80 protein-coding genes, 3 pseudogenes and 1 riboswitch are annotated in these 94,925 nt (G+C 72.1%); of the genes and pseudogenes, 51 read left to right on the top strand and 32 right to left on the bottom strand.

The annotated features are described in order from the left end of the window. Nucleotides 1-161: 161 nt before the first annotated feature. Complete coding sequence (argG, locus tag ACIPFH_RS30110; protein WP_401831304.1) at nucleotides 162-1,616, bottom strand: argininosuccinate synthase; 1,455 nt, start codon at nucleotides 1,614-1,616, stop codon at nucleotides 162-164. A 42-nt stretch (nucleotides 1,617-1,658) separates the two neighbouring features. Beyond that, nucleotides 1,659-3,857: an MMPL family transporter gene (locus ACIPFH_RS30105; RefSeq protein ID WP_401831301.1), complete on the bottom strand. Its 2,199-nt coding sequence runs from the start codon at nucleotides 3,855-3,857 to the stop codon at nucleotides 1,659-1,661. 92 nt (nucleotides 3,858-3,949) lie between these two features. Here ACIPFH_RS30105 and rpe point away from each other — a divergent pair, with 92 nt between their 5' ends. From rpe to ACIPFH_RS30070, 7 genes are all read left to right on the top strand, one after another. Beyond that, nucleotides 3,950-4,636 (top strand): ribulose-phosphate 3-epimerase, encoded by a 687-nt coding sequence (rpe, locus tag ACIPFH_RS30100; protein ID WP_356251839.1) that lies wholly within the window; start codon nucleotides 3,950-3,952, stop codon nucleotides 4,634-4,636. A gap of 90 nt (nucleotides 4,637-4,726) precedes the next feature. Further along, complete coding sequence (locus ACIPFH_RS30095) at nucleotides 4,727-5,770, top strand: sugar-binding transcriptional regulator (RefSeq protein WP_401831299.1); 1,044 nt, start codon at nucleotides 4,727-4,729, stop codon at nucleotides 5,768-5,770. A gap of 50 nt (nucleotides 5,771-5,820) precedes the next feature. After that, complete coding sequence (locus ACIPFH_RS30090; RefSeq protein WP_401831298.1) at nucleotides 5,821-6,237, top strand: ribonuclease domain-containing protein; 417 nt, start codon at nucleotides 5,821-5,823, stop codon at nucleotides 6,235-6,237. Further along, on the top strand, nucleotides 6,234-6,539 hold the full coding sequence (locus tag ACIPFH_RS30085; RefSeq protein WP_356251848.1) for a barstar family protein: 306 nt from the start codon (nucleotides 6,234-6,236) through the stop codon (nucleotides 6,537-6,539). The genes ACIPFH_RS30090 and ACIPFH_RS30085 overlap by 4 nt, the downstream gene beginning before the upstream one ends. A gap of 131 nt (nucleotides 6,540-6,670) precedes the next feature. Then, a complete protein-coding gene (locus ACIPFH_RS30080; protein ID WP_401831901.1) occupies nucleotides 6,671-8,110 on the top strand; it encodes a GuaB1 family IMP dehydrogenase-related protein in 1,440 nt (479 codons plus the stop codon). A 309-nt stretch (nucleotides 8,111-8,419) separates the two neighbouring features. After that, nucleotides 8,420-9,895, top strand: coding sequence for an amino acid permease (locus ACIPFH_RS30075; RefSeq protein ID WP_401831295.1), 1,476 nt, complete (start codon nucleotides 8,420-8,422; stop codon nucleotides 9,893-9,895). Nucleotides 9,896-9,905: 10 nt separating this feature from the next. Beyond that, nucleotides 9,906-10,358 carry an Lrp/AsnC family transcriptional regulator gene (locus ACIPFH_RS30070; RefSeq protein WP_020128883.1) on the top strand — a complete coding sequence of 151 codons (453 nt, stop codon included), beginning with the start codon at nucleotides 9,906-9,908 and terminating at the stop codon, nucleotides 10,356-10,358. A gap of 365 nt (nucleotides 10,359-10,723) precedes the next feature. On the opposite strand, the gene ACIPFH_RS30065 is transcribed toward ACIPFH_RS30070, so the two are convergent. Continuing rightward, on the bottom strand, nucleotides 10,724-11,464 hold the full coding sequence (locus ACIPFH_RS30065) for a GntR family transcriptional regulator (protein WP_401831292.1): 741 nt from the start codon (nucleotides 11,462-11,464) through the stop codon (nucleotides 10,724-10,726). Nucleotides 11,465-11,675: 211 nt separating this feature from the next. Here ACIPFH_RS30065 and ACIPFH_RS30060 point away from each other — a divergent pair, with 211 nt between their 5' ends. The 8 genes from ACIPFH_RS30060 (at nucleotide 11,676) to ACIPFH_RS30025 (ending at nucleotide 21,186) form a co-directional block, all read left to right on the top strand. After that, entirely contained in the window at nucleotides 11,676-12,833 is a 1,158-nt protein-coding gene (locus ACIPFH_RS30060; RefSeq protein ID WP_401831289.1) for an ABC transporter substrate-binding protein, read from the top strand. Continuing rightward, nucleotides 12,830-13,726 (top strand): ABC transporter permease, encoded by an 897-nt coding sequence (locus ACIPFH_RS30055; RefSeq protein ID WP_401831286.1) that lies wholly within the window; start codon nucleotides 12,830-12,832, stop codon nucleotides 13,724-13,726. The genes ACIPFH_RS30060 and ACIPFH_RS30055 overlap by 4 nt, the downstream gene beginning before the upstream one ends. Further along, the gene (locus ACIPFH_RS30050) at nucleotides 13,714-14,526 is read left to right on the top strand and encodes an ABC transporter permease (RefSeq protein ID WP_401831284.1); all 813 of its coding nucleotides are present in this window, start codon (nucleotides 13,714-13,716) and stop codon (nucleotides 14,524-14,526) included. The genes ACIPFH_RS30055 and ACIPFH_RS30050 overlap by 13 nt, the downstream gene beginning before the upstream one ends. Nucleotides 14,527-14,529: 3 nt before the next feature. After that, nucleotides 14,530-15,609, top strand: coding sequence for an ABC transporter ATP-binding protein (locus ACIPFH_RS30045; RefSeq protein ID WP_401831281.1), 1,080 nt, complete (start codon nucleotides 14,530-14,532; stop codon nucleotides 15,607-15,609). A 23-nt stretch (nucleotides 15,610-15,632) separates the two neighbouring features. Beyond that, complete coding sequence (locus tag ACIPFH_RS30040) at nucleotides 15,633-17,096, top strand: HAD-IA family hydrolase (RefSeq protein ID WP_401831279.1); 1,464 nt, start codon at nucleotides 15,633-15,635, stop codon at nucleotides 17,094-17,096. A 106-nt stretch (nucleotides 17,097-17,202) separates the two neighbouring features. Further along, nucleotides 17,203-18,447, top strand: a complete 1,245-nt coding sequence (locus ACIPFH_RS30035; RefSeq protein ID WP_401831276.1) for an MFS transporter — start codon at nucleotides 17,203-17,205, stop codon at nucleotides 18,445-18,447. Between the two features lie 158 nt (nucleotides 18,448-18,605). Continuing rightward, nucleotides 18,606-19,394, top strand: coding sequence for a carbon-nitrogen hydrolase family protein (locus tag ACIPFH_RS30030; RefSeq protein WP_401831273.1), 789 nt, complete (start codon nucleotides 18,606-18,608; stop codon nucleotides 19,392-19,394). A 79-nt stretch (nucleotides 19,395-19,473) separates the two neighbouring features. Continuing rightward, nucleotides 19,474-21,186, top strand: a complete 1,713-nt coding sequence (locus ACIPFH_RS30025; protein ID WP_401831271.1) for a flavin monoamine oxidase family protein — start codon at nucleotides 19,474-19,476, stop codon at nucleotides 21,184-21,186. Nucleotides 21,187-21,220: 34 nt separating this feature from the next. Here the strand turns inward: ACIPFH_RS30025 and ACIPFH_RS30020 are convergent, their stop codons facing one another. Further along, nucleotides 21,221-21,961 (bottom strand): DUF5995 family protein, encoded by a 741-nt coding sequence (locus ACIPFH_RS30020; RefSeq protein WP_401831268.1) that lies wholly within the window; start codon nucleotides 21,959-21,961, stop codon nucleotides 21,221-21,223. Between the two features lie 142 nt (nucleotides 21,962-22,103). Between ACIPFH_RS30020 and ACIPFH_RS30015 the strand changes: the two genes are divergently transcribed. Then, complete coding sequence (locus tag ACIPFH_RS30015; protein WP_401831265.1) at nucleotides 22,104-23,222, top strand: glycoside hydrolase family 6 protein; 1,119 nt, start codon at nucleotides 22,104-22,106, stop codon at nucleotides 23,220-23,222. Here the strand turns inward: ACIPFH_RS30015 and ACIPFH_RS30010 are convergent. Then, nucleotides 23,201-23,437: pseudogene (locus ACIPFH_RS30010) on the bottom strand (nitrate reductase); the annotation flags it as partial. The gene ACIPFH_RS30015 and the pseudogene ACIPFH_RS30010 overlap by 22 nt on opposite strands. A 111-nt stretch (nucleotides 23,438-23,548) precedes the next feature. On the opposite strand from ACIPFH_RS30010, the pseudogene ACIPFH_RS30005 reads away from it, so the two are divergent. Next, a pseudogene (locus ACIPFH_RS30005) lies at nucleotides 23,549-23,713 on the top strand (acyl-CoA thioesterase); the annotation flags it as partial. Here ACIPFH_RS30005 and ACIPFH_RS30000 read toward each other — a convergent pair. Continuing rightward, nucleotides 23,676-24,896 (bottom strand): MFS transporter, encoded by a 1,221-nt coding sequence (locus ACIPFH_RS30000; protein WP_401831262.1) that lies wholly within the window; start codon nucleotides 24,894-24,896, stop codon nucleotides 23,676-23,678. The pseudogene ACIPFH_RS30005 and the gene ACIPFH_RS30000 overlap by 38 nt on opposite strands. 136 nt (nucleotides 24,897-25,032) lie before the next feature. On the opposite strand from ACIPFH_RS30000, the gene ACIPFH_RS29995 reads away from it, so the two are divergent. Next, nucleotides 25,033-26,370 (top strand): ROK family transcriptional regulator, encoded by a 1,338-nt coding sequence (locus tag ACIPFH_RS29995; RefSeq protein WP_401831261.1) that lies wholly within the window; start codon nucleotides 25,033-25,035, stop codon nucleotides 26,368-26,370. On the opposite strand, the gene ACIPFH_RS29990 is transcribed toward ACIPFH_RS29995, so the two are convergent. Beyond that, on the bottom strand, nucleotides 26,367-27,110 hold the full coding sequence (locus tag ACIPFH_RS29990; RefSeq protein WP_401831259.1) for an SDR family oxidoreductase: 744 nt from the start codon (nucleotides 27,108-27,110) through the stop codon (nucleotides 26,367-26,369). The two genes, ACIPFH_RS29995 and ACIPFH_RS29990, sit on opposite strands and share 4 nt — an antisense overlap. 379 nt (nucleotides 27,111-27,489) lie before the next feature. Beyond that, nucleotides 27,490-27,620: riboswitch (FMN riboswitch) on the top strand. Nucleotides 27,621-27,766: 146 nt separating this feature from the next. Between ACIPFH_RS29990 and ACIPFH_RS29985 the strand changes: the two genes are divergently transcribed. The 9 genes from ACIPFH_RS29985 to ACIPFH_RS29945 all read left to right on the top strand — a co-directional run bounded on the left by ACIPFH_RS29985 (nucleotide 27,767) and on the right by ACIPFH_RS29945 (nucleotide 35,203). Further along, nucleotides 27,767-28,372 (top strand): riboflavin synthase, encoded by a 606-nt coding sequence (locus ACIPFH_RS29985; protein ID WP_356251874.1) that lies wholly within the window; start codon nucleotides 27,767-27,769, stop codon nucleotides 28,370-28,372. Next, nucleotides 28,369-29,010 (top strand): nicotinamide riboside transporter PnuC, encoded by a 642-nt coding sequence (locus ACIPFH_RS29980; protein ID WP_401831256.1) that lies wholly within the window; start codon nucleotides 28,369-28,371, stop codon nucleotides 29,008-29,010. The genes ACIPFH_RS29985 and ACIPFH_RS29980 overlap by 4 nt, the downstream gene beginning before the upstream one ends. Next, the gene (locus ACIPFH_RS29975) at nucleotides 29,007-30,296 is read left to right on the top strand and encodes a bifunctional 3,4-dihydroxy-2-butanone-4-phosphate synthase/GTP cyclohydrolase II (protein ID WP_401831255.1); all 1,290 of its coding nucleotides are present in this window, start codon (nucleotides 29,007-29,009) and stop codon (nucleotides 30,294-30,296) included. The genes ACIPFH_RS29980 and ACIPFH_RS29975 overlap by 4 nt, the downstream gene beginning before the upstream one ends. A gap of 47 nt (nucleotides 30,297-30,343) precedes the next feature. Next, a complete protein-coding gene (gene ribH / locus ACIPFH_RS29970) occupies nucleotides 30,344-30,829 on the top strand; it encodes a 6,7-dimethyl-8-ribityllumazine synthase (protein WP_401831253.1) in 486 nt (161 codons plus the stop codon). A 33-nt stretch (nucleotides 30,830-30,862) separates the two neighbouring features. Beyond that, complete coding sequence (locus ACIPFH_RS29965; RefSeq protein ID WP_328483088.1) at nucleotides 30,863-31,135, top strand: phosphoribosyl-ATP diphosphatase; 273 nt, start codon at nucleotides 30,863-30,865, stop codon at nucleotides 31,133-31,135. An 84-nt stretch (nucleotides 31,136-31,219) separates the two neighbouring features. Continuing rightward, nucleotides 31,220-32,068, top strand: coding sequence for an ATP phosphoribosyltransferase (gene hisG / locus ACIPFH_RS29960; RefSeq protein WP_356251885.1), 849 nt, complete (start codon nucleotides 31,220-31,222; stop codon nucleotides 32,066-32,068). Nucleotides 32,069-32,082: 14 nt separating this feature from the next. Next, nucleotides 32,083-32,550 carry a PH domain-containing protein gene (locus ACIPFH_RS29955; RefSeq protein WP_401831251.1) on the top strand — a complete coding sequence of 156 codons (468 nt, stop codon included), beginning with the start codon at nucleotides 32,083-32,085 and terminating at the stop codon, nucleotides 32,548-32,550. Nucleotides 32,551-32,756: 206 nt separating this feature from the next. Beyond that, entirely contained in the window at nucleotides 32,757-34,082 is a 1,326-nt protein-coding gene (locus tag ACIPFH_RS29950) for a hemolysin family protein (RefSeq protein ID WP_401831249.1), read from the top strand. Next, nucleotides 34,079-35,203: a hemolysin family protein gene (locus tag ACIPFH_RS29945; RefSeq protein ID WP_401831246.1), complete on the top strand. Its 1,125-nt coding sequence runs from the start codon at nucleotides 34,079-34,081 to the stop codon at nucleotides 35,201-35,203. Before ACIPFH_RS29950 ends, ACIPFH_RS29945 begins: the two co-directional genes overlap by 4 nt. Nucleotides 35,204-35,221: 18 nt before the next feature. Here the strand turns inward: ACIPFH_RS29945 and ACIPFH_RS29940 are convergent, their stop codons facing one another. Together ACIPFH_RS29940 and ACIPFH_RS29935 are read right to left on the bottom strand one after the other, a co-directional pair. Next, on the bottom strand, nucleotides 35,222-37,084 hold the full coding sequence (locus tag ACIPFH_RS29940) for an AAA family ATPase (protein ID WP_401831245.1): 1,863 nt from the start codon (nucleotides 37,082-37,084) through the stop codon (nucleotides 35,222-35,224). Nucleotides 37,085-37,522: 438 nt separating this feature from the next. Further along, complete coding sequence (locus ACIPFH_RS29935; RefSeq protein ID WP_401831900.1) at nucleotides 37,523-38,143, bottom strand: uridine kinase; 621 nt, start codon at nucleotides 38,141-38,143, stop codon at nucleotides 37,523-37,525. Between the two features lie 194 nt (nucleotides 38,144-38,337). Here ACIPFH_RS29935 and ACIPFH_RS29930 point away from each other — a divergent pair, with 194 nt between their 5' ends. The 3 genes from ACIPFH_RS29930 to ACIPFH_RS29920 all read left to right on the top strand — a co-directional run bounded on the left by ACIPFH_RS29930 (nucleotide 38,338) and on the right by ACIPFH_RS29920 (nucleotide 40,675). Further along, the gene (locus ACIPFH_RS29930) at nucleotides 38,338-39,714 is read left to right on the top strand and encodes a peptidase C39 family protein (RefSeq protein ID WP_401831243.1); all 1,377 of its coding nucleotides are present in this window, start codon (nucleotides 38,338-38,340) and stop codon (nucleotides 39,712-39,714) included. Nucleotides 39,715-39,800: 86 nt separating this feature from the next. Beyond that, nucleotides 39,801-39,941, top strand: a complete 141-nt coding sequence (locus ACIPFH_RS29925; RefSeq protein ID WP_307162176.1) for an SCO1431 family membrane protein — start codon at nucleotides 39,801-39,803, stop codon at nucleotides 39,939-39,941. A gap of 74 nt (nucleotides 39,942-40,015) precedes the next feature. Next, complete coding sequence (locus tag ACIPFH_RS29920) at nucleotides 40,016-40,675, top strand: TetR/AcrR family transcriptional regulator (RefSeq protein WP_401831240.1); 660 nt, start codon at nucleotides 40,016-40,018, stop codon at nucleotides 40,673-40,675. 67 nt (nucleotides 40,676-40,742) lie between these two features. Here the strand turns inward: ACIPFH_RS29920 and ACIPFH_RS29915 are convergent, their stop codons facing one another. Further along, nucleotides 40,743-41,993, bottom strand: a complete 1,251-nt coding sequence (locus tag ACIPFH_RS29915; RefSeq protein ID WP_401831238.1) for a glycoside hydrolase family 18 protein — start codon at nucleotides 41,991-41,993, stop codon at nucleotides 40,743-40,745. Nucleotides 41,994-42,300: 307 nt separating this feature from the next. Here ACIPFH_RS29915 and ACIPFH_RS29910 point away from each other — a divergent pair, with 307 nt between their 5' ends. Further along, nucleotides 42,301-43,476 (top strand): acyl-CoA dehydrogenase family protein, encoded by a 1,176-nt coding sequence (locus tag ACIPFH_RS29910; protein ID WP_401831236.1) that lies wholly within the window; start codon nucleotides 42,301-42,303, stop codon nucleotides 43,474-43,476. 536 nt (nucleotides 43,477-44,012) lie between these two features. Here the strand turns inward: ACIPFH_RS29910 and ACIPFH_RS29905 are convergent. Then, nucleotides 44,013-44,474 (bottom strand): hypothetical protein, encoded by a 462-nt coding sequence (locus ACIPFH_RS29905; RefSeq protein WP_401831233.1) that lies wholly within the window; start codon nucleotides 44,472-44,474, stop codon nucleotides 44,013-44,015. 276 nt (nucleotides 44,475-44,750) lie between these two features. Between ACIPFH_RS29905 and ACIPFH_RS29900 the strand changes: the two genes are divergently transcribed. The 4 genes from ACIPFH_RS29900 to fxsA all read left to right on the top strand — a co-directional run bounded on the left by ACIPFH_RS29900 (nucleotide 44,751) and on the right by fxsA (nucleotide 48,913). Further along, complete coding sequence (locus ACIPFH_RS29900; RefSeq protein WP_401831230.1) at nucleotides 44,751-45,191, top strand: Lrp/AsnC family transcriptional regulator; 441 nt, start codon at nucleotides 44,751-44,753, stop codon at nucleotides 45,189-45,191. Between the two features lie 57 nt (nucleotides 45,192-45,248). Then, the gene (locus ACIPFH_RS29895; protein ID WP_401831229.1) at nucleotides 45,249-46,865 is read left to right on the top strand and encodes an amidohydrolase; all 1,617 of its coding nucleotides are present in this window, start codon (nucleotides 45,249-45,251) and stop codon (nucleotides 46,863-46,865) included. A gap of 571 nt (nucleotides 46,866-47,436) precedes the next feature. Further along, nucleotides 47,437-48,327: a polyprenol monophosphomannose synthase gene (locus ACIPFH_RS29890; protein WP_401831226.1), complete on the top strand. Its 891-nt coding sequence runs from the start codon at nucleotides 47,437-47,439 to the stop codon at nucleotides 48,325-48,327. Nucleotides 48,328-48,373: 46 nt separating this feature from the next. After that, the gene (gene fxsA, locus ACIPFH_RS29885; RefSeq protein WP_401831225.1) at nucleotides 48,374-48,913 is read left to right on the top strand and encodes an FxsA family membrane protein; all 540 of its coding nucleotides are present in this window, start codon (nucleotides 48,374-48,376) and stop codon (nucleotides 48,911-48,913) included. Between the two features lie 236 nt (nucleotides 48,914-49,149). On the opposite strand, the gene ACIPFH_RS29880 is transcribed toward fxsA, so the two are convergent. The 4 genes from ACIPFH_RS29880 to ACIPFH_RS29865 form a co-directional block, all read right to left on the bottom strand. Beyond that, entirely contained in the window at nucleotides 49,150-49,524 is a 375-nt protein-coding gene (locus tag ACIPFH_RS29880) for an RNA polymerase-binding protein RbpA (RefSeq protein WP_020128921.1), read from the bottom strand. 278 nt (nucleotides 49,525-49,802) lie between these two features. Further along, nucleotides 49,803-51,170, bottom strand: a complete 1,368-nt coding sequence (locus tag ACIPFH_RS29875) for an MFS transporter (protein ID WP_401831222.1) — start codon at nucleotides 51,168-51,170, stop codon at nucleotides 49,803-49,805. A gap of 52 nt (nucleotides 51,171-51,222) precedes the next feature. After that, nucleotides 51,223-51,990: a glycerophosphodiester phosphodiesterase gene (locus ACIPFH_RS29870; RefSeq protein ID WP_401831219.1), complete on the bottom strand. Its 768-nt coding sequence runs from the start codon at nucleotides 51,988-51,990 to the stop codon at nucleotides 51,223-51,225. Beyond that, complete coding sequence (locus ACIPFH_RS29865) at nucleotides 51,987-52,673, bottom strand: YitT family protein (RefSeq protein ID WP_401831216.1); 687 nt, start codon at nucleotides 52,671-52,673, stop codon at nucleotides 51,987-51,989. Before ACIPFH_RS29865 ends, ACIPFH_RS29870 begins: the two co-directional genes overlap by 4 nt. Before the next feature lie 96 nt (nucleotides 52,674-52,769). Between ACIPFH_RS29865 and ACIPFH_RS29860 the strand changes: the two genes are divergently transcribed. Further along, a complete protein-coding gene (locus tag ACIPFH_RS29860) occupies nucleotides 52,770-54,269 on the top strand; it encodes a PLP-dependent aminotransferase family protein (RefSeq protein ID WP_356265092.1) in 1,500 nt (499 codons plus the stop codon). A 333-nt stretch (nucleotides 54,270-54,602) separates the two neighbouring features. Here ACIPFH_RS29860 and ACIPFH_RS29855 read toward each other — a convergent pair whose 3' ends face one another. Both ACIPFH_RS29855 and ACIPFH_RS29850 read right to left on the bottom strand, forming a co-directional pair. After that, entirely contained in the window at nucleotides 54,603-56,429 is a 1,827-nt protein-coding gene (locus tag ACIPFH_RS29855) for a hypothetical protein (protein WP_401831214.1), read from the bottom strand. Between the two features lie 40 nt (nucleotides 56,430-56,469). Next, nucleotides 56,470-56,664, bottom strand: coding sequence for a hypothetical protein (locus ACIPFH_RS29850; RefSeq protein ID WP_356263987.1), 195 nt, complete (start codon nucleotides 56,662-56,664; stop codon nucleotides 56,470-56,472). A 263-nt stretch (nucleotides 56,665-56,927) separates the two neighbouring features. Between ACIPFH_RS29850 and ACIPFH_RS29845 the strand changes: the two genes are divergently transcribed. From ACIPFH_RS29845 to ACIPFH_RS29835, 3 genes are all read left to right on the top strand, one after another. After that, nucleotides 56,928-57,320, top strand: a complete 393-nt coding sequence (locus ACIPFH_RS29845) for an ankyrin repeat domain-containing protein (protein ID WP_356263990.1) — start codon at nucleotides 56,928-56,930, stop codon at nucleotides 57,318-57,320. Nucleotides 57,321-57,643: 323 nt separating this feature from the next. After that, nucleotides 57,644-59,065, top strand: coding sequence for a HEAT repeat domain-containing protein (locus ACIPFH_RS29840; RefSeq protein WP_401831211.1), 1,422 nt, complete (start codon nucleotides 57,644-57,646; stop codon nucleotides 59,063-59,065). 269 nt (nucleotides 59,066-59,334) lie between these two features. Next, on the top strand, nucleotides 59,335-60,159 hold the full coding sequence (locus tag ACIPFH_RS29835; protein WP_401831897.1) for an SGNH/GDSL hydrolase family protein: 825 nt from the start codon (nucleotides 59,335-59,337) through the stop codon (nucleotides 60,157-60,159). 69 nt (nucleotides 60,160-60,228) lie between these two features. On the opposite strand, the gene ACIPFH_RS29830 is transcribed toward ACIPFH_RS29835, so the two are convergent. Genes ACIPFH_RS29830 through ACIPFH_RS29810 form a run of 5 tightly spaced genes read right to left on the bottom strand, consistent with a single transcriptional unit; the run spans nucleotide 60,229 to nucleotide 64,664 of the window. Next, nucleotides 60,229-61,098: a biotin-dependent carboxyltransferase family protein gene (locus ACIPFH_RS29830; protein ID WP_401831208.1), complete on the bottom strand. Its 870-nt coding sequence runs from the start codon at nucleotides 61,096-61,098 to the stop codon at nucleotides 60,229-60,231. Then, nucleotides 61,095-61,721, bottom strand: coding sequence for an allophanate hydrolase subunit 1 (locus tag ACIPFH_RS29825; RefSeq protein ID WP_401831896.1), 627 nt, complete (start codon nucleotides 61,719-61,721; stop codon nucleotides 61,095-61,097). The genes ACIPFH_RS29830 and ACIPFH_RS29825 overlap by 4 nt, the downstream gene beginning before the upstream one ends. Before the next feature lie 2 nt (nucleotides 61,722-61,723). Then, nucleotides 61,724-62,491 carry a 5-oxoprolinase subunit PxpA gene (locus ACIPFH_RS29820; RefSeq protein WP_356253867.1) on the bottom strand — a complete coding sequence of 256 codons (768 nt, stop codon included), beginning with the start codon at nucleotides 62,489-62,491 and terminating at the stop codon, nucleotides 61,724-61,726. A gap of 20 nt (nucleotides 62,492-62,511) precedes the next feature. Beyond that, the gene (locus ACIPFH_RS29815) at nucleotides 62,512-63,366 is read right to left on the bottom strand and encodes a putative hydro-lyase (RefSeq protein WP_401831205.1); all 855 of its coding nucleotides are present in this window, start codon (nucleotides 63,364-63,366) and stop codon (nucleotides 62,512-62,514) included. Then, nucleotides 63,363-64,664: an MFS transporter gene (locus tag ACIPFH_RS29810; protein WP_401831203.1), complete on the bottom strand. Its 1,302-nt coding sequence runs from the start codon at nucleotides 64,662-64,664 to the stop codon at nucleotides 63,363-63,365. Before ACIPFH_RS29810 ends, ACIPFH_RS29815 begins: the two co-directional genes overlap by 4 nt. Before the next feature lie 171 nt (nucleotides 64,665-64,835). Between ACIPFH_RS29810 and ACIPFH_RS29805 the strand changes: the two genes are divergently transcribed. The 4 genes from ACIPFH_RS29805 (at nucleotide 64,836) to ACIPFH_RS29790 (ending at nucleotide 72,900) form a co-directional block, all read left to right on the top strand. Further along, the gene (locus ACIPFH_RS29805) at nucleotides 64,836-65,543 is read left to right on the top strand and encodes a GntR family transcriptional regulator (protein WP_401831200.1); all 708 of its coding nucleotides are present in this window, start codon (nucleotides 64,836-64,838) and stop codon (nucleotides 65,541-65,543) included. A 134-nt stretch (nucleotides 65,544-65,677) separates the two neighbouring features. Beyond that, nucleotides 65,678-67,207 (top strand): hypothetical protein, encoded by a 1,530-nt coding sequence (locus ACIPFH_RS29800; protein WP_401831197.1) that lies wholly within the window; start codon nucleotides 65,678-65,680, stop codon nucleotides 67,205-67,207. 52 nt (nucleotides 67,208-67,259) lie between these two features. After that, nucleotides 67,260-68,138, top strand: a complete 879-nt coding sequence (locus tag ACIPFH_RS29795) for a hypothetical protein (protein ID WP_356253882.1) — start codon at nucleotides 67,260-67,262, stop codon at nucleotides 68,136-68,138. Between the two features lie 133 nt (nucleotides 68,139-68,271). Beyond that, nucleotides 68,272-72,900 (top strand): hypothetical protein, encoded by a 4,629-nt coding sequence (locus ACIPFH_RS29790; RefSeq protein WP_401831194.1) that lies wholly within the window; start codon nucleotides 68,272-68,274, stop codon nucleotides 72,898-72,900. On the opposite strand, the gene ACIPFH_RS29785 is transcribed toward ACIPFH_RS29790, so the two are convergent. Continuing rightward, entirely contained in the window at nucleotides 72,837-73,157 is a 321-nt protein-coding gene (locus ACIPFH_RS29785) for an aldehyde dehydrogenase family protein (protein WP_401831894.1), read from the bottom strand. The two genes, ACIPFH_RS29790 and ACIPFH_RS29785, sit on opposite strands and share 64 nt — an antisense overlap. 77 nt (nucleotides 73,158-73,234) lie before the next feature. Continuing rightward, nucleotides 73,235-73,891 carry a hypothetical protein gene (locus tag ACIPFH_RS29780; RefSeq protein ID WP_401831191.1) on the bottom strand — a complete coding sequence of 219 codons (657 nt, stop codon included), beginning with the start codon at nucleotides 73,889-73,891 and terminating at the stop codon, nucleotides 73,235-73,237. A gap of 420 nt (nucleotides 73,892-74,311) precedes the next feature. Between ACIPFH_RS29780 and ACIPFH_RS29775 the strand changes: the two genes are divergently transcribed. The 4 genes from ACIPFH_RS29775 to ACIPFH_RS29760 all read left to right on the top strand — a co-directional run bounded on the left by ACIPFH_RS29775 (nucleotide 74,312) and on the right by ACIPFH_RS29760 (nucleotide 78,994). After that, complete coding sequence (locus ACIPFH_RS29775) at nucleotides 74,312-77,278, top strand: nitrate- and nitrite sensing domain-containing protein (protein WP_401831892.1); 2,967 nt, start codon at nucleotides 74,312-74,314, stop codon at nucleotides 77,276-77,278. Further along, nucleotides 77,275-77,709 carry a roadblock/LC7 domain-containing protein gene (locus tag ACIPFH_RS29770; RefSeq protein ID WP_356253891.1) on the top strand — a complete coding sequence of 145 codons (435 nt, stop codon included), beginning with the start codon at nucleotides 77,275-77,277 and terminating at the stop codon, nucleotides 77,707-77,709. Before ACIPFH_RS29775 ends, ACIPFH_RS29770 begins: the two co-directional genes overlap by 4 nt. Nucleotides 77,710-77,718: 9 nt before the next feature. Then, nucleotides 77,719-78,114 carry a DUF742 domain-containing protein gene (locus ACIPFH_RS29765; RefSeq protein ID WP_356253894.1) on the top strand — a complete coding sequence of 132 codons (396 nt, stop codon included), beginning with the start codon at nucleotides 77,719-77,721 and terminating at the stop codon, nucleotides 78,112-78,114. A gap of 274 nt (nucleotides 78,115-78,388) precedes the next feature. After that, a complete protein-coding gene (locus ACIPFH_RS29760; protein ID WP_356253897.1) occupies nucleotides 78,389-78,994 on the top strand; it encodes an ATP/GTP-binding protein in 606 nt (201 codons plus the stop codon). 129 nt (nucleotides 78,995-79,123) lie between these two features. Here ACIPFH_RS29760 and glpK read toward each other — a convergent pair whose 3' ends face one another. From glpK to ACIPFH_RS29735, 5 genes and pseudogenes are all read right to left on the bottom strand, one after another. Beyond that, nucleotides 79,124-80,644 carry a glycerol kinase GlpK gene (gene glpK / locus ACIPFH_RS29755; RefSeq protein WP_401831189.1) on the bottom strand — a complete coding sequence of 507 codons (1,521 nt, stop codon included), beginning with the start codon at nucleotides 80,642-80,644 and terminating at the stop codon, nucleotides 79,124-79,126. A 213-nt stretch (nucleotides 80,645-80,857) separates the two neighbouring features. Next, a pseudogene (locus ACIPFH_RS29750) lies at nucleotides 80,858-81,046 on the bottom strand (aquaporin family protein); the annotation flags it as partial. Between the two features lie 548 nt (nucleotides 81,047-81,594). Next, complete coding sequence (locus tag ACIPFH_RS29745) at nucleotides 81,595-83,250, bottom strand: EAL domain-containing protein (protein ID WP_401831187.1); 1,656 nt, start codon at nucleotides 83,248-83,250, stop codon at nucleotides 81,595-81,597. A gap of 134 nt (nucleotides 83,251-83,384) precedes the next feature. Next, entirely contained in the window at nucleotides 83,385-84,575 is a 1,191-nt protein-coding gene (locus ACIPFH_RS29740) for a lipid-transfer protein (protein WP_401831186.1), read from the bottom strand. Further along, nucleotides 84,572-84,997 (bottom strand): Zn-ribbon domain-containing OB-fold protein, encoded by a 426-nt coding sequence (locus tag ACIPFH_RS29735; protein WP_401831890.1) that lies wholly within the window; start codon nucleotides 84,995-84,997, stop codon nucleotides 84,572-84,574. The genes ACIPFH_RS29740 and ACIPFH_RS29735 overlap by 4 nt, the downstream gene beginning before the upstream one ends. A gap of 96 nt (nucleotides 84,998-85,093) precedes the next feature. Here ACIPFH_RS29735 and ACIPFH_RS29730 point away from each other — a divergent pair, with 96 nt between their 5' ends. Together ACIPFH_RS29730 and ACIPFH_RS29725 are read left to right on the top strand one after the other, a co-directional pair. Continuing rightward, entirely contained in the window at nucleotides 85,094-85,903 is an 810-nt protein-coding gene (locus ACIPFH_RS29730; RefSeq protein WP_401831184.1) for a M15 family metallopeptidase, read from the top strand. Nucleotides 85,904-85,950: 47 nt separating this feature from the next. Then, nucleotides 85,951-86,487, top strand: coding sequence for an NUDIX domain-containing protein (locus ACIPFH_RS29725; protein ID WP_401831183.1), 537 nt, complete (start codon nucleotides 85,951-85,953; stop codon nucleotides 86,485-86,487). Between the two features lie 2 nt (nucleotides 86,488-86,489). On the opposite strand, the gene ACIPFH_RS29720 is transcribed toward ACIPFH_RS29725, so the two are convergent. Beyond that, complete coding sequence (locus tag ACIPFH_RS29720) at nucleotides 86,490-88,856, bottom strand: TIM-barrel domain-containing protein (protein ID WP_401831181.1); 2,367 nt, start codon at nucleotides 88,854-88,856, stop codon at nucleotides 86,490-86,492. A 214-nt stretch (nucleotides 88,857-89,070) separates the two neighbouring features. Between ACIPFH_RS29720 and ACIPFH_RS29715 the strand changes: the two genes are divergently transcribed. Then, the gene (locus ACIPFH_RS29715; protein ID WP_401831179.1) at nucleotides 89,071-91,047 is read left to right on the top strand and encodes an acetoacetate--CoA ligase; all 1,977 of its coding nucleotides are present in this window, start codon (nucleotides 89,071-89,073) and stop codon (nucleotides 91,045-91,047) included. 305 nt (nucleotides 91,048-91,352) lie between these two features. Continuing rightward, nucleotides 91,353-92,246, top strand: coding sequence for a hypothetical protein (locus ACIPFH_RS29710; protein ID WP_401831177.1), 894 nt, complete (start codon nucleotides 91,353-91,355; stop codon nucleotides 92,244-92,246). Nucleotides 92,247-92,331: 85 nt separating this feature from the next. Here the strand turns inward: ACIPFH_RS29710 and ptsP are convergent, their stop codons facing one another. Next, entirely contained in the window at nucleotides 92,332-94,002 is a 1,671-nt protein-coding gene (gene ptsP / locus ACIPFH_RS29705; protein WP_401831175.1) for a phosphoenolpyruvate--protein phosphotransferase, read from the bottom strand. A 79-nt stretch (nucleotides 94,003-94,081) separates the two neighbouring features. Next, nucleotides 94,082-94,531, bottom strand: coding sequence for a PTS glucose transporter subunit IIA (locus ACIPFH_RS29700; RefSeq protein WP_356253924.1), 450 nt, complete (start codon nucleotides 94,529-94,531; stop codon nucleotides 94,082-94,084). Nucleotides 94,532-94,925: the final 394 nt, after the last annotated feature.

Below are 94,925 nucleotides of genomic sequence, written 5' to 3'. Positions count from 1 at the left end.
CTGTGCCCGCTCGCGCACCGCCCCTAGCCCTTGTCCGGGGCGCCACAACACCCCCCCCCCCCCGCGGGGGGGGGGCCCCCGGCCCCCCCCCCCCCGGCCCGCCCCCCCCCGGGGGGGGGCCCCCCGGCCCTCGTCGTGGGCGGCGGTTGCCCCCGCCGGGGTCAGTCCGTGCCGAACTCCATCGCGGCGCGGTCCAGCAGCTGGTCGTCGTCGGAGACCTCGCCGCGGGAGGCGATGGCCTCGGCGCCGCCCTCCGGCATTTCCGGCATGGTGCCGATCAGGCCGGTCGCGGCCGCCTGGGAGGCGCCGATGGCGGGGCTGCCGGTGCCGATCAGACCGAGCCCGACGTACTGCTCCAGCTTGGCGCGCGAGTCGGCGATGTCGAGGTTGCGCATGGTGAGCTGGCCGATCCGGTCCACCGGGCCGAACGCGGAGTCCTCGGTGCGCTCCATGGACAGCTTGTCCGGGTGGTAGCTGAAGGCCGGCCCCGCGGTGTTCAGGATCGAGTAGTCCTCACCGCGCCGCAGCCGCAGGGTCACCTCGCCGGTGACGGCGGCGCCGACCCAGCGCTGGAGCGACTCCCGGATCATCAGCGCCTGCGGGTCCAGCCAGCGGCCCTCGTACATCAGCCGGCCCAGACGCCGTCCCTCGTTGTGGTACTGGGCGACGGTGTCCTCGTTGTGGATGGCGTTGACCAGCCGCTCGTAGGCGGCGTGCAGCAGGGCCATGCCGGGCGCCTCGTAGATGCCGCGGCTCTTGGCCTCGATGATGCGGTTCTCGATCTGGTCCGACATGCCCAGGCCATGGCGGCCGCCGATGGCGTTGGCCTCCATCACCAGATCGACGGGGGAGGCGAACTCCTTGCCGTTGACCGTCACCGGGCGGCCCTGGTCGAAGCCGATCGTCACGTCCTCGGTGGCGATCTCGACCGTCGGGTCCCAGAACCGCACGCCCATGATGGGCTCGACTGTCTCGACGCCGGTGTCCAGGTGCTCCAGGGTCTTGGCCTCGTGGGTGGCGCCCCAGATGTTGGCGTCGGTGGAGTACGCCTTCTCCGTGCTGTCCCGGTAGGGCAGGTCGTGGGCGACGAGCCACTCCGACATTTCCTTGCGCCCGCCGAGCTCGGTCACGAAGTCCGCGTCCAGCCAGGGCTTGTAGATCCGCAGGTGCGGGTTGGCCAGCAGGCCGTACCGGTAGAACCGCTCGATGTCGTTGCCCTTGAAGGTCGAGCCGTCGCCCCAGATCTGGACGTTGTCCTCGAGCATCGCCCGGACCAGGAGGGTGCCGGTGACGGCACGGCCGAGGGGCGTGGTGTTGAAGTAGGCCCGCCCGCCCGAGCGGATGTGGAACGCCCCGCAGGTGAGCGCGGCCAGGCCCTCCTCGACCAGTGCGGCGCGGCAGTCGACCAGGCGCGCGATCTCGGCGCCGTAGGCCTTCGCGCGGCCGGGCACCGAGGCGATGTCGGGCTCGTCGTACTGGCCGATGTCGGCGGTGTAGGTGCACGGGACGGCACCCTTGTCGCGCATCCACGCGACCGCGACGGAGGTGTCGAGCCCGCCGGAGAAGGCGATGCCGACGCGCTCGCCGGCGGGAAGGGAGGTGAGGACCTTGGACATAGGAAGATTATGCATGAACTCGCATGGTCATGCAAAGGGCTGTCAGGTCTCCCCGCTCTCGGCCGGCTGGGCGAGCTCCTTCGGCGGGGGAGCGTGTGTCTCCACGGCCCGTCGGTGCGGCCACCAGATCTTCGGTCCGATGTCCAGGAACAGTGAGGTGACGAGCACCGACCGCACGATGAAGGTGTCCAGGAGGACGCCCAGGGCCACCGCGAAGCCGATCTCCGCGAAGGCGACCATGGGAAGGGTGGCCAGGGCCGCGAAGGTGCCGGCCAGGACCAGGCCCGCCGAGGTGATCACCGCGCCGGTCGCCGCCAGGCCTGTCACCACGCCCCGGCGGGTGCCCTGGTGGGTGGCCTCCTCGCGGATGCGGGTGGTCAGGAAGATGTTGTAGTCGATGCCCAGGGCCACCAGGAAGACGAAGACGAAGAGCGGGAAGTCGGTCGACTCGCCCGCGTAGTCGAAGAGGTGGCGGAACGCCAGCGCGCTGAGGCCCAGGGCCGCGGTGAAGGACAGGATCACGGTCCCCACCAGCAGCAGCGGGGCGATCAGAGCGCGCAGGAGCGCGCACAGGATGAGCAGGACCACGGCCAGGACCAGCGGGATGATCAGCAAATTGTCATGGGTGGTGGCCTCGTCCATGTCGAGCAGCGCCGCCGTGCCGCCGCCCACCTGCGCGTCGGCGTCGGGCACCTCGTGCACCGCGTCCCGGACCCGCTCCACGGTCTGCTTCGCGGCCTCGCTGTCGGCCGGGGCGGTCATGGTGGCCTCGAACAGCACCTTGCCGTCGTGGACCGGCTCGGTGGCCGGGGGCAGGCCGATGGACGTCGGCACGACCCCCTCCGTCCCCGCGACCGCGAGCTTCACCTGCCCGGCCCGGGCCTCGTCGCTGATGACGACCAGCGGGTCACCGCTGCCCGCCGGGAAGTACTTCTCCGACACCTCCTGGCCCGTGATCGAGTCCGGTTTCCCGGTGAACGCGTCAGCGTTGGAGATGCCCTCGGCGCGCAACTGGATCAGGCCGAGCGAGCAGACCGCCAGGACCAGCGCCGTCACGGCCCAGACCAGGCGGGGGCGGCGGGCGATGTCGCGGCCCGTGCGGGCCCAGACACCGCGCTCGGTCGGGTCGGAGGAGCCGAAGTGCGGGATCGCCGGCCAGAAGATCCAGCGGCCGCAGATCACCAGCAGGGCGGGGAAGAGGGTCATCATCGCGAGCAGCGCCACCGCCACGCCGATGGCCGCGACCGGGCCGAGCCCACGGGTGGAGTTCATCTCGGCGGCCAGCAGCATCAACATGCTCAGGACGACCGTGGCGCCGGAGGCCAGGACCGCGGGGCCCGCCCGGTGCAGCGCCAGGGCCATGGCCTCGTGCCGGTCCTCGTGGCGGCGCAGCTCCTCCCGGTAGCGGGCCACCAGCAGCAGGGCGTAGTCCGTGCCCGCGCCGAACACGAGCACCGTGAGGATGCCGGCGCTCTGTCCGTTCACCGTCAGGCCCGCGTGCTGGGCCAGGAAGTAGATCAGGGCCTGCGCGGTGAACAGGGCGGCGACCACGGCGAGCACCGGGACGACGAGGAGGGTGGGACTGCGGTAGGTGATCAGGAGCATGACGACGACCACCCCCGTCGCCGCCAGCAGCAGGGTCGAGTCGATGCCCTCGAAGGCCTCGGAGAAGTCCGCGGAGGTGCCGCCGGGTCCGGTGACGTGCACGGCCATGCCGGCGCCGTCGTCGCCGACGATGTCACGGATCGAGTCGACGGCCGGGGCGATGCGCTCCCAGCCCTTCTCGTCCATGGTGATCGGAACGTAGATCTGGGCGGCCCGGGGGCCGGCCGGGCGGTCGTAGACCGGGCCGCGGGTCTCGGCGCCGCGGATGCCATGGGCGGTGAGCTGCCGGAGCTGCGCCGCGTCCTCGGTGATCCGGGCCCGGTCCTGTGCCGTCAGGCCCCCGTCGCGGGCGTAGACGACGACCGCGGGGATCTGCTCGGGCCTGAAGTCCTCCGAGAGCCCCAGGACCTGGGTGGACTCGGCCGACCCCGGCAGCCAGGAGGCCGCGTCGTTGTCCTGGGCATCGGTGAGCTTCGAGGCGAAGGGCGCCGTCAGGAACAGCAGCACCACCCACAGCGCCAGCACCAGCCACTTGGCCCGCCGCCCGCAGACCAGATGCGCGATGCCCCGCTCCGGGGGCCGGGCGGTCCGCACCGTCTTCGTGGACTGCGGAGTCCGCGCAGGCTCCTGCGTCATGACCGCCTCCGGGGCCGTGTGGGGCGTGCGCACCACCGTCGCCGTGCCGGACCGATGCCCGCAAGCCCCTGAGGGCATGGCAGGCTTGGGGCATGGCCGTGCAGATCAACCCCAGCATCCTGTCCGCCGACTTCTCCCGCCTCGCGGACGAGGCGCAGGCGGTCGCCGGAGCCGACTGGCTCCACGTCGACGTCATGGACAACCATTTCGTCCCGAACCTCACGCTCGGTGTGCCGGTCGTAGAGTCACTGGCCCGTGCGACGGACACTCCGCTGGACTGCCATCTGATGATCGAGGCCCCCGATCGCTGGGCCCCGCAGTACGTCGAGGCGGGTGCCTCGTCCGTCACCTTCCACGTCGAGGCCGCCGCCGCGCCCGTGCGGCTCGCCCGCGAGATCCGGGCGAAGGGCGCCCGTGCCTCCATGGCACTCAGGCCCGCCACGCCCATCGAGCCGTACGAGGACCTGCTGCCCGAGCTCGACATGCTGCTGATCATGACCGTCGAGCCCGGCTTCGGGGGTCAGGCCTTTCTCGACATCATGCTGCCCAAGATCCGCCGCACCCGCGAGTTGATCAGCAAGCACGGCCTCGATCTGTGGCTCCAGATCGACGGCGGGGTCTCGGCCTCCACGATCGAGCGATGCGCCGAGGCGGGCGCGGACGTGTTCGTGGCAGGCTCGGCCGTATACGGGGCGGACGACCCGGCGAAGGCGGTCCGTGGCCTGCGGGCTCAGGCGGAGGCGGCGACCGTCGGAGCCAGTTGGGGTTGTGAACACTGAACCAACCACTTACCGACAGGAATGTGAACGGCTCTCATCAGAGCTGATCAACCGCGCCGGATCTGCGAGGATGAACGGCGTATCCAGAGTGTGAACAGCAGTGAGGAGAACGCCGTGTCGGGTATGTCGGCGGGCCGGTCAGCCATGCGGATGGGACCCGCTGAGCTGGTGCAGGCGGCGGCCATGGCCCGCCGCTTCTACCTCGAAGGCAAATCCAAGATCCAGATCGCGGAGGAGTTCGGCGTCAGCCGCTTCAAAGTGGCCCGGGTCCTGGAGACCGCCCTCGAACGGGATCTCGTACGGATCGAGATCCGCGTGCCGGCCGAACTGGACGCGGAGCGCTCCGACGCGCTTCGCGCCCGTTACGGTCTCAGGCACGCCGTCGTGGTCGAGTCCCCGGCCGAGGCCGAGGAGACCACGGACCCCGAGAACCTGGGGGAAGTGGCCGCCGACCTGCTCGGCGAACTGGTCGACGAGGGGGACGTACTGGGGCTGGCCTGGGGCCGGTCCACCATTCACATGGCGGCGGCGCTGGACCGGCTGCCTCCGTGCACGGTCGTGCAGCTGACGGGTGTGTACGACGCCGGGACCGCGGAGCGCGGCTCGGTCGAGGCCGTCCGCCGCGCCGCCCAGGTGTCCGGCGGCGACGCGCACCCCATCTACGCGCCGATGCTGCTGCCGGACGCGGCCACCGCGACCGCGCTGCGTCACCAGACCGGGATCGCCCGGGCCTTCGAGTACTTCGACAAGGTCACGGTCGCCTGTGTCTCCATCGGCTCCTGGGAGCCGGGCATCTCGACGGTGCACGACATGCTCAGCGACGAGGAGCGGGCTCATTACGCCTCGCTCGGCGTCGCCGCGGAGATGTCCGCGCACCTCTTCGACGCCGAGGGCCGCCGGGTCGGACGTGACCTGGGCGAGCGGTGCATCACGGTCAAGGCCGACCAGCTGCGCCGGATCCCCGAGGTCGTCGCGATAGCGGGCGGTCAGCGCAAGGCGGCCGCGATCGACGCGGTGCTGCGGTCCGGGCTCGTCACCAGCCTGGTGACGGACACCTCGGCGGCCGACTACCTGATGACGGCGGGGCAGGCACCGAAGCCCGCCCTCGGCCGGGTGGACCCGGACGGGATCTGACCGGCCCGGACAGCAGGTCCCGAGGGGACGACCGTGACAGCATCGCTCGCATGCTGCTGCGGTTCGTCCCCCGCGTGCTTGTGTGCCTGCTCCTCCCGCTCGCCCTGCTCACGGGCTGCGCGTCCGGGGGACCGGGCCCGCAGGCCTCCGCCCCGGCCGCGCAGGCCGCCACGCCGTCCTGGGCCGACGGCTCGGCCACGGTCCGGGAGTCCCGGCTGCCCGCCGAGGCGCGGCGGACGCTCCGGCTCATCGACGACGGCGGCCCGTTCCCGTACGCCAGGGACGGCGCCGTCTTCGGGAACTTCGAGAGGCTGCTGCCCGCGCACGAGCGGGGGTACTACCACGAGTACACCGTCGAGACGCCGGGCTCGCGCGACCGCGGGGCCCGGCGCGTCGTCACCGGGCGGGGCGACGAGGTCTACTACACCGATGATCACTACGACTCGTTCCGGGCGGTGCTGAGATGACGCAGTTCGTGGTCACGCTGGATCTGGACGGGGTGACCGACAAGGCCGCCCTGATGGACCGCTGCGCCGACGCCCTCGGCCTGCCCGGCTATTTCGGACGCAACTGGGACGCCCTCGCCGACAGCCTCACCGACCTCCCCGCCCCGCCCGGGGACGGCGGACTCCGGATCGTCGTACGCAACTGGCGGCCGTACGCCCGGGCACGGCCGCAGGAGTGGGAGATCGCGCAGGACGTGTTCGCACAGGCGGTGGCCCAGGCGCCGGCGCTGTCCGTGGTGCTCGCCCTCGGAGGATCCTCCTAAGGCCACCGTGAGCTGCTTGGACGTTCTGTCCGGGCATCGCATCACGGCCTTCGTGGGAGAATGAAGTACGTGCTTCTCCCCCTGGCTGACCTGTCCGGGGGTCACCTCTGATCGACTGGGATGTGCAGCACGTGCGTTTCCTCAACGACATCCAGCCCGCCTACGACCTCACCTACGACGACGTCTTCATGGTGCCGAGCCGCAGCGCGGTCGGGTCGCGGCAGAGCGTGGACCTCAACGCTCCGGACGGCACGGGCACCACGATCCCGCTGGTCGTCGCCAACATGACCGCCGTCGCCGGTCGCCGGATGGCCGAGACCATGGCCCGGCGCGGTGGGCTGGTGGTGATCCCCCAGGACATTCCGATCGACGTCGTCACCGACGTCATCAGCTGGGTCAAGAGCCGCCACCTGGTGCTGGACACCCCCATCGTGCTGGCCCCGCACCAGACGGTCGCCGACGCCCTGGCCCTGCTGCCCAAGCGCGCGCACAACGCGGGTGTCGTCGTCGACGAGGAGTTCCGTCCGGTCGGTGTCGTCACCGACGCGGACCTCAGCGGGGTCGACCGCTTCACCCAGCTCGAGGTCGTCATGTCCCGGGACCTGCTGCTCCTGGACGCCGGCATCGACCCGCGCGAGGCCTTCAACACCCTCGACGCGGCCAACCGGCGCTACGCCCCCGCCGTCGACCGGGACGGCAAGCTCGCCGGCATCCTCACCCGCAAGGGCGCTCTGCGCGCCACCCTGTACACGCCGGCCGTCGACGCGCAGGGCAAGCTGCGCGTCGCCGCGGCCGTCGGCATCAACGGCGATGTCGCAGGCAAGGCCAAGCAGCTGCTCGACGCGGGTGTGGACACGCTCGTCATCGACACCGCGCACGGCCACCAGGAGTCGATGATCGGCGCGATCCGGACCGTGCGCGCGCTCGACCCGCGGGTGCCGATCGTCGCCGGCAACATCGTCTCGGCCGAGGGCGTCAAGGACCTGATCGACGCGGGCGCCGACATCATCAAGGTCGGTGTCGGACCGGGCGCCATGTGCACCACCCGCATGATGACCGGCGTCGGACGGCCGCAGTTCTCGGCGGTCCTGGAGTGCGCGGCCGAGGCGAGGAAGTACGGCAAGCACGTGTGGGCCGACGGCGGTGTCCGGCACCCCCGTGACGTCGCCATGGCGCTGGCCGCCGGTGCGTCCAACGTGATGATCGGGTCGTGGTTCGCGGGTACCTACGAGTCCCCGGGCGACCTCCAGCAGGACGCGGGCGGCCGTCTGTACAAGGAGTCCTTCGGCATGGCGTCCGCGCGTGCCGTCGCCAACCGCACCTCCGACGAGTCGGCGTACGACCGTGCCCGCAAGGCGCTGTTCGAGGAGGGCATCTCCACCTCCCGGATGTTCCTCGACCCGGCCCGGCCGGGCGTCGAGGATCTGATCGACTCGGTCATCGCGGGCGTCCGCTCCTCCTGCACCTACGCGGGCGCGGGCTCCCTGGAGGAGTTCGCCGAGAAGGCCGTCGTGGGCATCCAGAGCGCGGCCGGGTACGCGGAGGGCAAGCCGCTGCACGCCAGCTGGTAGCTCCGCGAGGCGCTCCGCGTGTAGCTCCGCCGGTTGGGCCGTATGTCGGGTGCGGGTCCGGCCGCGCAGTTCCTCGCGCCCCTGTCGGGGCGCGTTCAGCCGGCCTGCAACGAATGTGCACCCTCGTTCCATGAACGCAACGATCTTGCGCGGGTGCGCAAGGTTGCAGCATTACAAGCGCTACGGCCCTGCTCATAGGGTCGTGCGCTGTACGTAGCGTGGCGGGGACCCCGCTCGGTGGGTTCCTGCTCGCGCAGGTGCGCCACAGGTCCCCGTCGCGCCGAGAGGCAGCGACGAAGGAGTCAGCGCGTGCTCGATCAAGGCGCACCCCCGCAACAGCGCAGTCGGACCGGCCCCGCGTCCCCGGGGGCCGTCGGGCGGCTCATGCGGCGCAAGCCCGTGGAACACCTGGTCGCCGAGGGCGGCCAGGGCGAGGGCGGGTCCCTCAGGCGCTCCCTCGGGCTGTGGCAGCTCACGATGATCAGCATCGGCGCCACCCTCGGCACCGGCATCTTCGTCGTCCTCGGCGAGGCGGTGCCCAAGGCCGGTCCCGCCGTCACGCTCTCCTTCGTGATCGCCGGACTCACGGCGCTCTTCTCGGCACTGTCCTATGCCGAGCTGGCGGGCACCATCCCGGTCGCCGGCTCCTCGTACTCGTACGCGTACGCGACGATGGGCGAACTGGTCGCCTGGATCTGCGGCTGGTGTCTGGTCCTGGAGTACGGCGTGTCGGTCGCCGCCGTGGCCGTCGGCTGGGGCGAGTACCTCAACGAGCTGCTCGACGGGACGATCGGCGTGACCATCCCCGACGCGCTGTCGGCGCCCCCCGGGGATGGCGGCATCTTCAACCTGCCCGCCCTCGTCGTCGTCCTGCTCGCCATGGCCTTCCTGCTCGGCGGCGCCCGCGAGTCGGCGCGCGCCAACACCGTCATGGTGGCCGTGAAGATCGCCGCGCTGGTGCTGTTCTGCGCCATCGGCGTCCAGGGTTTCCGCTCCGGCAACTACGAGCACTTCATGCCGCTGGGCATGGCGGGCGTCAGCGCGGCCGGGGCGACGCTGTTCTTCTCGTACATCGGTTTCGACGCCGCCTCCACCGCCGGTGAGGAGGCGAAGAACGCGCAGCGCGACCTGCCCCGCGCGATCATGCTGTCCCTCGTCATCGTGACGGCGCTGTACGTCCTGGTCGCGGCCGTCGCCGTGGGCGCCAAGCCCTGGCGGCGGTTCGGCGACTCCGAGGCCGCGCTCGCGCAGATCATGCGTGACGTGACCGGCCAGTCCTTCTGGGGCACCCTCCTCGCCTTCTGCGCGGTCATCGCCATCGCGAGCGTCGTCCTGACCGTGCTGTACGGCCAGACCCGCATCCTCTTCGCGATGTCCCGGGACGGCCTGGTGCCCAAGGTGTTCTCCCGCGTCCACCCGAAGACCGGCACGCCCCGCGCGAACACGGTGATCGTGTCGCTGTTCTGCGGTGTGCTGGCCGCCGCGATCCCGTTGGGCCAGCTGGCGGACGCCACCAGCATCGGCACCCTGTTCGCGTTCGGGCTGGTCAACATCGCGGTCGTGGTGCTGCGCCGGACCCGTCCGGAGATGCCCCGGACCTTCCGGGTGCCGCTCTCGCCGGTGCTGCCGGCCCTGGGTCTCGCGTTCTGCGTCTGGATGATGGGCAGCCTTTCGGCCGTCACCTGGGTGGTCTTCGGTGTCTGGATGGCGGTGGGGCTCGTGTTCTACTTCCTTTACGGCCATCGCCGCTCCCGACTCGCAGCGCCCGCGCCATCTGAGAAGTGATCAACCCACTGTGCTGAACGATCTCGACGAACGCATCGTGCACGCCCTCGCCGAGGACGCCCGCCGCTCCTTCGCGGACATCGGGCAACTGGTCGGCCTGTCCGCGCCCGCCGTGAAACGGCGCGTGGACCGGCTGCGGGCCACCGGGGCCATCACCGGCTTCACCGTACGGGTCGACCCGGCGGCCCTCGGCTGGGAGACCGAGGGGTTCGTCGAGATCTACTGCCGGCGCAACACCTCCCCGGAGACCATCCAGCGGGGCCTGGAGCGCTACCAGGAGGTCGTGGCCGCGTCCACCGTCACGGGGGAGGCGGACGCCGTCGCCCAGGTCTTCGCCGCCGACATGCGCCACTTCGAGCGCGTGCTGGAGCGCATCGCGGGGGAGCCGTTCGTGGAACGGACGAAGTCCGTGCTGGTGCTGTCGCCGCTGCTGCGCCGCTTCTCCGCGGGCTCACCGACCTGAGCGGTCCCGAGCCGGCCGGTGCGGTCCGCGGGCTTGTGCCGAGCACCGGCCTGCGCCGATTGCCGGCCGGTACAGCCCGCGGGTTTGTGTCGATCTCCGGCCCCGGCCGACCGCGGGCCTGTGTCGGCTGTCGGCCGGTGCCGACTGAGGGCCTGTGCCGGGCCCGTGCTGGTCCGGGTGCCTGTGCCGACCCGGTTGAGGTCGGCCTGAGCGCGCCGCCGGTTGGCTAGGCCCGGACAGGACCGGCCCGCCGCCGGTTCGGTGCTTGTCCGGGTGCCTGTGCCTGTGCCTGTGCCGACCCGGTTGAGGTCGGCCCGAGCGTGCCGTCGGCCTGCTCGGCCCGCCGGCCTGCTCGGCCCGCCGGCCTACTCGGCCGGCTTGCGGGCCAGCGCGTTGTTCCCTATCGAGTTGTGCACGCTGAAGCTGACCGCGTCCGAGCGGTAGCGGTCGTCCGACCACTCCACCGGCCGGCCCTCGCGGGTCGTCGTGACCCGGCGGACGCGCAGCAGGGGGCTCGTACGGCGGACGCCGAGCAGTTCGGCGTCCTGGGCGCCCGCCGCCACCGCGTCGATGACATGCTCGCCGTAGGCGAAGACCAGGCCGGTGTCGTCGAGGAGGCGCTGGGTCACCGAGGGGCAGTCCGGCTCGATCGACTCGACGGCCGGGGAAATCCAGTCGGCGTACACGGTCCGCTCCAGGAGCACCGGCTCGCCGTCCAGACCGCGCACTCGCAGGACGTGCAACACGGGTGTCCCGTCGCGTAGTTGGAGGTGTACGGCGTCCTCGGCGGTGGCCGGGCGGTACTCCTGTGCGACCACCCTGCCGGTCGCCCGGCGGCCCATCGCGCGCGCCCACTGGGCGAAGCTGCGCAGCTCGGCGAAGCTCTGGCTGCGGCGGCTGGCGAGGACCACCCGGCGGGCGCCCTGACGGGAGCCGATGAGCCCCTCGGCGGTCAGCGCCGCCACGGCCTGGCGGACCGTGCCGCGCGAGACGCCGTAATGGGCGGCGAGGTCGGTCTCGGCGGGCAGCCGCGCGCCGACCGCGTACTCCTCGCGGCCGATGGCCCGGCGCAGCTCGTCGGCGATCTCCTCGTGTCGCGCGGCCATGCTTCCCCTCTGCGTCGACTGCTGTACACAGCTTGACCAGCGTAGTCGACCCGTGGCGCTGCTCGGCGGCAGCCGCAACTGTGCGTGAAATCAGGGCTCAGGGTTTCGCCAGTGTTTACGAAGGGGACACCAGCGGCGTGCGTACTGAGGCCAACTTGTTCAGACAAGTTCGCCTCATCTCCTGCATTCTCGCGCGTCCCCTGGAGAAGCCGTGACCGTGCCCCTGCCGAGAACAGCCGTCCGTGGTGGTGCTCTCGCCGCCCTCGCCGCACTCGCCCTGAGCGCCTGTGGCGCCGCCCCCGAGACCACCTCCACCTCCGCCGACGGCAAGAGCGCCGCCACCGCCACCTCGGCCGCCGACTTCGGCGGACTCGACGCCCTGGTGAAGGCGGCGAAGAAGGAGGGCACGCTGAACGCCATCGCGCTGCCCCGCGACTGGGCCAACTACGGCGCCCTCATCGACGGTTTCCAGAAGAAGTACGGCATCAAGGTCGCGGTCGAGAACCCCGACGGCTCCAGCCAGGACGAGATCAACGCGGTCACCTCGCGCAAGGGTCAGGACCGCGCGCCCGACGTCCTCGACCTCGGCAGCTCCTTCGCGCTGAGCGCCGCCCAGCAGGGGCTGCTCGCTCCGTACGAGGTCGCCTCGTTCGCCGACCTACCCGCGGGCCAGAAGGACGCGCAGGCCCGCTGGTACAACGACTACGGCGGCTACATCTCCATCGGCTGCGACGCCAAGCGCGTCAAGACCTGTCCGACCACCTTCGCGGACCTGCTCAAGCCGCAGTACAAGGGCCAGGTCGCCCTCAACGGCAACCCCACCAAGTCCGGCTCCGCCTTCGGCGGTGTCTACGCGGCCTCCCTCGCGAGCGGCGGCTCCTTCGACGACATCCAGCCCGGCCTCGACTTCTTCGCCAAGCTGAAGAAGAACGGCAACTACACGCCCGTCGAGTCGACCCCGGCCACCGTCGAGAAGGGCGAGACGCCCATCAGCATCGACTGGGACTACCTCAACGCCGGATACGCCGACGAGTTCAAATCCAAGGGCGTCGACTGGAAGGTGTCGGTGCCCGGCGACGGCCAGTTCTCCCAGTACTACTCCCAGGCGATCAACAAGGACGCGCCGCACCCGGCGACGGCCCGCCTGTGGCAGGAGTACCTCTACAGCACCGAGGGCCAGAACCTGTGGCTCAAGGGGTACGCCCGTCCGGCCCTGATGACCGCCATGGAGAAGGCCGGCACCCTCGACACGACGGCCGCGGCCAAGCTGCCCGAGGTGTCCGGGACGCCCGCCTTCCCGACCGAGGACCAGCAGAGCAAGGCCAAGACGGTCCTCGGGCAGGGCTGGGCCAAGGCCGTCTCCGGATGACCTCCACCGCCGTACGGGTCGACATGGCGACCGCCGCTCCGGTGAAGCGGCGGCGCCGTGCCCTCGGCTGGCTCGCCGTCGTCCCGCTGCTCGCCTTCACCGCGCTCGCCTTCGGGCTGCCCGCCCTTGCCATGCTCGACGGCGCGTTCACCGCCAAGGACCCGGCCACCGGCGCCACTTCGTACACGACCGACAACCTGACGGCCTCGCTGCGGGGCGCGTATCTGACGGCCCTGCTCGGCAGCGTGAAGCTGTCCGCCGTGTCGGCGGGGCTGGCGGCGCTGCTCGGGCTGCCGCTGGCGCAGGCCGTCGTGACCTCCCGCTTCCGCGCGCTGCGCGAGGCGGTGCTCACCGCCTCCGGGGTGCTGGCCAACTTCGGCGGTGTCCCGCTGGCGTTCGCCTTCGTCGCCACACTCGGCAACGCCGGTGTGCTGACCCGGCACTTCGGCCTCACGCAGCAGGGCTGGGACCTGTACAGCTTCTGGGGACTGGTGATCGTCTACCTGTACTTCCTGATCCCGCTGATGGTGCTCACCATCACCCCCGCCCTGGAGGGCCTGCGCTCCCAGTGGCGCGAGGCGGCCCAGAACAACGGGGCGACCCCCGCGCAGTACTGGCGGCATGTCGCCCTGCCCGTCCTGCTGCCCTCGCTGCTCGGCGGCCTCGTGCTCCTCTTCGGCAGCGCCTTCGCCGCGTACGCCACCGCCGCCGCCATGGTGGGCAGCTCCATCCCGCTGGTCACCCTCCAGATCGCCGACGCCATCTCCGGCAACGTGCTCGTCGGGCAGGAGAACGTGGCGCTCGCCCTCAGCCTCGACATGGTCCTGGTCGCGGGCCTGGTCATGGCCGTGTACCTGCCCCTGCAACGACGGAGCGCGCGATGGCTCGCCTGAACCTGTGGCGGTGGGGTGTCCTCGGCCTCGCCGGACTGTACTTCCTGGTGCCGCTGGCCGCGTCGGTCGTGTTCACCGTCGACGTGCCCGGACAGGGCGTCACCTTCGACGCCTACACCCGGATCTTCTCCGCCGCCGGCTTCGGCTCCGGCCTGCTGCTCTCGCTGGAGCTGGCCGGCGCCACCATCGCCGTCGTCCTGCTGCTGATGGTGCCCGCCATGGTGGCGCTGCGGCTTGGCTCGCCCCGGCTGCGGCCGGTCGTCGAGGTGGTGTGCTCACTGCCCCTGGTGGTGCCGCCGATCGCGTTCGTCGCCGGTATCGGGACGGTGCTGAAGTGGGGACCCGAGCATTTCTCGCGCACCCCGCTCTTCCAGACGTTCGTGGCGATCCAGAACCCCGACTTCCCCGTGGTCCTCGTCCTGGCGTACGTCGTGATGGCGCTGCCGTTCGTGTACCGCGCGCTGGACGCGGGGCTGCGCTCCGTCGACGTCCGCACCCTCGTCGAGGCCGCCCGCAGCTGCGGGGCCGGCTGGCCGCAGGCGCTGATCCGGGCCGTCCTGCCCAACCTGCGCGGCGCACTGCTCAACGCCTCCTTCCTCACCCTGGCCCTCGTGCTCGGCGAGTTCACCGTGGCGCAACTGCTCGGCTTCCAGCCCTTCGCCGTCTGGATCGTGAACGTCAGCGGCTCACAGGCCCAGCTGTCCGTCGCCGTGTCCGTGCTCAGCCTGCTCGTGACCTGGGTGCTGCTCCTCGTCCTCGCCGGTTTCGGCGGACGCGCCCGTCCTACTTCCCGGGGATGAACCATGACCGTGCTCGATACGACAGCGACGAAGCCGGCGGCGAAGGCGGCCACCGTCGAATTCCGCGGCCTGCGCCGGGAGTTCGGGCCGACCCTCGCCCTCGACGGCTTCGACCTGACCGTCCGGCCGGGTGAGCTCCTCGCCCTGCTCGGCCCCTCCGGCTGCGGCAAGACCACCGCGCTGCGGATGCTCGCCGGGTTCGAACACCCCGACTCCGGTGCGGTGCTGGTCGACGGCGCGGACGTCACCCGGGTACCCGCCCACCGCCGGGACGCCGGGATGGTCTTCCAGTCGTACAGCCTCTTCCCGCACCTCGACGCACTGGACAACGTGGCCTTCGGGCTGCGTATGCGCAAGGTGCGTACCGCCGAACGGCGGGCGCGGGCAGCCGAGTTGCTGGAGCTGGTGGGCCTCGCGGACAAGGGCGCGCGCTTCCCGCACCAGCTCTCCGGCGGACAGCAGCAGCGCGTCGCGCTGGCCCGGGCCCTCGCCCTGCGCCCGCGCGTCCTGCTCCTGGACGAGCCGCTCTCCGCGCTCGACGCCAAGGTGCGGCTGACCCTCCGCGAGGAGATCCGGCGGCTCCAGCAGGAGCTGGGCATCACCACCCTGTTCGTCACCCACGACCAGGAGGAGGCCCTGTCCATGGCGGACCGGGTCGCCGTGATGCATGCCGGGCGGCTCGAACAGTGCGCCGCCCCGGCCGAGTTGTACGGCCGGCCCGCCACGGCCTTCGTCGCCGAGTTCGTGGGCACGACGAGCCGGATCCCGGGGCATCTGGACGGCGGCACCGTCGAGGTGCTCGGGCGTCGGCTGCCCGTCGACGGCCGGCTCCCCGTCGTGACCGAGGTGGACGCCCTGGTGCGGCCGGAGGCGGTGCGGGTACGGGCGGAGGACGGCGGGGACGCGCGCGTGGTGGCCACCTCGTTCCTGGGCGCGGTCGTCCGCGTCACCGTCCGGCTCGCCGACGGCACCGAGGTGAAGGCCGACCTGCCCGCCCACGAGGCCACCGTGATCGTTGCCGGGACCGCGGTCACCGTGTCGCTGCCGGACCGTCCGGTGCTCGTGGCCGAACGTGCTTCCTGATCCCCCACCGAAAAGAGGCGACAGTGACCCGACTCCCGCTCCAGGCCGCCCTGTTCGACATGGACGGCACGCTCGTCGACACCGAGCGGCTGTGGTGGGAGGCGGTGGAACGGGTGGCCGGCCGGACCCTGACCGAGGCGGACCGCCCGGAGGTGCTCGGCCGTCCCGTGGAACACACCGCCCACTGGCTGGCCACCGACACCGGCCGGCCCGCACCGGGGCTCGCCGAGGCGCTGCACCGGGAGTTCGCGGACCGCGTCCGCGCCGGTGTGCTGCCCCGCCCCGGCGCGCTCGCCCTGCTCGACGCCCTGGCCCGGGAGGGCGTGCCGACGGCGCTGGTGACCGCGTCGCCCAGGGCGGTCGCCGACCTCGTGCTCGAAACGCTCGGCGCGAGCCGGTTCGCCGTCACCGTCACCGCCGACGACACCGAGCACACCAAGCCCGCCCCCGACCCCTACCTCGCCGCCTGCCGCGCCCTCGGCGTCGACCCGGCGGCCTGTGTGGCCGTCGAGGACACCGAGACCGGCGTGACCTCCGCCGAGGGGGCCGGGTGCGCGGTGCTGGCGGTGCCCTCGCTCGCGCCGATCGGGCCGGCGCCCGGCCGGACGGTCGTGGCCGGTCTGGAGGGCATCACCCCCGAGCGGCTGCGCTCCCTGCTGCCGTACCGGCTCCGCGTCATGACGTGGAACCTCTGGTACGGCGGCACGAAGGTCCGCGATCACCGGGCCAAGCAGCTCAAGGTCCTCACCGAGACCGACGTGGACGTGGTCGGCCTCCAGGAGACGCACGGATCCGCCGCCGAGGAACTCGCCGAAGCCCTCGGCTGGTACCACCACCGGGCCGGGGAGAACCTCGGGATCATCAGCCGCCACCCGATCACGGCCGCCCTGGGCGACCCGGACGTGGGCTTCTACGGTGCGGCGGGCGTCCGGATCGCAGTCGGCGGCAGCGAGGTCGAGGTGTGGACGGCCCACCTGGACTGCGCGCCGTACGGGCCCTACGAGGCCGCCTTCGACGGGCTCGCCGAGGACATCCTGATCGCTCACGAGGAGGGGCGGCTCGCGCGACTGAGGGACGCCCTGCGCCGGGTGGGGGAAGCCGCGGACGTGCCCGTCGTCCTGGTCGGTGACTTCAACTGCCCCTCCCACCTGGACCGGCCGGACGTCGGGTGGCCGGTGACCAGGGCCGCCGAGGAGGCCGGCTTCGCCGACTCCTACCGCGAGGCGCACCCCGATCCCGTACGGGAGCCCGGTCACACCTGGTCCCCGGTGCACGCCGAGCACGAGGACGGCAGCGGGCGCCCGGAACCTCAGGACCGGATCGACTTCGTGCTCCACCGGGGTCTCGGCGTGCTCGACTCGCGTACCCACGTGACCGGCAGCCCCCGGCCGTGGCCGGACGTCGAGGACAACGACTGGCCCTCCGACCACGCCGCCGTGGTCACCACCTTCGCGATCACCGGTAAACAGGTGGGCGGCGGGGCGTGAACTGTCTACCATCGGTGACATGACCTGGCGACATTGATCCACGACCGGTTCCGACGTCCGTCGACTGACCGCCACGCTGTACGCGTACGCGTTCCTCGACGAGTTCGTGCTGCTCTACCCGGTGTACGCGCTGCTGTTCGCGGACAGCGGCCTGTCCGTCGGGCGGATCTCCTCCCTCTTCGTCCTGTGGTCGCTGACCGGCGTCCTGCTGGAGGTCCCCTCGGGTGCCTGGGCGGACGCAGTCTCCCGGCGGCTGCTGCTGTGGATCGGCCCGCTGCTGGGCGCGTCCGGCTTCGCGCTGTGGGTGCTGCTCCCGTCGTACTGGGCCTTCGCGGCCGGCTTCGTCCTGTGGGGCGCGCGCGGCGCGCTGGGCTCCGGCGCGCTGGAGGCACTGGTCTACGAGGAACTGGACCGGGCCGGCGCCGCCGACCGGTACGCCCGGATCATGGGCCGCGCGCATGCGGTGGGCCAGGTGGCCGTGATGGCGGCGATGGGCCTGGCCGGGCCGGTCTTCGCGGTCGGCGGATACCCGGCCGTCGGTGCGGCCAGCGTGCTGGCGTGCCTGCTCTGCGCCGTGACGGCGACCCGCTTCCCGGAGCACCGCACCCCGGCCCCGGCCGGGACCGACGACGCCGGTGAGGGCGACGGCGGTGGCGACGGCGGTGGTGAGGGCGACGGGGGTGACGACGGCGGTGGTGTGGGTGGGGGTGAGGGCGAGTCCGGCTGGACCCGGACGCTGCGCGCCGGACTCCCCGGACTCCCCGGATTCGCCGGACTCCGCCGGGACCGTCCCCTCCTCGGCGCCCTGCTGTTCGTCCCCGCCGTCACGGCGGTGTGGGGCGCGCTCGACGAGTACACCTCGCTGCTGGTCAGGGAGACCGGCGTACCGGACGCGGCCGTCCCCCACCTGCTCATGGTGATCTGGGCCGGTGTCACGGCGGGCAGCCTGCTGTCCGGGGCGGCCGAGCGCCTCGGCGGCACCGGCCTCGCGGTGCTCCTCGCGGGTGCCGCCATCGCCCTGGCGGCCGGCGCGCTGACGGGAACACCCGCCGGGGTCGCCCTCGTCGCCCTCGCCTTCGGCGGCTTCCAGTCGGCGACGGTCCTGGCCGACGTCCGGCTCCAGCAGCGCATCGAGGGCACCGCCCGGGCCACCCTCACCTCGGTCGCCGGCCTGGGTACCGAGCTGGTGACCATCGCGGTGTACGGGGCGTACGGCGTCCTCGGGGCGCACTTCCCGCACAGCACCGTGTTCGCCCTGTGCGCGGTGCCGTACCTGATCACGGCCCTGGTGGTGGGCCGGGGGAGAAAAGGGGTGAGGGCTCGGCCGGTGGGCCGGGGGAGAGGGGAATGAGGGCGCGCAACGAATCGCCGTTCCACCGGCTCCGCACGCAACGATCCGCTCACCGGCGCGCAACGGCTCCTTCTTGCCGGGCCCGCGCGGCCGACCGTACCGTCTACATGGCCCCTAAATCCGGCCGCCGAACCCCCTCGTACCGGTGAGGATCACGCATGCGCACCGCCCTGCTCCAGAGCTCCGGCCGCCCCGGCTCCGTCGCCGCGAACCTCAAGGTTCTCGACGAGGCCGCGGACCGGGCCGCCGCCGCGGGCGCCGGGCTGCTCACCGCTCCGGAGATGTTCCTCACCGGGTACGCGATCGGCGACGACATCGCCCGCCTCGCCGAGCCCGCCGACGGGGACTCCGCGGACGCGGTCGCCGAGATGGCCGGCCGGCACGGGCTCGCGATCGCCTACGGCTACCCGGAGCGGGTCGGCGACGCGGTCCACAACTCCGCCCAGCTGATCTCCGCCGACGGCACCCGGCTCGCGAACTACCGCAAGACGCACCTCTTCGGCTGCTTCGAGCGCGACCACTTCCGGCCGGGCGAGCAGCCGGTCGTCCAGGCGCGGCTGAACGGCCTCACCGTCGGCCTCATGATCTGCTACGACGTCGAGTTCCCGGAGAACGTCCGGGCCCACGCCCTCGCCGGCACCGACCTCCTGGTCGTGCCGACCGCGCAGATGCACCCCTTCCAGTTCGTCGCCGAGTCGGTGATCCCGGTCCGTGCCTTCGAGAACCAGCTGTACGTGGCGTACGTCAACCGGGTCGGCCGGGAGGGCGAGTTCGAGTTCGTCGGCCTCTCCACGCTGGCCGGTCCCGACGGGGTCGCCCGCGCCCGCGCAGGACGCGGTGAGGAGCTGGTGTTCGCCGACGCCGACCCCGTCGCCCTCGCCGCCTCCCGCGAGGCGAACCCGTATCTCGAGGACCGCCGCCCCGGCCTCTACGGGTCCCTGACCTGATCCCGGCCGGACCCGGCCGGTCCGGTCCCAACGCCCTGAGCCCTCCCCCGAGTTCTTTCGCGCAAGGAGTCCGTACCCCATGACGTCCACCGTGCCCAACGCCGTCGAGCACGCAGACGAGCAGCAGCCGCCGATCACCATGTTCGGCCCGGACTTCCCTTACGCGTACGACGACTTCCTCGCCCACCCGGCGGGCCTCGGCCAGATACCCGCGACCGAGCACGGCACCGAGGTCGCCGTCATCGGCGGCGGACTGTCCGGCATCGTGGCCGCGTACGAGCTGATGAAGATGGGGCTCAAGCCCGTCGTCTACGAGGCCGACCGGATCGGCGGACGGCTGCGCACCGTCGGCTTCGACGGCTGCGACCCCTCCCTCACCGCCGAGATGGGCGCGATGCGCTTCCCGCCGTCCTCCACGGCGCTCCAGCACTACATCGACCTGGTGGGCCTGGAGACCCGGCCCTTCCCCAACCCCCTCGCGGAGGCGACCCCTTCGACGGTCGTCGACCTCAAGGGCGAGTCGCACTACGCGGAGACGGCCGAGGACCTGCCGCAGGTCTACCGCGACGTCGCCGCCGCCTGGAACAAGTGCCTCGAAGAGGGCGCCGACTTCTCCGACATGAACCAGGCCATGCGCGAGCGCGACGTCCCGCGCATCCGCGAGATCTGGGCGAAGCTCGTCGAGAAGCTCGACAACCAGACCTTCTACGGCTTCCTCTGCGACTCCGAGGCCTTCAGGTCCTTCCGGCACCGCGAGATCTTCGGCCAGGTCGGCTTCGGCACCGGCGGCTGGGACACCGACTTCCCGAACTCCATCCTGGAGATCCTCCGCGTCGTCTACACCGAGGCCGACGACCACCACCGCGGGATCGTCGGCGGCTCCCAGCAGCTGCCGCTGCGCCTCTGGGAGCGGGAGCCGGAGAAGATCGTCCACTGGGCGTACGGCACCTCGCTGGCGAGCCTGCACGACGGCGGCGAGCCCCGCCCGGCCGTGACCCGGCTGCACCGCACCGCCGGCAACCGGATCACCGTGACGGACGCGAACGGCGACATCCGCACGTACCGAGCGGCGATCTTCACCGCCCAGTCCTGGATGCTGCTGTCGAAGATCGCCTGTGACGACTCGCTCTTCCCGATCGACCACTGGACGGCGATCGAGCGCACGCACTACATGGAGTCCAGCAAGCTGTTCGTGCCGGTGGACCGCCCGTTCTGGCTGGACAGGGCCGTCGACGACAACGGGGTGCCGACCGGCCGGGACGTCATGTCGATGACGCTCACCGACCGCATGACGCGCGGTACGTACCTCCTCGACGACGGCCCGGACAAGCCCGCCGTCATCTGCCTCTCGTACACCTGGTGCGACGACAGTCTGAAGTGGCTGCCGCTGTCCGCGAACGAGCGGATGGAGGTCATGCTGAAGTCGCTCGGCGAGATCTACCCGAACGTCGACATCAGGAAGCACGTCATCGGCAACCCGGTGACGGTCTCCTGGGAGAACGAGCCCTACTTCATGGGCGCGTTCAAGGCCAACCTGCCCGGCCACTACCGCTACCAGCGGCGCCTGTTCACCCACTTCATGCAGGACCGGCTGCCCGAGGACAAGCGGGGCGTCTTCCTCGCCGGCGACGACATCTCCTGGACCGCGGGCTGGGCCGAGGGGGCCGTGCAGACCGCGCTGAACGCGGTCTGGGGCGTCATGCACCACTTCGGCGGCACGACCGACGCGACCAACCCGGGCCCGGGCGACGTGTACGACGAGATCGAGCCGGTGGAACTCCCCGAGGACTGAGGCCGCGCGGCACGGGGTCTCACCCCACGGCGTCTCACACCACGAGGCCGGACAGCGGGGTGAGCATCATGCGGCCCGCGAAGCCGACGGCCGTGTCGAGGCGTTCGGTGAACTCCTCGGCGACGTCGGGCAGTCGGCGCAGTGCCCACAGGGCCCGGGCCGCCGTCCACGTGGCGTCCCGGGCGCGCTCCAGGCTCCAGGAGCCGAGGAGATGAGTGAGGGGGTCGGCGATCTGCAACAGGTCGGGGCCCGGCATCAGTTCCTCGCGGACGCGTTCCTCCAGCGAGCCGAGCAGCTCGCCCACGCGCTCGAACTCGTCCTCCAGCTCGCCCGGTTCGCAGCCGAGGCTACGACAGGCGTCCACCACGGCGAGCGCGAGGTCGTGCCCGATGTGCGCGTTGATGCCCGCCAGCGCGAACTGAAGCGGGCGTACGCCGGGATGGCGGCGGAACTGGAGCAGCGGACGCCAGCAGGCGGGTGGGCGCCGGTCGGCGGACACCGGGTCCACGGCGTCCAGGTAGCGGTTCGCGAACCGTACGTCCAGCGTGGTCGCGGCCCGCGTGTCCGGGAAGCGGCCCGTGTCGATGCGCCGGTCGACCTCCTGGGTGACCGCGAGGTAGACGCGGTTGAAGACGGCGACCCCGTCCCGGGGTGGCAGGGCCGCTTCGAGGGCGCGCATCCGGGCGAGCACGTCGTCGACACTCGGGCGATCGGTGTCGGCGCCTGTCTCGGCGTCCGTCCCGGAGAAAGTGATGAACTGCTCCAATTGCGGCATGGGGGCAGGGTGACAGTCCTAGGCTGGCCCGCGTGCCGGCGGGCCCGAGGCTTCCCCGGAACGGGGGAACGGGCCCGTGGCGCGGGAGGGGAACAGCAAGGTGCCAGGATTGCGTGGGGGACGGTCCGACCGGCGGGGTGTCATGGTGGCCGTCGCCTCGGTGGTGGTGGCCCTGGGCACCGCGGCCGGGACGCTGACCGCACTCGGCGACGGGGAGGACGACGGCCGGCGCGGCTCCGGGCGGGCCCGACCGCAGGTGAGCGCGACGCTCCTGTCCCCCTCGTCCGCGTCGCCCCCACCGTCTCCCTCCGCGTCCCCCTCGGCCTCCGCCAAGGCCGTGCGGCCGACGCCCTCGCCCAGCCGCACCGCGCGCGAACCGCGGGCGGCCGCCGGCTCCACGAGCCTCTACCGCCACTCCGAGTCCCAGGTCCTCGACTGGGTCCGCGACAACCCAACGGATCCGCGCACCGCCGTCATCGGGTCCCGGATCGCGAGCCGCCCGGCCGCCGTGTGGTTCACCGACTACGCCCCCGGCACCGTCACCTCGCGGGTCCGCGCCGTCACCTCGGGAGCCGCCGCCCAGGGCCGGGTGCCCGTCCTCGTGGCGTACGCGATCCCGGACCGCGACTGCGGCGGCGCCTCCGAGGGAGGGGCGCCCGACCTCGACGCCTACGCGGGCTGGATCGACGGGTTCGCCGCCGGGCTCGGCTCCGGCGAGGTGGTCGTCGTCCTGGAACCCGACTCGATAGCCCAGACCGACTGCCTCGACGGGGCCGGACGGGCCGCTCGGCTCGCCGCGCTCGCCCGCGCGGGCCGCGTGCTGAAGACGGCGAACCCGAAGGCGCGCGTCTACTACGACGCCGGGCACTCGGCCTGGAACACCCCGGCCGAGCAGGCGGCGCTGCTGCGCCAGGCCGGCGCCGCCTCGGCCGCGTCCTCCGACGGGATCTTCAGCAACGTCTCCAACTTCCACCGCACGACCGACGAGGTCGCCTACGACCGCCGGGTCCTGGACGCCCTCGGGGGTCCGCCGGGCCTGGGCGCCGTCATCGACACCAGCCGCAACGGCAACGGGGCGCCGACCGGCGGCGAGTGGTGCGACCCGGACGGCCGGAGCATCGGCCGGGCTCCCACCTTCCGGACCGGAGAGACCCGGATCGACGCCTACCTGTGGGTGAAACTGCCGGGGGAGTCGGACGGCTGCAAGGGCGCGGCCGGCGAGTTCAGCCCGTCGTACGCCTACGAGCTGGCCTCGTCGTAGCCGCTCGTGCCCTCGTCCGGCAGGGGCCGCCCGGCCTTGAGGCGGGCGGGCGCGAACGCGCGGAGCGCGTGGTAGCCCGTGATGACGACGACTGTGCCGAGGGCGATGCCGCTCAGCGAGAAGGTGTCGGTGAACTCCGGCGTGACGTCGCCGACGCCGATGATGACGCCCGCCGCGGCCGGCACCGGGTGCGGCGGGTTGCGCAGGTCGACCCGACGATGACCACAACTCGGCGTGACGTTGCCGACGCCGACGCCGACGCCGATGATGACGCCCGCCGCGGCCGGCACCGGGTGCGGCGGGTTGCGCAGGTCGACCCGACGATGACCACGGGGCTGACGTACGGCTTCCGGTCCTGTTCGGCGGACGGCGGCACGACGTACGCGCAGGGCACCCGCGTCCTGGTACGGCTCGACGCGACCACCCTGCGCCCCACGCCGTGGAGCGACGCCTTCAGGGCCGTGGGCCGGGCACTGCTGCGGCCTGCGGACCGACCTTCGCGCCGGTGCGCTCACCGCTGCGCAGCACACCCGCGAACAGCACGAGCCCGCACGCCAGCACCGTCACCACACCGAACGACACCACCAGGCTGGTCGCCTGGGCCACGCCGCCGATCAGGCTCGGCGCGATCAGGCCGGAGGTATAGGTGATCGTCGCGACGCCCGCGATGGCCTGGCTGGGGTTCGGCCCGCTGTGCCCGGCCGCCGCGAAGCACAGCGGCACGACGACCGCGATGCCGAGGCCCATCAGCCCGAACCCGCCCATCGCCACCGCAGGGTGGCCCGCGAAGACGATCAGCAGCCCGCCCAGCGCGGCGAGGACCCCGCCCGCCCGGACGGTACGCACCGCGCCGAACCGGTTCACCACCGCGTCACCCACGATCCGGGCCACCGCCATCGTGAACATGAAGCCGGTCGTGCAGGCCGCCGCCGCCCCGGCCGACGACGAGAGCTGGTCACGCAGATAGACGGCCGACCAGTCCAGGCTCGCGCCCTCCGCGAACACCGCGCAGAACCCGACCGCGCCGATCAGCAGCGCCGAGCGGGGCGGCAGGGTGAACCGCGGGGGCGGTTCCTCGTCCTCGGCCGGCCGCAGATCCAGCACCCAGTGGCAGGCCAGCAGGCCGAGAAGGGTGAGGACGGCCGCCGCCAGCACATGGTGCACGCGCGCGTCCGCACCCAGGTGCGCGGCGAGCGTCCCGCCCGCCGAGCCGATCAGGGCGCCCGCGCTCCACATGCCGTGCAGCCCCGACATGATCGACCTGTCGAGCAGCCGCTCCACCTCGACGCCCAGGGCGTTCATCGCCACGTCGGCCGTCCCCGCGGACGCGCCGTACGTGAACATCGCCAGGCACAGCGTCAGCAGGTTCGGCGCGAGGGCGGGCAGAGTCAGCGACAGCGTCCACAGCGCGAGCAGGCCGCGCAGGGCCGCACGGCTGCCGAAGCGATGCGTGATCGAGCCGGCCAACGGCATGGCGCAGGCCGCGCCGAACGCCGTGAAGGCGAGCGCGAACCCGAGCTGTCCGGTGGACACGCCGGCGTGGTCCTGGATCCACGGCACCCGGGTGGCGAACGAACCGGTGACGGCTCCGTGCACGGCGAACACGGCCGCCACGGCGTACCGGGCGCGCCGGACCTCCGCCGGTGCGTGGATCACTTCGCCCACTCCGCTCATTCTCCCGTCCCTCCCGGATCAGCGTCGCGCCGCCGCGATGCCGTCGTAAACTATCAGGAACCCTGCCTGATAAATAGAGGGCCGACGGTCGGCAGCCACCGATCGAGTCCCCGTCGGCCGTGGGAGGATTCCCGCCATGCCCGCATCCCCGAGCACCGCCCGGGCCATCAACGACCGGCTCGCCCTCCGGCTGCTGCAACACGAAGGCCCGCTGACGGCAGGGCAGTTGAAGCAGCTCACCGGTCTGTCCCGCCCCTCGGTCGCCGACCTCGTCGAGCGCCTCGCCGCCTCCGGTCTCATCGAGGTCGTCGGAGAGGCGGGCGAGCAGCGCCGAGGACCGAACGCCAAGCTCTACGGCATCGTGGCCGACCGCGCCCACCTGGCCGCGCTGGACGTGCGCACGGAAGGGGTCACGGTGCTCGTCTCCGACCTGGTCGGCCGGGTGCTCGCCGAGGCGTCCGTGCCGATCGGAGACGACACGGGCACCGGGACGGCCGTGGAACAGGCGGTCTCCCTGGTGGAGCGCGCGGCGAAGGAGGCCGAGGCCGTGGGGGCGCCCGCGCGCGCGGGCGGCCGGTCACCGGGCCGGCTGCACACCCTCGGCATCGGCGCACCCGGCCTGATCGACCCCGCGAGCGGCGAACTGCGCGACTCCAGCGGCCTGCCCGAGTGGCACCGCCGACTGGTGGCCGCGCTGCAGGAACGCTTCCCGGACGCCCACGCGCACGTGGAGAACGAGACCAACCTGGCCGCGCTGGCCGAGCAGCGCGAGGGCGCCGCCGGGGACCGCGACACCTTCGTCCTGCTGTGGCTGGGCCATGGCACCGGCGCGGCCGTCGTCCTGGACGGCGCCCTGCGGCGCGGTGCCTCCGGCGGCACCGGTGAGATCGGCTTCCTGCCGGTCCCCGGCACGAACGGCCTGCCCTCGGCGACGGACTGCGAGGGCGGCTTCCACTCGCTGGCCGGCTCGGCGGCGATCGCCGCACTGGCGGGGGAGTACGGGCTGACGGCCCTCGCGCGCACGGACGAGCCGGTGGCGGCGGCGCTGGTGCGGGCGGCGGTGGCGGCGGTGGACGCGCCGGACACGGGTGCCGCAGTCCGTGCCGCCACCGGATTCCTCGACGCCCTCGCCGACCGTCTCGCCCTCGGCGCCGCCTCCGTCGTCGCCGTCCTCGATCCCGGCTGTGTGGTGCTCGGCGGGGAGGTCGGACAGGCCGGCGGGGAGGTGCTCGCGAGCCGGGTGGCGCATCGGCTCCGGCGGATGGCGCCGCTGCCCACGGAGGTGCGCCCCGGCGTCCTGGGCGGCGGGGCGGTGCTGCGCGGGGCCCTGCTCACGGCCCGCGACGCCGCCCAGGAGGAACTGTTCGGCACGCCCCCCGGGACCGGGACGCCCCGGAACGGGTCCGCGAAGCAGCCCCTCGGGCCCGGAGGGGGGCGTGAGCCGGGCGGGGCCTGGCGGACCCGGCCCGCCTAGCCGCGGATGCGCGTAGCCAGGTACTCCTCGAACGTTCCCTTGCCCACCGCCCGCTCCGGCGCCAGGTGCCCGCCCGCGCGAAAGCCCCGGTAGGCCGCGCCCCACAGCGGTACGTTCACCACCGCGCACCGCCTTCCGCTCGCCTTCAGGAACGCGCGGGCCAGCGACTCGAACGTGCGGATCTCGGGCCCGGCCAGGTCCTCGACCCGTCCGGCCGGCGCGCCCGTCGCCAGCTCCGCGAGCCGGTCCGCGACCTCGGCGACCTCCACCGGCTGGTCGCTCACCCCGGCCGGCAGCACCATCACCGGCACCTTGGCCAGCCCCTGCAGCACCTGGACCAGCAGGTCGTGGAACTGGGTGGCCCGCAGCACCGTCCAGCCGATTCCCGACTCCTCCACCAGCTTCTCCACGGCGAGCTTGGCCTTGTAGTAGCCGAACGGCACCCGGTCGACCCCGACGATCGAGATGTGGACCAGGTGTCCCACGCCGGCCCGCCGCGCCGCGGCGATCAGGTTCGCGGCCGCCCGCTCGTCACCTCCGCGCGGTGTGCTCGCACAGTGCACGACCGTGTCCACGCCCGCGACGGCCGCGTCCAGCCCAGGGCCGCCCTCGCGCAGGTCGACGGCGTACGGCCGGGTGTGCCGGCTCAGTACCCGCACCTCGTGCCCGCCCGTCCGCAGCCGCTCGGCGACGAGCCGGCCGAGGGTTCCCGTACCGCCGGTCACGAGGATCGTGGTCATGCTGCTCAGCCCCTTCGGACACCGGGGCGCTCCCCGCCGGAACGCCCTCCGTCGGTCAAGCTTGTCCGGGTCGGCCACGGCTCGCACGTCCCGCGGGTCGAGGCGGGGTTCCGATCCCGCCGGAACCCCGCCTCGATCGGCCGGAGCGAGGGCGCCCGGCGGCGGGCAAGGGCCGTCGTCACCGCCGCCGGGCCGCACTCCGTCGACCCTAGAAAGGACTAGACCAGTCCGTCAATAGGTATGGACCAATTCCGGCCCAGGTCGCGGGTGATGCCGAACAGACCCGGACCCGACCCGGATTGACGACCTGTGAGCCACTCCACATCCTTCACCTGTATGGACGCTTGCCCGGCGTGGCACACTGGCCCTGTAACCAAAGCAGCGCACTCCGGGGTCGGTGAAAGTCCGAACCGGCGGTTATAGTCCGCGACCCGGTCGCTTCCAGCGGCCGGTTGACCAGGTGAAATTCCTGGACCGACGGTTAAAGTCCGGATGGGAGGCAGTGCGCGGCGGGCGGGCATTCGTGCGCGCCGCCGTATGTGTACTCGTCCGCGGACGAGTCTGTCCGGCGTCGCCCCCGGTGCCGTTGCCCGTACCTGCTGTCGTCATCGACAGGCCCCGGAGTCCGTGCCCGAAGAGGCAGGAGGACCCGGGAAGTGTTCACCGGAATCGTCGAAGAGCTGGGTGAGGTCACCGCCGTCGAGAATCTCGGCGACGCCTCCCGCTTCCGGCTGCGCGGCCCCGTCGTGACCGACGGCGCGAAGCACGGCGACTCCATCGCCGTGAACGGGGTCTGTCTCACCGTCGTCGAGCACGAGGGCGACGAGTTCACCGCCGACGTCATGGCGGAGACCCTGAACCGCTCCAGCCTCGGCGCCCTCGGCGTCGGCTCGCGTGTCAACCTCGAACGCCCCACCGCCGTCGGCGCGCGCCTCGGCGGGCACATCGTGCAGGGTCATGTCGACGGCACCGGCGCGGTGTTGGAGCGCAGGCCCTCAGAGAACTGGGAGATCATCAAGATCTCCCTCCCCGCCGACCTGGCCCGGTACGTCGTGGAGAAGGGCTCCATCACCGTCGACGGCATCAGCCTCACCGTCGTCGACGCCGGCTCCGACCACTTCACGGTCAGCCTCATCCCCACCACTCTGGCCCTGACCACGCTCGGGCTCAAGCAGCCCGGCGACCCGGTCAACCTCGAGGTGGACATCGTCGCCAAGTACGTCGAGCGCCTGCTCGCCGCCACGCAGGGGGCGGCGCAGTGAACTCGCTGAACTCCGAGGCCTTCACCCTCCTCGACCAGCACATCCTGTGGTCGGACATGATCGGCAACATCCTGGGCCTGATCACCCTCGCGCTCGGCTGGCGCCGCTCCCTGTGGACCTGGCCGGTGCAGTTCCTCTCCGGGCTCGTCCTCTTCGGCGCCTTCTTCGGCCATCTGACCGGCAGCGCCGGCAAGCAGGTCGTCGTCATGGTCGTCGCCCTGTACGGCTGGTGGCAGTGGAACCGGAGCCGGGGACGGTCCGCCGACGGCCAGATCACCCCCCGCTTCGCGACCTGGCTCGAGCGCGCGGCCATGGTCGGCGCCGCCGCCGTGGGAACCGTCGCCGTCGCCCTGCTGTTCAAGGCCTACCCGTCCCTGTCCTGGGACCCCTGGCCGGACGCCTACATCTTCGTCGGCACGATCGTCGCCATGTACGCCCAGGCGCGCGGCATGGTCGAGTTCTGGTTCGCCTGGCTCCTCGTCGACGTCGTCGGCGTCCCCCTCAACTTCGCCAACGGCTACGCCTTCTCCGGCTTCGTCTACGTCATCTACGGCGCGCTCGTCCTGTGGGGCATGCGCGACTGGTGGCTGCGCTCCCGCAAGGCCTCGCAACCCGCTCTGGAAGGAGCGCCGGCATGAGTACCGCACCGATCCTCTACAGCACGGACGGCATCGAGGACTTCGCGCTGGACCCCGTCGAGCAGGCCATCGCCGACATCGCCGCCGGCCGCCCCGTCGTGGTGGTCGACGACGAGGACCGCGAGAACGAGGGCGACCTCGTCATCGCCGCGGAGAAGGCGACCCCCGAGATCGTCGCCTTCATGATGAGCGAGTGCCGCGGTCTGATCTGCGCCCCCATGGAGGCCGACGAACTGGAGCGCCTGGAGCTCCCGCAGATGGTCGAGGACAACACCGAGTCGATGAAGACCGCGTTCACGGTCTCCGTCGACGCCTCCGCCGCCCACGGCGTGACCACCGGCATCTCCGCCGCCGACCGCGCCACCACGCTCCGGCTCCTGGCGGGCGGCGCCACCGAGGCCACGGACTTCGTCCGCCCGGGTCACATCTTCCCGCTGCGCGCCAAGTCCGGCGGCGTGCTGACCCGCAACGGCCACACCGAGGCGGCCGTGGACCTCGCGCGTCTCGCGGGGCTGCGCCCGGCCGGCGCGATCGTCGAGATCGCCGGCGAGGACGGCCGGATGCTCCGCCTGCCCGAGCTGATCCCGTTCGCCCGCAAGCACGGCCTGACGATCATCTCCATCGAGGACCTGATCGCCTACCGCCGCAGCGCCGAGCCCACCGTCCGCCGCGAGGCGCAGACCCGGCTGCCCACCGTCCACGGCACGTTCACCGCGTACGGCTACCGCTCCACCCTCGACGGGGTCGAGCACGTCGCCCTCGTCCACGGCGAGATCGGCGACGGCGAGGACGTCCTCGTCCGGGTGCACTCGGAGTGCCTCACCGGCGACATCTTCGCCTCCCAGCGCTGCGACTGCGGCCCCCAGCTCGACGCCTCCCTGGAGCGCATCCAGAGCGAGGGCCGGGGCGTGGTCGTCTACCTGCGCGGACACGAGGGCCGGGGCATCGGCCTGCTGTCCAAGCTGCGGGCCTACGAGCTCCAGGAGCAGGGGCACGACACCCTCGACGCCAACCTGGAGCTGGGCCTGCCCGCCGACGCCCGTGACTACGGGGCAGGCGCCCAGATCCTCGAGGACCTCGGCGTGCGCAGCGTGCGCCTGATGACCAACAACCCCGAGAAGACCGACGCGCTCGTCCGGCACGGCATCGAGGTCACCCGGCGCGAGCCGATGCCCGTCCAGGCGGGCGAGCACAACATCCGCTACCTGCGCACCAAGCGGGACCGGATGGGACACGACCTGCCCTGGCTGGACGCGACCCCCGTGTCCCCCTGCGGCAACCAGTAGGACCAGCGGCACCAGCGGGACCGGTAAGAACAGGACTGAGGAGAGACGTGAGCGGCAAGGGCGCACCGGAACTGTCCGTACGCAATGTGGGTGACCTGCGGGTCGCCGTCATCGCGGCACAGTGGCACGAGAAGGTGATGGACGGACTGGTCGACGGCGCACTGCGCGCCCTGCACGACCTCGGCATCGACGAGCCGACCCTGCTGAGGGTCCCCGGCAGCTGGGAGCTCCCGGTCGTCGCCAAGGTGCTGGCCGGGCGGGGCTACGACGCGATCGTCGCCCTCGGCGTCGTCATCAGGGGCGGCACCCCGCACTTCGAGTACGTGTGCCAGGGCGTCACCCAGGGCCTCACGCAGGTCTCCGTCGAGACCGGCGTGCCCGTCGGCATGGGCGTCCTCACCTGCGACACCGAGGAGCAGGCCCTGGACCGGGCCGGCCTCGAGGGCTCCAGCGAGGACAAGGGGCACGAGGCGGTGACGGCGGCGGTGGCGACCGCGGCCACCCTCCGCTCAGTATCTGAACCCTGGCGGTAGGCCGCCCCGCACAACGGCTAGGGTGGGATCACCATGTCCAAGAAGACGTTCGAGGAGCTCTTCACCGAGCTCCAGCAGAAGGCCGCCAGCGCCGACCCCGCCACTTCCCGCACCGCAGAACTGGTCGGGAAGGGCGTCCATGCCATCGGCAAGAAGGTGGTCGAAGAGGCCGCCGAGGTCTGGATGGCGGCCGAGTACGAGGGCAAGGAGGCAGCCGCCGAGGAGATCTCGCAGCTGCTCTACCACGTCCAGGTGATGATGGTCGCCCGCGGAATCTCGCTGGACGACGTGTACGCCCACCTGTAAGACCGGTGTCCGGACACCTCACGTCTCCGGACACCTCCGTATCCACCCACCCATTCCACGTTCCACGCGAAGGAAGCCGACCTCATGCTGCGCATCGCCGTCCCCAACAAGGGTTCCCTGTCAGGCCCCGCGGGGGAGATGCTGCATGAGGCCGGCTACCAGCAGCGCCGCGAGTCCAAGGAACTGCGGATCGTCGACCCGGTCAACGACGTCGAGTTCTTCTACCTCCGCCCCCGCGACATCGCGATCTACGTCTCCTCCGGCCGCCTCGACATCGGCATCACCGGCCGCGACCTGCTGATCGACTCCGGCGCCAACGCCGAGGAGATCCTCCCGCTCGGCTTCGCCCGCTCCACCTTCCGCTTCGCCACCAAGCCGGGCACGGCCGAAGGCATCGAGGACCTCCAGGGCCGGACGGTCGCCACCTCCTACGAGGGCATCGTCGCCAAGCACCTGGCCGAGCAGGGTGTCGACGCCTCCGTGGTCCACCTCGACGGCGCCGTCGAGACCGCCATCGAACTCGGTGTCGCCGAGGTCATCGCCGACGTCGTCGAGACCGGGACCTCGCTGCGCAACGCGGGCCTCGAGGTCTTCGGCGAGCCCATCATGAAGTCCGAGGCCATCGTGATCCGGCGCACCGGCGCCGACGTCGAGGAGCCCAAGGTGCAGCAGTTCCTGCGCCGCCTCCAAGGCGTCCTGGTCGCCCGGACGTACGTGATGATGGACTACGACTGCCGCGTCGAACAGCTCGAGAAGGCCGTCGCGCTGACCCCGGGCCTGGAGTCGCCGACCGTGTCCCCGCTGCACAACGAGGGCTGGGTCGCCGTCCGCGCCATGGTTCCGGCCAAGGAGGCGCAGCGGATCATGGACGACCTCTACGACATCGGCGCGCGCGCCATCCTGACCACGGCCATCCACGCCTGCCGCCTCTGACCTCAGCCGGGAACATGTCCAACCTGCCGACCCTCCCCGTCACCTTCCGGCCGGGCCGCACCCGCGTGGTGCTGCTCACGGCCGGAGCGGTGATCCTTCTCGTCATCTCCGCCGTGGCGATGCTGCTGGAGCAGCTCGGCCCGGGGGAGCGGCTCAGCTTCATCCTCACCGGAGCCCTCATCTTCTGGGTGCTGGCCCAGCTCGCCCGGGTACGGGTCGTCGCCGACGATTCCGGGGTCACCGTCGTGAACATCGCGAGCCGGCGGCACCTGGAATGGGCCGAGATCGTCCAGGTGAACCTCCGTCCGGGGGATCCGTGGGTGTTCCTCAACCTCAGCGACGGCACCAGCCTGCCGGCCCTCGGTATCCAGCCGGGCATCGACAAGCAGCAGGCCATCGCGGACGCGCGCGCCCTGCGGACCCTCGCTGAGACCCGGTCCCTTCGGGACCCCGAGACGTCCACGGAACAAGATCAGGGCTGACTCGGGGCCGTCCACCCTGCCGCTCGAGCCCCTGTCTTGATTAATCTGGTGACGGAGGCGTTCCTCTTGCGCCTCCACCCCTGTGGCTCCCAGCCGGGTGCACAGGGGTTCCTGCTACCCGAGGAGTGACTCCCTCCGGCGATGGACGGTTCGTCCTGTAGTACCTGCGCCGCCCCTGTCCGACCTTGTTCGGAGGCGGCGGCAACATGACCACCCCCTTGCTGCTCCTGGCAGCCGCGTTCCTGCTCATCCTCGCCAACGGCTTCTTCGTCGCCGCCGAGTTCGGCCTTGTCACGGTCGAGCGTCCGGACGCCGAGAAGGCCGCCGCCGAGGGCGACAGACGAGCCCGTACGGTCGTCGAGTCGCTGAAGGAACTGTCCTTCCAGTTGTCCGGCACCCAGCTCGGCATCACCATCACCTCCCTCGTCGTCGGCATGCTCGCCGAACCGGCGCTCGCCGAGCTGCTGCACGGCCCGTTCACCGCGATCGGCATCCCCGACGGCGCCGTCTCCGGTGTCGCCGTGGTCGTCGGCATGCTGCTGGCCTCCGCCGTGCAGATGGTGATCGGCGAGCTCGTGCCCAAGAACTGGGCGGTGTCCAAGCCCCTTCAGGTCGCGCGCTTCGTCGCGGGCCCGCAAGCCGGCTTCTCCCGCCTCTTCCGGCCGGTGATCGCGGCCCTCAACACCGTCGCCAACCGGCTGGTGCGCGCCCTGGGCGTCGAGCCCACCGCGGAGCTGGCCTCCGCGCGCACCCCCGGCGAGCTGGTCTCCCTGGCCCGCCACTCGGCCCAGGCCGGGGCGCTCGAACAGGACACGGCCGACCTGTTCGTGCGGACGCTGTCGCTGGCCGAGCTGACCGCTCAGCACGTCATGACCCCGCGGGTGAAGGTGAGCGCCCTTCAGTCGTCGGCCACCGCCGAGGACGTGGTGAACCTGACCCGCGCCACCGGCCTGTCCCGGTTCCCGGTCTACCACGAGAAGATCGACGAGATCGTCGGCATGGTGCACCTCAAGGACGCCCTGGCGATCCCCGTCCACGACCGGCTGCGTACCCCGCTCGGCCGTATCGCGCGCCCCGCGCTGCTGGTCCCCGAGACCCTGCCCGTCCAGCCCCTGCTGGCCCGGCTGCGCAGCGAACAGCCCATCGCCGTCGTCGTCGACGAGTACGGCGGCACGGCCGGGGTGGTCACGCTGGAGGACATCGTCGAGGAGATCGTCGGCGAGGTCCGGGACGAGCACGACGGCCAGGACACCCCCGAACTCGCCGCGGCCCCGCCCGAGGAGGGCCGGCCGGCCTGGGACGTGGACGGCAGCTGTCGCGTCGACACCCTCCAGCGCATAGGCATGGAGGTCCCCGAGGGACCGTACGAGACGGTCGCCGGGCTGGTCGCCGACCTGCTCGGCCGTATCCCGGCCGTCGGGGACCGGGCCGAACTGCCCGGCTGGCGGGTCTCCGTGCGCCGCGTCGGCCACTACCGGGCCGAGCGGGTCCGGCTGGTGCGGACCGGCCAGGTCGTGGAGGTCTCCCGATGAGCGCCCTGCAACTCGTCTTCGCCGCGCTGCTCGTGCTCGCCAACGGATTCTTCGTCGGCGCCGAGTTCGCGCTCGTCTCGGTCCGCCGCAGCCAGATCGAGCCACTGGGCACCGCGCGGGCCCGCCAGGTCCTCTACGGCCTGGAACGCCTGCCCCAGATGATGGCGGCGGCCCAGTTCGGCATCACCGTCTGCTCCCTCACCCTGGGCGCCGTCGCCGAACCGACGGTCGCCCACCTGCTGGAGCCGGTTCTCGAGGCGGTGCACCTCCCGCACGGCATGATCCATCCGCTGGGCTACGTGGTGGCCCTCGCGGCCGTGGTCTTCTTCCACCTCGTCATCGGCGAGATGGTTCCGAAGAACCTCGCCATGGCGGCCCCCGAGAAGGCCGCGCTGTGGCTCAGCCCGGGCCTGGTCGCCTTCGCCCGGGTCTGCCGGCCGATCACCGTGGGCCTCGGCGCCTGTGCCCGCGGCATCCTGCGGCTCTTCCACGTCGAGCCCAGGGACGAGGTCGCGGCCGTCGTCACCAGCGAGCAGCTCAACCGGCTGCTGGAGGACTCGGGCCAGGCCGGCCTCCTGGCCCCCGAGGAACAGGAGCGGCTCGAGGACGCGCTGGAACTGGGCTCCCGCCCGGTGACGGACGTGCTGCTGAAGCGCGAGTCCCTGGTCACGGTCAGCCCCGCGGTCACCGCCGGGGAGATCGTCGAGCTGACCGCCCGTACCGGCTACTCCCGTTTCCCGGTCGCCGCGGAGAAGGGCGCCTTCATGGGCTATCTGCACGTGAAGGACGTCCTCGACCTGGAGGATTCCGAGCGGGCCGTGCCGCAGCAGGTGTGGCGTCCGATGACGACTCTGCGCTCCGAACTGCCGCTCGACGACGCGCTGACGGTGATGCGCCGGGCGGCGACCCACCTGGCGCAGGTGGCCGACGCGTCCGGCAGGGTGCTCGGTCTGGTCGCGCTGGAGGACGTACTGGAGCTGCTGGTGGGCGAGGTCACCGACCCCGCGCACCGGGAGGTCTCGGAGATCCGGCTGACGGAGCCGAGGGGAAGCTCCCCCAAGGTCCCGGCCACGGTCGAGCGGGGCGGACCTCCGTCGCCGGAGGAAGCGCTGGCGAGCTGAGCGGAGCCGCGGGATCCGTCACACCGCCGGATCCTGTGGCCCCCTCCCCGACAGCACCTCCCCGTACGCCTGCATCAGATCGGGCAGCCGCAGGGTCGACAGGTCGTCCCGGGTCAGCTCGCCGGGATAGGTCGACAGACGCAGATCCCGGTAGGCGCAGCTCTTCTCGTACAGGGTCCGCAGGAACCGCCCGTTGCCCAGTTCGTCGATCCACCCCTGGTCCACGACGTGCCCGGCGATGGAGCGCAGTTCGTCCAGGGCCTCCTCGTCCCACGCGTCACCGTTCTCCGCGGCCAGCACCTCGCCGATGGAGGTGAGTTCGAGAGGGCGGTAGGAGGGGAAGTCGACGCGGGTCGTGAAGCGGGAGGACAGTCCGGGGTTCGCGGCCAGCAGACGGTCCATGCCCTCCGGATAGCCGGCCAGGATCACCACCAGGTGGTCCCGGTTGTCCTCGGCCCGCTTCAGCAGCACCTGCAAGGCCTCGTCGCCGTACGCGTCGCCCTTGCCGTAACCGGAGTTGGAGAGCGAGTACGCCTCGTCGACGAAGAGCACGCCGCCCAGGGCGGAGTCGATCAGCTCGTTGGCCTTCACGGCCGTCTGCCCGAGGTACTCGCCGACCAAGTCGGCCCGCTGGGCCTCCACGAGATGGTCGCCGCCCAGCAGCCCGAGGGCGTAGAAGACACGGCCGAGGATGCGGGCCACCGTGGTCTTGCCGGTGCCGGAGGGGCCGGAGAAGACGAAGTGCCGTTTGGGCGGCTGGACCGGAAGGCCCTGGCCGGTCCGCAGCCGCGCCATGTTGAGTTGTGCCGACAGGGCTTTGACCTGGCGTTTCACCGGTTCCAGGCCGACCATGCGTTCCAGTTCGGCGAGCGCCTCGTCGAGTAACACGGGATCGGTGGGCCCGGGCGGCAGCGTCGAGGGGATGGTGTTCTTCTCCCGCACCGCCGGGTCGGTCACCGACGGCAGCGGCACCACGGGCGGCAGGTCTGCGGGCTCGGTGAGCCTCAGATCGCGGCCTTCCGTGCCGAACAGCGGGTCGAAGCCGTCCGGGCCGTCCACCATGTCCTGCCCGACCCCGGTGAGCGTGATCGCCGCGAAGTCGGCGGGATCGTCGTACCCGTCGCCCTCGGCGATCGCGGCGAGCCGGGCCGAGGTGTCCATGAAGGCGGCGTCGACGCGGTGCACCGCCCGGTACAGGGGGAGAGCCGCCGCCGAACGGCCGGTTCCCTCGTGGGCCCGCGCCAGCCAGTAGCGCAGCTCCTTGCGCTGCGGCTGCTCGCTGCGGCAGCGCATCAGAGCGGCCGACAGCAGGGGCTCGGCCTGTCCGAACATCTCCAGGCGGACCCGGGCCATCCCGCCGAACAGGCCGGCCTCGATGCCCAGCAGCGGGTCGTCGAGCAGCGGGTCGGTGTGCCGGACCAGCTGCTCCCAGTCCTTGACCAGATAGGCGCGACAGGCGTGCAGGAAGCGGACCTGATGGTCGGTGTCGACGGGCGGCAGCCCGGCGAGCGCCCGGTCCAGCTCGGGCACATGGCGGCCGTCCAGCCAGTGAGAGGCGTGCGCGAGGAGCAGGTCGCGCGGACTCTCCAGCACCGGTTGCACCCACCAGCCCAGCCAGTACCAGGAGTTGAGAGTGCGGCGGTGCCGGGTCCGCTGCTCGCCGAAGCGCTCACGGTGCCGGAACATCCTGAGCAGCGCGGTCGTCGTGTCGACGCGCAGCGCGTGCAGCCCGAGCCAGCCGTCGGCCATCCCGGGGTCGATCCGCACCGCGGTGCGGAACTCCTCCTCCGCCTGCGGATAGGCGCCCATCGTGTAGGCGTCCACGCCTCGCAGCCAGGCGAGGTCGGCCGGGGCGTCGGGGCCCTGCGTGCCGAAGTCCATCACGTCCCCCACAAACCGTGCCCCCGTCGGTATGCCGCCGGGCCGTCGCCCGTCGGCTGCCTTGGTCGAACCGCTGTGCCGCGGACCGGAGTTGCAGGTGCGCGCGGCAGCCGTTCTGGTCGCACCGAGGGCATCGTACCTGCGTGGGCGTCGCTCGCCGTAGGGTGCCGCACAGCCCGTTCGGCGCGGTGGGAGCGAACGGGGCGCACACCGCGTGGTGACCCTGGGTGAGCGAATCGTGCCGTGGCGGGTCCGGGCAGGCGGCGGCAGGCGGGACGAGGACAGAACGAAGCCCCCGATCACGGGGGAACAACCGGGGGCTTCGCGTCCGAGGGCGGCTGTGATTGCCGCACATTCAGAACGTAAGTCCTGTACGGGCCGCCGGTCAAGCACCGTCGAAGCAGTTGGCGAAGTTCGGGCGCCGGGCCCTTCACACGTTCACCACATCGCGGGTGGTCCGTCACGGTGGGTGACATCCTGGTTCGGTCCAAGGTCTCCCGCCGGCCCCGGCAGCACCTCGTATCCCTCCCCCAACTGCCGTACCAGCAAGGCGGCATGGGGTCGAGAAGGATCCTCGGCGAAGTGGCGGGTCTCGGCCGCGACCCACCCCTCCCAGAACTCCCGCTGCTCCTCCCCGTCCCGGGACCGTCCACGCGCCCATGCCTCCTCGGGCGGCATCTCCATCCACAGCAGACACGCCAGGAACGGCCGCAACGCGCGGCGACCCGCTCCGACTCCCTCGACCAGGACGACGGGGGCCGCCGGCAGCGGCCGCGGCGGGCCGAAGCGACGGGCGCGCCAGTCGTAGGGGGCGTAGTGCGCGCTCTCACCGCGGCCGAACGGCTCGATCACCTGGGTCAGCAGCCGCCCGGTCCACGCGAACAGCTCGTCGTGGCTGGCGATGTCGTCGAGACGCAGTACGGGCGCGCCCCCCAGCGCCTCGGCCAACCTCCCGGCCAGCGTGGACTTGCCCGAGCCGGCGTGTCCGTCGACACCGATCAGCCGGACCGGCCCGCAGGACGGGGGCAGGCGGCGCAGCCGGGAGGCGAGCTGGTGGATGGCGGGTCCTGGAGTGCGAGGGGGCGGGGCGGCAGGGGGTGGTCGGTACGGCGCGAAAGTCTACGGCCGGGCGCCCGCACCGGTGGACCTGTCCCGTGTTCGTGGCGTGGCACGGGCGGAAGTGCTGGAAGGCGGGGCCTCCTGCGTCCATAGTTGGCGCACAGCCGCGCAGACATCCTGGGGGTCCTCCGCTCATGAGCAGAGCCGAACAGCCGTCCCGCAGAACCGTCCTCACCGCCGCGGTCGCCGCCGCCGTGGCAGGAGGCTCGGCCACGGCCGCCACGGCCGCCGACACGGCGGACGCGGTGGACACCGCGGCAGCCGGGTCGGCCCGGGCCCGCTCCGCCGACTACCGTTGCTGGACCACATACGCCGACTGGCGCGCCGGCACCGCCAAGGGCACCCGGGCCGTGGCGGGCGTCCGCCCCGGCCTCGCCGTCGGCACCCCGCTCGGCACCGTCGACTACACCGATCCGCACACCAAGAACACGGCCGGCTGGGAGTACGCCACCTGGACCTCCCCGGTCCAGGCGCTCGCCGTGCCCTCGACCGAGGCGATCGCGTCCTGGAGCGCCGGCACCCCGGCCGGCACCTGGCTCCAGATCGAGCTCAAGGGCACGTACTCCGACGGCACGGACACCCCCTGGTACGTGATGGGCCGCTGGGCCTCCGGCGACCAGGACATCAAGCGCACCTCGGTCGACGACCAGACCGACGGCAGGAGCACCGTCTGGACCGACACCCTCGCGGTCGACGACGCCTCGACGGGCCTGCGCCTGGCCTCCTGCCGCCTCCGTCTCACCCTGTACCGCCGCCCCGGCACCAGGCTCACCCCGACCGTGTGGCGGCTGGGCGTGATGGGCTCCGACGTCCCGGACCGGTTCACCGTCCCGGCCTCCGTGCCCGGCCTCGCGCGGGAACTGCCCGTGCCGCGCTACTCGCAGGAGATCCACCGGGGCCAGTACCCCGAGTACGACAGTGGCGGCGAGGCCTGGTGCAGTCCCACCTCCTCGCAGATGATCGTCGAGTACTGGGGCGGCCGGCTCACCACCGAGCAGCTGGCGTGGGTCGACCCGTCCTACGCCGATCCGCAGGTCTGCCACGCGGCCAGGCACACGTACGACCACCAGTACGCCGGCTGCGGCAACTGGCCGTTCAACGCCGCCTACGCGGCCACCTTCAGGGATCTCCAGGGTGTGGTCACCCGGCTGGGCTCGCTCACCGACCTGGAGACGCTGATCGCGGCGGGGATCCCGGCCATCACGTCCCAGTCCTTCCTCAAGGAGGAGCTCACGGGCGCGGGCTACGGCACCTCCGGGCACCTGATGACCGTGATCGGCTTCACGGCCGAGGGCGACGTGATCGCCAACGACCCGTTCTCGGCGGACGACGCGGCGGTGCGGCGCGTGTACCGGCGGCGGGAGTTCGAGAACGTCTGGCTCAGGACCAAGCGGTACAACGCGAGCGGCAAGGTCGTCTCCGGTACCGGAGGGGTCTGCTACCTGTACTTCCCGGCGCGTCCGACGGCCCGCCAGTGCAAGGCCCTCACGGCGGTGGGGGTTCCTGTGTGAGCAAGGTCTCGGCCGCAAAAGCCCCGCCGGGTGGCAAGGTGGACGGATCGGGGGGCCACCCGTACGTCCGACCTCAGCGAGACACCATGACCGCACAGACAGCCACTGCCACCCGCGCCCGCACCGGCGGCCCCGAGACCGACGGCCCGAAGGTCCTCGAGCACCTCATGGGCTGGGTCCTCGTCGCGGTCGTCGCGATGCTGGTCACCCAGCTCGGGCTGCTGTGACCGGTGTGATCTGACGCACGGTTGACCTGACATACTGCGGATGTCCCGCCGACCGCCCGAGACCAGGGTCGAAATTGAATATCAGTGAACAGCGCGAAGTCACCCGTCCCCGGGCCCGCGGCACCGAGCGCTCACTGGCGCGTCGCGCCGAACTCATCTCCATCGGGCGGAAGTTGTTCGCCGACACGTCCTACGACGCGCTCTCGATGGACGACATCGCCCGGCAGGCGCACGTCGCCAAGGGGCTGATCTACTACTACTTCCAGTCCAAGCGCGGCTACTACCTGGCGATCATCCAGGACTCCGTCGCCGATCTGGTCACCTTCGCGGCGAGCGGCCTGGAGCTGCCTCAGGTGGACCGGGTGCACCGCACCATCGACAGCTACCTGCGCTATGCCGAGCACAACCAGGCCGCCTACCGCACGATCGTCAGCGGCGGTGTCGGCTTCGACACCGAGGTGCACGCGATCCGGGACGGGGTGCGCGCGGCGATCGTGGCGACCATCGCCGAGGGCGCGTACGGCAACAGTGACATTCCGGCGCTGCCCCACATGGGCCTGCTCGCCTGGGTGTGCAGCGTCGAGGGCGCCACCCTGGAGTGGATCGCCCGCCCCGAGCTCTCCCGCGAGGTCATGGGCGACCTGCTGGTGAAGGCCCTGGGCGGCTACCTGCGGGTCGTCGAGGAACTCGACCCCGCCTTCGCCGCGCCGAAACCGGCCCGTCGCGAGGGCTGACGCCCGAAGCCGACGCACGAGGGGCGGAGGCTCGTGGTCCTCCGCCCCGGGTGCCCCATGAGCAGGGCTACTTGATCGCGTGGATCAGCTCACCGTCCGCGGTGTCCCCGCTCAGCTCCCAGAAGAACGTCCCGCCCAGACCCTGCCGGGACTTGTACCTCATCTTCGTCGCGATGGTCGTCGGGGTGTCGTAACTCCACCAGTCGCTGCCGCACTTGGCGTAGGCGGTGCCGCCGACCGTGCCGGTCGCCGGGCACTTGACCTTGAGGACCTTGTAGTCCTCGTTGCCGTCCTCGTACGTCCCCGCCGCCGGCCCCGTGGCCGTGCCGCCCGGCTTCGCCTGGGTGACGCCGGTCCAGCCGCGCCCGTAGAACCCGATGCCGAGCAGCAGCTTCCTCGACGGGATGCCCAGGCTCTTGAGCTTGGCGATCGTGTCGGCGGTGTCGTAACCCGGCTGTGGAATGCCCGGGTACGAGGTCAGGGGGGAGTGCGGCGCCGTGGGGCCGGTGGCCGCCCAGGCGCCGAAGTAGTCGTACGTCATCGGGTTGTACCAGTCCACGTACCGGGCCGCGCGCCCGTAGTCCGCCGCCTCGATCTTGCCGCCGGCGGTGGCGTCCGCCGTGATCGCCGCGGTGATGAGCTCGCGCTTGCCGAACTTGGCGCGCAGGGCCGCCATGACGTCCCGGAACGCCTCGCGGCCGCTGGTGTCGCAGGTGAGGCCGCAGGCGTTCGGGTACTCCCAGTCGATGTCGATGCCGTCGAAGACGTCCGCCCACTTCGAGTTCTCGACCAGGTCGTAGCAGGACCGGGCGAAGGCCGCCGGGTCCTTGGCCGCCTCGCCGAAGCCGCCCGACCAGCTCCAACCGCCGAACGACCAGATGACCTTGAGCTTCGGGTGCAGCTTCTTCAGCTTGCGCAGCTGGTTGAAGTTGCCGCTGAGCGGCTGGTCCGCGGTGTCGGCGACGCCGTCCACGGACTCCTCGGCGGTGAACGGCCTGTCGGTGTCCGCCCAGGAGTCGCCGAGGGCGCACTTGCCGTCGGTGACGTTGCCGAAGGCGTAGTTGATGTGGGTCAGCCGGTCCGCGGATCCGGACGTCTCGATGTTCTTGACGTAGTACTGGCGGCCGTAGATGCCCCAGTCGGTGAAGTAGCCCACGACCTTCGAGCCGTTCGCGCCGGTCGTATGGGCCTTGGCGGGACCGGGCTCGCCGGCGGTGGCGGTGCCCGCGCCGGCGAGCAGGGCGGCGCCGAGCGCGGCGCAACAGGCGGTGGACAGAAGTGCCCGGAACCGGGCGCGGGGGCGGAGCGGGATGTGCATCGGGTGTCTCCTCGCAGGGGACAGGGAGGGGATCGCACGCCGATTGGCATGAACGCGGGGAGGCGTTGGAGCGCCACGGTAGGAGGACTAGACCACTTCGGTCAATGGTTTGGACCAATCGACCGACGGGCTGCCCGCCTGCCCGCCTCCCCGTCTGTTCGCCTGCCCGCCTGTTCGCTGCCGGCCCGGCCGCTCGTGCGGCTGCCCGTCCGCCGGTCCGTCCGGCTCTCCGCCCGTGCGGCGACGGTGTCCCGCGGGCATACTCACAGCGCCGAGCCGCTGGACAGCCAGGGAGGAGGAAGCCGCCATGCCCGACCGCGCGCCGTCTCCGGTGGATCGTTCCCTGCCCACGGCCGAGGCCCGGGAACTCCTGACGCTGGTCCGCGACATCGCCCGACGCGAGATCGCGCCGGCCGCCGCCGAGGAGGAGGACGCCGGTCGCTTCCCGCGCGGGCTGTTCACTCTTCTGTCCGCATCGGGGCTGCTCGGACTTCCGTACGACTCCGCGTACGGCGGCGGCGACCAGCCCTACGAGGTGTACCTCCAGGTCGTCGAGGAGCTCGCCGCGGCCCGCCTGACCGTGGGACTCGGCGTCGGCGTCCACACGCTGGCCTGCTACGCGCTCGCCGCCCACGGCACGGAGCCGCAGCGGGCCGCGCACCTGCCCGCCCTGCTCGGCGGCGGGCTGCTCGGCGCGTACTGCCTGTCCGAGCCGTCCTCGGGTTCGGACGCGGCCTCGCTGCGGACCAGGGCCGTGCGGGAGAGCGGCGGAGACTGGGTGATCACCGGCACCAAGGCCTGGGTCACGCACGCCGGGATCGCCGACTTCTACACCGTCCTGGCCCGTACCGGCGGCGAGGGCGCGCGGGGGATCACCGCGTTCCTGGTGCCCGCCGACGCGGAGGGCCTGAGCAGTGCGGTCCCCGAGCGGAAGATGGGGCTCAAGGGCTCGCCCACCGCGCAGGTACACCTCGACGGAGTACGGGTCCCGGATGCCCGGCGCATCGGAGACGAGGGCCAGGGGTTCGCGATCGCCCTGGCCGCGCTCGACTCGGGGCGGCTCGGCATCGCGGCCTGCGCGGTCGGCCTCGCCCAGGCGGCCCTCGACGAGGCCGTCGACTGGGCGAGGCGGCGACGGCAGTTCGGGCGGCCGATCGCCGACTTCCAGGGGCTGCGCTTCCTGCTCGCCGACATGGCGACCCGGATCGAGGCGGGCCGGGCGCTGTACCTGGCGGCCGCGCGGCGGCGAGACACCGGCCGGCCCTTCGCCCAGCAGGCGGCCATGGCCAAACTCCACTGCACCGACGCTGCCATGCAGGTCACCACCGACGCCGTCCAGGTCCTCGGCGGGTACGGCTACACCGCCGACTTCCCCGTCGAGCGCTACCTGCGCGAGGCCAAGGTCCTGCAGATCGTCGAGGGCACGAACCAGATCCAGCGGATGGTCATCGCCCGTCACCTACTGGGTCCGGACAGCCGCTGAACTGCCCCGGCCGTACCTGCGGGGCCGCCAGCCGCACCCACTCCGGGTCGTGGCGCCCCGGCACCGTGCGACCTCGGTCGGCCCAGATGCGCATGAGGTCGCGGTAGATGGGCGGGTCCTGGGGAGGCGGTGGCGCCAGCGGAACCGATTCTGCCCGGACGGGTTCCGGACGCGGAGTAACGAAGAGCTGGCGGTGACGCCCGGGCGCGACTGACTGGGTGGGGGCCATACCAGGGCAACGCGAAGCCGCGGAACAGGTCACCGGTGGACGCGGTCGCGCGTGAGTTCGGGGAGTGCCCCCGGTTGAGGGTCTCGCGTGTCCGGTCGGCGAACGACACTTGGCGATCCGTCACCTGCGCGGCAGCGGACGGCCGTTGACGCAAGGTCTCCGGACGCCGTCCACCGGTGGACGTACGTCGGTGCGGCGGCCGGCCCGGCCGTTCGGGGCGCACTGGACCCGCACCACGGCGACCTGTCGGCCATGGTGCGGGGCAGCTACGGGAGTCGAGCCGGTGAGGCGGGCGCGGGAACGGTGTTCAGGCGGCCGCGCGGCGCATCGTCGGAACGCGCATCGGACGTGAGCCCGGGCCACCGACGTGCGAGAAGGGCTGTGTGCGCCAGTCCAGTCCCTGAGGGAGCGTCAGCAGGAGTGCGGTGTCCTGCTCCTGGGGCTCCACGGACTCGTCCGCGGGCCGGGCCTCGGAGGCTCCGCGTCCCGTCCCGGCGCACACCGTGAGCCCGAAGGGGTTCCACGGAGAGGCGCACAGCGCGTGTTCCGGCAGGACCTCCTCGTCCGCCAGCAGCGCGATGGGCTGCGCGCAGTCCGGGCAGATCACCCGGTACATCTCGAAGGTGTCGTACGCGTCGAAGCGGTCGGCGTCGTCGACGTCGAAGCTGCCGGAGTAGTCCGCGTCGGGTTCGACGCCCTCCGGCTCGGGCTCGACGACGGACTGGAGCCGCTTGGGCGCGGTGCGACCAGGGCGCTTAAGACTCTGCATGGAATTCTCCCCCTCGGGCTGGGCCGTGGCGGCACTGCGGCCTCGACCACAGCAAGCACTTCCCGCCCCGTCTCGGCGGTAATCGTGAGGACATCACGCAGCCTCCGCGACGGCTGTGGCATTGGTCACATGCCATGTGCAGATGCCCGGTCCGACGACGGAGCCAGGGAGACCCGCGCCGGCCCCACCGTCGCCTCCCGGCCATATCGTGAACCGGCTATGACCGGGGGTGCATAGGTATACGCGGAGATCACGCGCACGGTAAGTTCTTGCGTCATGGAGGAGCTGGACCGACAAATCGTGCAGCTGCTCGTCAAGGACGGGCGGATGAGTTACACCGATCTGGGCAAGGCCACGGGCCTGTCCACTTCGGCCGTGCATCAACGGGTGCGCCGGCTGGAACAGCGCGGCGTCATCCGCGGATACGCGGCCGTCGTCGACTCCGAGGCCGTCGGGCTGCCCCTGACCGCCTTCATCTCGGTGAAGCCGTTCGACCCCAGCGCCCCCGACGACATCGCCGAGCGCCTGGCGGACGTACCGGAGATCGAGGCCTGCCACAGCGTGGCCGGTGACGAGAACTACATCCTCAAGGTACGCGTGGCCGCCCCGCACGAGCTGGAGGAGCTGCTCGGGCGGCTCCGGGCGCTCGCCGGGGTGTCGACGCGCACCACGGTCGTGCTGTCCACCCCGTACGAGGCCCGGCCGCCGCGGATCTGAGCGGATCCGAGGGGTCCCCGTGCCGTGCGGCCGGAGCGAGGCGCGAGACTGTTCCCCATGAGTGAGAGCGCCCCCCAGCCGAAGACCGTCCTGCTCCGTCGAGGGGAGGTCCACAGTCCCGCCGACCCGTTCGCGACCGCGATGGTCGTCGAGCGCGGCCAGGTCGCCTGGGTCGGCTCCGAGGGCGCCGCCGACGCCTTCGCGGACGGCGTCGACGAGGTGGTCGACCTGGACGGCGCCCTCGTCACCCCGGCGTTCACCGACGCCCATGTGCACACCACGTCCACCGGCCTCGCGCTCACCGGCCTCGACCTCTCCTCCGCCCCCTCCCTGGCGGCCGCCCTCACCCTCGTACGCGCCTTCGCGACGGCCCGTCCGCAGGACAAGGTGCTGCTCGGGCACGGTTGGGACGCCTCGCGCTGGCCGGAGGGCCGCCCGCCCCGACGGGAGGAACTCGACGAGGCGGCCGGCGGCCGGCCCCTCTACCTCAGCCGGATCGACGTCCACTCGGCCGCGGTCACCACCGCCCTGCTGGAACTGGCGCCCCGGGCCCGCGCCGCGGCGGGCTTCGCGGACGGCGGACCGCTCACCCGCGACGCCCATCACGCCGTCCGCGCCGCGGCGTTCGCAGCCGTGACGCCCGCCCAGCGCGCCGAGGCCCAGCGGACCGCCCTCGCGCACGCGGCCTCCCTCGGTATCGGCTCGGTCCACGAGTGCGCGGGACCGGAGATCTCCTCCGAGGACGACTTCACCGACCTGCTGCGACTCGCCGCCGCCGAGCCCGGCCCCCGGGTCGTCGGCTACTGGGCCGACCAGGATGTCGAGAAGGCCCGGCAGCTGGGCGCGCTCGGCGCCGCCGGAGATCTGTTCGTCGACGGCGCCCTCGGCTCCCACACCGCCTGTCTGCACGGCCCCTACACCGACGCCGACCACACCGGCACCGCCTACCTGGGCGCCGCCGAGGTCGCGGCCCACGTGGTGGCCTGCACCGAGGCCGGCCTCCAGGCGGGCTTCCACGCCATCGGCGACGCCGCCGTGACCGCCGTCGTCGAGGGCGTGCGCGCCGCCGCGGAGAAGGTCGGCCAGGCCCGGATCCGCGCCGCCCGCCACCGCGTCGAACATGCCGAGATGCTCACGCCCGAGACGATCGCCGTCTTCGCCGAACTCGGCCTCACCGCGTCCGTGCAGCCCGCCTTCGACGCCCTGTGGGGCGGCGAGGAGGGCATGTACGCCCAGCGGCTGGGCGTCGAGCGGGCCCGCACCCTGAACCCCTTCGCTGCCCTGCTGCGCGCGGGCGTCCCGCTCGCCTTCGGCTCCGACAGCCCGGTCACACCTCTGGACCCCTGGGGCACCGTCCGGGCCGCCGCCTTCCACCGCACCCCCGAGCACCGCGTGTCCGCACGCGCCGCGTTCACGGCCCACACGCGCGGCGGCTGGCGCGCGATCGGCCGTGACGACGCGGGCGTCCTGGTCCCGGGCGCACCCGCCGACTACGCGGTCTGGCGTACCGAGGAACTGGTCGTCCAGGCCCCCGACGACCGGGTCGCCCGCTGGTCCACCGACCCCCGCTCGGGCACCCCCGGACTGCCGGACCTGACCCCCGGCGGGGAACTCCCGGTGTGCCTGCGCACGGTGGTGGGCGGCCGCACCGTGTTCCTGCGGCCGGGCGAGTGATCTGCCCGGCCGGCCCGAGGAAGATCACCCGTCCGCCCGCCGACATACGGCCTGCCTTTCCTCCGCGCTGACCTGGGCATTGGCGGGAAATGCGCAGGTCATGCCGCTGTTGACAGCCGATGGCGGGGGGCCGGTAGGTTCGGCGGAGTCCACCACCGGACGCCCCGCCCCGGGGAACGCCCGCGCACTCGCCGCGGCGCCGCTGGGTCAGAGACGGTGTGCCGTACCGGCGCGCCGCCACTGGCAGCCAGGCTCAGCGCCCGCGCCGCAGCGAGGGAACGTTCCGGCCGGTCGGGGAGGTGTGACCCGGATGGGGCCCGGGCGCTCAGTAGACAACGGCTTTCGGTAGACCCGCAGCCAGCGGATCCCGGGCCGGCCCGAAGAGTACCGGGCCCCCATCCGCAGCAGGCTTGCGCGCACCCGGACGGGGTAGGTGCGTACATACAAGCCCAAAGGTACGTTCTTACCCCGCTCTCGCGGGTCCGACACCACCATGGCGAACGTCCCGGCACGTCACCGCAGGCGGCGGCCACTATGGTGGTCCCCTGCGTACGGACTTGAAGGGGCAGTAGTGAACGACGGCGACGGGACCCTCGCGGCACAGGACCGGGGGAGACAGTTCGGTCCGCTCGGCACGGCCTTGGTGATCATCCCGACCTACAACGAGGCGGAGAACATCAAGGCCATCGTCGGCCGGGTGCGCGAGGCTGTCCCCACGGCTCACGTCCTCGTGGCCGACGACAACAGCCCCGACGGCACCGGCAAGCTCGCCGACGAGCTGGCCGCCGGTGACGACCAGGTCCGGGTCCTGCACCGCAAGGGCAAGGAGGGCCTCGGCGCCGCCTACCTCGCGGGCTTCCGCTGGGGCCTGGAGAACGGCTACGGCGTGCTGATCGAGATGGACGCCGACGGCTCCCACCAGCCCGAGGAACTGCCCCGTCTGCTCACCGCGCTCAAGGGCGCCGACCTGGTTCTGGGCTCCCGCTGGGTGCCGGGCGGCCGGGTGGTGAACTGGCCCAGGTCCCGCGAGGTCATCTCCCGCGGCGGCAGCCTGTACTCCCGCCTCGCCCTCGACCTCCCGCTGCGCGACATCACCGGCGGCTACCGCGCCTTCCGCCGTGAGACCCTGGAGGGCCTCGGTCTCGAGGAGGTCGCCTCCCAGGGCTACTGCTTCCAGGTCGACCTGGCGCGCCGCGCCGTCAAGGCGGGTTTCCAGGTCGTCGAGGTCCCCATCACCTTCGTCGAGCGCGAACACGGCGACTCCAAGATGAGCCGCGACATCCTTGTCGAGGCGCTCTGGCGGGTCACCGCCTGGGGCGTGGGGGAGCGGGTCGGGAAGATCACGGGCCGGAGCGCCGACCGGCCGGCGCGCCCGCAGGCGCCCGCCAAGCCGCAAAGCGACGCCAAGCCGCAAAGCGACGCCAAGTCTCACAGCGACGCCAAGCCGCACAGCGACGGCTGATCCTCCCCTTATGCCGCTCTGAGCCGGGTCCGGGCACACTGGAGGCATGACGACCGGCTCTCCGACCCCCGCGTACCCGACTCCCGCCCAGCCCTCCGCCCGGCCCCGCCGCTCCCGCCTGCGGACATACCTGCCGCTGGGCCTCGCCGCGTGGCTGGTGCTGGAGATCTGGCTGCTGACCGTGGTCGCGGGTGCGACGAGCGGGCTGGTGGTCCTCCTGCTCCTCGTCGCCGGGTTCGTCCTCGGCGCCGTGGTCATCAAGCGGGCCGGGCGCCGAGCCTTCCAGAACCTGAACGAGGCGCTCCAGCGCGGTACGCCGTCCGACCGGGGAGGCGGCAACGGCCTCATGATGCTCGGCGGCCTCCTCCTGATGATCCCGGGGCTGGCCTCCGACGCGATCGGCCTGCTCCTGCTCCTCCCGCCGGTCCAGAAGGCGGTCGGCGGCTATGGGGAGCGCAAGCTGAGGGAGGCCGCGGGCACGCCCGGCACCCTGGGCGACGCCTTCCAGCAGGCCCGCATCCACCGCCCGGACGGCAAAGTGGTGCAGGGCGAGGTCATCAGGGACGAGCAGCCGCCGGGGGCCTGACCCGGCGGATCACCCGGGTCCCGGTCTGACGGTCGCCCCCCGGTCCCGGTCCCGGTCCCGTCCCACGGTCGATCCCGCGGGGTTCCGGCTTCGCGGTTCACCCCGGCGCTTCTTGTCACTCGCCACTCGCTTCACTCGCAGACGGCAGCACGACGACCGCGGGCGCCGTACGTGAATCACGTACGGCGCCCGCGGTCGTTGTCGTGCGCTGTGAAGCCGGTCACAGCCCCTTGGGGCTACGCGCTTTTTCGGCTGTCGCGGGGATGCACCGCAAGGTTCATCGCCCCGGACCGCAGAACGGCCAGCCGCTCCTCGAGGACCTCTTCAAGTTCCTCGCGCGTCCGCCGCTCCATCAGCATGTCCCAATGCGTACGCGCGGGCTTGGCCTTCTTCTCCTCAGGGCCGTCGCCGTCCACGAGGAGTGCAGGGGCTCCACAGACCTTGCACTCCCACTCCGGCGGAATCTCCGCCTCGACCGAGAAGGGCATTTCAAACCGGTGCCCCTTCTCGCATGCGTACTCCACGGCCTGGCGCGGGGCCAGGTCGATGCCGCGGTCCGTCTCGTAGCTGGTCACCACGAGGCGCGTGCCGCGAAGAGCTCGCTCACTCATGAATCGTGCCTCCCGGGCTTGTCGCCCACAGGACAGGTGTCGCTGTCGTCGTCATCCGGTCAACGTCCGGTCGGCGGTAAAGATTCCCGTTCCGAGTCCCGTTCCGGGTGGTGGGTCGCCGTCGTAGCCGCAGCCTTGTCAATCAGTGCAGTACCCACCGGCGCCCGGTTTGTCACATCTGAAAGGAGATGTCACCCAGCGTTTCGGCATCTTTGACGCGCAGTAACGGTACGCCTGGCAGGCCAAACGCGTACACTACCGCCCTTTCGCCCTGAGTGCTAAATCCTCTCGGGCACCGGATTCCCCGCGTCGCCGATCGCCTGCCGTACCGGTACCCGGGCGAGCAGGAGGAACCCGGCGACGAAGAAGACCACCAGCGAGATGATCGCGTCCCGGTAGCTCCCGGTCAGCTGATAGGTGATCCCGAAGAGGAGGGGGCCGAGCCAGCTCATGCCGCGGTCGCTCATCTCGTACGCCGAGAAGTACTCGGCCTCCTTGCCGGGCGGGACCAGGTGGGAGAAGAGGGACCGCGACAGCGCCTGACTGCCGCCCAGGACGAGTCCGATCGCGGCCGCCAGCAGGAAGAAACCGATCGGCGCCCCGGCCGGCAGGAAGTAGCCGGCGCCCAGGGTGAGCGTCCAGGCAGCCAGTGAGCCGAGGATGGTGCGCTTCGCGCCGTACGTCCGGGCCAGGCGCCCCATGCCCAGCGCGCCCGCCACGGCCAGCACCTGCACCAGCAGCACGGCGCCGATCAGCGTGGACTGGCTGAGGCCGAGCTCCTCGGAGCCGTAGACCGAGGCCTGGGAGATCACGGTCTGGATGCCGTCGTTGTAGATCAGGTACGCGAGGAGGAAGGCGAGGGTCAGCGGGTGGCGGCGCATGTCGCGGACCGTCGCCACGAGCTGACGCAGACCCGGAGCCGTCCCGGCCGTCCGGGCAGGCGCCTGGCGCCGGGTGGTGGGCCGCCGGTCACGCAGCCGCAGCAGCGGGACGAGCGTGAAGCCGCCCCACCACAGGCCGGCCGAGGCCAGACAGATCCGCACCGCCATCGACTCGGTGACGCCGAAGGAATCGTGGGCGAGGTAGAGCACCAGGTTGACGACCAGCATCAGCGAGCCAGCCGCGTAGCCGAAGGCCCAGCCCCGGGAGGAGACCGCGTCGCGTTCCTCGGGCGGGGCGATCTGCGGCAGGTAGGAGTTGTAGAGCATCATCGCCACCGACTGGGCCGCGTTCGCCACGATCAGCAGCGCGCCTCCCAGGAGATAGCGGTCGCCGCCCAGGAAGAACATGCCGGTCGTGGCCGCCGCGCCCACGTAGGCGGCGGCGCCCAGCAGGGGCTTCTTGCGGCCGCTGCGGTCGGCCGCCGCGCCCACCAGGGGCATCACCAGCACGGCCACGACCACCGACAGGGACACCGAGTACGCGAAGAAGGAGCCCGCGCGCACCGGGATGCCCAGGGGATGCACGTACCCGCCGGCGTCCGCCGCCCGCTTGGCCACCGAGGTCAGGTAGGGGCCGAGGAACACGGTGAGCACGCTCGTCGAATAGACGGAGCACGCCCAGTCGTAGAAGTACCAGCCGCGCTGCTCGCGCCGCCGTTCGGCGGCCTCGTCGGACGCCCCCGTCCGCACGGTGTCGATGTCCACCCGTGCCCTCGCTTCCCGCTGCCGCAGCCGCGCGCGGACGACGGGCCCGAGGTCAGACCCAGACGCCCCGGTCCTGCATGACCTCGCGCAACGTGTCGATGTGATCGGTCATGATGCCATCGACTCCGAGGTCCAGGAGCCGGTGCATCCGATCCGGGTCGTTGATCGTCCACACGTGCACCTGGAGCCCGCACGCGTGGGCGGCCCGCACGAAGCGATGGTCCACGACCCGGATGCCCGAGTGGGCCTCGGGGACCTGGGCGGCGACCGCCGAGCGGCGCAGTGCCGCCGGTATGCCCCAGGACCGCAGCCGCAGATTGAGCACGCCCCGGGTGCCGTACGACGTCGCCAGTTGGGGTCCGGCCAGCCGCTGGGCGCGCACCACGCGGGCCTCCGAGAACGAGCCGACGCAGACCCGGTCCCACGCGCGCGTGCGTGCGATCAGGTTGAGCAGGGGATGCAGCGCGGGCTCCGCCTTGAGGTCCACGTTCCACCGCACCTCGGGGAAGGTCTCCAGCAGCTCCTCGAAGAGCGGCACCGGCTCCTTGCCCGCCACGCGCGCGTGCCTCACGTCCGCCCACAGGAGGTCGGCGATGCGGCCCGCGCCGTCGGTCACCCGGTCCAGCGTCGCGTCGTGGAAGGCGACGAGTTTGCCGTCGCGTGTGGCGTGCACATCGGTCTCGATGTAGCGGTAGCCCGTCTCGACGGCGCACCGGAACTGCGCCGTGGTGTTCTCCAGACCGTCCGCGGCCCCACCGCGGTGGGCGAACGGGATGGGCCCCGGATGGTCGAGATACGGGTGGCGTATGGAGCTGGTCACGGACGCAGTATGGCTCCCTGCGGTGTCCCGGTGGCAACGGCCGTGCTGCCGCCCGATGCCGCGGGAACGGCGAAAACCCGCAGGAAGAGCTGGGCGAGCGGACCGATCGTCACCGCGTAGAGCAGTGTGCCGACGCCGACGGTGCCGCCGAGGGCGAACCCGGTCACCACGACGGCCACCTCCACCGCCGTCCGCATCATCCGGATCGACCGCCCGGTACGCCGGTGCAGCCCCGTCATCAGTCCGTCGCGCGGGCCCGGTCCGAAGGAGGCCGCGATATAGAGGCCGGTGGCCGCCCCGTTGACGACGATCCCGGTCAGCAGGAGCGGCACCTGGACGGCGAGACCGTGTGCTTCGGGGATGCACGCGAGCGTGCCGTCCATCGCGAGGCCGACGACGAAGACGTTGGAGACCGTGCCGAGGCCCGGGCGCTGGCGCAGCGGGATCCACAGCAGCAGCACCGCCGCGCCCACGAAGATCGACACGACGCCGATCGTCAGGCCGGTGAGCTCGGCGAGACCCTGGTGGAGCACGTTCCAGGGCTCCAGGCCCAGACCCGCCCGGACGAGGAGTGCGGAACTGGCGCCGTAGAGCGCGAGGCCCGCGTACAGCTGGATCAGCCGGCGGGCGAGGTGGCCGTTCGGATCCCGTGGACGCGGTTCCTGCGGCGGTGGCTCGGACAAGGGGTCCCCCTGGTGGTAGTGGCCTGACCCGTGACACTCTGTGGCTTGGAAGCGAACGTCATCCATGGCCAATTCGGGGAAGGTGGACTGGTATCCATGGCGCAGTGGACCTCGGCGGTGGGAGCCGCGCAGCTCGCGCGGCTGCTCAAGTCCCAGCAGGACCGTCCGGCGGGCCCCGGGTCGCGCCGTCCACCGGCCTACCGCGCGCTCGCCGACGGCGTCCGGCTGCTGGTGCTGGAGGGCCGGGTCCCCGTCGCCGCACGCCTGCCCGCCGAACGGGAACTGGCCCTGTCCCTGTCCGTGAGCCGGACGACCGTCGCCGCCGCCTACGAGGCGCTGCGCGCGGAGGGATTCCTGGAGTCCCGGCGCGGAGCGGGCAGCTGGACGGCCGTCCCGGCGGGCAACCCGGTTCCGGCGCGTGGTCTGGAGCCCCTGCCGCCCGAGGCTCTCGGCTCGATCATCGACCTCGGCTGCGCGGCGCTGCCCGCCCCGGAGCCCTGGCTCACCCGTGCCGTGCGGGGCGCGCTGGAGGAGCTGCCCCCGTACGCCCACACGCACGGCGACTATCCGGCGGGCCTGCCCGCGCTGCGGTCGATGATCGCCGAGCGGTACACCGCGCGCGGGATACCGACGATGCCCGAGCAGATCATGGTCACCACCGGCGCGATGGGGGCCATCGACGCCATCTGCCACCTGTTCGGCGGGCGCGGTGAGCGCATTGCCGTCGAGTCGCCCTCCTACGCCAACATCCTTCAGCTGATGCGGGAGGCGGGCGCTCGTCTGGTGCCCGTCGCCATGGCAGAGGGGCTCGCCGGCTGGGACATGGACCGCTGGCGCCAGGTCCTGCGCGAGGCCGCGCCGCGTATCGCGTACGTCGTCGCCGACTTCCACAACCCGACCGGCGCGCTCGCCGACGAGGACCAGCGGCGCCGGCTCGTGGAGGCGGCCCGATCCGCCGGGACGGTGCTGGTCGCCGACGAGACCATGAGCGAACTGTGGCTGGAGGACGACGTCGAGATGCCGCGGCCCGTGTGCGGCTTCGACCCCGCCGGGTCGACGGTGATCACGGTCGGGTCGGCGAGCAAGGCCTTCTGGGCAGGGATGCGCATCGGCTGGGTGCGGGCGGCCCCGGACGTCATCCGCAGCCTCGTCGCGGCACGCGCCTACGCCGACCTGGGCACCCCGGTACTGGAGCAGTTGGCGGTGAACTGGCTGTTCAGCACCGGCGGTTGGGAGCAGGCCGTCGAACTGCGGCGCCGCCAGGCCCGGGAGAACCGCGACGACCTGGTCGCGGCGGTGCGCAGGGAGCTCCCGGAGTGGGAGTTCGCCGTGCCCCGGGGCGGGCTGACGCTGTGGGTGCGGGCCGGTGGACTCTCCGGATCGCGCCTCGCCGAGGCGGGGGAGCGGGTGGGACTGCGGGTGCCGTCCGGGCCGCGGTTCGGCGTCGACGGCGCCTTCGAGGGTTATGTGCGGCTGCCGTTCACCGTGGGAGGCGCGGTGGCGGAGGAGGCGGCGGCACGCCTGGCCGCCGCGGCGCGGATCGTGGAGAGCGGGGGAACGGCGGGCGGCGAGGCACCACGCACGTTCGTCGCCTAGCGAGGCGGACGGAGGGGAGCGGGTGCCCCGACCGGCGCGGCTGGTGGGCCCGGGGTTCGGCGGACTCGGTTGTTGGGTGCGGGGTTCGGCGAACTCGGGCGTTGGGCCCTGAGCTCGGCGGACTCGGGCGTTGGGCCCTGGGCTCGGGGAGCTCCGGTGCGGCTGTGAGGGATGCGCGGAGGGCTTGGCGGGGGCGCCGGGCCCATGCGGGATCGGCCTCCGCGCCGGGGCTCTCACCCGCCCGCGGGGCCCGGGCGGGGCGGGCCGCCGCCCGCAAGGGTGCCGGTCGAGCCGGTGACGGCCTCGACCGCGCCGCCGCCACCCTGCCCGCGTCTACGTCACCTGTTCCGCGCCCACGACCTCCGCGTTCATGGCCTTCGCCCCTGTGGCTTCCGCGGCCGAGGGTTTCGGGTCCAGAACCTTCGCGGCCACGGGCTTGGCAAGCGCGGCGTCCACGACGACGGGCTTCGTCGGCGCGGCCTCCACCGCTGCGGGTTTCGTGAGTTCGGCGTCGACGACTACGGGTTTCGGGAGCGCGGCGTCGGTGATCACGGGTTTCGTGAGCACGGCGTCCGCGATCACGGGTTCCAATACGGATGGGGCCGCGAGCACGGGCTCGGCCGGCAGCGGCGGCATGTCCGTGTCCGCCGGTGTGGAACGCGGCGGCAGGAGATCGAGCACCGCCTGCCGATGCGCGTCGCTCGTCGCGTCGTCGTACGGGTCCGGGGTGGCCGGCACCTGGAGTCGGTGGACCGGCCCCGATCCGAGGCGGGCGTATCCGCGCCCCGACGGCACAAGGTCGACGGGTGTGGTGTGCGGGGGTGCGCCGAGGACCGTCTCCAGTTGCTGTCTGGACGCCGGTCCGAGCGCGACCCGCGCGCGGGTGTGCTGCCGTACGGCGTCGCTCAGGGAGTCCAGGGCGTCGAACTGCTCGGCCACGACCACCGTGACCCCGGCCGCACGGCCGTGCCGGAGGGGGATCTGGAGGAGCGCCTGCGGATCCTTGTGGCCGTCGGCGTCGGCCAGGTGGGTGAAGGCGGTGGGGCGGTCCAGAAGGATCCACAGCGGGTGCTTGGTGTCGTCCGGTGGCGGGTCGCCCGCCTGCCGGGCCTGGTTGGCGGCGATGAGCCGGCGCTCCGTCTCGTGTGCCGCCCATTCCAGGGCGGCCAGCGCCCCGGCCAGCCCGATCTCGACGCCCAGGACGCCTTCCCGGCCGGCGAGGCAGGCGTACTCGCCCGTGCCGCCGCCCTCGATCACGAGGACGTCGCCGTGCTCCAGCGCCTGGAGGGCGATGCAGCGCAGGAGGGTGGAGGTGCCGCTGCCGGGCTGGCCGACCGCCAGCAGGTGCGGTTCGGTGGAGCGGATGCCGGTGCGCCAGACGACCGGCGGGACGTCGCGCTGATCCTCCCCGTGGGCCAGGGGGAGGGTGCGCTGGACCCGGGAGGGGTCGGTGAAGCCCAGGATCGTCTCGCCGGGGGCGGTGACGAAGCGCTGGGCGGCGATGTCGGTGGGAAGGGGGGTGAGGACACTGAGCGTGAGTTCGTTGCCCTCCTCGTCCCAGACGAAGAGGTACTCGCGGCCACGGCCGGACTTCGCGGCGAGCAGCTGCTCGATCCGTGCGCGCGGGGCGGCCTCTCCGTCCGGGAAGTACGCCGGGTAGCGGATCACGAGGCGGGCCACGCGGCCCGAGTCGTCGAACTCCTGCGTCGGGAAGACGTCTTCCCAGTCGCCGCCGTGGGCGTACAGGGGAGAGGGGTCGTCGGCCGTCGAGAAGTACGGGACCAGGGCCTCGTACAGCACTTGGAGTCGCTGGATCTGCGACTCGTCGGGGCCGTCGGGAGCCGGTGGGTTGCGGTCCCTGCCCTGCCAGGCCGCCGTCGCCATCAGGGTGATGACAGCGAGCAGCGGGCCGTACGGCACCAACACCATGACCAGGATCGACGAGGCCGCCAGGAACAGCAGCGGTCCGCGCCTGTCCCTGGGGGTCTCGGCCCACTTGCGCCGCCCGGCCGAGGCCAGCCGGCGCAGTCCGCGGGTGATCGTGATCAGCGGATGGAGGACATCGGTGGCGCTGTCGGCCGCCGTCCGGGCCAGCTCCCGGCTCCGGGCGAACTGTGCGCTGCCTGTGCTCAGGATGCTGGGAAGGGGGCGCCGGACCACTGCTGTCTCCTGGAGGTGCGTACGGACGGGACGAGCGGCGTCAGAACTTGATGCCGCCGAGGAGGCTGGCCAGGCTCTCGCCGCCTGCCTTGATGCTCGGGGCGATGGCCGTGCTGGCCATGTAGAACCCGAACAGGGCCGAGACCACGGCGTGCGACGCCTTGAGCCCGGCCTTGCGGAAGAAGAGGAAGACGATGATGCCGAGCAGGACTACGCCTGACATGGACAGGATCATTTGGGTTCTCCTGGTTCGCGGGGGACAGTCACCATGAGTACTTCCAGGATCACAGGATGTATCCATACTATAAAAGGTGCAACTGGGTGAAATACGCCTGATTTCCCCCAGCTGGCGGAAGGCCTGGTGGGCTGCCTGAGCAGGAGAGTTGCGTCGAACGGGTCTGCCTGTGATCTTTGCCGTCGGCGGGACCGGCCATGTGTCCGACGAGCCAGTACGCTGGCGATTCACCTGAACGGTTGTAGTGAGAGGCGGACCGGCCGATGAGCGAAGCCCCCGACCCCGAGGTCGTGGAGCTGGCGACCAAGATCTTCGATCTGGCCCGGCAGGGGCAGACCGGGGAGCTCGTGGAGTACGTCGACGCGGGCGTGCCGGCCAACCTCACGAACGACCGCGGCGACTCCCTCGTGATGCTCGCCGCGTACCACGGCCACGCCGAGGCGGTCCGGGCCCTGCTGGCCCGCGGCGCCGAGGCCGACCGGATCAACGACCGAGGCCAGACCCCGCTCGCCGGGGCCGCCTTCAAGGGCGAGGCGGACGTCGTCAAGGTCCTGCTGGAGGCCGGCGCCGACCCGTCCCAGGGGACGCCCTCGGCCGTCGACACCGCTCGCATGTTCGACAGGGCGGAGTTGCTGGACCTGTTCGGCGTGCACTGAGCCGAAGGTCCTGAGCAGGTCAAAGGAAGTTCCTGACCAGGTAAATCAACGACCACGGGGGAGGCGGTACAAGGCCGCCGGAAATTTCGGTCGCGGCAGGTAGAACAGCCGGGTCATCATGACGTCGTGATTCACGGACGCGATGGCTGGGCAGGTGTTGCCGCACCGCGCGGGCCGTGACGCGGTCCGCATGGGCCACCGACGAGAGGCAGAGGAAAATGGGTAACAGCAAGCAGGAAACGGCGGGCGCCCCGACGTGTTGTCACGCGGCCAGGTAATGCACGTCCCCGGTTGCGTCGACGCTTGATGTGAGGCTGTTTCCCATGTTCGATCCGGTCATAGCGCCCAGCGGTACGCTGCTCGGCCTGCTCCAGAGGGGCCGCGGCGACGGCACGCTGCACGCGCTCACCGCACCGCGCGCCGAGGCGCTCGCGGCGCTGAACCACTGTGTGCTGCGGGATCCCCGCCACGACTGGCAGGTGGAGAACCGCTCCCTCTACTACGCCCGACTCTTCCTCGACCTGCACGGCGAGTTGGACGAGATCGAGGCCCACCTCTTCGACGTCGAGGACTCCTTCGACACCGAGGAGTCCCGCACGGGCCTCGCCCTGGCAGTCCTCGGTCACCTCGCCTCCTACGGGAGACGGGACGCCCTGCTCCTGCTGCGCCGGTACGCGGCCTCGGGAGCCAACTGGGCCTGGGCCCTGGACGAACTCGCCCTGCGGGACGACGACGCCGGTCTGCGAGCGCTGGCCGCGCCCGTACTCGCCCGGTTCGGCACCGATACCGAGGGCGTGGCCGAACTCGCCGCCGCCGTACGGGACGCCTTCGAGCCACGGCCCTGGCGGCTGTGGGCCGAGGATCCCCGCGAGTACGTCTCCACACGCGTGCGTGCCGCTCAGGAGGCCGGCTGCTTCGACCGCTGGCAACGGCAGCTGAGCCCGAGCGGACCCCGCCCCGGCTGGAGCGTCCAAGCCGTGTTCGAGTGGGCCCAACAGGGCGTCGAACGCGGAGCCGCGCTCCATGTCCCCGCCGCCCGCTGTCTCTCGGCCGTGGCCGGGCCCGAGGACCGCCCCGAGATCGTGCAGGCGGCCAAGGACGGCACCGAGGGAGCCCGGTGCACGGCGCTGCGCTACCTCGCCGACTTCAATGATCCAGACGCCCTCCTTTTGATCGAACAGGCCATGGCGGCCGGCTCGACGCCGGTGGTCGAGGCCGCCGTCGACGCCTTCGAGCGCATGCGCAGCGTCGCCGCCGTGGACCGGGCCCGCGGCTGGGCCCACCGGCCCGACCCCCTGGGCGCCGCCGCCGGCCGCATGCTCGCGTGCCGGGGCGGCACCCAGGACAGCGACCTGGTTCTCGGCGCCCTGCGCGAGGCCGTGCGCGGCGAGGGCTGTGACGCGCCGACCCTGTGGACCCTCGTCGACGGCGCCGGACGACTCGGCATCGTCTGTGCGGCACCCGTGCTGCGCCATATCTACCGGGAGACGGCCTCGTCCCATCTGCGCGGGCGCTGCGCCCGCGCACTCGCCGCCACCGACCCCTCCTACGCCACCGGCTTCGCCGTCGAGTGCCTGTGGGACTGCGAGGAGGGGACCCGCGAGATCGCCGCCCGGCACGCCGAGACCGGTGACGCCCGGGTCGTGGAGCGGCTGCGCCGGCTCGCCGCCGACCCGGCCGAGGAGGCGGAGGTCCAGACGGCCGTGCGGAGCCGGATCGGACCGGACGCCGCGTCCGCCATGTGAACACCGGGACCGGCCGCCGCCCGAGGGGAGCCTGGCGGCGGCCGGTCCGACAGGTGAACACACGGTGGCCCGCCGGGCGGACCGGCATGGACAGCGTCCGACCCGCGCGGTACATATCGGATGGATGCGGGTGCGGAGCACAACGCTCACGGGACGTTGGTCGCGCGGAAAGATCCACTTTGATGCGGCCACGTCGTGCCGGGCGGCCTCGGATGAGGCGCGTCCGTTTCGTCGCCCTCGGGGACTCGCTCACCGAGGGCGTGGCGCGGCTGGGCCGCGTTGCTCGCCCACGGGCTCGTCGGGAAGGCCGAGGAGGCCATGGAGAGCGAGGGACCGTGGAGAGTGCAGGGGCCGTGGAGCCCGTGGAGTTCATCAACCTCGCGATCAACGGCGCGCAGACGCGGGACGTGCTGGAACGGCAGCTCCCGATCGGGCTGGAGCTGCGGCCCGACGTCTTCTCCGCCGTCGTCGGCGTCAATGACACCCTGCGCTGCACCTTCGACATCCACGCGGTGGCCGCCCGCCTCGACACGGTCTACGGGGCCTTCGCCGCGCAGGGCGCGGTCCTGCTCACCGCGTGTCTGCCCGACCCGGGCGGCACACTCGGGCTGCCCGGGGCTCTCGCCCGGCCACTGGCCCGGCGGCAGCGCGCGGTCAACGCCGTCGTCCACGCGCTGTCCGAGCGTTACGGTGCCGTCCACCTGCACGCCGCGGAGGGAGACTGGCTGACGGACCGGGCCATGTGGAGCGCTGACCGACTCCACCCCGGCGAACGGGGACACCGGCAACTGGCCGTGCGCTTCCACGCGCTGCTGGCCGGGGCAGGCCTCGCGACCGGATCCGCGCCCTCGCCCGAGCCCGACTTCCCGGAGCCCACGACCTCGGCGAACCTGTGGTGGCCGGCGACCGCGGGCACCGGCTGGGTGGCCCGGCGGTGCACCGACCTCCTCCCGCAACTGCTCACCCTGGCCGCCGCCGAGATGCGTCACCGCGCACGGGGGACGAGCGCCCGCCTCGACCTGCGGGCCTCCGCGGCGGTGTCCGCCGCCCTTGCCGCGCTGTCCGTGGCGGAGCGGCAGCCGGACGCCGCCTGAAGCCCGGCCGGTGTCACCGGTTGTGCCGGTATGCACCGACATCAACAGGGTCTCACCGGCGCGGGCGGCTCACCTCCGGCGTACGGCAACGAAGCGGACCGGTGTTCCGGGTACCGCCTGGGCCGCCGCCGAGAGGTCGGTCGCGCGGACGACCCCGATCACCGGGTAGCCCCCGGTGGTCGGATGGTCGGCCAGGAAGACCACCGGCCTGCCCGCGGGCGGAACCTGTACGGCGCCCAGGACCATGCCCTCGCTCGCCAGCTCACCGCTCCGGGCGCGCTCCAGGGCGGGCCCCTCGGTGCGCAGCCCGATGCGGTTGCTGGCCGAGGACACCTGGAACGTCCGCGAGGTGAAGGCGCGGAACGCGTCCGGGGTGAACCAGTCGTCGCGTGGGCCGGGCGTCACCCGGAGGACGAGTTCGGTCGGGGGCGCCGGCTGCGGGGCGACGTCCACGCGCGCGTGCGGGACGAGCTCGGGCCCCAGGGGCAGGACGGTGCCGTCCGTGAGCGGAGGGGGGCCGAGGCCCGAGAGCAGATCCGTGGACCGGCTGCCGAGGACCGGCTCGACGATGACGCCACCCGCCACGGCCACGTAGGCGCGTACCCCGGTGACGGCCGGTCCGACGTCCAGCACGGCCCCGGCGCGTACCCGCACGGGTGCGCCCCAGGCGACCGGCCGGCCGTCCACGGTGACCCGGCAGGGAGCGCCGCCGACCGCCAGGGTCGCGTCGGAACGCGGCTTGAGGGCGCAGCCGTTGAGCGTCGTCTCCAGGACGGCCGCATCGAGCGAGTTGCCCACCAGCCGGTTGACGAGGGCCGCCGCGGGCGCGTCCAGCGCACCGGAGCGCGGCACGCCGAGGTGTGCGTGTCCCGGGCGGCCCCGGTCCTGCACCGTGGTGAGCGCCCCGGCGCGGACGACGAAGAGTGCGCGGTCGCTCATGGCGTGCCCACCGGCCCCACCGGGACGAAGCGCACGCGCGTGCCCGGTGACAGCAGCGCGGCCGGCACGCGCGTGTGGTCCCACAACACCGCCTCGGTGCTGCCGATCAGCTGCCAGCCGCCCGGCGACGCACGCGGGTACACGCCCGTGTACGGCCCCGCCAGCGCCACCGAACCGGCCGGCACGGCGGTGCGCGGGGTCGCCCGGCGCGGGACGTCGTAGCGCGGGGGCAGGCCGGTGAGATAGCCGAAGCCGGGCGCGAAGCCGCAGAAGGCCACCCGGAACTCGGTGGCCGCGTGGATACGGGCGACCTCCTGTTCCGGGACGCCCCAGAGGGCGGCGACCTCGGCCAGGTCGGGGCCGTCGTAACGGATCGGGATCTCCACGGCAGCCTGCTCGCGCGGGGGAGCGGGCGGTACGTCGGAGGCGGCCAGTTGGGACGCCACCCGGTCGGGGTCGGTCAGACCGTCCAGGAGCACGGTGCGGGCCGCCGGGACGATCTCGCGGGCCCTGAGCAGGCCCGCCGTGCGGCGGCGCAGCAGCTCCGCGTGCAGGGCCTCGGCCTCCGTGCCCGACGCCACCTCGACGAGCAGGGCGTCGTCGCCGACGGGCAGGACACGCATGCTCATGCGAAGGCCTCCACCCGTACGCCCGACTCCTCCAGTCCACGCCTGACCCGGCGGGCCAGTTCCACCGCGCCGGGCGTGTCGCCGTGCAGGCACAGCGAACGCGCGCGTACCTCGATGGACGATCCCGCGCGCGAGGTGACCTGCCCGAGGCGGGCCAGGCCCAGCGACCGCTCCACGACGGCGTCCGGGTCGGTGACCACGGCCCCGGTCTGTCCACGCGGCACGAGCGTGCCCTCCTCGGTGTACGCGCGGTCCGCGAAGGCCTCCGGGACGGCCGGGAGCCCCGCCCGCCGGGCCAGCTCCAGCAGGCGCGAGCCGGGCAGCCCGAGCACGGGCAGCGCGGCGCCGGCGAGGAGTACTCCGTCGACCACCGCGCCGGCCTGTGCCTCGTCGTGCACGACCCGGTTGTAGAGCGCGCCGTGCGGTTTCACGTACGCCACGCGCGCGCCCGCCGCCCGGGCGAACACCTCCAGGGCGCCGATCTGGTACGCCACCTCGGCGGCGAGTTCGGCGGACGGCACGTCCATGGCGCGCCGCCCGAACCCCGCAAGGTCCCGGTAGGAGACCTGCGCGCCGATCGTCACGCCCCGCTCGGCCGCCAGGTCGCACACCCGCCGCATGGTGGCCGCGTCCCCGGCGTGGAAGCCGCAGGCCACGTTGGCGCTGCTCACGACGGAGAGCAGTCCCTCGTCGTCGGTCAGCTGCCAGCGGCCGAAGCCCTCGCCGAGGTCGGCGTTCAGATCGATCGCGGTCGTCGCGGTCATGGTTCCTTCGTATCTCCTTCTCAGGCCACGCGGTACTGCTCGTCGCGGGCGTCGGTGAGGAACATCTGTCCCGGGGCGTGGGTGAGGGCGAACGGCGGGCGGGAGGCCATCACGGCGGCCTGCGGGGTCACACCGCAGGCCCAGAACACCGGGATGTCGTCCGGCGCGGCGTCGACCGGATCGCCGAAGTCGGGACGGCCGAGGTCGCCGATGCCCAGTCCCGACGGATCGCCGCAGTGTACGGGGCTGCCGTGCACCGCCGGGAGCAGGCTGGTCTCCCGGATCGCCGCCGCGAGGTGCTGCGGCGGCACCGGGCGCATGGACACCACCATGGGGCCGTGCAGCCGCCCCGCGGGCCTGCACTGACGGTTCGTCACGTACATCGGGACGTTGCGCCCCTGCTCGAGGTGCCGGATCGGGACGCCCGCTCCGGTCAGGGCCCACTCGAAGGTGAAGCTGCACCCGATCAGGAACGACACCAGGTCGTCACGCCAGTACGCGCGCACGTCCGTCGGTTCGTCCACCAGCTCCCCGTCCGCCCAGACCCGGTAGCGCGGCAGGTCGGTGCGCAGGTCGGCGCCCTCGGCCAGGACGGTCGTCCAGGAGCCGGCGTCCGTGACGTCGAGGACGGGACAGGGCTTCGGGTTGCGCTGGCAGAACAGGAGCATGTCGTACGCCCAGTCCGCGGGCACCGAGATGAGGTTGACCTGGGTGTGGCCCGCCGCGACTCCGGCCGTGGGGCCCGCCAGGCCCGCCCGGAAGCGGGCCCGGGCGGTGGCGGGGCTCCACGCGTGCGCGTGCTCGTCGAGGAGGGTGACGGGACGGTCCTCGGTGATGGGCGGACGGCGGTCCTGCGTGAGGATCGGACGGTTCACTCCAGTTCCTTCCCTCGGGTCTCCGGCAGCCCCAGCAGCGCCAGGGCGGCGATTGCGTAGCCGATCGCGCCGAAGACCAGCGCGCCGCCCACGCCCCAGCTGTCGGCCAGGAAGCCGACCGTGGTGGGGAAGACGGCGCCCACGGCGCGTCCGGTGTTGTAGGTGAAGCCCTGTCCCGTGCCGCGCAGGGCCGTCGGATACAGCTCGCTCAGATAGGAACCGAAGCCGCTGAAGATCGCCGACATGCAGAAGCCGAGCGGGAAGCCGAGCACGAGGAGCAGGGTGTCCGCGCCGCTCGGGATGTTGGCGTACGCCAGGATGCACACCGCCGACAGCAGGGCGAACAGCCAGATGTTGCGGCGCCGGCCCAGCCGGTCGGTGAGGTAGCCGCCGGTGAGGTAGCCGAGGAAGGCGCCCGAGATCAGGAAGGTCAGGTAGCCGCCGGTGCCGACCACGGACAGGCCGCGCTCGGATTTCAGGTACGTCGGCACCCAGGTCGCCAGGGTGTAGTAGCCGCCCTGGACGCCGGTGGAGAGCAGTCCTGCGAAGATCGTCGTCCGCAGCAGCGGCCCCTTGAAGATCGCCGGGAAGGAGCCCCTCTCGGTGCTCTGTTCGCGGGCGGCGGTGGCTTCCGGTGCGTCCTGCACCCGGCGCCGCATCCACACGACGAGCAGCGCGGGCAGGGCGCCCGTCCAGAACATCACCCGCCAGGCCATGTCTTCGCCGACGAACGAGAAGACCAGGGTGTAGGCGAGTGCCGCGAGCCCCCAGCCGACGGCCCAGGAGCTCTGGACCGCTCCCAGGGTGCGGCCCCGGTGCTTCGCGCTCGCGTACTCGGCGACCAGGATCGCGCCGACCGCCCACTCGCCGCCGAAACCGAGGCCCTGGAGGGACCGGAAGACCAGCAGCGTCTCGTAGGTGGGCGCGAAGCCGCAGGCGACGGTGAAGACCGCGTAGGTGATCACCGTGATCATCAGCGCTCTGACCCGGCCGATCCGGTCGGCCAGGACGCCCGCCACAGCGCCGCCGATCGCGGAGGCGACCAGGGTGACGGTGGTGAACAGGCCGGTCTGGCCGCTGTCCAGGCCGAAGTACGCGGCCAGCGCGACCATGCTCAGCGGCAGCGTGAAGTAGTCGTAGGAGTCGAGTGCGTAGCCGCCGAACGCGCCGGCGAAGGCGCGGCGGCCGCGCGGCTTGAGGGCGCGCAGCCAGGCCAGTGCGCCGTCGTCAGGGCCGTGGCCGGCCGTGGCGGGACGGGGGTCGGTGCTCGGGGCCTGCGGTGGAAGGGGACTGCTCATGGGGCACCTCGCTGAGGGAGGACGGAGGGTGCGGGGAGTGAGCCGTGCCGTGCGGAGGCGGGTCGCCGCGGTGGGGACGGGCGGTGCCATGGGAATGAAGGTAGAGGATCGTTGAACGATCCTTCAATACCCCTGTTGTTTCGTTCTGGCGTCTGCGATTGAATTCCGGGCATGGCAGAGCAGCTGGCGGGACTGGCCGACGACCGCGCCCTACTGGGCCGTACGAGCACGGCCGAACGGGTATCGGACATCCTCAGGAGCCGCATCGCCGAGGGCTACTTCCCGCCCGGGACCCGGCTGTCGGAGGACAGCATCGGCGGGGCGCTCGGTGTCTCCCGCAACACCCTTCGCGAGGCGTTCCGGCTGCTCACCCACGAGCGCCTGCTGGTCCACGAGCTGAACAGGGGCGTGTTCGTCCGGGTCCTGACCGTCGAGGACGTCGAGGACATCTACCGCACCCGGGCCCTCGTCGAGTGCGCCGTCGTTCGCGGGCTGGGGGAGCCGCCGTACGTGCTGGACGGCCTCCGGGCCAGCGTCACCGAGGGACAGGTGGCGGCCGTGGAGAACGACTGGAAAGGGCTGGGCACCGCCAACTTCCACTTCCACCGCGAACTGGTGTCCCTGGCCGGAAGCGCCCGCACCGACGAGCTGATGCGCAGCGTCTTCGCCGAGCTGCGCCTCGCCTTCCACCTCGTCGACGAGCCGCGCCGGCTGCACGAGCCGTACCTCCAGCGCAACCGCCAGATCCTCCAGGCCCTGCAGGCCGGGGACAGGAGCGGGGCGGAGAAGCTCCTCGAGGTGTATCTGGCCGACTCACTGGAGCGGGTGGTGGAGGTCTATCGGCGGCGGATGGGCGATCAGCCCTCCACCGAGGCCTGAGGTTCTGTCGCACCCCTGCGCCCTGTTGCGCCGCTGAGTGCTCCCGCGACCCCGTCTTCTCTCGTGCCTCTGTGACGGCGGTCGCTTCTGCCTCGTTTGGGTCGATGTCAGACCGAGGACCTAGTCTGTGCACCGTGACTTCGCCTGCTTCGACGGACCGTGTTCCGCCCCAGCTCAGCGCGGGGCCGCGCCCGGCTTCGGGTCCGGCCGCCGACGAGGGGCTGGCGCGTCGGCTGCGCGCGCTCGCCTGCACCGCGCCGATCCACGACCTCGACGCGCGCAAGGCCAACCTCGCAGGTGAGTACTCGGTCTACGGCATGGCGGAGATCGCCCTCGCCGCCATCGACCTCGTCACGCTCAACATGGACTTCGACACCGGCGCCGACCACGACCAGATAGTGGCCCGCCTCATGCCGCGCATCGCCGCACAGGCCCCGCGGCGGTCCGTCGCGGAGCACGAGCGCGTGGCCCGCTGGGTCCTGGAGAACCTGATCAACGTCGGCAGCGTCGACCGCGGCTTCCGCGCCGCGTACGGCACGTTCGCGCCGGACGGCACGTATGTGCGCCGTGACTACGACTTCAAGCTGATCGAGGAGGTTCCCGGCTACGGCGGCGCGGTCTACCTCCGCACGACCGACGAGGCGGTCAACGTCCTCGTCGGCGCCCTCGACACCGACGTCACCAGCGCGCAGATCGCCGCCGAGGTCAAGCTCGAGGTGCTCATCCGACGTGGCCGTCTCGCCGACGCCCAGCTGGCCGCCGAGCAGGCCCGCTACCGCACCGTGCAGTACTCGGAGACGCTGCGCCGCGCCCTGGAGGCGACCCGGCGCAACGTGCGCGCGGTGGACTGGCTCAACGCGGTGCCCGACATGATCGCGGAAGCCCTCGACCACGTCGCCGACCGCTACCGCCACGAGAACGCGATCCTCACCAACATCCGCAAGGCCCGCGACGAGATCGAGGACGCGGAGAACAAGCGGCGGGCCGCCGAGCTCGTCGACATCGTGAAGGACTGCATCCGCCGGCACACCCAGTTGCAGTCCCGGCTGCTGGAGGCCGGCCCGCTGTTCCGCGCCGAGCAGGACCGGCAGGCCTTCGCCACTCCCATGACCTCGGCCGGCATGGACCTCTACGGGCACCTCGTCGCCCCCGTGCTGCCGTTGCCGCTGGAGCAGGCGGTCCGGGTCACCGACGCGTTCTTCGCCCGCGGGACCGGGTTGCGTACACCGGTGTCGGTGCGGATGGGTGATCTCGTCGACCTGCTGCTGACGCCGCCGGTGGAGCGGGAGCATCTCGGGGCGGAGATGCCGGAGCCGGACCTCATCGCGACGCCGGACGACAGCCGCTTCAGCGAGGGGCAGCTGACGATGGCCAAGGAGCTGCTCGATCTGCCGGCGGACGCGCCGCGACGTCTGTCCGGACTGCTCGAGGAAGCCCGGGCCAAGGACGGCGAGGAACTGGCGTACCTGGTGGCCCTGCTGGCCGTGCACGCCGCCAGCCCGGCCGTGGGCACCGCCTACCGCCAGGGTGAGGAGAAGCTGCTGTTCGCCGTGGACGACGGGACGGAGCTGGACGATCCCGGGTTCGGTGGGGCCGATCTCATCGTCGGCACCGCCCTGCTGGACGCCGCGGGCATGGCGGCGGACCGTACGGAGGCGGCATGAGCCGGGCCCGGAACCGAAGGAACGAGCATGAGCACATCAAGGAGCCGAAACCGTGAGCGAGCACGTCGACCGGAGTGAGCCGGAGGCCGTCGCCGCGCCGGTCTCCTCCGCCGTCACCCCCGCCGACGCCGCCGACGCGGCGCGGCTGGTCGCCTTCGGGCTGCAGCCAAAGCTGCAGCCCGCGCGGGACCAGGAGTACGCGGAGCTGCTCCGGCGGTACCGCGAGGATCCGGCTTTCGCGCGGCTCGCCGACGCCGTGGCCGCCGGACTCGGGCTGATCGTGCTGGAGGTCTCCCCGCGCGCGGGGATGGCGGTGACCGCCGCAGAGGACTCGGTGTTCGCCGTGCGGATGGGGGACTACGCGCGTCGTACGTCCGCCGACGGCGGCGACCGGTTCCTGCACGGGCTCGCGCACCTCTCCGTCGCCGCGATGGCGTTCCCACGGCCCGAGGACCTGGCCGACGACGGGTACATCGGGCGGGTCAGCGTCAACGGCGTCGACGCCTTCGTGCGCCAGGCCTGCCGCCGGCTGGAGGAACGGGCGCAGGAGCAGGGTGAGAACACCGACCCCGCGACCGACGCGCCCGGACTGGAGACCGCCTGGCGCATCTGGGCCAGACGCAGTTCCACCGGCGCCACCAAGGACGCGCGCAGGCTCGCCGGCTCGACGACCGGCATCGTCGGCAAGGCCGTCGCCTTCCTGACCGACTCCGGTTTCCTCCAGCGGACCGGTGACGACAGCGGCGGCACCTACCGGACGACCGCCCGCTATCAGCTCCAGGTGCGCGACATGGCGGGCGGTGCCGCCATGGCCGAGCTGCTGGAGCTGGGCGTCGTCCCGGTCACCGACGGCACGCCGACGCTGCTGCCCCCCGAGGAGACCGACGACCTGGAGCTGGTGGCCGACGCCGGGCTGCCGTTCCACTCCTGAAGCCTGCGAGCTCCTGCGCTTCCGAACTTCTGAGCTTCCGAACTTCTGAGTTTCCGGGCCTCTCGGCCTCCGGGCCTCAGGACTTGCGAAGCGCCTCCCCCCCCGATCTGCCGAAGACTTACGAGAGTCCGCCATGTACGAGCTGTCCCGGGTCCGCCTCTACTCCATCGGGCCTGCCGGTGCGCGCTACGCCGACACCGTGCTTGACCTGCGGGGCGTGGGCGACATCGTGCCCGACCCCGCGCCCACGCAGGCGGAGTTCTTCGAGGAGGAGCCCGTCGGCCCGCCGCGGCGGCCCGCGCCGGCGGGAGTGCTCTTCCTGGAGAACGGCGGCGGCAAGTCCGTCCTGCTCAAGCTGATCTTCTCGGTCATGCTGCCGGGCCACCGCAACACCCTCGGCGGGGCCAGCTCCGGCGTGCTGCGCAAGTTCCTGCTCGCCGACGACTGCGGACACGTGGCGCTGGAGTGGCAGCACGTCCTCACCGGTGAGCGCGTGGTCGTGGGCAAGGCGAGCGAGTGGCGCGGGCGACAGGTGTCCAACGATCCCCGGAAGTTCGCGGAGGCGTGGTACTCGTTCCGGCCCGGGCCCGGGCTGAGCCTGGACAACCTGCCCGTCGCCGAGTCGACCGCGGTAAGGCCCCCCGTCGAGGGCGCCTCCGGCGCGCAGGGGCGGCGGCGCACCATGAAGGGGTTCCGGGACGCCATCACCGAGGCGGGGAAGGCGTACCCGCACCTGGAGGTGCACTGGGAGGAGATCCACGACCGGTGGATCGAGCACCTCGGCGAACTGGGCCTCGACCCCGAACTCTTCCGCTACCAGCGGGAGATGAACGCCGACGAGGGTGAGGCCGCCGGCCTCTTCGCCGTCAAGAAGGACTCCGACTTCACGGACCTCCTGCTGCGCGCCGTGACCGACACACGGGACACCGACGGCCTCGCCGACCTGGTCAGCGGCTTCGGCAACAAGCTGGGCCGCCGCGCCGAACTGATCGCCGAACGCGACTTCACCGCCGGGTCGGTGGACCTGCTCGGACGGATCGTCGAGGCCGCCGGGACGCGGGCACACGCGCGTGACATCCACACCGGGGCCGAGCGGCGCACCCGCGCACTGGCCCGGCGGCTGTCCGCGCGGGGCGGGCGGGAGAAGGCGCGGGCCGGTGATCTCGCCCAGCGGGTCACGGCCGCCGCCCAGGCCGTCACGCACTCCGAGGGGGTACGGGAGCGCAGCGCCCTGATCGCCGCCGAACTCGCCTACCGGCACGCCTCGTTGGCGCTCGCCGCCGCCGAGAAGTCCGCCGCCGCGCAGAAGCGCGAACTCGCCGACGCCCGCACCCTGCACTCCGCCTGGCAGGCCGCCGAGGCCGTGCTGCGCCATCGCGCCGCCGCCGACCGGGTCGCGCGCGTCTCCGCCGCGATCCAGGAAGCCGAACGCGACGCCGCCCCCGCGCTCGCCGCCCGCGCCAAGGCCGCCGTCGACCTCGTACGGGCCCTGCACGCCGCCGCCGAGAGCGCCGAGACCCTCGCCAACGAGGAGGAGGAACGCTCCGCGGCCCTCCAGGAGGTCGGCGAGTCCGCGCACCGGGACTCCACGTCCGCCGCCACCGACGCCCAGCGTGCCCGCAGCGAGGTGGGCCACCTGCGCCAGCGCCTCTCCGAGGTCGAGCAGGAGACCGCCGAGGCGGTACGCGCGGGCTGGCTGGACGACAGCGCACCCGACGCCGACCCGGCCCGAGCGGCCCTCGCCGCCAGCGACGCCGAGAAGACCGCCGTCGCCGCCTGGGACACGGCGCGTGACGCCTCACGAAGGGCCGGCGAGCACGCGCGCGAGGCCGCCTCCGCGGAGTCCCGCGCCGAGCTCACCGCGGCCCGGGCCGCCGACGCGGCGACGGCGGCGCAACGTTCGTACGAAGCCGAGCGGCGGCTCGCCGAGTCCCTGGCCGACGAGGAACGGCTCGTGGAACTGCTCGGGCTGACCGGCGGCGCCACCCGCCCGCGGATTCCGCAGCCACGGCGGGACGGCGAGCCCGAGGACGGCTCCCTCCTGACCCCCGAGGAGCTGGACCGCTGCGCCGACGAGCTGCGCGAACTCCTCGACGACACCGTCTCCTCCGCCGAACGGCAGCTCTTCGAGCTGCGGACCGCGGCCGCCGACGACTCCCGCATCCTCGGCGCGCTCGGTGACGGCGGACTGCTGCCGCCCGGCCCGGACGTGCTGGCCACCGTCGAGTTCCTCGGCGAGCACGGCATTCCCGCCCTGCCCGGTTGGCGCTACCTCGCGCAGGCCGTCGACCCCGCCGACCACACACGCGTGCTCGCCGCCCGGCCCGAACTGGTCGACGGCGTGATCATCACCGACCCCGCGTCGCACGCACGCGCGCGTGAAGCGCTCGGTGACGCCGCCCTGCTGCCCCGTTCGGCCGTGGCCGTCGGCACGGCCGCCGCCCTGCTGGCACCGACCCCGGCGGCCGACGACCAGAGCAGTGACGTCTTCCTCGTCCCGCCGAACCCGGCCATGCACGACGAGCACGCCGCCGACGAGGAGCGGCAGGCTCTGCGCGCGCGGGCGACCGAGCGCGACGAGGACATCCGGCGGCTCGCGGCGCGGCTCGCCAAGGACCGCGAGCTGGCCGCCCGGCTGGCCTCCTGGCGTAGCGGCTGCCCGGCCGGACGGCTCGCCGAGCTGGCGCGGTCCGCGGCAGAGGCGCGCGCGTTCGCCGAGGAGTCCGAGGCCGAGCTGTCCGAGGCGCGGACCGTGCGCGCGGAGGCCGACGAGACCGCCGTGGAGGCGGCCCAGGTGCGCGACGAGCGCCAGGAGGCCGCGCAGAAGGCCCGGCGCGCCGCCGATGCCCTGGCCGGGCTCGCCTTCCGGCTGCGCGAGCGCGCCGGCTGGCAGGTCAAGGTGCGTGAACTCGCCGACGAGGCCGCCGAGTCGGAGGCCCGCGCCCAGACCTGCCTGGAGCGCGCCCGCGCCGCCGACGAGGACCGGCGCGGCGCCCAGCGCGCAGCCGACGACGCCCGTCGTACCGCGCGTGCCCTGCGCGCCGAACGAGCCGAGATCGCCGGCGCCCCCGACGACGTACCGCAGGACGACGCGGACGCCTCCAAGGCATCCCTGCCGGCCCTCCGCGAGGCGTACCGGGCGGCGTCCCAGCTGTACGAGAAGGTCGGCGTGGGGGCGGATCTGCGGGCCGAGCAGGCCCGCGCGGAGAGCGACGAGAGCGCGGCCCGCGCCGAGCTGGACCGGCTCAGCAACAAGGTCCGCACGCGCGCGGAGCAGTTGCTCCAGTCGCCCGACGGCTCGGACGGGCCGTCCCGGCAGGCCGCAGCCGCCCGGGCGGAGGAGCTGGTGCAGCTCCTGGAGACCCGTGTGTCCACCGCGAGCGAGCAGCTCGGGCGGCTGCGCGGCGAAGCCGAGCGGCACGCCCCCGAGGACGGCGAGGCCCACACCGAACTGTCCGAGGAGCTCCAGCCGCGCGACGCCGAGCACGCCCAGGCGCTGCTGCGCACCGCGACGGCCGAACTCGCCTCGCGTACCGAGGCGTTGAACCAGTCGCGCGAGGCCCACGCCGAACTCCTGGCCGCCCACCGTGCCGCCGAGGACGCGGCCGGTGGCTTCGACGAGATCGCCGCGATGCTCCGGGATCTGCTGCGCGAACACACCGTTGACGAGGACCAGGAGGAGGCGGAGCCCTATCCGGGCACCACGGAGGAGGCCCGCCAGTCGGCCGCCGAGGCCCGCCGCTCCCTGCGCGGCTGCGCCGCCGACCTGTCCGCCGCCGAGTCCGCCGTCCGCGAGGCCAGTGACATCCTCGTACGGCACGCCAACTCCACGCGCTACGAACAGGTCCGCACCCCGGCCCGTCAGCAGATCCGTGAGCTGCCCGCCTCCGCGCTCCCCGAGCACGCGCAGAAGTGGGCGAACGCCTTCGCACCCCGGCTGCGCGTCCTGACGGACGAGCTGGAGCAGCTGGAGCGCAACAGGGACTCGATCGTGGACCGGCTGCGGGGGCTCGTCGAGTCCGCGCTCGCCACCCTGCGCTCGGCCCAGCGGCTCTCCCGGCTGCCCGAGGGGCTCGGCGAGTGGTCGGGGCAGGAGTTCCTGCGCATCCGCTTCGAGGAGCCCGACCAGACCACCTTGACCGAGCGGCTCGGCGAGGTCATCGACGAGGCGACCCGGGCGGCCGTCAAGAAGAACTCCGACCTGCGGCGCGACGGCATGTCGCTGCTGCTGCGCGGGGTCGGCGCGGCTCTCCAGCCCAAGGGCGTCGCCGTCGAGATCCTCAAGCCGGACGCCGTACTGCGCGCCGAGCGGGTGCCCGTCGGCCAGATGGGCGACGTGTTCTCCGGCGGCCAGCTGCTCACCGCGGCCATCGCCCTGTACTGCACGATGGCGGCGCTGCGCAGCAACGACCGGGGCCGGGACAAGCACCGGTACGCCGGCACGCTGTTCCTCGACAACCCCATCGGGCGCGCCAACGCGACCTATCTGCTGGAGCTCCAGCGCGCGGTCTCGGACGCCCTGGGCGTGCAACTCCTCTACACCACAGGCCTGTTCGACACGACGGCGCTGGCGGAGTTCCCCCTGGTCATCCGGCTGCGCAACGACGCCGACCTGCGGGCGGGCCTGAAGTACATCAGCGTCGAGGAACACCTCCGGCCGGGTCTGCCGCAGCAGGCCCCGGCCGGAGAGGGCGCGGTTCAGGTGCGCAGCGAGATCACGGCGACACGGATGTACAAACGGCCCGCACCTGAGGCCGGTTGACCACGTCGGTCCAGCACGGTGGGCGGGTAGGAGAAGCCGTCGTCGTAGCCGGGCCCGGAGGGGCGTTCACCACCGCACCGCGACACGGCGCCCTCCGCCGGCCCTCTGGGCGACGTACGCCTCGACCTTGCCGCGGTGGGCCGCGGTGGGCCCGCGGAGATCAGCGGGCCGGTCTGTGCCTGTTCGTCGAAGGGCCCGCCGGGCCGCACCTCCGCGGCCCGGCGTACGACCTCGTCGACGGTGGACCGGCGTGAGATGAGGGGCCGGGTGGGGCCGGGCGCGGCCTGACCGGGAACCTGTCGCTGCTCCCTTCGTCAGCGCCGCGCCGACCGCCTCAGGAGTGGGACAGCTGCCCGGTGCCGCCCTGCCTGCGTATCCGTTCCTGCACGCGCTCGGCGGCCCTGGTCTGCCGTCGAACCCGGCGGCGCTCGCGTCGCAGGGCACGTGCGGTGCTGCTCGGCGTGGACACCACGCCGTTGCGCTGGTTCCACACCTGCCGGGTCACCCAGACGTCCAGCGCGCCCCACGTGGCCAGCACCGTACTGACCACGCTGCTGATCACCATGGGGAACGCCAGCCAGGACCCGGCCAGGGTGCACAGGAAGGCGACCATCGCCTGGATCAACGTCACGGCGATGACGAGCACCGCGCGCACGGCCGCCGTACGTACCGGGTCGGGCATCCGGCGCCTGCGCGCGGGCTCCTCGACCCACAACGGGCGGTAGACGACCCGCTCCTGTTCTCTGGCCGACCTGCCGCCGGCGCCGACCGCACCGGTCCGCCGGATGCCCTCCGGCGCCTCCGCGACGACCTTCGAGGCCCCGGGGACGCCACGGCCGGTCGACTTGCGGTCCCCAGGACTTTCACGCTGCTCCGCCGTCACGTGCCCGTCCACCGGCATCTCGCGATCCGATGCCTCGGGATCCCGCAGTGCCGTACCGCGCGCCGCCGCGCCCTCCTCGGGCGCCTCACGCCGCTCTGCCGTGCCCATCACTGTGTCACTCCCCACCGCCAGCAGACCGCTTGCCTCCGAGTCGAAGACCCGGCTCCCCAGTGGCTGCCCGGCTTGCGCTGTTTTACGCCGCCCAGGTGCGGCATACGGCTCGTGTGGCCGGTTCCGCCCCCAATTCCCAATGAGTAGGACGGATGACGCACCCCGAAGATTCCCGAGTTACGGAAAATTCTGGCCAACTCGTGTGCGTGGACGACCGGATCCCGTCGGGTCCGGAGGATCGGATTCGGGGCGGCAATCTCCCGTAATGCCCGGACAACACACCATGTCTCGCCCCCGGGGCGGAAGTTCAGCTTCCGGACACCTCTTCGAGTTAACTGTGCGTCGGTAGTAGGCTCGCGCCGTTTGTTGACGCACATGCGTACCCCCTGCCGGTGGGGGTTCGAGCTGGGGGAGGCCATGCGCTTTCGCGGGAAGTCGATCCGCCGGAAGATCGTGGCGCTGCTCCTCGTGCCGCTGGTGTCCCTGACCGCCATCTGGGGCTTCGCCACGGTACTCACGGGACGCGAGGCGAGCCGCCTGTTCACGGTGTCGTCCCTCGTGGAGAAGGTCGGCTACCCGATCGAGGACACCGTCCGGGTCGTCCAGCAGGAACGCCGCCAGACCCTCGTCTACCTCGCCGACCCCCGTGCGTCCGACGCGCTGTCCGCGCTGCGCCGCACCCGGACCGCCACCGACGAGGCACTCGCCGAGATTCGTGGGAACGCCCAGGATCCCGACGTGCGTGACGTCCTGGACCAGGACGACCGGGAAGGCCTGACCGCGGTGCTCGACGCCTTCGACGGAATCGACTCCCTGCGCCGCGGTGTCGAGGAGGGCACCGTCAGCCGGGCGCAGGCCCTCGCCCTCTACACCCAGCTGATCGACCCCTGTTACGCCCTGCTGGCCAAGATGGACGTCGTCGACAGCGTGGAGATGGACAAGCAGTACCGAGCGCTCGTCAGTGTCGCCCGCGCCCGTGAACTGTTCTCGCAGGAGGACGCGTTGCTCGGCTCCGCCCTGGTCGTGGGCCGGCTCAGCCGCGCGGAGATCCGCGACGTCTCCGACCTCGAGGCCCAGCGGGAGGTGGTCTACGAGGTCAGTCTGGCCCAGCTGCCCACCGCGGAGCGCGAACGCTACGAGAGCTTCTGGAAGAACGCGACCACCGCCCCGGTACGGACCGTCGAACAGGCCGTCGTCGCCACCACGCCCGGCGACATGCCGCGGGGCGTCAGCGCCAAGAACTGGGACACCGCGGCCGGAAACGTGCTCGGCGAGCTCGGCACCCTGGACGAGCAGGCCAACGACCGCTACCAGGACCGGGTCCGCCCGGTGGCGGTCGAGGTCATCGTCAAGGCGGTCGTCGCCGGTGTCTTCGGACTGGTCGCCCTGCTCGTCTCCCTCGTCCTGTCCGTCCGGATCGGCCGTGGCCTCGTCCGCGATCTGCGCCAGCTCCGGATGGAGGCCCACGACGCGTCCGGCGTGCGGCTGCCCAGTGTGATGCGCCGTCTGTCCGCGGGCGAACAGGTCGACGTGGAGACCGAGGTGCCGCGGCTGGAGTACGACAAGAACGAGATGGGCGAGGTCGGCCAGGCCCTCAACACCCTCCAGCGCGCGGCGGTCGAGGCCGCCGTCAAACAGGCCGAACTGCGCGCCGGTGTCTCCGAGGTCTTCGTCAACCTCGCCCGCCGCAGCCAGGTCCTGCTGCACAAGCAGTTGACCCTGCTCGACACCATGGAGCGCCGCACCGAGGACACCGAGGAGCTCGCCGACCTCTTCCGCCTCGACCACCTCACCACCCGCATGCGCCGGCACGCCGAGGGCCTGGTGATCCTCTCGGGCGCCGCCCCCTCCCGGCAGTGGCGCAGGCCGGTGCAGCTCATGGACATCGTGCGCGCCGCGGTCGCCGAGGTCGAGGACTACGAACGCATCGAGGTCCGCCGGCTGCCGCGGCTCGCCGCCACCGGCCCGGCCGTCGCCGACCTCACCCACCTGGTGGCCGAACTCCTCGAGAACGCCACGGTGTTCTCCCCGCCGCACACCGCGGTCCAGGTGTTCGGCGACCGGGTCGCCAACGGTTTCACCCTCGAGATCCACGACCGCGGCCTCGGTATGGCGCCCGAGGCTCTCCTTGAGGCCAACCTCCGGCTGGCCGAGACACCGGAGTTCGAGCTGTCCGACACCGACCGCCTCGGGCTGTTCGTGGTCAGCCGACTCGCCCAGCGGCAGAACGTCCGTGTCTCCCTGCAGCCCTCGCCCTACGGGGGGACGACGGCCATCGTCTTCATCCCCGACGCACTGCTCACCGACGACGTCCCCGACACCAACGGCATCGGCTTCCGGCTCGACCGCCCGCGGCCCCCGAAGGAGGCCGCGGGCACCGAGACCCGCAGGACCGCCCTCTCGCCGGCCTCGGTGCAGCTCCCCGGAGTGCCCGCCTCGCTGCTCGACGGTCCGGTCGAGCTGGAGGCCCCCGTCGACCTGGACGTCCTCGGTGAGTTCCCGGCCACCCTCGACGAGGACGACGACCGCGGTGGCCTGTTCCGCCCGCGGCACTCCCTCACCCGCGCCGAGGACGAGCCGGCGGGGAGCGTCGTCGACCAGCACCACAGGCTGCCCGAAGGCTCCGGCGAACCCCATGGGTCCCTCGCCGACGACCCGGCCGGGCCCATACCGCCCACCGGCCGCCGCATGCCCAAACTGGTCAGCTCGCACGGTCGCCCGGTCCCGGAACAGCGGCCCCGGCGCTCCGAGCCGGAAACGGAAACCCCGACCAGGCCGGGCCCCCGCCGGGGGGAGAGCGAAGGCCCGGCGCCTCTGCCGTCGCGCCGCCGCGGCACGACCGCACAGATCCCCCGCGGCGGAGGCACGGCCGAGCGCCCCGCGCTGCCGGAACGTCCCGGCCGCGGCACGGATGAGCCGTCCCGGTCCCCCGCCCTTCCCCAGCGCACCCGGCAGGCCACGACCCGGCCCGGCGGTCCCGACGACACGCCCGGGCGCGTGGACACGCCGTCCGCCAGGCCCGGCGACATCGCGCCGGGCGGGACAGGCAGCGGCGCGGCCGACCGGATCGGCGGTGGCGCGCGGAGCGCTGCCCCGGAAAGCGGCGACCGGAACCAGGGAACCGCGCCTCACGGCAGCGGCTCCGGCACGGGTGCGCTGCCCCGGCGGGTACGGCAGGCGAACCTGGCCCCGCAACTCAGGCAGGGCCCGGCCCCGCGCACCGAGGACCGGGCCGATCCCGCAGACCGGGACGCCGACGAGGTACGCAGCCGGATGGCCTCGCTCCAGCGCGGCTGGCAGCGCGGCCGCGTAGAGAACGCCGCGGGCGACGACGCCCACAGCGGCGCAGCACCACAGGGAACGACAAAGGGGGACGGTCGATGACCGCACCGAAGGCGACCGGCCACAGCACCACCAACAACGGCGAGTTGAACTGGCTCCTCGACGAACTCGTCGACCGTGTCGCCAGCATCCGCAAGGCCGTCGTCCTCTCCGGCGACGGCCTGCCGACGGGTGTGTCCAAGGACCTGACCCGGGAGGACGGCGAACACCTGGCCGCCGTCGCCTCCGGATTCCACAGCCTCGCCAAGGGCGTCGGCCGGCACTTCGAGGCCGGCAGCGTCCGTCAGACCGTCGTCGAGCTCGACGACGCCTTCCTGTTCGTCACGGCCGCCGGCGACGGCAGCTGCCTGGCCGTCCTCTCGGACGCCGACTCGGACGTGGGGCTCGTGGCGTACGAGATGACGCTCCTCGTCAAGCGGGTCGGCGTACATCTGGGATCCACCCCGCGCACCGATCTGCCCTCGGGCGGGTAGTGGGATGGCATGAGCACAGACGGTCAGGGAAGCAGTCACTGGTTCGACGACGAGGCAGGACCGGTCGTCCGTCCGTACGCCATGACGCGCGGCCGCACCACCAGTGCGGTCCAGCACCGCCTCGATCTGATCGCGCTGGTCGTTGCCGAACCCCACGCAGAAGACGCGGAAACGGATTCCTCGCTGTCCCCGGAGCACGTGGACATCGTCGCCCTGTGCCGGGAAACACCGCAGTCGGTCGCCGAACTCGCCGCCGAACTCAACCTGCCCATCGGAGTGGTACGAGTCCTCGTCGGCGACCTCGTGGACGCCGAATTCGTCCATGTGAACCGTCCGGTACCCCCTGCCGAGCTGCCGGACGAAAGCATTCTGCGCGATGTGATCAACGGCCTCCGAGCGCTGTGAGCAGCGCGGATGCGAGGTGAGGACGTGACCGGCCGACAGCTCCGGATGGACGGGGGCGGCGCCTCGGCCGCGGTCGTCGCGCGTCGTCCGGACGGCCGACCGGTGACGCGCGAACCGCTGTCGGGGAACCCGGCGCGGTACGTCGGCACCGTGGTCGCCGGCGTCCGCGTCCTCCTGGGACGCGAACGTGAGCGCACCCCACCCCCGGTGGCGGAGGCCATGGACCACCGCCCCCCACCCCCCCCAGTCGAGCATCAACCAGGAGAAGAGACCGATGATCTTCGGGCGTTCTGAGCGCGGCAAGCCCCCGGTCGAACCCGTCACGCTCAAGATCCTGGTGGCCGGCGGTTTCGGCGTGGGCAAGACAACCCTCGTCGGGGCCGTCAGCGAGATCAGGCCGCTGCGTACCGAGGAGTACCTCACCGAGGCGGGCCGTCCGGTCGACGACACGACCGGCGTCGAGGGCAAGCACACCACCACCGTGGCCATGGACTTCGGGCGTATCACCCTGCGCGAGGACCTGGTGCTCTATCTCTTCGGGACGCCCGGTCAGGAGCGGTTCTGGTTCATGTGGGACGAGCTCTCCGAGGGCGCGCTCGGCGCCGTCGTGCTCGCCGACACCCGCCGGCTCGAGGACTGCTTCGCAGCCGTCGACTACTTCGAACGGCGCTCCATACCCTTCCTCATCGCCGTCAACTGCTTCGAGGGCGCCGCCCGTTATCCGGAGGAGGACGTGCGCGGTGCCCTCGACCTCGATGACGGCATACCGGTGGTGCTGTGCGACGCGCGCGACCGCAGATCGGTCAGGGACGTCCTGGTCGGCGTCGTCCAGCACGCGATGGACTACGGGGCGGAACGTCGTCGGACGGTCACCACCTGAGCCGTTCGGACGGGCACGGCCCGTACCCCCGCCGACCGGGGTACGAGCCGTGGCTCAACGGGACGCACGCGTGTGTGGCACGAGGAGAAGCCACGCGCGTGCGTCGCGGGTCGGCAGTACGCGCGCGTACTAGCCTTCGCCGTCCTCCAGCCAGCCGAAGCTCTTCTCCACGGCCTTGCGCCAGTTGCGATACTCCCGGTCCCGCACCGACGCGTCCATCGCCGGAGTCCACTCGGCGTCCTTCCTCCAGTGCGCCTTGAGCTCGTCGAGGTCGTTCCACACACCGACGGCGAGCCCCGCGGCGTAAGCCGCGCCCAGACAGGTCGTCTCGGACACCCGGGGCCGGATGACGGGCACGCCGAGCACATCGGCCTGATGCTGCATGAGCAGGTTGTTCCTGGTCATGCCGCCGTCCACCTTGAGGGTCGTGATCTGCACCCCGGAGTCCTGGAACATGGCGTCCACGACCTCGCGCGTCTGCCAGCTCGTCGCCTCGAGCACCGCACGGGCGAGATGGCCCTTGGTGACGTAGCGGGTGAGGCCGGTGACGACACCGCGCGCGTCGGAGCGCCAGTACGGTGCGAACAGCCCGGAGAACGCGGGGACGATGTAGGCGCCGCCGTTGTCGTCGACGCTCGCCGCCAGGGTCTCGATCTCGTCGGCCGTACGGATGATGCCGAGCTGGTCCCGGAACCACTGCACGAGCGCACCCGTGATGGCGATCGAACCCTCCAGGCAGTAGACGGGCGCCTCACCGCCGATCTTGTAGCCCATCGTCGTCAGCAGCCCGTGCTTCGACGGCACGGGTCGGTTGCCGGTGTTGAGCAGGAGAAAACTGCCGGTCCCGTACGTGTTCTTCGCCGCGCCCACCTCGTAGCAGGCCTGGCCGAACACCGCCGCCTGCTGGTCGCCCAGCGCCGACGCGACCGGCACGCCCGCGAGTTGACCCACAGCCGTTCCGTACACCTCGGCGGAGGACCTGATCTCCGGCAGCACGGCCTCGGGCACGTTCATCGCGGACAGGATGGAGGCGTCCCACTGGAGGGTCTCCAGGTTCATCAGCATGGTGCGCCCGGCGTTGGTGACGTCGGTGACGTGGCGGCCGCCGTCGGTGCCGCCGGTGAGGTTCCAGATGAGCCAGGAGTCGATCGTGCCGAAGGCGATCTCGCCGCGCTCGGCGCGTGCCCGGAGTCCCGGCACGTTGTCGAGCAGCCAGGCCGCCTTGGGCCCGGAGAAGTAGCTCGCCAGCGGCAGCCCCGTCCGGTCGCGGAAACGGTCCTGCCCGTCGGATCCGCCCAGTTGGCCGCAGAGTGCCGCGGTGCGTGTGTCCTGCCACACGATCGCGTTGTGCACCGGCTTGCCGGTGGCGCGGTCCCACAGCACGGTGGTCTCGCGCTGGTTGGTGATCCCGAGGGCGCTGATCTGGTCGGCGCGCAACCCGGCCTTGGCGATCGCCCCGGCGACCACGGCCTGCACCTTGGACCAGATCTCGGTCGCGTCGTGCTCCACCCAGCCGGGCTTGGGGAAGATCTGGCGGTGCTCACGCTGGTCGACGGCGACGATCGCGCCGTTCCGGTCGAAGACGATGCAGCGGCTGGAGGTGGTGCCCTGGTCGATCGCGGCGACGTACTTTTCGGCGTTTTCCGTCATGGCTACCCCTTGGGCTGGTTCAGAAGGCTGCGCGGATGACTGCGGAGGTGGTCGGCGACACGGGCGCCGGAACGGCCGGCCGCGGGGGAATCGCTGCCCGGCCGACCGCACGGATCGCGACACGAATGGCTGTGCGATGGCGGGTCGGACGTCCGGCTGCACGAACGGAGGGCTGACGGCCGCTCAGTAGGCCACGTCGTGGGGGAGACCCGCGAGCGCTCCGCCGACCAGTGGACCGACGACCGGGATCCAGGCGAACCCCCAGCGGAAGGCGATCACGATCCATCCCGAGGCTCTGGCCTTGGAGTATCGGAGGGTGACGGCGGCGCAGACGCCCGCGCCGAACAGGATGAGGATCGCGGTTCCGATGACCTCGCCGACGAATATGTCCCCGTTGCTCATGGCGGCTCCTAGGCCCGGCCCGGGGCGGATCGACCCCGGTGCGCCGTGCAGGGTGCGGTTCCCGTGGCTGCTTCGGCCATGGCAGGGAGATCCCGCGCCCCACCCGGCGTCCGTGACGAGCGTGCCGTCGTAGCCGAATCGCCCCTGGGGGCGCGGGCTCACCGTCGGGAGCCCGCATGGCGCGTGCCTGGATACGCCGAGAATGTACGGCGATGTCGGCTGACACCGGGAAGTGTTCACCGGCACCCAGGGAGCGTCAAGGAGCCCGACGGCAACGGTTGGAGGCGCAGGGGACCGGCCGCGCGGCCGGGGTTGCGGGGTGTGGACCGCCGTCCCGCGCCTCGGTCCCCTCGCCTGCGCCGCCCTGGAGCCACTCCGTGGCCGCTCTCGCGCACCGGCAGGCTCTCCGGTGCCCCTGACCGCTCGGAGCGCCCGTCGAGGCTTCCAGCAGCCCTGCGCCGAGTCCGCCGACGGGCGGCGCGCGGCCGTCGAACGGTCGTCCCGAACGGCTGCCCGTCCAACCGCCTTGCCCGGCTTCCGGCACCACGTCAGCCCGCCCCCGGTTCCACCCCCACCGCGCCCGTCCCCGCGGGAGCCGTCGGCGGTGACCCGCGGCGGATGTCGTACCCCGTCGGCCCCGCGTGCCCGACCACCCAGCTCGCCCCGCGCAATGACTTCGCGGCCCCCTTCAAGGGCGCCAGACAGGCCGCCGCCTGACGGTGATCGGTCACGCTGCCCGGTCGGCACAGGACGGTGGCGAGCGACAGCGTGACCGGGTGCCCGCCCGCCGACCACGGCGCGTCCAGCACGGAAGCGGCCAGCGGCTCAAGGACCTCCGGATCGGCCAGCACCAGGAAGTCGTCTCCGCCGATGTGCCCCACGCGCGTGTTCCCTGACGCCGCCGCCTGCAGGGCCCGTCCCACCGACCGGATCAGCTCGTCACCCGCCGCGAACCCGGCCCCGTCGTTGACCTGCTTGAAGTGGTCGATGTCCAGCCAGCTCAGCGCGAACCCGCGCCCCTCCGCGATCCGCCGGTCCACCTCCCCGGTGATCGCGTCCGAACCGGGCAGCCGCGTCAGCGGATTCAGACCGGCCGCCTCCTCGACCCGGCTCTCGGCCAGCGCCCGTATGAGGTCCGCCAGCCGGACCACGCCCACGCAACGTCCCTCCCGGTCGACGACCGCCACATCGTCGGAGGTGCGGTCCCGGTCACCGACCGCCACCACGTCCAGCACCTCCCACGCCGTCGCGTCGACGCCCACCGTCCGCGGCGGATCGCCGAGCCTGGCCGCGGGACGGTCCGCGTACAGGGCGTGGCCGTAGCGCCCGGACATCGACAGCAGGAAGCGCGACCGGTGCACCGACCGCACGGGGATCCCCGTACGGTCCACGAGCAGTACCCCGGACACGTCCGGCGAGCCGGTCAGCAGCGCCCGCACCTGGCCGGCGGAGGCAGTGGCGGGCAGCAGCGCGGCCGGCCGGACGAACTCCCGCACCGACGGCCCCGACCGGGGCGCCGGCGCGACGCCGGGCCCGAGCGGCGGAACGTACACGTCGGCCGCGGGCAGCCGGCTCGGCGGCGCGAAGAGCGTGCCCTGGGCCAGTTGCGCCCCGGCCGACACCGCGGACGCACACTGGAGCTCCGTCTCCACGCCCTCGACGACCAGCAGCGCCCCCAGTTCGTCGCACAGGGTCCGCATCGCCCGGACCGCCGCGGGCCGTCCCAGGAGTGAGGCGTCGAGCTTGACGAGGTCCGGCGCGATGTCGACGAGCAGCCGCAGCGGTGCGTCCCCGTCCCCGACCCCGTCCGCGCTGACCCGGAAGCCCTGGCCCCGCAGTGCGCTCAGGGCCTCCAGCAGCGCGGGCTGCGGAACGTGCGTGTAGGGCGGCACGACGTCGAGCGTCACCTCCCAGGGCAACCGCCCCGCCTCACGCACCGCGCCGTGCAGCGCGGTGAGCCCGCCCAGGTCGGCCAGGGTGCCGGCGAACACGTTCACGTGAAGGGGCAGCAGGGTCTCCACGCGGCCCGCCGCGCGGACCGCCGACACGGCCAGCCGGCCGTCGAGTTCGGGATCCCGGCGGGCCTGCGCCAAGATGTCGCCGGCCTCCGGGCGGGCGAGTATCTCCAGTCCCACGACCCCTCCGGTGGTCAGGTTGACCACCGGCTGAAAGGCGAAGCGGAGAGTGTCCGTCCAGGAGTGCACGGGAGCATGATTGCGCCGTGGGCCTGCGCCCAGGCGCAGTTCATGAGACGTTCACACACGATTCCGGCTTGATCGCGGAGAGTGAGAGGCGGTCGGCCGGAAAGGCACGTGCCAGGCAGGCGTCCCGGCGCTCCTCACCGCACCGCGACCACCGCCGAACCATGCCCGAACAGCCCCTGGTTCGCCGTGACGGCCACGCGCGCGCCCGCGATCTGGCGATCGCCCGCCTGCCCCCGCAACTGCCAGGTGACCTCGCAGACCTGGGCGATCGCCTGGGCAGGCACCGCCTCGCCGAAGGAGGCCAGTCCACCGCTCGTGTTCACCGGTATACGGCCGCCCGGCGCCGTCACGCCCTCCCGCAGCAACTTGGCGGCCTCACCGTCACCGCACAGCCCCAGGTCCTCGTACCACTGCAACTCCAGGGCGGTGGACAGGTCGTAGACCTCGGCGAGGGACAGGTCCTCGGGCCCGACGCCCGCCTCCTCGTATGCGGCGCGCGCGATCGAGGCCCGGAAGGGTTCAGCGGCCGGCTCCGCCGCCACCGCGGAATCGGTCGCGATGTCCGGCAGATCCAGCACCGTGTTGGGGTACCGGGGCGTCACCGTGGACACGGCCCTGATCCGTACCGGCTCCGCCACCCCGTGCCGTCGGGCGAACTCCATGCTGGACAGCACCAGGGCCGCGCCGCCGTCCGACGTGGCGCAGATGTCCAGCAGCCGCAGCGGATCGGCGACCACCGCGGAGGCGGCGACCTCCTCCGCCGTGACCCGCTGGCGGTAGCGCGCGTTCGGATTCAGCGCGCCCATGGCGGCGTTCTTCACCTTGACCCGGGCGAAGTCCTCCGGCGTGTCCCCGTGCATCGCCATGCGCCTGCGCGCGTACAGCCCGAAGTACGTCGGATTGGTCGCGCCCAACACCCGGAACCGCAACCAGTCCGGGTCGTCCGGGCGGTCCCCGCCCGCAGGGCGGAAGAACCCCTTGGGAGCGGCATCGGCTCCGACCACGAGCACGACGTCCGCCAAGCCCGCGAGGATCTGGGCGCGGGCCGTGCCGATCGCCTGCGCGCCCGACGCGCAGGCCGCGTACACACTCGCGACGCGTGCGCCCTGCCACCCCAGGGCCTTCGCGAACGTCGCCCCGGCCACATATCCCGGATAGCCGCCACGCACCGTGTCCGCGCCCACGATCGAACCGACGTCCCGCCAGTCCACACCGGCGTCCGCGAGGGCCGCGCGCGCCGCCTTCACGCCGTACTCGACGAAGCCGCGCCCCCACTTGCCCCACGGATGCATCCCGGCGCCGAGCACCGCCACCTCTGTCGTCATCCCGCCACCCCCGTCGGCCGCCATCGCCAGGTCGTCCAGGTCGTCTCGGCGTCCTCGTCGAGCACGCCCGGGACGACCTCCACCTTCATGCCCACCGTCAGATCGGCGACGGTGACTCCGGGAACCGCCTGTCCGAGTACGACGATCCGCTCGGCCTCCAGCTCCACAGCGATCAACGTGCACGGCTCCCACGGAAGTTCCGGATCGGTCACATAGGGTGACGGAGGGCGGTACCGGCTGTCCGTGTACGACCAGATGCGGCCGCTCCGCGAGAGCGGGACCTCATCCAGCTCGCCGCCCCGGCAGCCAGGGTTGCGACAGTGCGTGTCCTCACGCGGGAAGAAGACCGACCCGCATGCCGAGCAGCGCGTGCCGAGCAGCCGGAAGGCGTCCCCGTCCCCGGCGAACCATCCCGTGACCACGGGTGTGCGTGTGCGTGACAAGGCGCCTCCCGGCAGGTGTCTGACGGATCGTCAGAAGTGTGTCACGGGCATGCCGAAATGGGCAGGGCAGGAGACATGACACGACTCTCCAGCGCAGTACGCGGTGTCGTCGCGGTTCTCGTCGCCCTGCTGACCCTGACCGCCGCCTCCGCCACCGCGCGGGCCCACACCGATCCCAGAGCCCCTGCGGACTTCGTCGCCTTGAGAACCGTGGACCCGACGATCCTTCAGGAGATGCGCTACTTCACCCCGCACAACTTCGTCGGTGAGCGCGTCGACGGCTACCGGCAGCCGATCTGCATCCTCACCCGCCCGGCCGCCGAAGCCCTGCACAAGGCCCAGACGAACCTGCTGAGCCAGGGATACTCACTCAAGGTGTACGACTGCTACCGCCCCCAACGCGCCGTGGACCACTTCGTCCGCTGGGCCGAGGACCTGAACGACCAGTACATGAAGGGGGAGTTCTACCCGGACGTCGACAAGACACGTCTCTTCGAGGACGGTTACATCGCCGCGAAGTCCGGTCACAGCCGCGGCTCGACCCTGGACCTCACCCTCGTGAAGCTCCCGGCGGAGCCGACCAGGGCCTACGTGCCCGGTGAGCCCCTCGTGCCCTGCCATGCGCCGCAACAGCGGCGTTTCCCGGACAACTCGGTCGACATGGGGACGGGCTTCGACTGTTTCGACACCTTGGCCCACACCCTGGACCCACGCGTCCAGGGCCGGCAGCGCGCCAACCGGACGCTCCTCAAAGGCACCCTGGAGGCTCTCGGCTTCGTGAACCTCGCCGAGGAGTGGTGGCACTACACCTTCAAGCCCGAGCCCTATCCCGACACCTACTTCGACTTCCCCGTGTCCGCCAGGTCTCTCGCCCAGAGGTATTGAGCCGCCTCCGTACGACGCCCTCCCCAAGATCGGATACGCTCCGCCGCGTGTCCGAATCTCTGCACTCCACTTCGAACTCCGCGCGCGACTCCCACTGTTCGAGTTGCGGAGCGCCCTACGGGGAGGGCGTCACCGGCTGGCCCCGCACCTGTCCGGCCTGTGCCACCGTGGCCTACCGCAACCCGCTGCCGGTCGCCGTCGCGCTCCAGCCCGTGTACGACACGAAGGGCACCGCCCTGGTCGTCATCACCCGAACCATCGTCCCCGCGCGCGGGGGCATCGCACTGCCCGGTGGTTACATCGACGACCGTGAGGACTGGCGGCAGGCCGTCGTCCGCGAGCTCAGGGAGGAGACCGGCATCGACGCCGCCCCCCGCGACGTGCGGCTGGCCGACGCCATGAGCTCGCCCGACGGACACCTGCTGCTGTTCGGGCTCCTGCCGGAGCGACCCGCGGACCGTCTCCCGGAGACCGCTCCCACGAACGAGACCGGGGGCTGGCACCTTCTGCACCGGCCGGAAGAACTCGCCTTCCCCCTCCACACGCACGCAGTGCGCGCCTTCTTCGAGGGCCGCTACATCTGAGCTCACCCCTCGTCGAGCCCGCGTACGCGCACCGGGTGGGACGGCGCGTGCACGCCGTCCCCACCCTCCCGTTCGACGACGACCCGCGGCCCCTCCCAGCGGGCGACGTACCGCTCGATCTCCGGTTCCTCCCAGCCGTCACCCGCGTCCCGCACGACCACGCCCCCTCCCGTCCGCCCCCGGACCGGGGCCCACACCTCCAGCTCCAGCCGGCCGTCGTCGCCCCGCACCGGTATGACGGAACCCGCGCGCGCGAGCACGGGGATACGCGACAGCGGGGCCTCCACGAACACCTGCCCCGGCCCCTGGTACGCCTGCCCCGTCGCCGTGTCGTACCAGCGCCCCCGCGGCAACTGCACGGCACGCCGGTCTCGGCCGGGGTCGAGCACCGGCGCCACCAGGAGGCAGTCACCCAGCAGAAAGGCGTCCTCGCAGTCGCGCAACGCCCGGTTGCCGGGCGCTCCCCACCACACCGGACGCACGTAAGGGGCCCCGGTACGGCGGGCCAGATGCGCCAGCGTCACGAAGTACGGCAGCAGCCGCCGACGCTCGACGAGCGCCACGCGCGCGTGCTCCAGGACCTCGGGACCGAACTCCCACGGCTCCCGACGCCCCGCACGCACGCCCGCCTGCGTACGGAACAGAGGCAGGTACGCGCCCAGCTGGAACCAGCGCAGAAACAGCTCGGGCGACGGACTGCCGTCGAAACCGCCCACGTCCGGACCCGAATACGGCACACCGCACAGCCCGAGCCCCATCACCAGGGACAGCGACGCCCGTAGTCCCGGCCAGCCCGTCGCGACCTCCCCGGACCAGGTGCCGCCGTAGCGCTGCGAGCCCGCCCAGCCGGATCGCGAGACGACGAACGGACGCTCGTCCGCGATCAGCTCCCGCAGCCCCTCGTGGGCCGCCCAGGCCATGCACAGGCCGTACACGTTGTGTGCCTCGCGATGATCACCACCGCGCCCGTCCAGGGCGTGCCGGGCAGACCGGGGCAACGTCGGTTCCCCGAAGGCTGCGAACAGCGTCGGTTCGTTCATGTCGTGCCAGAAACCGGCGAACCCCTGCGAAAGCCGCTCGGCGTACAGACCTCCCCACCACTTCCGCACACGCGCGTGCGTGAAGTCCGGGAAGACGACCTCCCCGGGCCGCACCACTCCCTCGACGAGCCGCCCCGAAGCGTCCCGCACGAACGCGTCCACGGCCGCCCCGCCGTCGTACACGGCGTTGCCCGGCGTGGCCTTGACCGCCGGGCCGACGACCGACACCAGCCGTATGCCGTCCCGACGCAGTTCCTCGGCGAGCACCGCCAGTTTCGGGAAACGCTCCTGATCGACGGTGAACACCTGCTGCTCGTCGTAGTGGTCGATGTCCAGGTGGACGGCGTCCAGCGGCAAGCCGTGCTCGTGATAGCCCGTGACGATCCGGCGCACCTCCTCCTCGCTCCCGAAACCCCGGCGCGCGTGATGGTGACCCAGCGCCCACGCGGGCGGCAGCGCCGGTGCCCCGGTGAGCGAGGCCCAGGCGAGCAGCACGCGCGCGGGGGTGCCCACCACCACCCAGCAGCGCAACGGGCCTCCGCCCATCCGCACCTCGCACGCCCCGGGCCGGTCGTGCCCGGAGCCGGCTCCCTCCTCGCCCTCCCGCAGCGTGACCGTGCCGTCCCAGGACGTGTCGTGGAACACCAGGTGAGTGGCGGCGTCGGCCACCACCAGCTGCACCGGCATCGTGAGATACAACGGGTCGTCCCCAGGGCCGAACGCGCGCCCGGGATCCGTGTTCCACAGCCGGTAGGTGCCGTCGCGCAGCCGTGGCCCGGACGCTCGCCCGCCGAGACCGAAGAAGCGCGCGTCCGCCGCCACCTCCGAACGCTGCATCCAGCGCGCCGGGCCGCCTTCCTGCGGCTCCCACCACCGAGGCGGCAGATCACGCCGCAGCATCACGCCACCCGGCGTGCACACCTCGATGGCACCGTGCCGCGAGACCACGACCGTCACCCGTTCGGCGACGACCCGCCACCCGCCGTCCTTGTCGGGCTCCAGCACCGCCCGGGGATCCGGCTCCGGACAGCGGCCGGCCAGCGCGTACGACGGCTCGGGCTCGGCGCCGTCCCACCCCCAGAACACCGCGCCGTTCACGGCGACGCGGATCCTCAGCTCCGAGCGCCTGAACCGGAGCGTCCCACCACCCGGCTCCGGCTCCACCTCCTGCAGCGGACCCGGGACCCGCGCACGCTCGGGACCCCGCACCGGCAGCCCGGCGGCGTCGGCGCGGCTCCTGCGCCAGGCGGCCCGCACGGTCCGGAACCCCTGGGCAGCGCCCGAGGAACCGACCGCCTTCATCGAACGCACCAGGTCACGACCGTCCATGCTGTTCACCCTGTCACTGACCGCGCCGGCCGCGCGGGTCGTTCAACTGCCGTTCACCTGTGATGAGGCCACATCTTCACGACGCGGACTGTGGCGGACCCACCCTGGTGCGGAAGTCGATCACATGGCATCGTCCGTGTCAGCCGCGTCACGCGCACCACCCCAGCTCGTGCGCGGGCGACGCACACGACGCGCACAGTACGGGAGCCGCCCCATGTCGACCGTGAACCCCGAGCCGCTCTGGCGGCCAGATCCGCAGCGCATCGCGCGAGCTCAGGTCACGAAGTTCCAGACCTGGGCGGCCGAGCGGCACGGAGCCCCCTCAGAAGGCGGCTATCAAGCGCTGCACCGCTGGTCCGTGGACGAGCTCGAGACGTTCTGGAAAGCCGTCGCGGAGTGGTTCGACGTGCGGTTCTCGACGCCCTACGCGCGCGTACTGGGTGACCGCTCCATGCCCGGTGCCCAGTGGTTCCCGGGAGCGACACTGAACTACGCCGAGCACGCCCTGCGCGCGGCCGCCACCCGCCCGGCCGAGCCGGCCCTGCTGTACGTCGACGAGACCCGCGAACCCAGCCCGATGACCTGGTCCGAGCTGCGCCGCCAGGTCGGTTCACTGGCCGGCGAACTGCGCGCCCTCGGCGTCCGCCCCGGAGACCGGATCAGCGGCTACCTCCCGAACATCCCGCAGGCCGTCGTGGCCCTCCTGGCGACGGCCGCCGTGGGCGGGGTATGGACCTCCTGCGCCCCCGACTTCGGAGCCCGCAGCGTCCTCGACCGCTTCCAGCAGGTCGAGCCCGTCGTCCTGTTCACGGTCGACGGCTATCGCTACGGCGGCAAGGAGCACGATCGCCGTGACGTCGTAGCGGAACTCCGCGCCGAGCTGCCCACCCTGCGGGCCGTGGTCCACATCCCCCTGCTGGGCACGGAACCGCCCCGTGGAGCCCTGGAATGGTCGGCCCTGACGGCCGCGGACCAGGCACCCGTCTTCGAGCAGGTCCCCTTCGACCACCCCCTCTGGGTGCTCTACTCCTCCGGTACGACCGGCCTGCCCAAGGCCATCGTCCAGTCCCAGGGCGGCATCCTGGTCGAGCACCTCAAGCAGCTCGGCCTGCACTGCGACCTGGGACCCGAGGACCGCTTCTTCTGGTACACCTCGACCGGTTGGATGATGTGGAACTTCCTCGTCTCCGGCCTCCTGACCGGCACCACGATCGTCCTGTACGACGGCAGCCCCGGCTATCCCGACACGGGCGCGCAGTGGCGCGTCGCCGAACGCACCGGCGCCACCCTCTACGGCACCTCCGCCGCGTACGTCATGGCCTGCCGCAAAGCAGAGGTGCACCCGGCCCGCGACTTCGACCTCTCCAAGGTCCAGTGCGTCGCCACCACGGGATCCCCGCTCCCGCCCGACGGCTTCCGCTGGCTGCACGACGAGTTCGCGGCGAGCGGGGCCGACCTGTGGATCGCCTCCGTCAGCGGCGGCACGGACGTGTGCTCCTGCTTCGCCGGAGCAGTCCCGACGCTGCCGGTCCACACCGGCGAACTCCAGGCACCCGGCCTCGGCACCGACCTCCAGTCCTGGGACGCCGACGGTCACCCCGTGATCGACGAGGTCGGCGAACTCGTCGTCACCAACCCCATGCCGTCGATGCCGGTCCGTTTCTGGAACGACCCCGACGGCAGCCGCTACCACGGCAGTTACTTCGACACCTACCCCGGCGTGTGGCGCCACGGAGACTGGATCACCGTCACCCCGCGTGGCTCCGTCGTCATCCACGGCCGCTCCGACTCCACGCTCAACCGCCAAGGCGTACGCATGGGCTCCGCCGACATCTACGAGGTCGTCGAACGACTCCCCGAGATCAAGGAATCCCTGGTCATCGGTATCGAGCAGTCCGACGGCGGCTACTGGATGCCGCTCTTCGTCCACCTCGCCCCCGGGGCCACGCTCGACGAAGCACTCCTCGGCCGCATCAAACAGGCCATCCGCGAACAACTCTCGCCGCGCCATGTCCCCGACGAGGTCATCGAGGTCCCCGGCGTCCCGCACACCCTCACCGGCAAACGCATCGAGGTCCCGGTCAAGCGCCTCCTCCAGGGCACCCCACTGGAAAAGGCCGTCAACCCCGGCTCCATCGACAACCTCGACCTACTGCACTTCTACGAGGATCTCGCCCGCAAGCGAGCCTGAGCACACTCCCGGAAATTCATCATCGAGCCGCCGCGAGGTCCGAGGCCGACCGACATCCGGCGGTCTCCGCGCTGCCGTGCACAGGGAACCGGCGCCACCGGCCCACCCCGGCACCGTGCGCCACTCGCCGTCACGATCGTGACTGCCGTCAGGTCCCGGATCATCTGGCCCCAGACGGCAGCACCCCTGCGACCTGCGCATTTCGTCGCGGCCCGGGTTTATCCCCGATCACCCAGGACCCGATGTCAGTCCGGACGGTTACTGTGAGTGAGCATCGATCGACTGTGCACACAGGGGGAAAACACATGGCACACACCGACCACCAGACCATGCGACGCGTCCTGCGCCGTGAAATCGCCGGCACCATCGGTCTGCTCACCGACGAACACGACTTCCGTGCCATGCGGCGCTACCGCACCTTCACGTTCGACGATCACGCCACCTACCTCCAACAGGTCGAAGACCTCCTGAAGACACGCGCCATGCAGGGCACCCACACCACCGTGGCCCTTTTCGACCCACAGGAGTACGCCGAGTACTGCACGGCCCGGGGAATCGACCCCGACATCCCCGCCCACCGCACCCGCTTCACGGCCGAACTCGCGACCACGGGCCCCACCATCCCCTACGAGGGCCAGCCCCTCGCCGACCTCCTGCCCGCACTCGTCGACGAAGCCGTACGGCAGGCGACCTGGGAGTACGCGGCCACCCTGCTCGCGCGCCTCGGCGCCTGCGCGACCTGCGGCGAGGACGTCGGCCGCGCTGCCTTCACGCGGGCGTCGAACCTCGTCGCCCGCATCCTCGACACGGCACCACCCGGCAACCGGCACCTGGTGTGCAGCGTCACCGGCACACCCGAAACACTGATCGCCGTACTCCACGCGGACGAGGAGGACAGCGGCGCCACGCAACTCGACGAGGCCGAAGCGCTCGAGTTCACCACCGTCCTCGCCCTCGGCCTGGCCACCCAGAGCCCGGGCGGCCTGGTCATGCGCACCACCGCCCCCGACACGTCCGACCGGATCTACGGGTGGCGACTGCGCGGCGACGGCCTGGAACCCCTGACCGCCGGCGAGGTCTTCGACGCCTATTGCACCGACGTGGAATCCGGCGACCTCATCTCACCCGAGTCCAACGTGGACTACTGCTTCCCACCGGATCTCGGCCAGGAGGGAACCTCGCCGGGTCACAGCCACTGACGAAGGGGACGCCCACACACCCCAGGGGCGCTCCCCCCGAAGGCGGAGCGCCCCCGCTCACCGACCGAGGGCCGGCCGGAACCGACTACTCGCCGGACAGCACGGCCCGGGCAGCGTTACGCGCCTCCTCGGCACTGTCCGACGCACGCGCGGCAGCCGCCGCACGCTCACACTGCGCCAGCGTGTACTTCGCCAGTGCGGTCCGCACGTAGGGAATCGACGCCGCCCCCATGGAAAGCGAGGTGACTCCCAGACCCGTCAGCACACACGCGAGCAGCGGATCGGACGCCGCCTCGCCACACACACCGCAGCTCTTGCCCTCGGCCCTTGCCGCCTCGGCGGACAGAGCGACGAGGTCCAGCAGCGCGGGTTGCCACGGATCCTGCAGCCGGGACACCGCACCCACCTGCCGGTCGGCGGCGAACGTGTACTGCGCGAGGTCGTTCGTGCCCAGCGACAGGAATTCCACCTCCTGCAGAATGGAACGAGCACGCAGAGCGGCCGACGGAATCTCCACCATCGCGCCGAACTTCGCCCGCAGTCCCGCCGCACGGCACGCGTCCGCGAACGCCTTGGCGTCGGCGCGGTCCGCCACCATCGGCGCCATGACCTCGAGGTAGACGGGCAGCCCTTCGGCGGCCTTCGCGAGCGCGGTCAGCTGGGTCCGCAGGACGTCGGGGTGGTCCAGCAGGGTCCGAAGCCCACGCACACCCAGCGCAGGATTGGGCTCATCGGCCGGAGTGAGGAAGTCCAGCGGCTTGTCGGCGCCCGCATCCAGCACGCGCACGACGACGCGCCCCTCGGGGAACGCCTCGAGCACCTGCCGGTAGGCCTCGACCTGCTTCTCCTCGGACGGCGCGCTCTTGCTGTCGTCGAGGAAGAGGAACTCGGTACGGAACAATCCGACGCCCTCGGCCCCGGCCTCGACGGCGGCCGGCACATCGGCAGGCCCTCCGACATTCGCCAGCAGCGGCACTTTGTGACCGTCGGCGGTGGCGCCCGGCCCCGTCGAGCCGGCCAGTGCCGCCCTGCGCTCGGCGGCAGCGGCCTCGAGCTGTGCCTTCTTCTCTTCACTCGGATTCACGAAAATGTCACCGGTGCTGCCGTCGACGGCGATCACCGTTCCCTCGGTGAGCTCACCGGCGCCCGGCAGGGCCACGACGGCCGGAACGCCGAGTGCGCGCGCCAGGATGGCGCTGTGACTCGTCGGCCCGCCCTCCTCGGTCACGAAACCGAGCACGAGCGTCGGGTCCAGCAGCGCGGTGTCGGCGGGCGCCAGGTCTCGGGCAACCAGCACATACGGCTCGTCGCTGTCCGGGACACCGGGCATCGGGACGCCCAGCAGACGGGCGACGATACGATTCCGCACGTCATCGAGGTCCGCGACGCGACCGGCGAGGTACTCGCCGGCCCCTGCCAACAGCTCACGGTAGGCGGCGAAAGCGTCGTACACGGCACGCTCGGCCGTGCTGCCGACGGCGATACGCCGGTCCACGTCGACCATCAGCTCGGGATCCTGGGCCATCAGGGCCTGCGCCTCGAGCACCGCCTGGGCTTCGCCCCCCGCCAGGTTTCCGCGCGCCATCAGGTCGGCTGCCACAGCCTCGACGGCCTGACGGGCGCGCCCCTGTTCGCGTTCCGCCTCCTCCGCCGGGATCTGCTTGGCGGGCGGTTCGAGGACCGCCGTTCCCATGTGCCGAACCTCGCCGATCGCCACACCGTGACTCACGCCGACGCCTCGCAGCGTTGTCTCCATCTCACCCGTCTCCGATAGTGCGGCGGGTACCGCCGCCGCGGTGGTTGTCCTGCGTGCCGTCGCGACGACGGCAGCAGTCCTACTGCCAGGAAAAGAGAACGTCGCCGACCTTGATGTCGCCGTCTTCACGCAGTTCGCCGAGCGAGTCGGCCGTGGCCTCCAGCGCGACGACCGGGCACACCGGGGACTTGCCGGCCTTCTCGACCGCGGCCGGGTCCCATCGCACGATGCCCTGGCCGCGCGTCACGGTGTCGCCCTTGTTCACCAGGAGCTCGAAGCCCTCGCCGTTGAGCTGCACGGTGTCGATCCCGAGATGAGTGAGTACCCCATGCCCATCGGCGTCGACCACGACAAAGGCGTGCGGATGGAGCGACACGATGACTCCGTCCACAGGCGCGACCGCCTCGGAGGGCTCACGCACCGGATCGATCGCGGTGCCAGGGCCGACCATGGCCCCGGAGAAGACCGGGTCCGGCACGGCCGCCAGGCCGATGGCGCGTCCTACTAGAGGGGACGTCACGGTGGTCATGGGAAGCCTCCCGGGTGGAGATCTGTATGGGCCGTTACTGACTGTCCAGGTCGGCGAGCTGTGCAGCAGGGTATGTCATATGAAGTACCCGTTCGGCACGAGAGCTCCCGATCCGTGGTCTAGACCACTACCCTAGTCGATTTGCAGCGCCTCTGCGGCCCCGTGTACAGTCGTACTCCTGCTTGAGGGTGAGTGACGCGATCAAGCGCGCCTATCGAGCAGCACCCAACTTGTCAGATCCTCTCTTCGGATCATCTTCTGCATGCCTGCGGAACGGTGGTCAGAGGGCCGGAAAAACCCTGATAGAGTCGGAAACGCAAGACCGAAGGGAAGCGCCCGGAGGAAAGCCTGAGAGAGTCTCTCGGGTGAGTACAAAGGAAGCGTCCGTTCCTTG

It is taken from the genome of Streptomyces sp. NPDC088157 (assembly GCF_044741545.1).
GTDB lineage: Bacteria > Actinomycetota > Actinomycetes > Streptomycetales > Streptomycetaceae > Streptomyces.
This window is presented reverse-complemented; position numbering and strand designations above follow the sequence as displayed.

What these genes read in the sequence shown, in the direction of transcription:
- argG (WP_401831304.1), bottom strand. Translation starts at nt 1,616, where the DNA reads ATGTCCAAGGTCCTCACCTCCCTTCCCGCCGGCGAGCGCGTCGGCATC.
- ACIPFH_RS30105 (WP_401831301.1), bottom strand. Translation starts at nt 3,857, where the DNA reads ATGACGCAGGAGCCTGCGCGGACTCCGCAGTCCACGAAGACGGTGCGG.
- rpe (WP_356251839.1), top strand. Translation starts at nt 3,950, where the DNA reads ATGGCCGTGCAGATCAACCCCAGCATCCTGTCCGCCGACTTCTCCCGC.
- ACIPFH_RS30090 (WP_401831298.1), top strand. Translation starts at nt 5,821, where the DNA reads ATGCTGCTGCGGTTCGTCCCCCGCGTGCTTGTGTGCCTGCTCCTCCCG.
- ACIPFH_RS30085 (WP_356251848.1), top strand. Translation starts at nt 6,234, where the DNA reads ATGACGCAGTTCGTGGTCACGCTGGATCTGGACGGGGTGACCGACAAG.
- ACIPFH_RS30065 (WP_401831292.1), bottom strand. Translation starts at nt 11,464, where the DNA reads ATGGCCGCGCGACACGAGGAGATCGCCGACGAGCTGCGCCGGGCCATC.
- ACIPFH_RS30055 (WP_401831286.1), top strand. Translation starts at nt 12,830, where the DNA reads ATGACCTCCACCGCCGTACGGGTCGACATGGCGACCGCCGCTCCGGTG.
- ACIPFH_RS30050 (WP_401831284.1), top strand. Translation starts at nt 13,714, where the DNA reads ATGGCTCGCCTGAACCTGTGGCGGTGGGGTGTCCTCGGCCTCGCCGGA.
- ACIPFH_RS30045 (WP_401831281.1), top strand. Translation starts at nt 14,530, where the DNA reads ATGACCGTGCTCGATACGACAGCGACGAAGCCGGCGGCGAAGGCGGCC.
- ACIPFH_RS30030 (WP_401831273.1), top strand. Translation starts at nt 18,606, where the DNA reads ATGCGCACCGCCCTGCTCCAGAGCTCCGGCCGCCCCGGCTCCGTCGCC.
- ACIPFH_RS30025 (WP_401831271.1), top strand. Translation starts at nt 19,474, where the DNA reads ATGACGTCCACCGTGCCCAACGCCGTCGAGCACGCAGACGAGCAGCAG.
- ACIPFH_RS30020 (WP_401831268.1), bottom strand. Translation starts at nt 21,961, where the DNA reads ATGCCGCAATTGGAGCAGTTCATCACTTTCTCCGGGACGGACGCCGAG.
- ACIPFH_RS30015 (WP_401831265.1), top strand. Translation starts at nt 22,104, where the DNA reads ATGGTGGCCGTCGCCTCGGTGGTGGTGGCCCTGGGCACCGCGGCCGGG.
- ACIPFH_RS30000 (WP_401831262.1), bottom strand. Translation starts at nt 24,896, where the DNA reads ATGAGCGGAGTGGGCGAAGTGATCCACGCACCGGCGGAGGTCCGGCGC.
- ACIPFH_RS29995 (WP_401831261.1), top strand. Translation starts at nt 25,033, where the DNA reads ATGCCCGCATCCCCGAGCACCGCCCGGGCCATCAACGACCGGCTCGCC.
- ACIPFH_RS29990 (WP_401831259.1), bottom strand. Translation starts at nt 27,110, where the DNA reads ATGACCACGATCCTCGTGACCGGCGGTACGGGAACCCTCGGCCGGCTC.
- ACIPFH_RS29975 (WP_401831255.1), top strand. Translation starts at nt 29,007, where the DNA reads ATGAGTACCGCACCGATCCTCTACAGCACGGACGGCATCGAGGACTTC.
- ACIPFH_RS29965 (WP_328483088.1), top strand. Translation starts at nt 30,863, where the DNA reads ATGTCCAAGAAGACGTTCGAGGAGCTCTTCACCGAGCTCCAGCAGAAG.
- hisG (WP_356251885.1), top strand. Translation starts at nt 31,220, where the DNA reads ATGCTGCGCATCGCCGTCCCCAACAAGGGTTCCCTGTCAGGCCCCGCG.
- ACIPFH_RS29955 (WP_401831251.1), top strand. Translation starts at nt 32,083, where the DNA reads ATGTCCAACCTGCCGACCCTCCCCGTCACCTTCCGGCCGGGCCGCACC.
- ACIPFH_RS29950 (WP_401831249.1), top strand. Translation starts at nt 32,757, where the DNA reads ATGACCACCCCCTTGCTGCTCCTGGCAGCCGCGTTCCTGCTCATCCTC.
- ACIPFH_RS29945 (WP_401831246.1), top strand. Translation starts at nt 34,079, where the DNA reads ATGAGCGCCCTGCAACTCGTCTTCGCCGCGCTGCTCGTGCTCGCCAAC.
- ACIPFH_RS29940 (WP_401831245.1), bottom strand. Translation starts at nt 37,084, where the DNA reads ATGGACTTCGGCACGCAGGGCCCCGACGCCCCGGCCGACCTCGCCTGG.
- ACIPFH_RS29930 (WP_401831243.1), top strand. Translation starts at nt 38,338, where the DNA reads ATGAGCAGAGCCGAACAGCCGTCCCGCAGAACCGTCCTCACCGCCGCG.
- ACIPFH_RS29925 (WP_307162176.1), top strand. Translation starts at nt 39,801, where the DNA reads ATGACCGCACAGACAGCCACTGCCACCCGCGCCCGCACCGGCGGCCCC.
- ACIPFH_RS29915 (WP_401831238.1), bottom strand. Translation starts at nt 41,993, where the DNA reads ATGCACATCCCGCTCCGCCCCCGCGCCCGGTTCCGGGCACTTCTGTCC.
- ACIPFH_RS29910 (WP_401831236.1), top strand. Translation starts at nt 42,301, where the DNA reads ATGCCCGACCGCGCGCCGTCTCCGGTGGATCGTTCCCTGCCCACGGCC.
- ACIPFH_RS29905 (WP_401831233.1), bottom strand. Translation starts at nt 44,474, where the DNA reads ATGCAGAGTCTTAAGCGCCCTGGTCGCACCGCGCCCAAGCGGCTCCAG.
- ACIPFH_RS29900 (WP_401831230.1), top strand. Translation starts at nt 44,751, where the DNA reads ATGGAGGAGCTGGACCGACAAATCGTGCAGCTGCTCGTCAAGGACGGG.
- ACIPFH_RS29895 (WP_401831229.1), top strand. Translation starts at nt 45,249, where the DNA reads ATGAGTGAGAGCGCCCCCCAGCCGAAGACCGTCCTGCTCCGTCGAGGG.
- fxsA (WP_401831225.1), top strand. Translation starts at nt 48,374, where the DNA reads ATGACGACCGGCTCTCCGACCCCCGCGTACCCGACTCCCGCCCAGCCC.
- ACIPFH_RS29880 (WP_020128921.1), bottom strand. Translation starts at nt 49,524, where the DNA reads ATGAGTGAGCGAGCTCTTCGCGGCACGCGCCTCGTGGTGACCAGCTAC.
- ACIPFH_RS29860 (WP_356265092.1), top strand. Translation starts at nt 52,770, where the DNA reads ATGGCGCAGTGGACCTCGGCGGTGGGAGCCGCGCAGCTCGCGCGGCTG.
- ACIPFH_RS29850 (WP_356263987.1), bottom strand. Translation starts at nt 56,664, where the DNA reads ATGATCCTGTCCATGTCAGGCGTAGTCCTGCTCGGCATCATCGTCTTC.
- ACIPFH_RS29845 (WP_356263990.1), top strand. Translation starts at nt 56,928, where the DNA reads ATGAGCGAAGCCCCCGACCCCGAGGTCGTGGAGCTGGCGACCAAGATC.
- ACIPFH_RS29840 (WP_401831211.1), top strand. Translation starts at nt 57,644, where the DNA reads ATGTTCGATCCGGTCATAGCGCCCAGCGGTACGCTGCTCGGCCTGCTC.
- ACIPFH_RS29830 (WP_401831208.1), bottom strand. Translation starts at nt 61,098, where the DNA reads ATGAGCGACCGCGCACTCTTCGTCGTCCGCGCCGGGGCGCTCACCACG.
- ACIPFH_RS29825 (WP_401831896.1), bottom strand. Translation starts at nt 61,721, where the DNA reads ATGCGTGTCCTGCCCGTCGGCGACGACGCCCTGCTCGTCGAGGTGGCG.
- ACIPFH_RS29820 (WP_356253867.1), bottom strand. Translation starts at nt 62,491, where the DNA reads ATGACCGCGACGACCGCGATCGATCTGAACGCCGACCTCGGCGAGGGC.
- ACIPFH_RS29810 (WP_401831203.1), bottom strand. Translation starts at nt 64,664, where the DNA reads ATGAGCAGTCCCCTTCCACCGCAGGCCCCGAGCACCGACCCCCGTCCC.
- ACIPFH_RS29805 (WP_401831200.1), top strand. Translation starts at nt 64,836, where the DNA reads ATGGCAGAGCAGCTGGCGGGACTGGCCGACGACCGCGCCCTACTGGGC.
- ACIPFH_RS29790 (WP_401831194.1), top strand. Translation starts at nt 68,272, where the DNA reads ATGTACGAGCTGTCCCGGGTCCGCCTCTACTCCATCGGGCCTGCCGGT.
- ACIPFH_RS29780 (WP_401831191.1), bottom strand. Translation starts at nt 73,891, where the DNA reads ATGGGCACGGCAGAGCGGCGTGAGGCGCCCGAGGAGGGCGCGGCGGCG.
- ACIPFH_RS29775 (WP_401831892.1), top strand. Translation starts at nt 74,312, where the DNA reads ATGCGCTTTCGCGGGAAGTCGATCCGCCGGAAGATCGTGGCGCTGCTC.
- ACIPFH_RS29770 (WP_356253891.1), top strand. Translation starts at nt 77,275, where the DNA reads ATGACCGCACCGAAGGCGACCGGCCACAGCACCACCAACAACGGCGAG.
- ACIPFH_RS29765 (WP_356253894.1), top strand. Translation starts at nt 77,719, where the DNA reads ATGAGCACAGACGGTCAGGGAAGCAGTCACTGGTTCGACGACGAGGCA.
- ACIPFH_RS29760 (WP_356253897.1), top strand. Translation starts at nt 78,389, where the DNA reads ATGATCTTCGGGCGTTCTGAGCGCGGCAAGCCCCCGGTCGAACCCGTC.
- glpK (WP_401831189.1), bottom strand. Translation starts at nt 80,644, where the DNA reads ATGACGGAAAACGCCGAAAAGTACGTCGCCGCGATCGACCAGGGCACC.
- ACIPFH_RS29740 (WP_401831186.1), bottom strand. Translation starts at nt 84,575, where the DNA reads ATGACGACAGAGGTGGCGGTGCTCGGCGCCGGGATGCATCCGTGGGGC.
- ACIPFH_RS29730 (WP_401831184.1), top strand. Translation starts at nt 85,094, where the DNA reads ATGACACGACTCTCCAGCGCAGTACGCGGTGTCGTCGCGGTTCTCGTC.
- ACIPFH_RS29720 (WP_401831181.1), bottom strand. Translation starts at nt 88,856, where the DNA reads ATGGACGGTCGTGACCTGGTGCGTTCGATGAAGGCGGTCGGTTCCTCG.
- ACIPFH_RS29715 (WP_401831179.1), top strand. Translation starts at nt 89,071, where the DNA reads ATGTCGACCGTGAACCCCGAGCCGCTCTGGCGGCCAGATCCGCAGCGC.
- ACIPFH_RS29710 (WP_401831177.1), top strand. Translation starts at nt 91,353, where the DNA reads ATGGCACACACCGACCACCAGACCATGCGACGCGTCCTGCGCCGTGAA.
- ptsP (WP_401831175.1), bottom strand. Translation starts at nt 94,002, where the DNA reads ATGGAGACAACGCTGCGAGGCGTCGGCGTGAGTCACGGTGTGGCGATC.
- ACIPFH_RS29700 (WP_356253924.1), bottom strand. Translation starts at nt 94,531, where the DNA reads ATGACCACCGTGACGTCCCCTCTAGTAGGACGCGCCATCGGCCTGGCG.